Origin of the sequence: Klebsiella sp. MISC125, assembly GCF_051131775.1 — a bacterium.
In the GTDB taxonomy this organism is placed as follows: domain Bacteria; phylum Pseudomonadota; class Gammaproteobacteria; order Enterobacterales; family Enterobacteriaceae; genus Klebsiella.
This window is the reverse complement of sequence record NZ_CP180448.1, coordinates 1,431,634-1,544,101: the sequence shown is the minus strand read 5'-3', so window position 1 is coordinate 1,544,101 and position 112,468 is coordinate 1,431,634. Positions and strand designations below refer to the sequence as shown.

Genomic DNA, 112,468 nt, shown 5'->3' with positions numbered 1-112,468 from the left:
CCTGCGTAATCAAACAGCAGTTGTAGTTCAGCCATCGTTCTCATCCCTATAAAAAAAGCCAGTGGATAACCCCTCTGGCTTTTATTGTATACGTGTTTTACGACCTACTGCCGATTATCATTGGCCTGCCGCAGCAACGTCCGGCTTTCGCTCTGGAAGCGCTGAGCGTAGTCACCAAACCAGTGCTCAATCTTACGGAAGCTATCGATAAACGCCTGCTTATCCCCCTGCTCCAGCAGGTTAATCGCTTCACCAAAACGCTGGTAATAGCGTTTAATCAGCGCCAGATTGTTTTCTGAGGACATAATAATATCAGCATAGAGCTGCGGATCCTGAGCAAACAGTCGACCAACCATCGCCAACTCCAGGCGATAGATAGGTGACGATAGTGCCAGCAACTGCTCAAGGCGTACATTCTCTTCGGCCAGGTGCAGCCCATAAGCGAAAGTTGCAAAGTGGCGCAGCGCCTGAATAAAGGCCATATTCTGGTCATGTTCGACAGCGCTAATGCGGTGCAGTCGCGCACCCCAGACCTGAATTTGCTCCAGGAACCACTGGTAGGCTTCTGGCTGGCGACCATCGCAGTACACCACGACCTGTTTCGCCAGGCTACCGCTATCCGGACCGAACATTGGATGCAGACCCAACACTGGCCCTTTATGTGCGGCTAACATCGCCTGTAAAGGTTCGGCTTTGATTGATGCCAGATCGACCAGGATGCAGTCCGCTGGCAGCGGCGGCAGCTGTGCAATCGTTGCCACAGTCGTGTGAATCGGCACGCTGACGATGACCATACCCGCGTCAGCAACCATCTCCTCCGCCCGTGACCAGTCATCTTTCTCCAGGATACGAACCTGATAGCCGGAGAGCGTCAGCATCTTCTCAAACAGACGTCCCATCTGCCCACCGCCACCGACAATAACAACCGGACGCAGGTTCGGATACAGCGTTTTAAAACCTTTGTCGTTCTCGCTGGAGTAAGACTCGCGCATCACGCGACGCAGTACATCTTCGATAAGGTCTGGAGGAACACCAAGCGCTGCGGCCTCTTCACGCCGGGAGGCCAGCATTGCCGACTCACGCTCAGGAACATAAATCGGCAGCCCATATTGGCTTTTAACTTCACCGACTTCAGCAACCAATTCCAGACGGCGTGCCAGAAGCTCCAGCAACGCCTTATCGACTTCATCAATTTGATCGCGTAACGCGGTCAGTTCAGCAACCATACAATCCTCTTACACTACACGGGCCGCCAGATGGCTGCGCAGATCCCTATCAAGCTCGCGGAGCAACGCGTCGGTGGTTTCCCAACTGATGCAGGCATCGGTCACAGATACACCGTATTTCATATTGCAACGCGGCTGCTCAGATGACTGGTTACCTTCATGAATATTACTCTCAATCATCAGGCCAATTATGGAACGATTGCCATCTTTGATTTGCGCAACAACGGATTCTGCAACCGCAGGCTGGCGACGGAAGTCTTTATTGGAATTCCCATGACTGCAATCTACCATCAGCGACGGTTTCAGTCCCGCCTGAGTCATCTCTTTTTCACATTTCTCAACATCTTCCGGACCGTAGTTCGATGCTTTGCCACCGCGCAGAATCACATGACCATTCGGGTTGCCCTGAGTTTGCAACAGGCAAACCTGCCCCGCCTGGTTGATACCGACAAAACGGTGCGGCATAGCTGCAGCGCGCATGGCGTTAATTGCCGTCGCCAGGCTCCCGTCGGTGCCATTTTTAAAACCCACCGGCATAGACAAGCCAGAGGCCATCTCGCGGTGAGTCTGAGACTCGGTGGTACGCGCACCAATAGCAGACCAGCTAAACAGATCGCCGAGGTACTGAGGACTATTTGGATCCAGCGCTTCCGTTGCTAACGGCAGCCCCATATTCACCAGATCAACCAGCAAATGGCGCGCAATCTTCAGACCACCTTCAACATCAAACGAACCATCCATATGCGGATCGTTAATCAACCCTTTCCAGCCGACGGTGGTACGAGGTTTTTCAAAATAGACGCGCATTACCAGATAGAGGCTATCGCTGACCTCTGCGGCAAGGGCTTTAAAACGGTGAGCATATTCAATCGCAGCTTCTGGATCATGAATTGAGCAAGGACCACACACCACTAACAGACGCGGATCGCGTCCGGCAATAATGTCGGAAATAGTCTGACGAGACTGCGCAATTTGCGCTTCCTGCTCAACGCTCAGCGGGAATTCAGCCTTCAACTGATCCGGGGTGATCAAAACATGTTCGTCGGTAATGTGTACGTTGTTCAGCGCGTCTTTTTGCATGATTGCGATCCTGTATAGCTCGTTTGCGATAGTTATTTCCTCAACGAGGATGACGTAACGATACCATAGAAAGTAAAGATTTCAATCCATATTCCGTAAATTTTACTTTACACATGCAAATTAAAAGGCGCTAAAATTCATCATTAATGTACATTTAAATTTACAACCCTGAAAAATCAAACTTGCCGTCTCGGTTCATCCTTTTCCTTTACGAAAAATCCTGGTGAGAATTATCTTAAAGCCATAGGGCTGGCTAATGACGATTTTGACCAATAATGCTATTCTTCGCCCGGGTATCAGCGATCTGCATCCCTACGCAATGACAACCAGACGGATCCGCAATGACAGTTCTTCACCGTCTCTTTTTGACTTTAGTATTATCGATCGTGGGTATCTCCGCTGTTGCCTCCGGACCTCCTGAAAATGTTCGCGCAATCGTTTCAGGAATTGTGACTTATACACGTTGGCCTAAGTTATCTGGCCCACCCAAGTTATGCATTTTTTCGACATCACGTTATATCCGCAGCCTGGCTGAAGAAACTCCGGAATCTTTGCCCTATCAGCCAATTGTTGTGCGTAATATAGAGGAAGCCTTACAAACGACCTGCGATGGTTTTTATTTTGGTAGTGAATCACCCACCGAGCAGTCTGAATTTACAACCAAATATAGATCCCGCCCCTTATTACTTATCGCAGAACAGAATCCTGATTGTTCTATTGGTAGCGCTTTTTGTCTGCTTATAAATGACGAGAGAGTAAGATTTTCCGTAAATCTGGATGTCCTGACGCATAGCGGCGTGCGGGTCAATCCAGACGTACTGATGCTTGCCCGGAAGAAATCACATGAATAAGGATCTTTCTCAGGCTCCGCGCCCCACATTTAAAAAAGCACTACGCCGTATCAGCATGATAAGCGTGGTTATCTCCATGACCTTAGTCTGGCTGTTGCTCAGCACAGCCTCCATATTTACGCTAAAGCAATATGCGCAAAAAAATCTGGAACTTACCGCCGCCACCATGGGACGTAGCCTGGAAGCCGCGCTTGTTTTTGGTGATAGCTCAGCAGCCGAAGATACGCTCGCAACGCTAGGAAGGCAGGGGCAATTTTCCAAAGCAGTCGTGCTGGATAACCAACAAAAACACTTTGCGGCATGGCATAACAATCATCTGGTCAACCAGGAAAAAATCAGCGGCGTTATTAGTAAATGGCTGTTCCCGGAACCAACGGTGCAACCTATCTGGCACCAGGGGAAAATAATAGGCGAGCTTCGTCTGACAGCTCTGGACAAACTAATAAGCCACTTTCTCGGCGTCTCGATTATTGTGCTGACCGGGAGTATTTTTCTGGCCTCATGCATTGCTTTACTCCTTACTCACTCTCTACACCGCGGGATTGTGACCGCGCTACAGAGCATTACCGACGTGGTACACGACATTCGGGAAAACCGTCATTTTTCTCGCCGGGTTCCCGAAGAACATATCGAAGAGTTTCACCTGTTTGCCCAGGACTTTAACAGTCTACTGGGAGAAATGGAGGACTGGCAGCAGCAGCTTCAGGCCAAAAATGCCCAGCTCCTGCGCAGTTCACTGCACGATCCGTTGACCGGACTCGCTAACAGAGCCGCTTTTCGCAATGTCATTAATGAGTTAATGAAAGACGAAACCGTACGCAGTAGTTCTGCATTGCTGTTTCTCGATGGCGATAACTTCAAATACATTAACGATAATTGGGGTCATGCCGCAGGCGACAAAGTATTAATCGAAGTCGCCAGCCGCCTTATGACTTTTGTTGGTAAACAGCACCAGGCATGGCGTCTGGGCGGCGATGAATTTGCCATTTTGCTGCGTAATGTTCGTACAGAGGCTGAAGTCCAGGCGCTCTGCCATTCGTTATCCGAACAGTTTCTCCAGCCGTTTAATCTACATAACGGCCACACCGCCAGGCTGTCACTGAGTATGGGTTATGCTTTAACCTGGGAACATGCCTCAGCGGAAAATCTGCAAGAGCTTGCCGATCAAAATATGTATCGGATGAAACACCGGCGCTTACAGCACACGCAAAAATAAAAGGAATCACGATGATCGGAAAATATTTTGCTCCTGCTTTACTGGCCGCGCTTTTTCTCACCGGCTGCCAGGCCCCACAAGGGAAATTTTCTGCGGAACAAATTACAGCAATGAAATCATATGGCTTCACTGAAACTAACGGCGACTGGTCATTAGGATTATCTGACACCATCTTATTTGACAAAAACGACTACCATCTGCGCGCAGATAGTAAACAGCAAATCCATACTATGGCTTCACGTCTGGCTACGACCGGTATTACGCACAGTCGCCTGGAAGGTCACACCGATAATTATGGCGAAGACAGCTACAACGAAATGTTATCGCTTAAGCGCGCTAACAGCGTGGCAGATGCATGGGCCGAAGGTGCCAATATCCCGCGCACTAATTTAATAACCCGCGGATTAGGTAAAAAATACCCGATAGCCAGTAACGATACTGCAAAAGGACGTGCTGAAAACCGCCGCGTCACGGTCGTCATCAGCACGCCTTAAACAATCTACTCGACTGATTTAGCCCTTATCATCGCCGTTGCTACGCGCCAGCGCAGGTAATCAACGGCGAGACATACAGCGAGGCTGATCCCCATTAGCGGCAGTGCCAACCCTAACAACGCCGCAATAATGGTAGTAACCATACGAGCGGGCCATGCTAAACCAAACCACGCCTGTATTAGCGTATCGGCCGGGTTAAACGCCGCATGGACCGGACGGCGGATCCACCACAAACGGTACCCCACCACTATCATCACGCAGAGTGCAGTACCGAAGGCGATAAGTAGCAGCTGATTTACGAGACCAAACAGAATCCCCATATGAAAATCAACGCCCCAGCGGGTTAGCTTCGCCATTAATGGAAAGTCAGAAAAATGAGTACGATCTACGATCTGCATATTTGAACCGTCGATCGCTACAGCATCAACCTGTGTAGGCCAGCTCCTGTCGATTTCATTTACCGTCCACGCACGCCCGGAACCCGACGGCGGGCGAATCTCCAGCTTGCTGGCATCCAGACCCGCCGCGCGAGCAACCAGCAGAACCTTGTCAAAATCCTCTACGTCCGGGGACGATGCCATCCCCCCCATAGCCATATCCTCCATATGGTGTTCTGCATGCGGATCGTGAACTGCTTGAGCTGCACTTTGCAACTGCGTATTCACCTGCGGCGTCAGCCAACCAAAAGCGGAGCGTATCTTATCAACATTACCACCGGCCCATTGCGACCAGGTTAAACCAGTCGCAGAGAACAGCAGCATGCCAATCAGCAGCGCCCATCCAAGGGATACATGCAGGCGTCGGCTATTCTGCAGCTTATTGTTAATCCGACGACGCGGGCGGGTCATCGACCACAGCGCAATCCCTCCGAGAGCGGCAACCCACATCCAGGAAGCCGCCAGTTCGCTGTACAGTCGCCCAGCGTTACCCAAGAGCAGTGAGCGATGGGCATAATCAATCCACTGACGCAGGGGTAATATACCGCTGGTACCGTAAACCGCCATATCGCCTCTCACCCGCAAGGTTACCGGATCAACAAAAATTGCCCGCGTTTCAGACTCGCCAAGATTAGGATCGGCGAACATCACTCGGGTTGTCTCTCCCGCGCTTATCGCAGGACGAACAGCCTGTAGACGGAGATTTCCCTGGGTAGCCTCTTTCGCTACCATAATTTGCGCACTAAGTGGCTGTTTTTCCCCATCGAAAGTGCCACAAAGCGCATCCTGATAAAGCCAGTTTTCCAGTTGCGGAGTAGCGACATACAGCGTACCGGTCAGGGCAGCGACAAAAATAAACGGCCCGATAAACAATCCGATATAGAAATGAAGACGACGCAGCAGGTTTAGCCATGCCGCGCGCGAGGTGCAGGTAGTCATACTTTTCCTTTTCGAAAGCAAAAAAGAACGTTGCGCAGTGCGCACTTTATTTTTTATGCAAAGGGAGAAGCAGACTGGCGGGGAGGTGCGCGAGTGTGAGGATAAAGCCAGTGAAAGTCATAACAGTATTTCAGTACCCTTCGGGCTACAGGAACTCGCTGACGCCGAAGCATCAAGCTGACCAGCAGCATCAGCGCGAAGATTAAGCCCGGAACATGAGCCAACAGCACACAGTAACCGCAGGCCTCCGCATGATCGGCTGGCATGTGGTGTGACGTCTGTATGACAGTCGCATCACTCTGTATCATGGTCATTTCAGATGATGACATGTCATGCGGCATCTCCATCATCGTATGATGCATACCGCTCATCGGATCTTTTTTCAGGGAGATTGAAATCAGCGGAGCCACCACGATCAGCAGGATCGCAAACAGCGCCAGCCATGTAGCCCGCCCTTGAGATGCTGATTGATGAAAAATATTGCTGACCACCGCCCCTCCAGATGAGGGCGACATTGTAAATGATTCACAACAAAATGGTTAAAATGAAGATAAAAAAAGGGCCAGCCCATCAGGCCAGCCCTTTCATTCAGGATGTCGCGAAAGCGAATCTTAGTTAAGACGCTCTTTGATACGAGCAGACTTACCGGTACGCTCACGCAGGTAGTACAGTTTAGCTTTACGTACAGCACCACGACGTTTGACAGAAATGCTGTCAACTACCGGAGAGTGAGTCTGGAAAACACGCTCAACGCCTTCGCCGTTGGAAATTTTACGAACAGTGAATGCAGAGTGCAGACCGCGGTTACGAATAGCGATAACCACGCCCTCGAATGCCTGCAGACGTTTTTTGGAACCTTCAACAACCCATACTTTCACTTCCACGGTATCACCCGGGCGGAAGGAAGGTACGTCCTGCTTCATCTGTTCTTGTTCAAGTTGCTTAATAATGTTGCTCATAATTTAATCTCTTATCCTGGGTAAACTGATATTGGGGGCTTACGCCTGCCCATCATGTTTATGTTGCTGTTGTGCGAGTTCCTTTTTGAACTCCGCCAGCAACCTTGCTTGCTCTTCAGTCAGAGCCAGGTTTTCCAAAAGTTCAGGTCTTCTAAGCCAGGTCCGGCCCAGCGACTGCTTCAGACGCCAGCGACGTATCTCAGCATGGTTTCCCGACAGCAATACTGACGGTACTTCCATCTCTTCTAACACTTCAGGACGAGTATAGTGTGGGCAATCCAGTAATCCATCAGCAAAGGAATCTTCCGTTGCCGAAGCCTCATGACCCAGAACTCCCGGAATAAACCGGGAAACAGAGTCAATCAGCGTCATTGCTGGTAGCTCACCACCGCTAAGAACGTAATCGCCGATTGACCATTCTTCGTCAATTTCGGTTTGGATTACGCGCTCATCTACGCCTTCATAGCGACCACACACCAAAATCAGTTTCTGATTCGTTGCCAGTTCGCTGACGCCAGCTTGATCAAGCTTGCGTCCCTGAGGTGACAGATAAATCACCTTTGCGCCTTCACCTGCCGCGGCTTTTGCTGCATGAATGGCATCCCGTAAAGGTTGCACCATCATTAACATCCCCGGTCCGCCGCCGTAAGGACGATCGTCCACGGTACGGTGCCGGTCATGCGCGAAGTCACGAGGACTCCAGCTCTGGATGTTCAGCAGGCCATTTTTTACTGCCCGGCCAGTCACCCCGTAATCGGTAATTGCGCGGAACATTTCAGGAAACAGGCTAACGATACCTATAAACACAAGCCAATCCCCATAGTGCCGTTTATTTACCGTTTATCCGGAGAATTTAAAAACCAGGATCCCAATCTACTTCGATTGTACGAGTAGTGAGATCGACTTTCTTGATAACCTGCCCATCGAGGAACGGAACCAACCGCTCCTTGATACCAAATGCATCTTTCAGGTTTGCCTTGATGACGAGAACGTCATTAGACCCGGTTTCCATCATGTCGATGACTTTACCGAGACCATAGCCTTCAGTGGTTACTACCTGGCAACCCATAAGGTCTTTCCAGTAATAATCACCCTCTTCAAGCGCAGGCAACTGCGAAGAATCCACAACAATTTCGCAATTGGTCAATAGATTCGCAGTATCGCGATCGTCAATGCCTTTCAGCTTGATGACGATATCCTGATTATGGTGGCGCCAGCTTTCCAGCTCAACGACCTGCCACTGACCCGCTCTCTGGATTAACCAGGGCTGATAGTCAAAAATGCTTTCGGCGTCTTCGGTGGAGGAAAACACTCTGAGCCAACCACGGATACCGTAGGAAGAACCCATCTTGCCCAATACAATCGGATCAACAGGTGCTTGCGCGGTGTGTTGCTTGCTCATCATGACCACCGTGACAGATTAAGCTGCTTTGTTTGCTGCTTTGATAAGCGTTGCAACGCGATCGGAAACAGTAGCGCCCAGGCCAACCCAGTGAGCGATACGATCCAGATCCAGACGCGTTTCTTCTTCGTTCGCAGAAGCGATCGGGTTGAAGAAACCAACGCGCTCAATGAAGCGACCGTTGCGTGCATTACGGCTGTCGGTAACAACAACCTGGTAGAACGGACGCTTTTTTGCGCCGTGACGTGCTAAACGAATAGTAACCATAACATCCTCTTGTGTGAATAAAACACCGGGCCCCATCGAGGAACGGAGCCCGGTGTCATATTAAAAGCCCGAAAATTTTACTGATTTCTGGGGAAATTGCAATCAGCATCTTGGTACTGAGCATTAAACAAGGGATAGAAGGCATATATCGGTGCAGCTAGTTTAGTTCCGGCGTGCGCGCAGAAAGCGGAGCGTACACGTAGTACGTGAGCATTTCGAGCACACCCCGGAGCTAAAATGGCAAACAAGATAGCCTTATACCCTTGTTTTAGCGGCCAGGAAATCCCGGAGGCATCATCCCCTTCATGCCCCGCATCATCTTCATCATGCCGCCTTTCGACTTCATCTTCTTCATCATGCGCTGCATATCGTCAAACTGTTTGAGCAAACGGTTCACATCCTGCACCTGCATTCCGCAACCTGCGGCGATACGGCGCTTGCGCGAGCCCTTGATAATTTCTGGTTTAGCACGCTCTTTCAGCGTCATCGAATTGATGATCGCTTCCATACGCACCAGCACCTTGTCATCCATCTGTGATTTGACGTTATCTGGGATCTGCCCCATGCCCGGCAGTTTGCCCATCAGGCTGGCCATACCGCCCATGTTTTTCATCTGACGCAGCTGTTCAAGGAAGTCAGTCAGGTCAAAACCGTCACCTTTTTTCAGCTTGGAGGCCAGCTTCTCAGCCTGCGCGCGGTCGACTTTACTTTCGATATCTTCGATCAGCGACAGCACGTCGCCCATACCCAGGATACGCGAAGCAATACGGTCCGGATGGAACGGCTCCAGCGCTTCGGTTTTCTCACCGACGCCGAGGAATTTAATCGGCTTGCCGGTGATATGACGAATCGACAGCGCTGCACCACCGCGGGCGTCGCCGTCCACTTTGGTCAGCACGACCCCAGTCAACGGCAGCGCTTCGTTAAACGCCTTCGCCGTATTCGCCGCATCCTGACCAGTCATCGCATCAACAACGAACAGGGTTTCTACCGGGTTAAGCGAGGCCTGGACCTGTTTGATCTCATCCATCATCGCTTCATCGACGTGCAGACGGCCGGCGGTATCCACCAGCAGCACGTCGTAGAACTTCAGCTTCGCTTCTTTCAGCGCGGCGTTAACGATATCAACCGGTTTCTGGCCGACGTCAGACGGGAAGAAATCGACGCTAACCTGCTCAGCCAGCGTTTCCAGCTGTTTGATCGCCGCCGGACGATAAACGTCCGCAGAGACAACCAGCACTTTCTTCTTGTGCTTTTCACGCAGGAATTTACCCAGCTTAGCCACGCTGGTCGTTTTACCTGCACCTTGCAGGCCCGCCATCAGCACAACGGCTGGGGGCTGTGCGGCTAAATCCAACGCCTGGTTCTCTTCGCCCATCGCCGCAACCAGCTCGTTGCGCACAATTTTGACGAACTCCTGGCCTGGGGTCAGGCTTTTGTTAACTTCATGGCCTACCGCGCTTTCTTTTACACGGCTGATAAAGTCACGGACTACAGGCAGAGCGACGTCCGCCTCCAGCAGCGCCATACGCACTTCGCGCAGGGTATCTTTAATATTGTCTTCGGTAAGGCGTCCGCGGCCGCTAATGTTGCGCAGCGTACGCGACAAACGATCGGTTAAATTATCAAACATTGTCTCTCGCCTGAGGTGGAAACGGTCGGTCGCCGCAGCGACACAAAAAAATGGAATTGCCGCAGTATAACACGACATAAACGCGAATGTGCTGCAACGGTTGGAGCCTGAGTCACGTGACGTTATACTGCTTCTCTTTACTATTTAGTCAACAGTCGACGCCCATATGCCTGTTTTTGCTCTACTCGCCCTTGTCGCCTATTCCATCAGCCTCGCGCTGATCGTCCCTGGCCTGCTGCAAAAAAATAGCAGTTGGCGGCGGATGGCGATTCTTTCCGCAACTATTGCGTTGATTTGTCACGCCTTTGCGTTGGAGTCACGCATTTTCCCTGGCGGCGAAAGCGGGCAAAACCTCAGTTTATTAAACGTGGGATCGCTGGTTAGCCTGATGATTTGCACGGTAATGACCATCGTTGCGTCACGTAATCGCGGTTGGTTATTGCTGCCCATCGTCTACACTTTCGCGTTGATCAACCTCGCTTTCGCCACCTTTATGCCTAACGAGTACATCACGCATCTGGAAACCACGCCGGGTATGCTGGTGCATATCGGCCTGTCGCTTTTCTCCTATGCTACGCTAATTATCGCAGCCCTTTACGCACTACAGCTGGCGTGGATTGACTATCAATTAAAAAATAAACGACTGGCCTTTAGCAGCGAAATGCCGCCACTCATGAGCATTGAGCGTAAAATGTTTCATATCACCCAGATCGGCGTAGTTCTGTTAACTCTGACGCTGTGTACCGGGCTGTTCTACATGCATAACCTGTTCAGCGCGGAAAACATTGATAAAGCCGTGTTGTCAATCGTGGCATGGTTCGTCTATATCGTCCTGCTTTGGGGCCACTATCATGAAGGGTGGCGCGGACGCCGGGTCGTCTGGTTCAACGTGACTGGTGCAGGGCTGCTGACGCTGGCTTACTTCGGTAGCCGCGTATTACAACAGTTCATGAGTTAAGTCTTTAAGGAACCCTAAGTGGAACATATCTCCACCACCACGCTGATCGTTACTCTGATCATCATGGTGATTATCTCAGCCTATTTCTCCGGTTCAGAAACCGGCATGATGACGCTAAACCGCTATCGTCTGCGCCATATGGCAAAGCAAGGCAACCGCCAGGCAAAACGCGTCGAAAAGCTGCTACGCAAACCCGATCGTTTAATCAGCCTGGTGCTTATTGGCAATAACCTCGTCAATATCCTCGCCTCGGCGCTGGGCACCATTGTTGGTATGCGCCTGTATGGTGACGTCGGCGTCGCGATTGCCACTGGTGTCCTGACCTTTGTGGTGCTGGTGTTTGCCGAGGTGCTACCAAAAACAATTGCTGCGCTTTATCCGGAGAAGGTCGCTTATCCAAGCAGTTTCCTGCTAGCCCCTCTGCAAATACTGATGATGCCGCTGGTGTGGCTGCTCAACACCATCACCCGAGTTCTGATGCGCATGATGGGCATCAAAACCGACATCGTTATCAGTGGCGCATTAAGTAAAGATGAATTACGTACCATCGTTAATGAATCGCGATCGCAAATCTCCCGCCGTAACCAGGACATGCTGCTATCCGTGCTGGACCTGGAGAAAGTCAGCGTTGACGACATCATGGTTCCCCGCAACGAAATCGTCGGCATTGATATTAACGACGACTGGAAATCAATTGTTCGTCAACTGACCCATTCTCCACACGGACGCATTGTGCTGTACCGCGATACCCTGGACGACGCGATGAGTATGCTACGCGTACGCGAAGCCTATCGCCTGATGACGGAGAAAAAAGAATTCACTAAAGAGGTGATGCTGCGTGCCGCCGATGAAATTTACTTCGTACCAGAAGGCACGCCGCTCAGCACCCAACTGGTGAAATTCCAGCGTAATAAGAAGAAAGTTGGCCTGGTGGTTGATGAGTATGGCGATATTCAGGGCCTGGTGACGGTTGAAGATATCCTCGAAGAGATCGTAGGTGATTTCACAACATCAATGTCGCCAACGCTTGCAGAAGAAGTCACGCCGCTTAACGATGGCTCAGTGATTATTGACGGCACCGCCAACGTACGTGAAATTAACAAAGCGTTTAACTGGCATCTGCCGGAAGATGAAGCCAGGACGATTAACGGAATTATCCTCGAAGCTCTTGAAGAGATCCCGGCGCCAGGCACGCGCGTACGCATCGAACAGTATGATATCGATATTCTTGATGTTCAGGAGAATATGATTAAACAGGTGAAGGTAATGCCGGTGAAGCCCATTCGCGAGAGCGTTGCGGAGTAATGGCTAATCCAGAAGAGCACAGCAAACTTTGGTTCACCATTTATAGCAAAACGGCTACCGGAGGTAGCCGTTTAAAGTCATTTACTTGGCTTTCGCCACGGTCACCATCGCAGCGCGAATAGTACGACCATTCAGGGTATAGCCCTTCTGCATCACACCCAGCACCTTGCCAGCCGCAACATCTTCAGACTCAACCATCGCAATGGCCTGATGTACGTTCGGATCCAAAGGCACGTCGGTATCAGCAACCACTTCCACGCCGAACTTACGTACAACATCGAGCATTGACTTCAACGTGAGCTCAATACCTTCAACCATCGGAGCCATATCCGGATTCGCTTTATCAGCCACTTCCAGTGCACGATCCAGGCTATCGATTACCGGCAGCAATTCATTGACGAACTTCTCCAGCGCGAATTTATGCGCTTTTTCAATATCCAACTCGGTACGACGGCGCAAGTTGTCTTCATCTGCTTTCGCACGCAGCATCACTTCACGTTCACGCTTCTGTGCTTCAACAAGCTGTGCTTCCAGATTCGCAATGGTTTCATCGCGCGGATCCACCTGCTCAGCCGAAACTTCAGGCTCTAGCGCCTCAACGTCGTCGTGCTGCTCCGTGATAATTTCTTCCGGGGCTTGCCCCTCAGGCGTTTTCTGTTCTTTACTACTCATGAATTTCTCCGCGTTTTTTTCGCATTCATCTCGCTAACTTCGCTTATTATGGGGATCAGTTTCCGGGTTTCAAGTGAACACGGCCAGATTGACACTATTCATTTAACGCAAGGACATCCAGATCATGAAGAACCACTTCAAGTGTATAGGCATTGTGGGACACCCTCGTCACCCAACCGCGCTGACCACACATGAAATGCTCTGGCGCTGGTTGTCCAGCAAAGGTTATGAAGTGCTGGTTGAGCAGCAAATTGCTCATGAACTACAGCTTAGCAACGTTAAGACCGGGACACTGGCGGAAATAGGCCAGCAGGCCGATCTCGCCGTTGTCGTTGGCGGCGACGGCAATATGCTCGGCGCGGCGCGCACCCTGGCGCGCTACGACATTAACGTTATTGGGATTAACCGCGGTAATCTCGGATTTCTCACTGACCTCGACCCGGATAATGCGCTACAGCAACTTGCCGATGTTCTCGAAGGCCACTATATCGCCGAAAAACGCTTCTTATTAGAAGCACAGGTGTGCCAGCAGGATTGCCAGAAACGCATCAGCACAGCAATTAACGAAGTCGTCCTGCATCCAGGTAAAGTCGCGCACATGATTGAGTTCGAAGTCTATATCGATGAGGTTTTTGCCTTCTCTCAACGTTCCGACGGCCTGATTATCTCCACACCGACCGGCTCCACCGCCTATTCACTCTCCGCTGGCGGCCCAATCCTCACACCATCGCTGGACGCTATTACCCTGGTGCCCATGTTCCCGCATACGCTTTCCGCCCGCCCGCTAGTGATTAACGGCGACAGCACCATCCGCCTGCGCTTTTCTCAGCGCTGCAGCGACCTTGAAATTAGCTGCGACAGCCAGATAGCACTCCCCATTCAGGATGGTGAAGATGTGTTAATCCGCCGCTGCGATTATCATCTCAATCTCATCCATCCCAAAGACTATAGCTATTTCAATACATTAAGCACCAAGCTTGGCTGGTCGAAAAAATTGTTCTGATTTTGTAGCCTGCCTCTTTACTGGATAAAAAACCAGTCTATACTGTACGAAAACACAGTAATGGTTTTTCATACAGGAAGGCAGCTATGTTGGCACAACTCACTATCAGTAATTTTGCTATCGTTCGTGAGCTGGAAATCGATTTTCACAACGGTATGACCGCCATCACCGGTGAAACCGGCGCTGGTAAATCGATCGCTATCGACGCGCTGGGGCTGTGCCTCGGTGGTCGGGCTGAAGCCGATATGGTGCGCAGAGGCGCCAGCCGTGCTGATTTATGCGCACGCTTCTCCCTGAAAGACACACCCGCAGCTCAACGTTGGCTGGAACTGAACCAACTGGAAAGCGGACGTGAGTGTTTACTTCGCCGCGTTATTAGCGCAGACGGTCGCTCCCGCGGCTTTATCAACGGTACCGCAGTCCCTCTCTCCCAGCTTCGCGAGCTGGGTCAGCATCTTATCCAGATCCACGGCCAGCATGCACACCAGTTACTGACTAAATCCGAACATCAGAAAACACTGCTTGATAGCTATACCGGTGAGTATGTACTTACTCAGCGTATGGCTGAACACTATTGCCAGTGGCATCAAAGCTGCCGCGAATTGGCTAAGCATCAGCAGCAAAGTCAGGAACGCGCAGCTCGTGCGGATCTGCTGCAATATCAATTGAAAGAGTTAAACGAATTCAGTCCGCTGCCGGGTGAATTTGAGCAAATTGATGAAGAGTACAAGCGTCTGGCGAATAGTGGTCAACTCTTGACCGTCTGCCAACATGCGCTAACGGTGCTGGCAGATGGTGAGGAAGCCAATCTGCAAAGCCAGCTTTATACCACTAAACAGCTGGTAAATGAGTTGGTTAGTATGGATAGCAAACTTTCAGGAGTGCTGGATATGCTGGAAGAGGCGTCTATCCAGCTCATCGAAGCCACCGATGAGCTACGCCATTATAACGACCGTCTCGATCTCGATCCGAACCGTCTGTTTGAGTTGGAACAGCGTATCTCCCGACAAATTGCCCTGGCACGTAAGTATCAGATTACGCCTGAGGAACTTCCGGAATTCCATCAGGCTTTGCTGGAAGAGCAGCGTCTTCTGGACGATAGTGCAGGTTCTCTGGAATCCCTCGGTCAAATGGTAGTAGAGCACCATCAGTTAGCGCTGGATACAGCAAAGCAGCTGCACGCCCTGCGCCAGAGCAGTGCCGATGAGCTGACCCAGCTGATTACGGAGAGTATGCACTTACTTTCCATGCCGCACGGTGTGTTCGCCATTGATGTCTCGTTTGATGAACGTCACCTTACCGCCGAAGGTGCAGACCATATAGAATTCCGAGTGACCACAAACCCCGGGCAACCGCTACAGTCGATAGCCAAAGTCGCTTCCGGAGGCGAGCTCTCTCGTATCGCGCTGGCGATTCAGGTTATCACCGCACGGAAAATGGAAACGCCGGCATTGATTTTCGATGAGGTGGATGTCGGTATTAGCGGTCCGACGGCAGCGGTAGTTGGCAAACTGCTGCGCCAGTTAGGTGAATCAACCCAGGTGATGTGTGTAACCCATCTACCTCAGGTGGCGGGCTGCGGTCATCATCATTTCTTCGTCTGTAAGGAAACCGATGGGGAGATGACGGAAACGCATATGTACCCTCTGGATAAACGTGCTCGTTTGCAGGAATTAGCCCGTCTGCTAGGCGGTAGCGAGGTCACCCGCAACACCCTGGCAAACGCGAAAGAGTTGCTCGCTGCGTAAACTTTTTGATTTTCGCAGAGTCATAGTGAACAGCAAATTGCCGATAGACCTGCAGCCGAAGGTTCCCAACCGGGCAAAGGTCTATTATCATCGGCATATTACAGATGAGCCACGTACTGCTCGGGCCCAAAAAGGAATCAAATCACTATGCGCTGTAAAACGCTGACTGCTGCCGCAGCGGTTCTTCTTATGTTGACCGCAGGCTGTTCCACTCTGGAACGAGTGGTTTACCGTCCTGACATCAACCAGGGTAACTATCTGGCACCGACCGATGTAGCAAAAATTCGGGTCGGCATGACACAACAACAGGTCGCCTATGCACTGGGTACTCCAATGATGTCGGATCCGTTTGGTACTAACACTTGGTTCTATGTTTTCCGTCAGCAGCCTGGGCATGAAAAAGTCACCCAGCAGACTCTTACCCTGACTTTCGACAGCAGTGGAGTGTTGACTAATATAGATAACAAACCTGCTCTGACTACCGAGTAAGGCCGTAAAATGCAAAAAAGCGCTCAATGAGCGCTTTTTTAATGTCTGAAAAATGATTACTTTCCAGCGCTTTTCTCGGCCCGCTGGCGACGCAGCTCTTTCGGGTCAGCAATAAGCGGGCGATAAATTTCCACACGATCTCCATCATGCACTTCATCATGTAGTTTTGCCGGGCGGCTATAGATGCCCACTTTGTTCTTTGCCAGATTAATATCATCGCGTAACGTCAAGAGACCGCTGGCGACAATCGCCTGCTCAACCGTCGCCCCCGCCTCCAACCTGACGCTCTGCAGATACTGCTTTTCCGGCAACGCATAGGCCACTTCAACAACGATGTTAGCCGACACTGTAGACCTCTTTAGCGCGGACCGTAAACGCCTGCACCATGTTCATGGCCAGTTCTTTAAAGATGCGGCCAAAAGCCATTTCAATCAGCTTATTGGTGAATTCAAAATCGAGATGAAACTCAATTTTGCACGCCTCCGGACTTAACGGAATAAACGTCCAGCCGCCAATCAGTTTTTTGAACGGCCCATCGACCAGACTCATCAAAATGCTCTGGTTGCTAGTTAACGTATTGCGGGTAGTGAATGTCTTGCTGATGCCAGCTTTGGACACATCAACCGCCGCAGTCATTTGCGTCGGCCCAAGTTCCAGCACACGGCTACCGGTGCAGCCAGGCAAAAAATCAGGGTAGGACTTCACATCGTTTACGAGTTGATACATCTGTTCCGCGCTGAAGGGCACCAGCGCGGTACGGCTAATCTGAGGCATAGCAGGTTCCACATATAAACACGGCGCAAATAATATCATTTATCTGCTGCTAAAAAAAACGCTGTACTGCAACTCGTGCTAAGATAGCCCATTACACCTCGCAGGATGGATTGAGGTACGACTGTTTTAAGACGATGACTTCAGGATACTATGACTAAGAAAAAAGCCCACAAACCTGGATCAGCCACCATTGCGCTGAATAAACGCGCCCGTCATGAATACTTTATCGAAGATGAATACGAGGCTGGTCTCGCCCTGCAGGGTTGGGAAGTAAAATCTCTGCGTGCAGGCAAAGCCAACATCGGCGATAGCTACGTCATCCTGAAAGATGGCGAGGCTTATCTGTTCGGCGCCAACTTTACCCCAATGGCTGTGGCTTCCACCCACTACGTCTGCGATCCGACGCGAACCCGCAAGCTACTGCTAAATCAGCGTGAGCTGGACAACCTCTATGGACGCATTAACCGTGAAGGTTACACCGTAGTTGCGCTTTCTCTTTACTGGAAAAACGCCTGGTGTAAAGTAAAAATCGGCGTAGCGAAAGGTAAGAAACAGCACGACAAGCGTACCGATATAAAAGATCGTGAGTGGGCGGTGGATAAAGCCAGGATCATGAAACACGCTGGCCGTTAATTCCCCTTCTTAATGAGGGTCAGTTCTCTGGCCCTCACGCTATATCGTTGTTGATGCTGATTTTTCACCCAACCCGCCGCTAGAATCCTCGAAACGAGGGCTGGTAAGCACATTCATAAATCTGTTATACTCAACGTACACATTGGGGCTGATTCTGGATTCGACGGGATTTGCGAAACCCAAGGTGCATGCCGAGGGGCGGTTGGCCTCGTAAAAAGCCGCAAAAAAATAGTCGCAAACGACGAAAACTACGCTTTAGCAGCTTAATAACCTGCTAAGAGCCCTCTCTCCCTAGCTTCCGCTCTTAAGACGGGGATCAAGAGAGGTCAAACCCAAAAGAGATCGCATGGATGTCCTGCCTGGGGCTGAAGTGCTAAATCTAATCAGGCTAGTTCGTTAGTGGCGTGTCTGTCCGCAGCTGGCGTGCGAATGTAAAGACTGACTAAGCATGTAGTACCGAGGATGTAGGAATTTCGGACGCGGGTTCAACTCCCGCCAGCTCCACCACTTTTTAGTTGTTTGAAGTATACTGAAGTCTACTAAGCCCGCATGGAACCAGCCTTGCGGGCTTTTTTACGTCTACAGAAGTCTACTGAGATTTGCTAGAAGCTACTCGTTATGGCACCCTTTTTGGGACCCAGTGCAAAGGGTCCAAAAAACGAGGGTCCTAAAATGGCAAAGATCGCTAAGAAGCTCACTGACACTGAAATCAAAAATACCAAGCCAGCAGAAAAGGAAATCAACCTTTTTGACGGTGATGGCCTGATGCTACGAATCGCTCCCCTATCAAAGGGTGGTAAGAAAAATTGGTATTTCAGGTATGCAGTGCCAGTAAGTAAGAAGCGAACAAAGATGAGCTTAGGAACCTATCCTCATCTCACACTTGCTAAGGCTCGGGCTACACGTGATGAATACTTATCGTTGCTTGCAAATGGTATCGATCCGCAGATTCACAACAACGATAAAGCTAATGCCCTTAAGGATGCCACTGAGCACACGCTACAAGCGGTTGCTAGGAAATGGTTAGATGAAAAGGTTAAGACCTCTGGTATCTCTCCAGACCACGCAGAAGACATCTGGCGAAGCCTTGAACGAAATATTTTCCCCGGTTTAGGCAACATTCCTATCAAAGAGATCCGTCCCAAGCTCTTAAAACAACACCTTGACCCCATAGAACAACGAGGCGTATTGGAAACTCTACGCCGTATCATTTCACGTCTAAATGAAATTTTCCGTTGGGCTGCAACAGAAGAACTTATTGAGTTTAATCCTGCTGACAATCTCGGCCAGAGATTCAGCAAACCCAAGAAGCAAAATATGCCAGCTTTACCACCAGATGATTTACCCCGATTCTTGATTGCTCTATCTAACGCTTCTATACGGCTCGAAACACGTCTTCTAATTGAATGGCAACTCCTTACGTGGGTTCGTCCGGGAGAAGCAGTCCGTGCTCGGTGGAGTGATATAGACGAAGATAATCGATTCTGGAACATCCCCGGTGAGTTTATGAAGATGAAGCGCCCTCACAAGATTCCGCTGAGTAAAGAGGCTATGCGTATACTTGAGTTAATCAGACCAATCAGTGGTCATAGAGAGTGGGTTTTCCCAAGTATTAAGGCTCCCCTTAATCACATGCATGAACAAACAGCCAATGCTGCAATTATCCGTATGGGATTCGGTGGAGAACTTGTTGCTCACGGAATGCGCTCTATAGCAAGAACGGCTGCTGAAGAAAGTAGTAAATTTAGAACAGAGGTGCTTGAATCAGCCTTAGCTCATACTAAGAACAACGAAATCATAGCCGCTTACAATCGTGCTGAGTATCTTGCTGAAAGAACAGAGCTGATGCAGTGGTGGGGAGATTACATTCAAGCTCAGAAATATAAGGCAATTGCTGCGTAGAAGGTTTAACTAAACAACTCTGATTCAAATTATGGATTAGAATGCATCACGCATCTAATTTATAGTATGAATACTGAGTTCACTTCATAATACCATATAAAATTACAGCCTGATATTAAATGCTATAACAGGAACGATTAATGATATATTATTAATCTAATTGTGAAGTATATATTGTCAGCTCAATGACCTCATTGCCTTCGCCCACTTTCCTTATACTGCATTAATTGTGTTTGTTAGGGTAAAGCTTCTTGGTCATGTGCCCTAAACTGCAACCCAATTTCTTATAAAAGCTGTTTTCTTCGGCGCTCACACTATACAAAATCTGGTAGATAGCAAAAAGTATGACTTAGCTCTATCATTTTACATTCAATCTCTGTTAGAAATTTCAATGTGTTTGAGTTTGTAGGCACTTCAATAAACTTGAAGAATAATCGTTGATTAGGAAATTATCATGAAGATTATCATATCAAAAGTTAAGAAAGGAAAAATATTTACTGACGAATACTTAAACCTGACTCAAAATAATGAATTAGATTTTGGGAAAAGGAAAACCTGCGTTCTTTATGGACCCAATGGCACGGGTAAGACAAGTTTATCAAAGGTATTGAATAGAGAGCAAGATGCCGAATACTCAATGAATATAGATGGTGTGCAATTCACAGAGAAAAATGATGCTATAGCTCATATCATTTCTGATCAAAATGACAGAAATATTATTCAAGGTGAGACACAGGACTTTATTCTTGGCGAGGACATAAAAAAAGAATATGAGCTTAAAGAAAAAATCAATAATAGCTTCATTAGCATATTCGAGAAAGATCTTGTTGACATATTAAAAAAAGATTATCAAATATCGAAGATTAAGACTAATTTTGATAGTCTTATTCAAGACAAAAAGATACTTGGATATATATCAGATATTGCAAACAGTCGCTCAAGGGGCAAAAAAATTGATCGGGAGGATTTTATCAAAACAATCCACGAATTCGATTTAAATGATAAACCAGATTATGATGAAGGTAAGTTAAAGTTTTTCATTGACGATTTTTCCAGAGATGATTCGATTATAAGAGCATTATCAAGTTATAACTTCAAATTTAATGGAAAAGAAAATTGCATAGTTAAACTTGAAGAACAAGGTGAAGCATTATCGATATTGAAAAAGTTTAATTACATAGATGAATGTTTAGTTTGCGATCATCCAATTAATGTCAATGATAAATTGGCTGAAAAAAATGAGCAATATGAAAAGACATCAAACGGAATGGATGACCATGAAAAAGAAATTGCAGAAAAGATTGTAAAAAACCTATCACAAACCGATCCATTCATTATCAAAGATAAAGTTAGAAATGCGATAAAAAAATCCGACAAGTCGTTCATATTGGAATTAATAACAGATTTCAATAAATATAGAGAAATATACTGGCAATTACTTAAATATGATTTTCTCAATATTTCAACCAACAAAGGACTAAAGGAGGATTTCTCAGCCTACAAAGAGTTACTAAAAAACAAACCAACATTTGGCAGTGAAGACATTTTATTTATTGAGCAGTTTTTAAATGAATCTCTTGAACGAGAAATTTCATTAGTTCGAGATGCGGAAAATAATATTAGACTCACTTTGGGGGGAAGAGATTTTTTAAACAAAAATCGTAAAGATCTAGAATTAAGTAATGGAGAACAAAATTTTCTTTCACTAGCATTTGAACTGTTAAAAGCAAAAAATTCCACGTGTAAATTAATAGTTCTTGACGATCCTATTTCCAGCTTCGATTCAATTTACAAAAATAAATTAGCATATGCAATATTAAGTTTCTTATCATCTAAGAAAACATTGATTCTTACACACAATACAGATTTAATTAAACTGCTCGAACACCAAGAAAAACAATGTTTAAACCTTTATTACTTTAATAATGTTGCTGGTGAACAAAACGGATTTATACCTATAAATCAAAATGAAATGTCCATTCTACTTTATATCCATGAGTTTTTGAGGGTTTTACGAGAAGATATAAAATCTGAGATTGAAGATGAAAAACAATTTCTAATATCTCTAGTCCCATTCATGCGTGGACTTTGCCAAATAATAGGATTACCCGAAGAAAAGAACAAATTAACGCAGTTAATGCATGGATATTGTGACGAAAAAGTGAATGTAAAAGACATTTATGAAAAATTATTTTCTAATAACGTATTAACTAGAGATCATGAATTATCAGCAAAGGATGTGATTTCGTGGGATTATAAAAACTTTAATCCACTAAAGAATGGAGTTTACCCATTATTATCTAAAACATTAAGGCATACTCTAACATATCTTTATTTACGTCTGAGCGTTGAACATCACTTAGTTGATAAATATAATATCAATACAAGTAAACATGATATGTTATCCAGTATAATTTTTAATTCATTTAAAGGTAGTGAGCCTGAAAAAATTCAACATCGCGTATTTTTCATGTCTAAAAAAACTCTTTTGAATGAGTTTAATCATTTTGAAATGGATATGAATATTTTTCAACCTGCTATAGATATAACAGATAAAGCCTTAATCAAGGAACGGGAACAGATACTAAACAGATTAAAAGAAATATAATTTTTAACTGTAGGCACTCCAAAAGTGCCTACAGTTTCATATATAGTTAAATCAAGGCTTTTTAAAATACATCTTTTTTTCTTTTGAAATAACATTTCTTTCTTCAGTGCTTTCTTTAAAATTTTCTTTTAATCTCTTTTTAAATCTATTTTCATATTGAACTAAGTAATCAGTTTTTTTCTTTAAAGATTCTTTAATCAGCTTCTCTTTATTTCTGGGCTGAATAAGGGGTTTTATGATACCTAATCTCTCCCTTACTTCTTCGATCTTAGCTGCTCTACTATTGAAAGTGCTACGGCCTTTGAGTCTAAAGTTATTCGTGGCTGTTGTGGCTGTTTCTGCATGATCAAGTATCCTACTGATAGAACCGCTATCAGATTTATCACGCCAACTATTGAGGCCATTTTTATTATAAGTTTTGATTGGTTCTTTATTGTATTGTCTTTTAACTCTGTTGAGTATTTGTGCAGCTTTTTGTGTTGTTCTTCTAACTTTATGGCTTGCTGATCTATTATATTTTTCGCTGAGTTTAAAGCTGTTGTTGTTGCTTCTAATGAGTTGTTCACTCTTGTTAGTGTCTGTTGTGTCTGATTTAATGCTGTGCTGACAGACTCTGATAGTATCATCATCGATTCTGATAATGGTTCTATCGTCATTGATATTTGGTTCAATAGGTGATCGTCCAATACTATTTTCGTCATCTGTTTTTCTTGCTGCGAATCTTCTAATGAGTTCATCATCTCTATTTTTGTCATATTTCACCTTACCTTTAATAGTGTTCCAGCTAAATTTTTTACCTAATGAAGATCCCTTAAATGCTATATCATTCAAACTGAATGAAACCCCCGCCACGTTGCCAGTGCTGGCAACATTGAACCTCGGTTCAATGCCTACGGCCTGTATTCTGTCTATAAAAGTCTGCAGGTCTGGTTTACCCAACATAGCCGCTTGTAGCGCGTTCTGAAGCACTATACGAGCTGGTTTCTCACCTGTACGTAGGGCTTGCTCGATCTCGTTCTTGGTTGGTGCTGATACGTCTGATTTTTGCTCCTGTAAGCCTTTAGTAATGGTTAAGCTGTGCTTTACTTCTAAACGTTCACAAGCTGCTATTGTTTTAAATGCTGAGTGCTGACCATGCCATACAGAACCATCAAGGCCGATCCTGTTTGCTACAATATGAATATGGTCTTGATCTGTATCTTTATGACGCACACAAATATATTGATATTTTTCTATATCAATATTCATTTCTTTCAAATAGTCTTTTGCTATCTCCTGCCATTTTTCATCTGTTAATTTTTCATCTTTTGGAAGAGATAAAAATGCATGAAAGACTGGTTTTTTTATATCTTGTCTAAAGCCGCTTACAGTTTTAAACTCATCAGTTAACTCACTAACGTTATTTTTATCTGCTGACATATTGCTACAAATAAAACTGTGATCATCTTTTAATATATAATCTACCCTATTTTTAAATGATCTCCCTGTTTTAGCTACATTCCCTTTCATATATACCCCAAGTTTTTATTTATTTCTATTATCCTTCTACCAACCTGTTTTATATTAAAGTTGAGTTTATCAACCTCATTTTTATCAAAATACTCATTACCATTTAGTTTCTTTGTTGCTTGGTTTATATTATTGGCAACTGCTGAAAGCTGCATGTATGTTTTTTGATTTATTTCAGGCATTTTTCTTTTAACAATAGGTTCAGAGTTTAAAATCTCTTTCCTAATGTAATGGCCTCTTTCAAGACCGGATGCCTCAACAAGTTCTTTTAAATATTCAAACTCTGCTTTGTTTACTCTAAACTGTATAGATATATCTCTGCGTTCTTCGTGATTTAATTCTATACGCCCTCTTTTTCTGTCTGTTCGCATTCTTTATTCCTCTGGATAATGTAATCATCTGTTGCTCTTATGTAGTCGTTATCATTTTCAATAATTAATGCTTCAATAAGCTCATCAGCTTTATTCTCTGTAATGTATCTATTGGCTACAAAATAACACAAATCTCGCTCATCACTATTGATTTCATTAAATGGTATATCTTTGTTTTGTTCTATGTAATAAAAAAACCTTGCCAGTATTTCGAGCTTATATTCTATAGTCATACTATTCATTAAGTTTTCTACATTCATGTTCTATTATTCCTTTTGTATTTAATCAGTGCTTTCTTATCTATCATTTTTCTAACTTCTGATATTGCTTGCTTTGCTTCGCTTGAAGAGTTTGTTTTTCCAGTACAGCTACGGATCATAAAACCTCCCAACATAATACAAAGTATTACCATTGCTACAGACATAATCATCATAATATTCTTTTCTCCCTGCCTAAAAACCTAAATAGTGTATTATAAGAACCTACCAATGAAATATCTTCAAACCACAATATAATATGTTCAGCTAAAGCAACCTTAGCCCTATTTGATAATTTATTTATTATCTCCACTGCTTCGTTTAAATCTTTTATTTCAACATCTCTATTTGCTTCATCTCTTGCCTCACCTAAAAAATAGATACTCGCTTCAAGATAATACCTTAAATAATCCAAGTCATAATGTTCATATTTCACAAATTCTTTTTTTGTGTCATCATCACCCAGTATGGCATTAGTTAAATATTGATAATGCTCAATTAAAATTTTCCCATCTATGTTATTTATAAAACCTAAATCATCATTCATTTTAAATACTCCTATAATATTAAACTGTATGGTTTACCGCCTCCCCTTTGACAAGGGGATTAGGCGGAAGGGTAGATCTTTTTCAACCCTACGAGCAAAGCGAGATAGGGCAATCCGAAGGATTGGGTAAATAGCGGATACGCTATTACACCTTGCCTCAGTTTCCGAAAGCTAAAAAATAAAAGCTGAACTCAACTTATATTTAAATAAATAACCGATCTAAAAAACTAGTCAATAGCGGCTACATAAATAAATACACTGCACGATAAATAAAATGCAAATAAAAGATAGAGTAAACAATATATTGTCTTTATGGCAACTTTGGGGGGAAATCGTCAAGGGCTAAATCGTGGGGTCCCGCTTGCGGGTTCCGATTTAGTGCTTGATGATATAGAGGAGGAAATAAAATTTATATGGGTGATGGTTCGACACTTCGAGCCATCACCTTGGAAGACGTATTTTACATTCTCCTTCTGAAAGAAATCCTGTCAGAAAAAGCCAACTTGCTAATAATAAACCCAACAATCGCAATAACAAATAAACTAATATTACCAGCCATTATTCCTGAACTCATACCAATCAAAACTGATAATATTAAGGTGCTGAATACTATTAAAAATACGCACCAACCCGGCGGAGCACCGTATAATACAGTTGCTTGACATCCAGTGCATACGTGAACCCCTTTCTGACTTTCTTTTAGACAGTATGGGCATTGAATGGTATTATTTTCCATTTCCTACTCCTCTAATCTTTCTTAAAAACCGCACCTTGGTAAACAACTCCATCTTTGACTTTTTCGATTTTAAAAGTCCAAGATCCGAGATTTTTGTTTTGCGTTTTGGCGATATAGATGGGTTTCTTGCTTTCATCCCAGCTTTTAACGGTAAAAACACCATCGCGAAACTTGATCACATCTTTCTGAATATCAAGCCTGACGCCAAACTGTTGATTAACATAGTTGCCATAGATGCCATCATCGCCACACCCTGCTAACAGGACGGCAAGACCTGCCACTAACATAAATTTCCGCATACCTTTTCCTTCATTGGTAAGACACAGGCCAACGCTTGGCCTGTAAACGTCTTAGAATTCAATTATTTTGATGGTTCGTCATATCGTTTGTACCGATCGAAAATCACACCATGATAGGTTAAAACTATCGCAAACAAATAATCGATCGTTTATATCAATTAAAAACCGATCGATCTGGCATCATTTGATTGTCAAAAGCTATCAATATCTAATTATCGATCTTTTATACCGATCTATTCCTGTTAAGGATTTGGATCTAGAACGGGCAACAGCGGGAAAATTTCTATGATGGGATATCTGGCGCGAGACTTTTTTTTATATCTTTTATATATGGTTTTCTTTTTACTTTATTAGGCTTCGCCCTATATATTTTTTAGATCTAGTTCTACTTTATATTTTATTGGTGCCATAAAACAAGGCACCTTTGCTATAAACAAAAACAGCCTTACTGAGAGTTATATACTGCCTTGTGTTCGCCCCCGAAAAGGGGACTTCATCCAAGGCTTCGCCTCCTGAAATTTTCAACTTATTTTGTTGAAAATATATCAAGATTGGCGAAAACCAAGATGAAAAATATGACTTCACCCAAGTTGATCTGGCTTAAAGCTCTACATCGTTTCCAATGTAGGACACCCTACGACACCCCCAGATTCGTTCATGCAGATTAATGTATTGTTATCCCCTATTTATGCTGTAAACAAAGGTAGGGCTTTCTCATAGCTATTCCATATACAACTTCACTTATCTGTTTAGAACTTCGCTTCGGGTTGGTATTACGTCGCTTCCCCTTCTATACCTACAACCAACAAAACATACGGACATCTCTTATTAGCGACTCGCGCTCAATTGCTCCACATATGTAGACCTGATACAAAGGTTTATAATTTGATTGCTTTCGAGGACATTAAAGATTCTGGAAGTGGTATTTAAAAGACTTGTAAAAAGCTCAGATTTAGATTTGACAAATATGAAAAGATTATTTAATACTTTATTATATTTGTAATCACGTTAATCCTCTAACTGATTACAAGACTTAAAAAAGTCAGCGAAAACTTTTTTAGTCCTTAAAAAGTCAGATTTAAAATCTGGCTTTTTTTGTATCTTTACTTTTTATAGATCTTATATTTTAATAGTCAATAGAAATAAAGAAATATTTCACAGCATCATTATTAATGCTGAAATAAATGAAGGTCAGATATACATCTGACCTTTAGTTTAATATGGGTTTGTTATTCATACTTGGCCCTAAACGCTCTACAAACCAAATCACGCTGCTTTATTACGAGACGAGTAAATCATTTGGTCAATCCATTCATCAACTTCACTTTCTACGAACCTGATTGCTCGATCACCTAGTTTTATAGGTGCGGGGAATTGACCACGACTGATTAATCGATAAATCCAAGCTTTAGAAAATCCGGTTCTTTCCAGCACTTCAGGCAAACGGATAAATCTTTTTCTTTCTGTCATACATTTCTCCATTGTTGTTTTGATGGATGCAGTATCTTCAGATCGCTTATGGCGATCAACTCTCAAAAAGCACGAATTGATCAATGAGTGGTGTTTTTTTATGCAGATTTGTAAGAAGAGCTTTGAAAGCAAGCCAGCATAGGCTTAGTGGGACTTTTGCAAAAAGTGCTATTTTTCCGACCTATGCAAGTTTTTTAATAAAAAGTTATTTATCAATGAGTTAATTGGTTTGCGATTTAATTCCGTACTATCCCCCTTTATAATTCTTGTTTAGCACATTGAGAAGACTTAGTTGGAGGTAAGATCTTGCATACGGGAAATAGCCTCTGGATCAGAAAGGCTCTGTTTCGTGAGTTCAACTCCTCAACGCTAGCAGTATCTAAGATTTTAGCTCTGGAATAAGTAAAATCAGTGATGACGCCTTTTTTTGGACCCTTTATTGAACCCTTAATGAACATCTATAAAAAAATAATGATATAAATCATATAGTTGATAAATAAAGCACAGGGACGCCAGCACCAAAATTCTCCATCGGTGATTACCAGAGTCATCCGATGAAGTCCTAAAAGCCCGCACGGCGCAAGCCCTGCGGGCTTTTTTGTGTCTGCAATTTGTCCCGCGAAGTCCGAAGAGAACTGATTAAATCCGAACCTTGTAGGCCCATTGGTAGGTCCAACGTAAAGAACTATTGTTTTCGTTGGGCCTAAAAGCCCAGAGACGACTCATGGCAAGACAAACCAAGCCGCTAACGGATTCGGAAATCAAAGCCGCAAAGCAGAAAGCGATGTTTTCCTGCAATTGGCAATATAGATGTCACCGATATCAAAACCCATAAATTGGTTCAGGTGGTGCAACCGGTGCAAGGCAGAGGTGTGTTAGAAACTGTCCGTTGCCTTTTCCAGCACATCAGTGAAGTTATAATTTATGCGCAAAATACAGGCCTGATTTAGTAGCGTGCTCATCTCACATGGATTGCCCTTAATCGCCAGTAACATCCTTAACACATAAAGCCCCCCGCCTGATGTCATTGAAGCCGTATTTGCGCATGTCGATAAAAACGAGGTACGACGCGTCTTTAACCGAAGTGATTATCTTGAGCAACGTCGCCCGATGATGCAGTGGTGGGGTGATTTTATTAAAGAGTAGATAATGAAGCGATCTGCCCCCGTTGATTAACACACCGCCTTATGCGAAGCACATCACATTCCAGGAAATAACTTAACAGGTTAACCGGTTAAGTTGATTTGGGATGTTGATTGTACAAATCCATGCAGGTATCGTAAGTCTACAAAATTAAATACAACAGATACCGGCGAAATAATGAAAGCAACTGTACAATCAACGAAATACCTGGTGATAAAAGCGGCCCTGGTAGATGAAATAAGAAATGGCACATTTAAACCAGGAGAAAAATTTTACAGCGAGTCTGAATTAAAAGAACGCTACGCCGTCAGTTCAGCCACGGTGATTCGGGCAATTCACGAAATGGTGAATGAAGGCTATCTAATTCGCTATCAGGGTAAAGGCACCTTCGTGTCTAAAGCAAAACGCAATGAAAGTATCATTTTTTCTGAATCAGACCGCGATATGAAGGGAATGCAGTCGGTAAAAATCATTGACTGTACGACTGAGAACGATTCCTCTATCCAGGAAAAACTCGGGCTTAATTCTGATGAAAGTTATTATCGAATTTCCCGACTAAAATTAGATAGTGGAAAACCTTATGCCTTTCAAATATCACATATCCCGGTACGTTATTTTGACAGCAAATTGATGGTCAAGAACTCAGCGCTTAATTCAATTTATGAGGCCTTTAAAGTTAATCACGGTCTGGATATGTACGCAATGCCCTATCGCCAGACAATATGTGCAATCACCGATATTGATACGCATATGCAAAAACACCTTGAGCTTTCTTCATCCCAACCGGTGATAGTCATGAAGCGCTATACCTACGATGAACAGTCGCGAGTAATTGAATATATTGAAACCTATAAACGATTAGAATCATTTTACATCGAAATCAGAACACCAGATAAGGGAGCAGGATGAATCAACTATTATTAATATCTCATGAAGGATATGCCAGCGGTGCCAGACAGGCCACAGAATTAATTCTGGGACCGCAACCAAACCTCCACACATTCGAACTAGATGGTCAAAAGGGAATTGAAAAATTTAGAGAAGAACTTACAGAAAAAATCATTACGTTAAATACCCAAAAAGAAAAAATAATTATCCTCGCAGATTTGAAAAATGGCTCTCCCTACAACATCGCAATGGAAATCATTGCTAAAGAAAGCCTCTGGGATAATATCATCCTACTGTCAGGAATGAATTTAAATTTAATACTCGAAATGGTTATGGTGATCGATGACGAGATCACCCCTAGCATACTGGATGAAATAATGAAAACTGCATGTGATGGTATTCATCATTTACAGCGTTCATCGCTGTTCACAAATCTTGATGATGGAGATGAATAAATATGGAGCATATAGCGGTCTGGCAGATAGTATTATTGACACTCTATTCAGGATTAGCAATTTATGACGGTAATAACACCACGTTGGGTTTAGTGAAACCCGGCATGGCTGGTTTTTTTGCCGGGGTGATTATGGGCGACATGACAACGGGACTCATTGTCGGCGGCACGTTAAACCTGCTGGTATTAGGCGTGGGTAATTTTGGCGGCGCTTCCATTCCCGATTATATGACCGGGGCTGTACTGGGGACAGCGTTTGCTATCATCAGCGGTCAAGGCGCCGCCTTTGGGGCAACCATTGGGGTACCGATAGGCTTGCTGATGGTCCAGTTGGATATTCTGGCCCGCTTCACCAACACCTTTATTCACCATAAAGCGGATGCGCTAATCGAGACAGGTCAGGTAAAAGCTGCGGCAAGACTCAACTTGCTTGGTCAGGTACCGATATCTCTCTCACGCATGCTCCCCGTCCTGCTGGCGTTGATTCTCGGAGCCACCTTTGTCAACGACGTGGTGACATGGATCCCGGACGCCATCATGAACGGCCTGAAAGTGGCTGGCGGCGTACTGCCGGCATTGGGTATCGCTATTCTTCTGCGCTATTTACCCATCAAAAAGAATGTCACGTTCCTGATCCTGGGTTTCTTTCTCGCCGCGTATCTCAACATACCGGTACTCGGCGCGGCATTGATGGGTCTGGCGATTGCCATCTACGTCTTTAATGCTGAGAAACAGGAAACGCAATCTACCGTCCCTTCAACAAATGGAGCAATGGGTGATGAATAAAGTCTTAAAACGGGTGTTCTGGCGCTGGTTCCTGTTTGGTCAGTCTGGATGGAACTACGAAAAAATGCAGGGTCTGGGCTATCTGTACAGCATCTACCCATTCCTGGAAAAAAAGTATCAGCAGCCGACTGAGCTGAAAGAAGCGGCAAAAGTTCACAGCCAATTCTTTAACACCAACAACACCATGGCGCCAGGAATACTGGGGGTAAATATTGCCCTCGAAGAACAAACGGGTCTGGCGGGAAAAGATGCCATTACCGGAATTAAGACTGGCCTGATGGGACCTCTGGCAGGTATTGGCGACACTTTGTTCTTTGTTATTCCGACCACGATTATCGGCTCGGTCGCCTCCTATCTTGCATTGCAGGGTAACCCGGTGGGGCTGATCCTCTGGCTGCTGTTTGCCCTGGTTCGTCTTCTGTTTATGCGTTTTAGCATCAATAAGGGCTATCAGGAAGGTGTCAATCTGTTGAGTTCATTGACCAACAGCCTGAATAGAATCACCCGAGCGGCCAACATTCTCGGACTCACCGTCATCGGGGCGCTCATCCCCTCGGTGGTTAAGGCAAAGCTAAACTTTGAGTTCAGTTACGGAGAGGTCTCTCTGAAGCTTCAGGCCATTGCCGATCAGATAATGCCGGGGCTTATTCCCTTGTTGGTAGTGGCGTTCACCTACTGGCTGCTGGGTCTGAAAAAAATGAATTCAACGCGGGTGATTTTCATCCTGATTGCCCTCGGCATCGTCGGATATAACCTGAATATTCTCGGTTAAATAAACGTAATTATCTTAGGAGATAACCATGAAAGGTATCGTACATATTCGTGTCGACGATCGACTGATCCATGGCCAGGTCGCTACCCGCTGGGTGAGCCACTTTAATGCTAACCGTATTATGATCATTGACGATGCGGTCGCAGCAAACGATGTAGAGAAAATGCTGCTTCGCAGCGCAGCTCCCGAAGGCTGTAATACCTCTATCCTGTCATTTGACAAAGCCAGCGCCAATATTCTCGCTGGTAATTACGACGGCCAGCGCGTTCTGATACTGCTGAAAACACCGGAAATTGCCCTACAAATGGTGAATAGCGGTATCGCGCTGACCCAGTTGAACATCGGTAACATGTCGAACAAAGAGGGACGCAGTCAGATCAAACGCTCGGTAAGCGTCAGTGAAGTTGAAGCCCAGGCGATCGATGCTCTCCTGACAAAAGGCGTCACCGTCACAGCGCAAATGACGCCGGAAGAGCCGGATACCTGCATCACCGCCTTTTTGAAAAACGATAAGGGATAGGGAATGTCTCCACATCAGCAACAATATTATCAGCATGTTTTAGCCACTCTGGATAGCGTACTGCTCACCCAAAATGCGGAAATAGAGCAGGCAGCCGCCCTGTTTGCCGAGTGCGTGAAAACCAACGGTATCATCCATGGTTTTGGCTCGGGTCACTCATTTGCTGCAGCGGTTGAGCTGGCTGGACGTGCTGGCGGGCTGGTCAACACCAAAGCCATCGACCAGTTCTACGGGCCAACGGGCTGGTTTGACTCGCTGAAAGGGATTGGCGATATCTTCGCTGACTTACTCGACCTGCGCGAAGCTGACTGTTTTATCATTATTTCCAACTCCGGGACCAAACCTTTACACGTTGAGCTGGCGCGGAAAATTAAACAGCAGGGCCTGAAGCTTATCGTTATTACCCGCCACGACGCTGAATCTCAAGCAACAGCGGAAAGTATTCGCGACTATGCGGACGTCATTCTGGATAACGGCTGCCCTGCCGGTGACTGCACGCTGGATCTGGATAACGGCAAGATTATGACCGGACCGGTATCCTCGCTTTCTGCAGCATTCATTATCAATAACGTCGTTATTCGCTGTATTGAGATATTACTCGAGCAAGGCATCGAGCCTCCGGTGATGCGCAGCATCAATCTGCCCGGTGGCAAAGAATACAACGACGCTCTCATGAAACAGTATAGAGAGCGCGTATTTACGCTTTAGGAGAGCAACTATGAAAAGGCATTTACTACCCTTTCCGGCGATCACGCCCGAGCAGTGCCGGGATGAGCTGAGCGCAATAGGCAATCAGCTCACACGAAATGCAGAACGATTTGGTGATAAGTTTCCTTCTGCCTGCACCTCGGATAACCGCTATGTGCTGAAAGAGAATAACGACTGGACCAACGGTTTCTGGACCGGGATGCAGGCGATAGCCTGGGAGTTCAGCGGCAAATCGGCGTACCTCGACGTTATTGAACGCAATATGGTCAGTTTCAAGGCTCGCCTGGCTGCACACCATGTACTCGATCATCACGATATCGGCTTTCTCTACAGCCTGTCGGCTGTCGCGTACTGGAAACTCACAGCTAATGACGCGATAAAACCGCTGATTACTGCGGCTGCTGACCTGCTGATTAGACGTTTTCATGACAATGCCGGTTTTATTCAGGCATGGGGCGAATTAACAAACCCGGAAGAACATCGCCTGATCATTGATTCACTGATCAATCTTCCGTTACTGCATGTGGCAACCAGTATCAGCGGCAAGCAGCATTACCGTGAGGTGGCAGAGCGCCACTATCTGGCCGTCATCAACAATATTTTCCGGGCCGACGGTTCCACGTTCCACACGTTTTACTTTGATCCCGCCAACGGGCAACCCGCATATGGCAAAACATTCCAGGGCTACAGCGACCAGTCATGCTGGGCGCGCGGGCAAGCCTGGGCGATTCTGGGGATCCCGCTGAACTGGTCTGCAACCGGAAAAATTCAACACTATGCCCTATGGCAGAAAGCCTGTGATTACTTTTTCCATCATCTCCCTGCCGATGGCGTCCCAACCTGGGATCTTATCCTTGTCGGACGGGACGATGCGCCGAAAGACAGTTCAGCATTAGCCATCGCCATTTGTGGCTTACTAGAAGCGCACAAGCATCTCCCTGATGGACATTACGACCAGATAGCCCGTCAACTCTTGCAGGCTTTAATGACTCGAGCATCTGCCAGTAACGACAGTACCTGTGAAGGGCTGCTGAAACATGGTGTCTACGCTTACGCCTTAGGTAAAGGTATTAATGAATGTAATCTCTGGGGTGACTATTTCTATATGGAAGCGTTGCACCGACTCTATCATCCACAATGGTCAGGATACTGGATATGACAATAACCCAACAATATTTGAATGTTGTACAAGAAAAACTTAGCACTATCGCTCTTGAACAAAATGAAAAAATCGCTACTGCCGCCAGTAAAATAGTCGAAGTTATTAATCAGGGTGGCATTGTTTATATTTTTGGCTGTGGCCACTCCCACATTTTTGCAGAAGATGTTTTTTATCGTGCAGGAGGAATTGCACCTGTCAGACCGATATTTATCGAGCCACTGATGCTACATGAGGGAGCCGCTGCCTCATCATATTATGAAAAACAGAATGACTATGTTAAAACATTCCTTGATAAATACGATCTAACAGAAAAGGATGCATTAATTGTTATTTCCACATCGGGAGTTAATCCGGCCCCCATTGACGCGGTATTATGGGGTAAGCGACAGGGTGCTTTTACTCTGGTGATAACTAGCTTTATTTATGCTGATACCCAGCGCTCAAAGCATAAGGAAGGCCTCTACCTGCGGGATTGTGCAGATCTGGCCATTGATAATCATGTGCCCGTTGGTGATGCCGTGCTTTCACTTTCTGGTCATACCACCCCATTCGCGCCAGTTTCATCGATGACCGGAATATTTATTATTCATGCTCTTTTCGCCGAGACCATCGCCAATTTGAGCCATGACACTCACCAATTACCGATATTTTTAAGCGGCAATATCGATAACGCTACCCAGCATAATGAAGGTCTACTAGAACAATACGGAGAAAGGATTCCTGAATTAATAAAAAACCGTAAATAATAAAAAGTTAGTTACCTCTCCCTACTACCAAGAATTTACAAGGTAAAGATAATGAGTACAATGAAACTCAGAGCCTCTCTGTGCGCACCGTTTTTATTTTTAATTTCTCCTGATGTTTTTTCTGCTGAGGAGATGGATTATGATCCACCTTCCTTATTTGAGAAGGCTTTTTACGATGATGGTAAGTTAGATATTAATACTTCATTGTATATTCGGCACCGTGCCGTTAAAGATCCCACTACGGGTAAGTATGGCCTTGGGCCTGCTGGTATTAAAAACCAAACCGGAAATGTTGCTCTTAGCTACATTTCCGGCTACTACAAAGACGTTATCGGGTTCGATTTCTGGGGGAATGCAAATATTAAATTGGGTAATACCGTTGGCCAATCAGAAATTCTTTATTACGACTACCAATGTGGTCAGGCAGGTCAGTTCAGCCCGTGTGAGAAATCATACATGTCCGTGTCTGTCGCTGCTCTCAAATTGAATCTGGGTGAAGAGGATATAAACTTTAAGCTCGCTGCTGGCTATACCCCCATTAACTCCGGGACGATTAAGAGCAGCTGGGGACTGAATCCGCACGCCTTCCGCGGTTTCGACAGCGCGTTGAAGCTCGATAACTTCAAACTCACCTACGCATGGGCCGATCGCTTTAAAAACGACTGGAGCCGCGACTTTAAACCGATGACCACCACATGGCATCAGAACAATGCCGCCGGACTTGATAACAACGGTACGACAATCAAAGCGGGCAAAACCATCGATTACATTCACACGGTGGGCGCAGTGTATAACCTGGGTAACACGATACTGGATGTCGGTTATGGCGAAGGTAAAGATTACCGGCGGAACTGGCAGGCACAGCTTGAGCGTAACGATAGCCTGTCTAATGATTTCTCCCTGCGCAGCAAGCTGTTTTACCAGGGGGCACGTTATAACGAGAAACTGTCCGGAATCAGCGATCCTGCCACTGAATATTATGTCGGCGTCGGCTTCAACCTGAGCCACAACAATACGGTGTGGTCTCTTGGTTACAGCCAGAACTATGCCCCCCATACCGGAGATTACAACTTCCGCTTAACGCCGTGGGCAAACTCTGACAAGCGTGACTATCAGCCTACGCTTTCTCAGCTTGAGGACTTCAACGTTTCAGGGGCCAGAGCGGTCCGAATGGGCTTAAGTTACAACCTGGCAGACTTTCGGATACCGGAATTAACGCTGGCAAGTGCTGTCACCTATGGTTGGCATGTCGTCACCGATGTCAGTAAAACCCGAGGAGAACGCCAGTATCATGGGAAAATGACGTCTGTAGATTTCTCCGCCCGCTACCTGGTCGCTGAAGGGCCCGCAAAGGGTTTGTCTTTGACTCTCCTTCCAGCATTATTACGCTCTACAGATAGCAACTATAAAACCGATCGCAACGATGTGAAGTTTATTGTGGGTTACACGGTAAACATTTTTTAATGAAATCGTCCTTCACCCGGTGCGGTGAAGGATTTTCTTCGCTACGACCCCAAATAGCGGTCAGCCCCTCTGCCCTGCAGAAAAAACCAACTTCAAGATTGAATATTATAAAACAACCTACGGAATTAACTCAAAAGTAATTGATATTAGCGTGTCTGGGTTAATCTCGGTAGGGGGAGTACTATATAGCGATCCTGCCTGACCATAGAGCGTGACAATCCCACCTTTGAGACCTGATAACAAGACTTTGCCTATAAGAGGATCAATATCTTTGTTGTTCACAAACGTTGAATTCATAGTATTCAATATAGGCGTACCATCAAGTTTTTTCTCCAGTATATTCATAGACAAAGACTCGTTAGCTTTGTACTGGACCTTCCCTTTCTTCTCAACAACGAAATAAACACCATTAGGTAAGATTTCATATTTCTTACCTTTAATTTTGGCCATGATTCTTTTTTCGATATCAACATATCTTGATGACATTTGACCGTTAAGAGTATTAACGATACTCTCTATTTCATCTTCTTTAATTTTAAGTTTTTTATTGTAAGCATCGTTAAACCCTGAAACCAACGCTGAGGGTGTCAGCTTCACATCATTGTCGGCCATTTTATTCACATCTGATAGCGCCTGGGTGAGGTAGAAAACGCCCAGTGCATAGGCATTTTTATTACTTTTATCAGCAAAATTTATAACCTTTTCTTTTATAGATAAGCTATCAAGCGTTGACTGTAATTTTTGATTTTTTTCGTTTAAAGCAAGTATCGAAGCATCATATTTTTTCTGCGCCGTATCTGCAGCAGTAATCTGTGCCGACAGCAAGTGGGTGGTGTTATCGCGCGTTTTCTGCGCAGCCTCGGCGGCGGCGGTCAGCTCGGCGTTCTTTTTCGTCAGCGCCTCAAGAGCGACTTTCTGCTGACTTTCACCCTGGGAATTCTGCGTTTTCAGCGCGGCAATCTGTGCCGACAGCGTGCGGGTAGTCTCATCCAGCTTTTTCTGCGCGGCCTCGGCGGCGGCAGTCAGCTCGGCGTTCTTCTTCGTCAGCGCCTCAAGGGCGACTTTCTGCTGACCTTCACCCTGTGAATTCTGCGTTTTCAGCGCGGCAATCTGTGCCGACAGCGTGCGGGTAGTCTCATCCAGCTTTTTCTGCGCAGCCTCGGCGGCGGCGGTCAGCTCGGCGTTCTTTTTCGTCAGCGCCTCAAGAGCGACTTTCTGCTGACTTTCACCCTGGGAATTCTGCGTTTTCAGCGCGGCAATCTGCGCCGACAGCGTGCGGGTAGTCTCATCCAGCTTTTTCTGCGCCGCATCGGCGGCCACACTCAACTCAGCATTCTTTTTCGTCAACGCGCTGATGGTATTTTTCTGTCCATTTTCACTTTGCGCATTCTGTGCTCTTAGAGCACTCTGCGTTTTTAGCGCAGCAATCTGCACCGACAGCGTGCGGGTAGTGTCATCCAGCTTTTTCTGCGCGGCCTCGACGGCAGCGGTCAGCTCGGTATTCTTTTTCGTCAAAGCGTCAAGGGTGGTTTTATGGGCGCTGTCTTGTGGAGTAATCTGTGCTTTCAGCGCTGCGATCTGTGCCGACAGCTCACGCGTCGTTTCATCCCTTTTTTTCTCAGCCGCTTTCGCCGCAGCGCTCAGTTCCGCATTCTGTTTCTTAAGGGCATTTATCGTAGCTTCAGTTTTATTATTCTGATTTATTTTCTTTCTGGCTGTTTCCTGCTTCAGAGGCACTTTTTTACTGCGATTATCTTTCTCTTGATTAACCGGATTTGATTCTTCTGAGGCCGACGGATTTTTTATTTCGAGTTTCGATATACTATCAAGGAAATCTCCCCCCTCAGAATGAGCAGGGAGGGAAAAAAAAAGGGTAAAGAGAGCCAATACAATCGCCAGAGTGCTAAGATCGTATATATTCAGTTTCCCCTTGCAGTATGTCATCTGGCCAGCCCATTGCTAAGTTCAGCTTTTCTTGCCCGGGCTTCAAATTCTTTAATTAATTTCTGAGAAATACTATTACACTTATCGTTTATCTTGTATTCAAAAAGCGGAGTAATTGTTGATTTTACGCTGGCCGACGTTTGGCCTGAAACAGAAGCATAAAACTTAGCATCGCTGATCAAACCATACAGCTCGCTGGAGTCCTTCTGAAACTTACTATCTAGCTTAACCAGAGCATCCGCATCCTGGATACACTGCTGTAAAGCAGGAACCTGAGCGGGCTGCTCGCTTTGACTATTATCTTTTTTTATTAGTGCACTATCCACTTTCTTAATATTAGCGCACCCCTGCAACAGGCCAACCGAAATGCAAACCACCATCAATAAGCTATTTCTTATCATTTTCATAATCCGTTAGATAAAATAATTCAAAATATATCAATCGATTCCAGCAGAAAAAATTCCAATAGACAATGCTGTTAGTCGAATTTAATACCAATTCGGATAAAACACACAATTTGATTGTTTTTTAACCACAAAAGAGATGGGAATAATCCTGGTGCAATGCGATATTTACATCCAATACCTTTCTTAAAGACAAAGACGAAATAGCGGATTGTCTTTTTTATTCCTGATATAAATCGGCTTTTTCGCAAAACAAATCAGACCAGGCTCTTTCTAAAGAGCCCCATGCATTACTCACGCCACTTCGGTCTGGCCACCGTATTCTTCTTCAGGAGATTACGGAACTCCTTCAACCAGGGTTCATTGCTGCGCCCACGTTTGCATATCGCCGAGAAAGGTGATTGAAAGCCAAACTCATTGGGCAACAGCACCCGCAGACGGTTCTCTTTAATCCATGGCCAAGCGTAGTGCTCAGGAAGATAGCCGATATATTTTCCGGACAAAATCAGCAGCAGCTGCGCATCAACGGTCTCAACGGTGGCGCTCCCCTTGCTGAATCCGCGCCGCCGCAGGTCGCTGGTGTTCCAGTAACTACGCGTCACCAGCGGACACTGGCTGATCAGATTTTTATCGAGTTGGCGACTAAAGAACATCGGATGCAGGTCGCTACAGTAAAGCCAGTGCTGCTCGCGATAGAGCGGTTCGCTGATGATGTTATGCACCCGCGAGTTATAGCTACCGATGGCGAGATCGATATGGTTATTCAGTACGCCATTAAGCTGTTCCGCCGGGGTACGGATAATCAGTTTGATATGCACATGAGGAAACTTATCGCTAAAGCTGCGCAGCACCACCGGCAGCGATAGTGCGGTTTCGGTTTCGATGGAGTCGAGGGTTGAGATACAAATCGTCCCGCTGTGCTCACCCTTCAGCAGCGCCGACTGGCGCTCCAGCTCGTTCAGTTCGCTCAGCACGCGGATCGCTTGCTGTAAAAAATGCTGCCCTTTTTCGGTCAGAGCAAAGCCACCGCGCCCGCGCTGGCACAGGCTAAAACCAAGTTGCCCCTCCAGCTGCGACATCGCATTGCTGATCGCGGAAACAGAAATCCCCAACTCCTGCTGGGCGCGGTTATAGCTCTCAAGACGGGCCACCGCCTCAAAAACCTGTAGCTGACGAATATTAAGCGTAGCGTCGTTAGGCATTGTATTTAGTTCACGAATAAATGAACTAAGTATTTGCGGCAGACGATTTAAAGTCCAGCACATCTTTCGCACTATCCCTCCTGTTGAGTTTTGTCTGTCAGATTCAGGAGCTGAAATGGATAACGTCTTTCATCAACCACAAGGTGGCAACGAAATGCCGCGCTTTGGCGGCCGCGCAACGATGATGCGCCTGCCATTTATCGAAGATTTACAGGGACTTGATGCGGCATTTGTCGGTATCCCACTGGATATCGGGACTTCCCAACGTTCCGGGACACGCTACGGGCCGCGCTATATTCGCACCGAGTCGGTCATGATTCGTCCCTATAACATGGCAACCGGCGCGGCACCTTTTGAGTCGCTGTCGGTCGCGGATATCGGCGACGTACCGATTAACACCTATAGCCTGCTTAAATCAGTGCAGATCATCGAAGATTACTACACCGGTTTAAATAGTTTCCCGCTGATTCCCCTGACCCTGGGGGGCGACCACACCATTACGCTGCCAATTCTGCGCGCTCTGACCAAAAAACATGGTCCAGTGGGGCTGATTCATGTCGATGCCCATACCGATACCAACGATGAAATGTTCGGCGAGAAAATCGCCCATGGCACCACCTTTCGACGCGCCGTCGAAGAGGGACTGCTGGACCTCAAGCGCGTAGTACAGATTGGCCAGCGCGCTCAGGGCTACGCCGCCGGTGACTTCCAATGGGGCGTCGATCAGGGCTTTCGTCTGGTCCAGGCGGAGAAGTGCTGGCACAAATCCCTGACGCCGCTGATGGCCGAAGTCCGTCAGCAAATGGGCGATGGCCCGGTCTATCTCAGTTTTGATATCGATAGTCTTGACCCGATCTGGGCGCCAGGAACCGGCACCCCGGAAGTTGGCGGTCTGACGTCAATTCAGGCGCTGGAGATTGTCCGCGGCTGCCGCGGCCTGAACTTGATTGGCTGCGACCTGGTCGAGGTCTCCCCACCTTATGACGTCAGCGGTAACACCTCGCAGCTGGCTGCCAACCTGCTGTACGAGATGCTCTGCGTTCTCCCCGGCGTGAAATACGAATAGAGGATAAACCATGCAGCTCAACGTCTTTCGCACGCTATGGGGCGTCACCTCCCCATGGCAGCAAACGGTTAGCGAACTCAAAAGCGTCGGCTGCTGCGGCATTGAAGCCCGGGTGCCGCTCACAGTAGAAGATCAGCAGACGCTGGCCCGGCGCATCGAAGAGTCGGCGTTGCAGTATATCGCCATCGTGTTTAGCGGCGGCGGCGTCATTCCGGCCCAGGCCGAAACGCCAACCCAGCATCTGGAACGGTTAAAAGAACGCTTTGCAGCAGCAAAAGCGCTTAATCCGCGCTTCGTCAACCTGCTGGCCGGTAACGACCGCTGGCCATTGGCGCAGCAGGTGGAATTTCTCGGCAAAGTTCACGAACTGGCTGCCGATTATGAACTGACCTGCAGCTTCGAAACCCATCGCGCCACGTCGCTATATAGCCCGTGGCTAACGCTGGAGATTATTCAGCAGCTACCGCAACTGCGCTTTACCGCCGATATCAGCCACTGGATTGTGGTGAGCGAGCGCCTGCTGGATGACCCCTGCGATGACTTCAGCACGTTCATCGACCGGGTCCACCATATTCAGGCCCGCGCCGGATATGACCAGGGCCCGCAGGTGCCGCATCCGGCAGCACCTGAATATCAGTCGGCCCTGCAATTTCAACAAAATTTCTGGCAGCAGATCTGGCAATCACAACGCCAGCGCGGCTACCAGCAAACCACACTGACGCCGGAATTTGGCCCCGATGGCTACCTGCATCATCTGCCGTTTACCAACGTTCCGGTGGCCCACTTATGGTCGCTGAACGCGTGGATGGCGCAGCATGAACAGCAGCATTTTGTTGAATTCACTTCGCTCACTCAATAAGGAACGGTAGAAATGACCGCCGCAAAAAGCTCTTTCACTGAATTACCGACTATCGATATCAGCGACCTGACCTGCGACGATCTCGCTAAGCGCCAGGCGGTGGCTAACATCATTGGTCAGGCCGCCCGTGAAGTCGGTTTTTTCTACATCACCGGCCACGGCATTGCGCCAGAACTGATCGCCGGAGTCCGCGCCGCGGCAAAACAGCTTTTCGCCTTGCCGATGGAGCGCAAGATGGCCTACTACATCGGTCAGTCCAAAAGCCATAAGGGCTATGTTCCTGAAGGCGAGGAGATTTACGGTTCCGGCAAGCCGGATCATAAAGAGGCGTTTGATATCGGCTTCCAGGCCGCCGCCGACCATCCCTTCGTTATCGCCAAAACGCCGCTGATTGGAGCCAACGAATGGCCGGAAGTACCAGAATTTAAATCCCGGGTGCTGGCCTACTATGAAGCGGTTTTCGCCCTCGGCCACCGTCTGTTTGACGCCTTTGCCCTCGCCCTTGGTTTGCCGGAAGGCTATTTCCAGTCGATGGTCACCTGCCCGCCCTCGAAGCTGCGCCTGATCCACTACCCCTTTGACGCCAGCGCCGAAGATGTTCCCGGTATTGGTGCACATACCGACTATGAGTGCTTCACCCTGCTGCTCGCCGACCAGCCGGGCCTCGAAGTGCTGAATGAAGATAGCGACTGGATCGACGCTCCACCACTGAAGAACGCGACCGGGGAAGAGGCTTTCGTGATTAATATCGGCGACATGCTGGAAGTGCTGAGCGCTGGCACATTTGTTGCAACAGCACACCGCGTACGCAAGGTACCGCAGGAACGCTACTCGTTCCCGCTGTTTTTCGCCTGCGATTATCACACGCTGATTCGCCCATTACCCAGCTTCCTGGAAGCAGGAGAAGGCAGCGAATATCAGGAGCTGAGCATTGGCGAGCATATGTGGAGCCAGGCGTTACAGACCTATCGCTACCTGCGCGAGAAAGTCACCCGCGGAGAGCTTCAGCTCCCTGAACGCGCACGCGGCACCAACACCTTTGGTCATCTGAAAAAACAAGCACAGCAAAAATCCGTTAATAACCCGTGAGGATAAATGATGAAAAAAACGCTAAAAAAACTCTCGCGCCGTGTGGCTTTATCCATCGCCGTCGCCGCTTGTTTTTCCCCGCTGACCCAGGCCGCAGAGCTGCTGACCGATGGCGTATTTAAAGTCGGGATGGAGGTGACCTATCCACCTTTTGAGTCTTACGACAGTAATAACAATATCGTGGGGATCGACCCGGAATTTGCAGCGCTAATCGCCGAGCAGCTAAAGGCTAAACCGCAGCTTATCGACACGAAGTTCACCAGCCTGATTTTAGGCATTGGTAAAAAATACGATGCGGTGATTTCCGGCATGTACGTGACCCCTGAGCGGCAGAAACAGGCGGATGCCATCCCTTACGCGTTGTCCGGCGCGTCAATTATTGCGCTGAAAAACAGCGCTATTCAGCCGAAAACAGAAGATGAATTATGCGGCGTGAAGGTGGGGTTACAAGCAGGTACTGCCTGGGTTTCCAGTTTGAAAACCCACTCCGACGAGTATTGTCTGAAAAACGGCAAACCGGCGATTAGCATTCAGGAATTCCCGACCGCGCCAGAAGCCTCCCAGGCGCTGATGTCGAAAAATATCAACGCTCAGTTAGAAATCGCCCCGGCGGCGCAAATTATCGTTGAGAAAAGCCGCGGTCGCCTGGCAATCAGCTCCAGCCGTCTGGTTTATCCGTTACCGCTGGGGATTTATGTGGCCAAAGGCAACACCGAACTGGCCGAGGCCATTAAATCAACGTTAGCCACCTTAAAAGCTAACGGCAAATATGACGCCATCATCAAGAAATACAATTTAGAACGCATTGATTAATACAATAAAGAAACGGGAGTCGGTATGGAGTTCGATTGGGGATACTTTTTCTCATTATTTAGCGTTGGGGCATTCTGGCAAGCCTGCGTCACCGTTGTTGTTGTCAGTTCATTGTCCTGGTTTATTGGCCTGATATTGGGTTTTCTTTTAGCCTGCGCCAAGCTCTCCGGCCCGCGCTGGCTAAAGGTTCCCGTCGAACTCTATATTTGGTTTTTCCGCAGCGTACCGCTGATGGTATTACTGGTCTTTGTCTATAACCTGCCACAGCTATTTCCCATGACCCAACCGCTACTCGGCATTCCGTTTATTGCCGGGCTGGTGTCGATGACGGTAACCGAAGCGGCCTATATGGCAGAGATCCATCGCGGCGGCCTGCTTTCCGTCGCCAAAGGGCAAAGCGAAGCCGGGCACGCATTAAGCTTTAGCTTTATTGGTATTCAGCGCTTAATTATTATCCCGCAGGCGTTTCGCATTTCGCTGCCTACGCTGATAAACGAATATATCACCATTATTAAACTCAGCTCGATTCTGTCGGTGATTTCACTGCCGGAGCTGCTGTTGACTGGCCAGCGCCTGTACGCGCAGAACTTCCTCGTCATGGAGACGCTGCTGGCAGTCGCCGTCTATTACGTCATGGTGGTCACGGTCTTTACCTGGCTGTTCCGGGCGCTGGAAAACCTGCTCGATATTCAGCGCAAGCGCCCGCAAACGCTCAATGACGATGAATGCGAAACCCTGCGCCAGAATCTGAAACCGCCAGTGCAGGCGCAGAAAATGCAGCCCACCAGCGGTAACCCACCGGCCCTGGATTTACGTGCCATCGAAAAATCCTGGGGCCAGCATCACGTGCTGAAAGGCATCGACCTGAAGGTCGAAAACGGCGAGGTGATCAGCATCATCGGCCCATCCGGATCCGGTAAAACCACACTCATTCGCACCATTAACGCCCTTGAAAGCATCGATGCCGGAGAAATCATTCTTTACGGCGAGGACTATCTGAAAGGCGCGTCCATAGTTGATAAACAGCAAATGCGCGCAGGCGTGCGCCGCATCGGCATGGTGTTCCAGGGCTTCAACCTGTTTCCCCATCGTACGGTGCTGGATAACGTGATGCTCGCCCCGCTCTACCACAAATTGCTCGACCGTCCCGTCGCCCGGGAGCAGGCGCTGTGGTTGCTGGACCGCGTCGGTCTGCTGGCTCACGCCGAAAAATACCCGTACCAGCTCTCCGGTGGCCAGCAGCAGCGCGTCGCCATTGCCCGCGCTCTGGCGCTTAAACCGGACATCATGCTGTTTGATGAACCCACATCTGCGTTGGATCCTGAACTGGTTGGCGAAGTGCTGAAAGTCATTCAGTCCCTAGCCCGTGAAGGGATGACGATGATTATCGTGACCCACGAAATGGACTTTGCCTTATCGATTTCTGACCGGGTAGTGATGATGGAAAACGGCGTGGTGCAGAGCGATATGCCGCCGCAGCGCATTCGCAACGATGTCGCCGATCCGTCCCTGACTCGTATTCGTGAATTTATGGGAGTGCAATAAATGGCAACTGAACTGGAATTACGCCAGCAGTTGGCTGCCGCCTATCGTCTGGCGGCGCTGTTCGGCTGGGAAGATACGCTGTATACCCACTTCTCCGTGCGCCTGCCCGGCGACGGCGAGCCGCGTTTTTTGATTAACCCCTTCGGGATGATGTTTGATGAAGTGACCGCCAGCAACTTAATCGTGGTCGACATGCAGGGCAAAGTTGTTGAGGGCAGCGCCCAGGCAAACTCGGCAGGCTTTACCATTCACAGCGCGGTGCATATGGCGCGCGAAGACGCCCACTGCGTGATCCACACCCACACCCTGCCGGGAATGGCGGTCGCCGCCTGTGAAGATGGGCTGCTGCAGCTTAACCAGATCAGCACCGAGTTTTATCGGCGCGTCGGCTACCACCCTTATGAAGGCGTAGCGTTCGATCTCGATGAACGCGTACGGATCCAGCAGTCGCTCGGCGTTAACATCGCCATGATCCTGCAAAGCCACGGCCTGCTGTCGGTCGGTCGGACCGTCGCCGATGCGTTTTACATCATGTACTACCTCAACCGCGCCTGCGAGATCCAGATGGCCACTGCACAGCTGGCGCCGCTCAGTCCCATTCATACGATCCCTGAGCATTTAAGCCAGCATGCCTGTGAGCAGCTGATGGGGGTTGAACATGAACGCCAGCTGGTGTGGCAGGCGTGGCTACGTCGCCTCGATCGTCTTGATACTTCTTATAAAAGATAATGCTGATGACTCAATTAACCATCGTCGTGGATTGTAACGACCCCCTGTATGCACAGGAAATTTGTAGCGCATTCGCGCTATTCCCGGAAGTAAAAGCGGTTCTGCCAGAGGACCCCGCCGCCCGCGAGGCGCAATATGCGAGCTGCTGGTTTCCTGACCCGCAGCTGCTGGCCCGCTCGCCTGAGCTGAAACTAATCCAGGCCGCGTCTGCTGGCGTCGATCATTTACCCGCCAGCGTTTTTGCCAGCGACGTTCCGCTCTGCCGGGTGGTTGACGAAGATTTTCGCCACGGCATGTTTGAATACGCTCTGTGGGGCGTACTTTGGTTTCAGCGCAGTTTTGACCGGGCGCTGGCCCACCAGCGCGAAAGAACATGGAAGATTTATCCGCAGCGAGCGGCGTCCGATTATCACGTTGGGGTCATGGGCCTCGGCGAAATTGGCGGCTATATCGCCGCGCAGCTTGCCGGATTGGGATATAAGGTTTCCGGCTGGGCGCGCAGTGAAAAATCCCTTGCTGGCGTGCGTTGTTATCACGGAGATGCTCAGGCTGGCGAATTTCTCGGCCAACTGGATGCGCTGATCAACGTCCTGCCGTTAACGGAGCAGACGCGAGGCATCCTTGCCCACCCTTTGCTGGAGCAGCTACCTGACGGTGCAGCGCTGATTAACTGCGGACGCGGCGAGCATATGGTGAATCAGGACGTACTTGAAGCACTGGAGAACGGCAAGTTGTCCGGCGCGGTGCTCGACGTGTTCCCCGTCGAACCGCTGCCGCAGGAGGACCCACTCTGGCAGCATCCGCAAGTGGTTATCACCCCGCATATGGCCTCTATCGCGCAAACGGTGGTGGTTGCCCGTCAGCTGCTGGACAACATCCAACGGCTGCACCAGGCGCTGCCGCTGAAAAATCTTGTTAACAAACAGAGCGGTTATTAATCCCGAAAACGTCAATAGCCTCATATCCGCTGCTACGCTTAATGGTCTGTCCGACAAAAAATAAGGCTATCAGCATGAATATTGATTTATCGGGGAAAGTCGCACTGGTCACCGCCTCCACCGGCGGTATTGGTTACGCCATCGCCAAAGGTCTGGCGGCCAGCGGCGCGGAAGTGATGATTAATGGTCGCAGCGAGCGTAGCGTGAGCTCGGCCATCGCCCGTTTACAGAATGAGGTTCCCGGCGCGAAACTGCGCCTGGCAATTGCCGACTTAAGCAGCGCTGAAGGCGTCAATCAGCTGGTGCAGGCTGTTAACGGAGTCGACATTCTGGTCAATAACGCCGGTATTTACGGCCCGCAGGATTTCTATGAAACCGATGATGCAACCTGGGAGAACTACTGGCAAACCAACGTGATGTCAGGAGTGCGTCTTTCTCGCGCCCTGCTACCGGCGATGGTACAGAACGGCTGGGGTCGGGTTGTGTTTATCTCTTCGGAATCGGCGCGTAACATTCCGGCGGATATGATTCATTACGGCGTGACGAAAACCGCTCAGCTGTCGCTGGCCCGCGGGCTGGCGAAGTTTGTCGCCGGTAGCGGCGTCACCGTCAACAGCGTGCTGCCGGGGCCGACTATCTCTGATGGCTTTGCTGAGATGATGAAAGATGAAGTCGCGAAAACCGGGAAATCGCTGGAACAGCTGGCAAAAGAATTCGTGATGGCGAACCGCCCAAGCTCGGTGATTCAACGTGCGGCCACGGTGGAAGAAGTCGCCAATATGGTGGTTTACGTCTGCTCGACTCAGGCTTCAGCAACGTCAGGCGCGGCGCTGCGCGTGGATGGCGGCGTGGTGGATGACATCGTCTGATAAGACGTGCCCGCCCGCAGGTTAGCGGTCGGGCGTTTTAGATGGCTCTTTAACGCTGGTCATTTCGTACTTGCCTTCCGGATCCATGGCGTTCACCGCTTTTTGCAGCTCCGCCAGAGCAAACTTAAGCGAAGCGACCTCTTCACGTAGCGCCTGCACTTCTTGCTCCTGAGTCACCGCACGGTTGGTTTTCGGAAAAGCTTCGAAGACATCTTCTTCGAGGAACATACGAACCTGACGATTATCAACATTCACCAACTGATATTTCAGCCGGCCACTGTTGATTGCGTTATAGATAGTTTTACGACTAACCATCGCTAACTCTATGACGTCGCTGATTCGTAACATCTTGTCCCTCGTCGGTTGCGGCTTCACCGTATTGAGCTCATCATTTTATCTTACTGCGTGACGACGGCATCGGTGAACACTTTTGCAATCTCCTCTGGCGTCATTTTCACGATATCGTTAACTCGATCATGATCGGCCAATAATGCGAACAAGGATTGAATAATTGCCACTTTTTCGCAAGTTTTATCAATCGCCATCATCACGACTATCTGCGGGACAACGCTCTCTTCAGGCTCGTCGGTACGCTGAAATTCAACCCCCGCCAGGTTAATGCCGATTGCAAAACCGGTCTGGTTAACATGCTCAAACTCGGTATGCGGAATGGCGACGCTATGGGTCTCCATAAATATCCCGGTTGGATAGACTTTTTCCCGTTCAAGTACTCCGTCGGCAAAACTCGGTTTAACCAGCCCGTCGGCCTGCAGGCTATCTGCCAGGCGGGTCAGTAAAGCCGTCCGACTGACGGACCCGGTAAACTTCACCACCCGCTGTGCGCTAAACATCATTTCCCGCCCTCCACGCTCGCTTCGGCCATCTGTTCATTTTCCTGCGCCAGCTTACGGCGATTCCACAGCACCAGCGCGATGGTGCACAGCGTCAGGATACCTACGCCAATCTCTTTCAGATGGAAACTCTGGATAATCGCCCACGGCAGCATCGCCCCGGCATAATCCACGCTGCTAATACTGGTGGTCCCCTGCGGCAGCGAGAAGCCGGTGCTCACCGCGGTGCTGGTGACAATCGGCGCCAGGTTGGTACCAATCAACAACGCCAGACTTAAGGTTAACAGCCCGGTCAGCAGCGTGCGGAACATATCACCGCGACAAACCGCCGTCACCAACACGAAGGCGAACGGTAGGCCGGTCAAGGAAGCGAACGGCAGGAACTGGTTGCCCGGAATAATCGCCGCCAGTACCAGCATCACCGGGATCATCAGCATCGACACGGACAACGTCACCGGGTGCCCAACGCTCACGGCTGAATCCAGGCCGATAGCGATTTTGCCGAATGAACCGGCACGCGACTGAGCTATCTCCTGAATACGTTCGCTAATCGGATAAACCCCTTCCATCAGCATTTTCGCCATCCGCGGAATAATGGTCATCACCGCCGCCATGGTAATTGCGGTTTGCAGAATAGCTTTCACTTCGATACCCGCGATAATACCCAACAGCGCGCCGATAATTGCCCCCAGAGAGGCCGGATCGCCGAGAATAGATAACCGTTTCTGGATAACTTCGGTATCAATTTTGATATCGCGAATAACCGGGATGCGGTCAACAATGGCATTCACCAACCACGCAGCCGGGACAAATGATGCGGAAAAACCGTGCGGTACCGAAATAGATGGTAGGTTCAGGTATTTCTCAACATCACCACTAGTACGGTCGGCAATCACCATCGTAATAATACAGTTGATACCAGCAGCAAATATCCCCAGCCACAGGCTATCGGTAATAATCGTCACCAGAGAACCGGTAAAGGCATGATGCCACAGGTTCCAGATATCCACGTTCAGCACCCGCGTGGTTTTGGTATACAGCATCAACACGTTAATCGCGACGCACACCGGAATCACCAGCGCGCCGACCCGGGTCCCCATCGCTACCGCTGCAGCAGCAGGCCAGCCTACGTCCAGCACGTTGAGATTCAGACCAAAACGCTCCACCAGCGCATGGCTTACCGGGGTCAGGGAATCGATCATCAGATTAACGGTAATGCTTAAGCCGATAAAACCAATACCAACCATTAAACCGGCTTTTAATGCTTTGCTCAGCGACAGGCGTAATATCAAACCGAGGAGCATAAATATTAGCGGCATCATGACCGATGCCCCTAAACCTACAATGTAATCAACAATAAACATGGCTTAACCCTCGGCGAGAATTAATTCTTTCACGCTGCTGAAAACTTTATCAGTACCCATACCGGTTAATAGCGGCAGAGCGTTAACAACGGGAATAGAAAGCGCAACCGGCGAAGTAGAAACAATAAAATCTACATCGTCGCGGGTTTTGGCTTCAGCCACGGTTCCCTGGGAAATACGGACTTTATCGAGAATATTCTCTTTTTTCAGGAAGTCCTGGAGCTTATTTAACGCAACGGTACTGGTCGCCACACCGGCGCCGCAGCAAATCATCATGTGTTTCATGAGCAATCCTCTCTGTTTTGGTGAGAGGAATTAAAGCATGCAGGAAAAATATGAATTGTGATCAGTGTGTAATTTTACACACTGAGTACACAATGAATTGTAGAGTTAAAAGTAAGACATTGATAAGTAGTGATTTTAAATCATACTCAAATGTGTAATCACGCTAAAAATGTGATGAACATCTCATTACAGTGTCCGTTCATCTGTATATTTTATATTTTTTACACACTACTGCACCGTGTCATCGGTGATGCCGTATACCGCATATTTTTTCAGCAAGGCGCTGTACTCACCATTTTCACGCAGGGTTTTCAGTGCGGAGGTCAACTGTTGCGCCAGCGCCTGGTTACCCTTCTTGATGTAAATACCCAGCGTTTGCGGATATATCGTCTGCGGGGAACTGACCTTCAGTCGGCCTTTGCTGCGCTGGGTAAACAGGCTGACTACGCCAGCAATATCCACCTGAGCCTGAATATTGCCGGAGAGCAGTGCCTGCAGCGTCTCCGGCGCGGTCGGGAACTCTTTAATCTCAATCGCCCCTTTACCCTGCGCCTGGCAATAGCTCGCCGAAAGCTCATGCAGCTTTTTCACCCACGATGTACCCTGCTGCAGCCCAATGGTTAAGCCACAAAGTTCGTTTTCCGTTTGCGGCGCAACTTTGCTATCGCTGCGCACCATGATATAGGCCCCGGTTTTAGCATAAGGGATCGCATCCGCCTGCTGGGTACGCTCCGGCGTAATATAGAGTGCAGAGATCACCGCATCCTGGCGTCCCCCGCTCAGGCCGAGGATCAAGCTGCTAAATTTGGTATCCACCAGTTGTAGCGTCAGGCCCGCTTTTTGGCTTAATAACGCCGCCAGTTCAGCATCAAAACCGACGATTTTGTCATCCTGCCAGGATTCAAAAGGCGGGTAGGCGACTTCCATCGCTATTTTCAGTTTTCCCGGCGACAGAGTCGCATCCGCCGCATTGGCCGCCGTAACAAGGCCTGATGCCAGAACCAACGCGGTAGCGAGATAGCGCAATGAGAGATTTCTTTTCATCATAATTCTCCGCTGTTATTGAGAAATACGCCGATGATGGGCGTCGGCAAGCTGGCACAGGAGTTCAAACATCATGGTCGCGCCGGTCAGGCTGGTCAGATTGCCCTGGTCAAAGGGAGGCGAGACTTCCACCACGTCGGCACCAATCAGATTCAATCCAGCAAGCTGACGAACGCAGCGCTGGGCCTGCAGCGTGGTCATACCGCCAATTTCCGGCGTTCCGGTACCAGGCGCATAGACCGGATCCAACACATCGATATCGAAGCTGATATAGGTAGGCTGCTCGCCAACAATCTCACGCGCCCTCCGCATCACCTTGTCGATACCCAGCTCGTCCACCTGCTCCATACGGATGATGGTGATACCGTTCTCCTCCGCCCAGCGGTGCTCATCGGCGGAAAACAGCGCTCCGCGGATGCCGATTTGCACCGTGCGTTGCGGGTCGAGAACGCCTTCTTCTACCGCACGACGAAACGGAGTACCGTGGGTAAAGCGCTCGCCGCCAAAGTAGCTGTCGTTAGTATCCGAGTGGGCATCAAAATGGATCATCCCCAACGCCTTATTCCGCCCGAGCGCCCGTAAAATCGGCAGCGTAGTGAGATGATCACCACCCGCGGTTAGAGGCATCACCTGCTGCTCATCAAGGGCGCGATACCAGGCTTCAATGCGCGCCAGGCTATCCTGCATATCTACCGGATTGATACGCACATCTCCCAGATCGCCAACGCGGGCATAATCATAGGGAGAACGGCGGGTGGTCTGGTGGACTCGACGCACCAGGCTTGAAGCATTGCGTAGCTCGCGTGGCCCGTGGCGAGTCCCCGCACGGTTTGTGGTTCCGCCGTCCCACGGCACGCCTACCACGCCGATATCCAGGTCGGCGGCCTGTGGCGCAAAAGGGAGACGGAAAAAGGTCGGTAATCCACTAAAACGTGGAATTTCGCCATCCTGCGGCTGCGGGTATTCATGTTCAATTAAGGATGTCATTGCTGTGTCTCCAGGGCTTTTCGGGGCGATGAAGACATACTGCTGAACACGGATGAGAGAAAAAATAGTCAAAAGCAAAAAATTAGTTTAGAAAAATAAAAACAAAACCCGGGGCTTACAGCGGAGCATCCCCTCTATGTCAGTTGGAAAATTTCCGAATCTGCGGCTGTTACACGTTTTTATTACCGTGGCGAAATATCAGGGCTTTGCCAATGCGCAGCAGGAACTTAACCTGACGGTTTCGGCTATCAGCAACTATATGAGTGAACTGGAAGAGAAGCTCGGCATCACCCTATGTCGTCGCGGTAGAGGCGGTTTTTCTCTGACCGAAAAAGGGGAAACCGTCCTCCAGCAAAGCATCGACCTGCTGAATTCGATGGAGGATTTTGAGCGCAATACGGCGACGCTGCGCGGCGAGCAGACCGGGATTTTTAATCTTGGCGTAATTGACTCGACGATTACCGACCCGATGCTGCCGATGAGCGAAATCATCGCCACGTTTAGCGAGCGCTTCCCGCTGGTGCATATTAATTTACAGGTCAGAAGCCCGAACGCGCTTTTGCAGGGCGTACTGAATAATGAACTGGATCTCGCCGTGGGCACCTTCTCTTTACAGGCCAATAGCGTGGTGTCTCACCCACTTTATCGCGAACAAAACTGGCTCTATTGCGGTGACAAACACTCTCTGTTTACCGTTAAGCACCCGACGGAAGCGCTTATTTCCGAGATGCGAATGGTCACCCGCAGCTACTGGAGCAGCAGCGATTTAGGGCGCAAAGGCTTTAAGCAGAGCGTCGCGAGTGCAGAAAGTATGGAAGCGCAGCTGATGCTGATTCTGTCCGGCAAATACGTCGGCTATCTGCCGGAACACTACGCTTTGCCCTGGGTGCAATCGCAAAAGCTGCGCGCCCTGCTACCAACAGAATATGGCTACCAGGCTCCCTTCTCGCTGATTTTCCGCCGGGGTCGCAGCAAAGAAACCTTAATTCGCTCAATGCGAGACGCCGTGCGTGCTGGCGTTAAATCACGCAAGAATTAGGCCCGTTTCGCTGCTCGTCCGCCGACCAGCAACGCAAGCAGCGCGATGACAATCGGCACCAGCGATCCCCACAGCACGGCATTCCAGCCAAAGAGGTTCATCAGCGCACCCGAGGAAAACGAGCCAATCATCATGACGCCGAAAACAATAAAATCATTCAGCGACTGCACCTGGGTTTTCTCTTCCGGACGATGGAAATCCATAATCTGCGCCGACGCGCCGGTAAAGCCAAAGTTCCAGCCAATACCCAACAGGATCAGCGACAGCCAGTAGTGCATTACGTCGATACCGGCCAGGCCGACCATCACCGACAGCACCAGCAGAATTAACCCAGCCGCGTTAATACACCGGGCTCCGAATCGATTGATTAATTTACCGGTGAAAAATCCGGGCCCGTACATGGCGATAACGTGCCACTGAATCCCGAGGTTTGACGCCTGCTGCGAGATACCGTGCATATGCATAGAAAGCGGCGCGGCGGTCATCAGGAAGTTCATCACCATATAGGAGATTGCGCCACTGAACACCGTGCGGGCAAATCCCGGCTGGCGCACAATTTCGCCCAGCGGACGGCCGCCGGATTTTGCCTGCGCCACCGGCTCGGCGGTTTTTACCCCCAGCAATACCAGTGCTGATATCGCTGCCACCAGCCCCTGCGCGATAAAGGTGATCGCGAAGGTATGCGGCGGCCACAGGTTCATGGTGCCGGTGACCAACATCGGCCCGATGACCCCGGCGGCCACCCCGCCGCCCATGACCAGGGAGAGCGCCCGCGCGCGGCGCTCGCCGCTGACGCCATCGGTGGCGGCAAAGCGGAACGACACCGCCACTGCGGCGTAGGCTCCGCCGAAAAAGGCCGCGATACAGAATAGCCAGAATGAGCCAATAACCACCGCCAGCGCCGCCAGTAGCCCGGTCAAAACACCGGCCCCGGTGCCGGTCATAAAGACGGTTTTGCGCCCGCGCCTTCTGGCCAGCGCACCAAACGGCAAAATACAGGCCGCCATGCCCAGCACAAAAATGGTGATCGGCAGCGTCGCCAGCGTGGGATTCGGCGCAATGGCGTTCCCCACGATCGCCCCGGTGGCGTAAAACACCACCGAGTTCGCTCCCGCCAGCGCCTGCGCCGTGGCCAGACGGACGATATTCCGGTTTTGCTGCGCGACCGGCAGCGTTATCTCAGCGCTCATTGATTTTCGTTATCCTGGATGCGTTTTATTTATGCCAATAGCTCTGGTGACATAATGAACGTAATCAGGCATTTCGACCAGCCATCACGCCGCCGTCAATATCCCATACCGCACCAGTCACCCAACCGGTACTATCGCTGAGCAGGAATGCCACGGTTTGCGCGATATCCTCAGGCGTGCCAACGCGGCCAATCGGGTGAAAGCTGTCAAAGCTATTCATCACCGTCTTCACCTCCTCTTTCGCAATAAAGCCTTCATAAATCGGCGTATGTACCACCGCCGGGGATACCGCATTAACGCGAATACCGCTGCTACCTAGCTCAATCGCCAGATTTTTGGTTAGCGCATGCAGTCCGGCCTTCGCCATTGAGTAGGCCGATGACGGCGTCGCGCCGATAGCCTGCTGCGCCCACATTGAGCCAATATTCACAATCGCGCCTTTGATACCGGCGGCCAGCATGTTGCGCACCACTTCGCGGGTGATAAAGAAGGTCGCCCGATTGAGATTCATATACAAATCATAATCGGCCATTTCATGTTCAATAAACGGTTTCGGGAAGAAGACGCCAGCGGCGTTAACCAGCAGGCTGATATCCCGATGCTCGGCGTTGATAGTCGTCATTACCTGCTGCATACCCGCTTCGGTCATCAGATCGGCAACGATAATATCCACCTTGCCGTAAGCCGCCAGCGCCTGACGCGCCTGCTCCGCCTTCTCCTGGCGATTGCCCACCAGCACCACGCTGCCGCCGTTCTCAATCACCCGTTTGGCCGTCGCCAGCCCCATGCCGCTGGTCCCACCGACCACTAACAGCTTTTTCCCAGTAAATTCTGTATTCATCATTAACCTCTTCACGCTTGATTTGTGTGGCCTAAGCATGCCTGTCTTGAGTTACGCTGACGAATGAGAAGAAATAGCGCCACAACAAAGAAAATCTATCTCGATGGGGTATACTGAAGCGAAAAATGACCGAGGAATATTCACCATGCGCTCGCTTAATCGACTGAAATGGCTACATGCTTTTGAAGCCGCCGCCCGCCACGGCAGCTTTACCGGCGCGGCCCGGGAACTGGGCGTGACGCCCGCCGCCGTCGGGCAGTTAGTCAGGGCGCTGGAGGATTGGGTCGGCCACCCGCTGCTGCACCGCACCCGGGCAGGCAAGGAACGTCTGACCCTGGTGAGCGATGCGCAGGAAGCGCTGCAGGATATTACCCTCGGGCTGGATAAGCTCGAGAGCGGGCTGAATAAGCTCCGCGGCCGCCGGGCGCGCTCCGTGGTGGTGATCACCGCTTCGCAGGTGTTGATGATGAACTGGCTGATGGAGCGCTTAAACCGCTTCTCTGAGGCTTATGAAAATATCGACCTGCGCCTCAACGTCACGGAAAAGCTGATGGATGTTTCCCACGGCGAAGCGGATTTGGGGGTTCGCTGCGGACGCGGCAACTGGTCTGGCGTCGATAAAACCTGGCTGATGGATGAAGAGGCGGTACTGGTGTGCAGCCCGCTAATTGTTCCGCCGGGGAAAATCGCCTGCGGCGTCTGGCTGGCGGAGCAAAAGCTGATTCATGATGATACGCCGCATCCCAGCTCCAGCTTCCCTTCGTGGGAGGATGTGCTGACGGCAACTCAGGCCCCGGCCCCTCGCGATAGCGGTCTACATATTAATTCAACCTCGGCAGTCATTCTCGCCGCCCTTAGCGGGCGCGGCGTCGCTATTGTGCGCCATGCGCTGGTTAAGCAACTGCTCGCCACCGGCCAACTGGTTCAACTACATCCTGATAACCGCTGGCCGCTAACGTGGTCTTATTATATCGTCACGCCGCAGCATGCGGTGATGCGCCCGGAAGTGAAGGTATTTTATGAATGGCTGCTCGCCGACGTACGGGCAGAAAATCAGAACCGCTGATTTCTGCCTCGGACACCACATAGAAAACCTTTAGTGAATCAGGATTTCACCTGATCATGAATCCGCCATTTCTGTTTGAGCACATTTTTGTCCTGGCTCTCCAGCCACTGGTTAACCTTCTCCAGCAGCTGCGGGTTGTCTTTGTTCATCATATAGACTTTGAAACTGGCGGTTCCGGCGAACGGCGTCTCGTTGGCTACGCAAAAAACGCCCGGCTCATTGCTTTGGTAATAGACCCCTTCGATCAGGTCGGTCACCATCATATCCGCCGTTTTCTGCCGCAGCGCTTCAAGGTTATCGATATTGTTTTTCACCCGAATAATCTGCGCATGCTTGATATGTTCATCGACAAAGCTCTGGTTGGTGCCGCCCGGATTCACAACAACCTTCACATTCGGCTGGTCAATTTTCTCCAGGCTGCCAAGCGCGGGGGCCGCCGCGCAGTTAGCCAGCGCAATTTTACCATTCGGTACCACCGGCTGGCTTAGGGCAAACTCTTTTGCCCGCGCCGGGGTTTGTGTCACCCCACCCATAGCGATATCAAACTTATCGGCCTTCAGGTCAGCGGAGAGCGTCGGCCAGCTGGTCTGCACGAAGCTCACCTTCAGGCCCAGCCGCTTGCCAAGATCTTTCGCCATATCAACGTCGTAGCCCAGCAGCTCCCCGGCTTTATTGTGAAACGCCAGCGGCGCGTAGTCTCCCGGCACACCTACTTTCAGCTCGCCGCTTTGTTGAATGCTGTTCATATCGCGCGCCTCAGCGCCAAAGGCGACGGCAGCAATGACGAAAGCAATACCTGACTTCAACTTCATCTTTTTATCCTTGTCCAAATGTGAACCGCTTCTGATTAAACCGCGCTACGCTGCGGATTTTGCTTATTAGCCATAACAGCTTTAATCATGGATGCCGTCAATACCGGCGGCGAGAAAGTCAGCATCGTCCCTTCAGCAACGCGCTCGGTGAACAATTCACAAAAGCGCTCAACCTGATTCACCGGAAACGCAGCAATATCCTGGGCGGAGAAACGCCACCATCGTAGCGCCAGCAGTTGTTCAATAATCGCGTCGTTAAAGCGCATACGGATCGGTTTTGCCGGGTTGCCGCCGACGATGGTGTACGGCGCGACGTCTTTGACCACCAGCGCGTTGGCGGCAATAACGGCCCCATCGCCAATAGTAATGCCCTGCGCCAGGGTAACATTCTGACCAATCCACACATCGTTACCGATGGTTATTGGCCGGGGCGTTTTCTCAAAGGGATAAAATTGATTGGGTTTACCGCTGTCGGCTGCAAGAGTCGACATGACGCCGGAGAGATGGGCATAAAACACCGGGCTGGCGCTGGCCCACTCCAGAGGGTGTCGGTCGCCAAGCACCTGCAAGCGATCGGCAATCGAGGTATAACGCCCTACCTGAATCAGCGCCGGAAGCAGGGTTCGCGTATAGCTAAAAGCGCCCATGGAGGCCAGCCGTTCACCGCAGCGCCCCCAATAGGTGGTATATGGTTCGGTGACTAGATTTTCCGGTATATCAATTAGCAGGTCGTCACGGTAAAAGGCATGGGCGCAGGTAAGCTTCTGCCCGCCGACAAAAACGCGATGCGCCTGCAATAAAGGTTTTAGCTCACCAAAAGCGATTTTCATCTTCGATTTTCCCGCACAAAAGTATTCCAGGTCAGCCGCTTAATCTCTCGATCATTGATAGCGTACCGATCTGCTCACCGTGCAAAAAATCGTAATGACATCTCTTTTTTGTGAGCTACAGCGCGAAAGCGGTGGCTCTTTTATCGCAGGAACCGTTAGTTATATTCCAGTGCGAAAGTCACCATGCTGTTTGCCGTTCCGGCGGTTACCGCGTCATCGATCTGCACATATTGGGCGCTGAAGTTGATATTTTCCGCAGCGCCCGCGCTGCTGGCGGTGATTCGTTTGAGCACCGGTAAGTTGCTGGCTTCATTAATTTTTACGCTGGTCCCGGCGGCGGGTGCCGGGGCGCTATTATTGCCGTAGGTGAGCTTGATGCCCACGCCGCTGGCGGAGGCGTTCTGTTTACTGAGCGCCAGGGTATCCGTCACTCCGGCCTGCGCTGTCACGCCAAAAAAGCCAATGCGAATATCGGTTGGCGTCGAGCAAAAAACCGGGATGGAGAAGCTCTTTGCGCTACCGCCGGTAGTGCTTTTACCTTTGAACTCCGCCTTATTCACCGTGCCGAGGCTAACGTGAATGTTCGAGGTCGAGACCTGACAGCTGCCGCTGCTGCCAATATCCACGTTCAGCGCGGCCATATCGAGCGTGACCGGCGAGCTGGCGACAAATCCGGCGCTGCTGTCGGCCTGCTGCTGAATGGTCAGTTCACCGATCTGCGGCTGTGCCCAAACGTTAGCGTGGTTGCCGCTAACCAGCGCGACCTGCCCGGTCTTGTAAAACGTCACAAATACTTTCACCACCGTCTGCTGCTGTGTCAGCAGGTTAGCAATCTCATTGCTGTCGCAAACCGTCACTGACTCCGCGCTTCCGGCGGTATGGCTGCCATCAATAAAACGAATCACCCCACCGTTGCACTGAAAGCCCAGCGAATATCCCATGCCGTTCAGCGCCGAGGGAAATACGTGCTGACCGTTAATCGACAGCGGTGATGAGGCGGTTTTTAGCTGCCGATAAACCAGACGCTTAGCCACGGCTTTCGGCACCTGAAGATCACAGGAGAAATGAATGCCGCCGCCGTTATCCGCCATCATACTGGTCATCTGCGTGTTGAGCGGTAGAGTGGGTAGATACTTGATATTCTGGACGTTAATGGTCATCTGACCGATATCCCCTTTGCAGGTTTCCGCCCATCCACTGTGGCTATAAATCCCCACCACCAGCAGCAATAAAAACGATACTATGCGCAAAATAACCTCGTTACAGACAGACGCCAGAGACGGTTTTTAGCGGACTCTGTTCATGCTGTGCGTTATCGGTAAGATGGAAATGCAGCGCGCATTTCCGCGAAATGTTGTCGGCGTTCCACTCCACGTCCAGGGTTCCCTCTTGCAGAACGCCGCTCAGATAAACTTGCCCCATGTCCGCAACCATGCCGCCCGGAGTCGCCCCTTCGTCATCTTCAGTCTTGCGCAAATGAACGCTGGCACCAAACGGCAGCAGGCCGTGGCTATCGCTGAGCGTAAACAGCACGCGGCTGCCGATATGCGTCTGATAATTAGCCTGCACCACCGCCCCGCCACCGGGGATCACCGTCTGCCCTTCAAGATCGACATCGGCATCGTCGGCCAGCGATTCGGTATCGAGGGTAATGGTGTTTTTGCGATATGCCGTCAGCGAGGGCACCACCGCATAGCCCCGCCAGTCGGTATGCACGTTGCTGCCGTTCTGAATCGCCACATCGGCAGCCCCCGGCGCGCGCACGATGGCAAAGCTCTCACCTACGGTCTGCCCCAGCGTCACGCCATGCTGATGGGCGACGATAGAACCCGATGCGCCCCAGGTAAGCTGGCTGCTTGCGCTGTCATGGCGATAGCCGAGCTGCGCGCTGCCGTAACCGCCGTGGTAGTCCAGCGATGCGCTGCTGTTGCTGCCCTGACCGCCGTTAACATAGCCCTGCTGTAGGGAATAATAGAGATTCGGATTGTGAGGAACCGAACCATATAACGAGGCCTGCTGCGAAGTTCGTCCGTTATTGTCGGAAGTGGTGCTGTAGCTCACCGCGCTCCCGGAGAACGGGCCGCCAAGCGGAATACTCAGGTTAAACGACCAAGAGCGATCGGCTTTATCGCGATCCGAGGACTGAGTGTAGTAATAGCCGACGCCCCACGAGACGCCCCGCCAGGCGCTGTAAAATCCGAGATGGAGCGTTTCATCGCGGCTTTGACGGTGCCAGTAATCTTGTGAATAAGCGGAAATCGCCAGGCTGCTCATGCCGCCGAACGCCTGAGAAATGGACACCTCTTCGCGGCTACGCTTGTTATCCAGCAGCCCGCTGCGGCTTTCAAGGGTATTCGCTTCGCTAAAGTCATAGTAGCCGCTGGAAGAGTAGCGGTAGCTGGCAAGACTAAATGAAGTACCGGTTCCGGCGAAATCCTTCTGATACTGTACGCGAACGGAGTGGCCCGCCGAGCGCTTTCCAGAAGGCGTCGTCGTGCTGGCCCAGGTCGCGTCTCCCCCAAGCGAACCCAGTTCGCCAAAACCGCGCCCGACGCCGAGCGCCCATGACTGATAATCCTGCGCCAGCTGGCTACCGCCGTAGAGGGTGAACTCCGAAGGCAAGCCATAAAACAGCGTACCCTGCAAAAACGTCGGCGATCGGGTCTCGCTCTGCCCGGAATGGTAGCGTCCGGCGTTCAGGCTGAATTTAACTCGCCCTTCGCGCAGCATAAAAGGTACTGCCGAAAAGGGCTGCGTAAAGGTGCGAACCGAGCCATCGCTCTCTTTGACCTGCACTTCGAGGTCGCCGCTTTGCGCCGTCGGGTAGAGGTCGTTAATCGCAAACGCCCCCGGCGAGACAAAAGTTTCATAGATAACGTAACCATGCTGGGAGATGGTCACTTTGGCGTTGCTGTGCGCCATACCACGGATCGTCGGCGCAAAACCGCGCTGGCTGTCCGGCAGCATTTCATCATCGGACATCAGCTGCACGCCGCGAAACTGCACGCTGTCAAAGACTTCACCGGAGGTAAAGGTGTCCCCCATGCGCAGCAGGCTTTTCAGTGATTTCACATCGCGCTGCAGCCAGGTGCTTTGTGAATTCCAGCGCCGGGTCTGCTGGTCATATTGCATCGACGAGACGTTACGCAGACGCCAGGCCCCGAGGTTAATTCCGCTGCGCAAATTCAGATAGCTCGAACGCTGATTATCCTCAGCCTGCTGGCTCTGCGACCCGGTCAGGCTGTAGTTGACGAACGCGGCCGGGATGCCGTCATCCCAGCGCGCGGGATCGACATAGCCACGGCTCTGGACGTTCATCGCGGCCTGCGGAATGCTCAGGTTCAGGCGCTGGGTAGCGAAATCAAAACGGCTGCTGGCATCAGGGATATAGCGCTCAATGCGGGTAAACCTTTCGCCGTCATGCAGCGTATTAAAGGCCGGGAAAGCGCTGACGTTAACGCCATATTCCGCCAGCTGTGCCGGAGTTAATTGCGGTTGCAGCGCGCCGTTGCTGTCGACAAAAGTCACTTCACTTTGGGCTATCTCCTGGTTATTCACCCAAATGCTGACCGGATACGTCCCCGGTTGTTGGCCGCCTGATTTAGCAAAATAGTGTAAATCAGCGGTCTTTTGCTGCGGATTGGCGAACTCCAGCGCAGCCGGGTCAAAGTAGTCGTCTGCCCTTGCCGGACTACTTTGGCAAAGAAGAAATAGCGCCGTCGGCACCGTCGCTAATAATAAAAATCCCCCGGTTGGCGCGACGATCGCTGAATAACCGGGTGTGATACCAGGGGTGTTATTTTTCACAATGTTCTGCCCAGGCGAAGCAAAAAATTACTGCTGTGCGTAATCCGTAATACCGCCAAAATCATTAATGGCGCGCCATTTGACCACTCCGGAACCGTTCACCGGCCACTCTTTATGGGTTAATGGCCCAATCATTCCGGGTTCACTAATCTCTTTACCACCAACCGAAATAACAAAAAAGGAGACAAAATAAGGCGTTGAGTTTTGCGCAATCAGGCGATTACCCTCAATTTTAAATGTCAGCTTACGCCACGCATCGGCGGGTTCACCGGCGAGCCCCTCCGGGCGATAGAAAATCTTAAATTTCGATTTAATATTGACTTGTAATTTATTGATTTCATCTTTTTGCGTTGGCGCAATACTTTTCACATTCAGCCAAAAAACGGATTCCCGATCCGCTGGCATATTTCCGCCAATGTAATTAATACGCAATACGTTCTGTTGTTCAGGGTCGAGACGAAATAGCGGCGGCGTGACAATAAAGGGCACCCGACTTTTATTTTCCGGCACATAGTTTTCTACCCATGACTGCACCAGATAAGGCGAATGGGTATCAGCATTGGTCACTGAAATTGCAGCTTCGCGCTTCCCTTCCTGATAAACAACACGGGTCCCGCCCATGACAATACCGGCCTGTGCCGCAGTGGATAGCAGTAAAAAGGCTATCGCGGCAATCGTTCTTTTCATAATAACTACCATCAGGAAATAATAAAGAGCAGGGATGAATACCTGAGACGGGTAACAAACCGCTATTAAATATTGTGTTCGCATTTCTGCCGGGCGGCGGCTAGCGCCAGCCCGACAGGGGCAAAAAACAGAAACTGCGTTGCGCGCGCTTTCCCGGAGGCGATGCTACGCATCTGTCCGGGCTACTGACCCCCGTAGCCCGGACAGCGCAGCGCCACCGGGAAGGCAGACATCCACAGTATCTACGAAATCTTCAATATCAACAGGCGATAAGAGCCCCGCTGTTTCGGCGTCTGACCTGCTCTTTTTTATTAGTTGTAAACCATATTGAAGTTAGCTGTACCGTCGGCAGAACCGGCAGAAACCGCGCTGGTAGAGACGTAGTCAGCGAAGAACTCCAGATCGGCGGTACCGGTCGTGGTGCCGGTAGCACCAGCGGTAACGTTATGACCACGTGAAACAGCTCCCAGACCAACCGGCGTTGATTTATCATTTTCATACAGCTTAATCGCCACCCCTTTCGCGGTACCGTTAATCGCCAGCAGGTCGCTATTGGTGGTATCGCGGGTGCCGTCAAACAGCACGGAAACGGTGGTGACGGTTGAAGGACAATCTTTCACTTTGATATGGAAGGAGGTTTTGGTGGTTTCTGAGCCTGTGCCGGTAAAATAGCTGCTTGCCCATTTCCCCAGATCAACGCTTTGATTTGCGCTGGTGCTATCAACATTACAGGAGGAGTCGGTAATAGAGCCGGTAAATTCAACCTGACCGCCCGTCCCCTGGGTTCCCGCGCTGCTGCCGGGATTAACGGTCATAGCAGAACTGGCCGGTTGGGAAATACTTGATAATGCTGAGCCAGACACCAGAGCACCGACAATCATTGCCATAACACGAAATTGCGTTTTCATTATTTATCTCATCTCTAACTTATATTTTTGCCGATTACGCATTGAGCCAGTATAGCCTGAGCGAATCTGCTTACAGATCCTCCATGTTAATGATATTCGCGTTCCATCCGCAGGATATTGGGCGTACAGGCATCCTGCTCCGCTTATTTCTATGACATTATTCATGCGCAAAGAATTATTGAGCGAAACGACTAAAAGATGCATTTAGAGTACAAATAAATATTATCCCGCCCAAAAACAATTCGCAATATTTTGTTATGTTAATGAAATGGTGTTTTATTTTACATAATAAAAGAATATTAAACACATCCCGATAATTGTTAATTAATGCAACCAAGAATCCCAATACAGCAACAGAAAAAAGCAACAATAACACACATAAATTAACACCAGAAGGCGGTTTAACCTCAGCATATAGTTATCATTTAGCTAAACAGGAATAGAACTCATCAAATATTAGGATAAATCTTAGAGTGAATTTTCATCTTATTTTCATCACCGAAATAACAATAATCACGCTAATCAATAATAATCTTTAATATGGAGGGGATGGTTATTTCGAATGAAGCCCATCAGTGAAATGAAATATAATTAACCACATTTACTTCAGGGAATAAAAACCCGTAATCTCTTATTAAGATTACGGGTTACCTTAATTAAGGGCTATTCGGTCAGAACAGACCCAACGGTGCGGTACCGTAGCTCACCAGCAGGTTCTTCGTCTGCTGGTAGGCATTAAGGGCCATTTTATGCGTTTCGCGCCCAACGCCAGACTGTTTGTAACCGCCGAAGGCCGCGTGCGCCGGGTAGATATGGTAGCAGTTAGTCCACACGCGACCGGCTTTAATGCCGCGCCCCATGCGATACGCCAGATTGGTATCCCGCGTCCAGACGCCAGCGCCGAGACCAAACTGGGTCTGGTTGGCAATAGACAGCGCCTCCGCTTCATCTTTAAAGGTGGTGACGCCGATAACCGGGCCAAAGATCTCCTCCTGGAAGCTGCGCATATCGTTACGGCCCTGAATCAGCGTCGGCTGAATATAGAAACCGTTATCCAGTTCGGCGGAGATACTGGCGCGTTCGCCCCCGGTCAGGATCTTGCCGCCTTCGTCGCGGGCGATCTTGATATAAGAAAGGATCTTATCGAACTGCTGACGCGATGCCTGAGCACCAATCATGGTGTCAGTATCAAACGGATCGCCGCGGCGAATCTGCGCCACTTTCGCCATTACCCGTTGCATAAAGGGTTCGTAAATAGACTCCTGAATCAGCGCGCGGGACGGACAGGTACAGACCTCACCCTGGTTAAAGAAGCCCAGCACCAGGCCTTCAACCGCCTTCTCGATAAACTCCTCTTCGCCTTCCATCACGTCGGCAAAATAGATATTCGGCGACTTACCGCCAAGCTCGACGGTACAAGGTATGATGTTCTCAGCGGCGCAGGCCATGATATGGCGGCCAACCGGCGTTGAACCGGTGAACGCAATCTTAGCAATACGTTTGCTGGTCGCCAGCGCTTCACCCGCCTCTTTACCAAAGCCCTGCACCACGTTGAGTACCCCCGCCGGGAACAGATCGCCAATGATCTCCAGCAGCAGAGTAATACCCAGCGGCGTCTGCTCAGCGGGTTTCAGCACTACGCAGTTACCGGCCGCGAGCGCCGGAGCCAGCTTCCAGGCGGCCATCAGCAGCGGAAAGTTCCACGGAATAATTTGCCCGACCACGCCTAGTGGTTCATGGAAGTGGTAGGCCACGGTAGTCTCGTCGATCTCCGCCGTACTCCCCTCCTGCGCGCGCAGGCAGCCGGCAAAATAGCGGAAGTGATCGACCGCCAGCGGCAGGTCGGCGTTAAGGGTCTCGCGGATTGGTTTGCCGTTATCCCAACTCTCCGCCACCGCCAGATATTCCAGGTTAGCCTCGATACGATCGGCGACCTGCAGCAGCAAATTAGCGCGATGCTGAGCCGAGGTTTTGCCCCAGGCATCGGCGGCCCGGTGCGCCGCATCAAGGGCCAGGTCGATATCTTTGGCATCAGAACGCGGGAACTGCCCAATATCGCTACCATCGACCGGGGAGGTATTCATAAAGAATTCGCCGCCGATCGGTTCAATAAATTTACCGTCAATAAAGTTACCGTAAGCAGACTTCAGTGAAACCAAAGCGCCCGGCGTGCCAGGATGTGCATAACGCATCGCGAATCTCCTTCATGTAGGGTTGAGGCGCAGCGGCATATTAGTTTTGTACGATCGCTCACTGCACCTGAAGGCTATTGCAGGGGTTATGCCACTTTTCCTGTTTCTTAAAACTTATTTATATTCAATAGATTAAATACTCACTCCATTTTTCTGTTGCGCCGATTTTTTCTTATGTGTCGCAAATCGCAACATCAAATAAACCACATAGCTACAATATTGCAACACAACTAAACCGCCATGAGGTGTCACGTGCGAGGAAATCCGTTTTCCCTGACGTCGGAGGTCAAAGCGAGCCCGCTGCTGAGCGATTCCTGGTGTCGCAGCCAACGCTATGGCCTCGACCCCACCACGGATGACTTTCCTCGCTTGCACGCTAGCGAACTGGCCGACAGACTTGCCAGCCATCACCGCATACAAAGGCTGACGCAGCCGGTGGTCAATGGACTATCAGGCAAGGTTAGCGACCTGCAATCGGTGGTGATTCTCTCCGATGCCAGCGGCCTGGTCCTACAAACCTTCGGCAACCTGGATGCCATGCAGAAGGCACAGCGCTTTGCCTTGGCCCCGGGAAATCTGTGGAGCGAGAGCGGGCGCGGCACCAATGCCATAGGCACCGCGCTGGCGATTGACGACTGCTGCGAAATCGATGGTCGTCAGCATTTCCTGACCAGCAATCAGGGGCTTTATTGCGCCGCCGTGCCGCTGCAAAGCCCCGACGGACAAATTGCAGGCGTGCTGGATATCTCCGGCCCGGCCCACTATCCGCATACCCAGACCATGGTCTGGGTAAAAGGCGCGGCGAAACAGATAGAATATCTGTGGGTCAAACAGAGCCTGCATCCGCAGCAGTGGCTGATGAGTCTGCATTCCCGGGTCGAAAAACTCGACAGCGTAGAGGAGTTGCTGCTGATTTTTACCGATAATGTGCTGACCGCAGGTAACCGGCTGGCGATGCGCGAACTCCGCCTCAACGCGGCGCAGTTTGGGCACATCACCTTCCAGCAGCTTTTCCCCCAACTTCAGCAAACCGCCGTCAGCGTACCGCTACCGTTCACCACTGGACGTCAGAACTACTACTACCGCTTACGCGCGCCAAATCGCACCAGCGTGGCAATGCCAGAGCGGCCAACTATCAACTACCCCTTCTCCATTCAGCATGAAGGCGAAAAGCTGGTCCGCCTGCTTAACGCCGGAATTGGCTTGTGTATTGAAGGAGAGACCGGCTGCGGCAAAGAGTACGTCAGCCGTATGATTCACCAGCACAGTCGCTGGCACAGCGGTAAATTCGTCGCCATCAACTGCGCCGCTATTCCCGAATCACTGATTGAATCCGAGCTGTTTGGCTATCAGCCTGGTGCTTTTACGGGTGCCAACAAGAACGGTTATATCGGCAAGATTCGCGAGGCCGACGGCGGCGTGCTGTTTCTCGATGAGATTGGCGATATGCCATTAGCCCTACAGACCCGGCTGCTGCGGATCCTTCAGGAGAAAGAAGTGACACCGCTTGGCGCCAGCCAGAGTTCACCGGTCAACTTCGCGGTAATTTGCGCCACTCACCGCAACCTGGCCCAACGCGTCGACGAAGGCACCTTCCGCGAAGACCTGCTCTATCGACTGCGCGAATATGCCCTGACGCTGCCGCCGCTGCGCGCCTGGACTGAACTACCTGCATTTATACAGCAGCTGTGGCGGGATCTGGGCGGAGAAAAACGACGGGTCACCCTAACACCTGAACTATGCGAACACCTGGCGGCGCTGCCGTGGCCGGGAAACATTCGTCAGTTGCAAAGCCTGATGAGGGTACTGCTGGCGCTGGCCGAAGATGGTGAGAGGTTGGGGATCAATGCCCTGCCCAATGAATATCGTACCCACTCCGTCGCCCACGTACCGCGCGGGCTTCAACAGCATGATGCCCAGTTGATTGCCGACACCCTGGCAAGCTATAACGGCAACATCAGCAAAGCCGCACAGGCGTTAGGCGTGGCGCGCAGTACCTTGTATCGTCGCGCCGCCCGTCGTGGCAATTAACCTTTCGAGACTTTCCCCGTTATGGGGCTGGCGCATAGTTTCCTTTTATTTTAGAATTATCTAAATTTAGAAAAGACTAAAATAAATGAATACACCCGAACAGCTACAGACCAGCGCCGGGGAAGCCGCCGCCCTGTTGAAAGCCATGAGTCACCCCAGCAGGCTATTGATTCTGTGCATGCTTTGCGAAACCCCGCACACCAGTGCTGGTGAGCTTGCGCGGATCACCGGCCTGAGCCCCTCGGCAACCTCACAACATCTCACCCGTATGCGCGACGAAGGGCTTATCGGCAGCGAACGCCAGGCGCAGCGAATTCACTACTTCATCACCCAGCCTGCGGTTCAGCAAATCGTCGCTACGCTAAAATCCATCTATTGTCCTTAAGGAACGTTCATGACAATCGCCACTCTTTCCCCTACAGAAGCTCAGATGCTCATCGCCCAGGGTGCACGGCTGGTCGACATCCGCGATGCTGATGAGTACGCCCGCGAGCATATCCCTGAAGCTGAACTGGTGCCGCTGAGTACGCTGAACAACGGAGCTTCGCTGCACGCAAGCGCTGACGAGACGATCGTATTTCACTGCCAGGCGGGCTCGCGTACCCAGAATAATGCCGCTCGTCTGGCGCAAGCTGCCGCTCCGGCGCAGGTAAAACTGCTGGCGGGAGGAATTCAGGCATGGAAAGCAGCGGGGCTGCCGGTGCAAGAGGACAAGTCGCAGCCGCTGCCGCTGATGCGTCAGGTGCAAATCGCCGCGGGCGTGCTGATTTTACTCGGCGTGGCGTTGGGCTATTCCCTCGGCAGCGGCTTTTTTCTGCTCAGCGCATTCGTCGGGGCCGGTTTAACCTTCGCCGGAGTGACTGGTTTTTGCGGTATGGCGCGTCTGCTGGCGGTGATGCCGTGGAACCGTCGTTAACGTCTACCTCTTTCGGCCAGTTGTTTGCGGCTCTTTTGCTGAGCTATGGTTATTAGCAGCAATAACTTTTATCAGCACAAAGGAGAAGAACCATGTTTTCAGTTGGCGATCTGGTACAACCGCGTTCAGGCGGGCCAAAATTGAAGGTTGTGGAAGTCCATGACGATCAAATTGTTGCCGTTCAGGCGAGTAATGAGCAAGGTGAGAAATACACGCTGAAGTCGGTCGACGTTACGGCTTATAAAGAAGATGGTGATTTTGGCGTGTGCTAATCAAATCCGTAAAGACCACGGTGGGGTTCCCCACCGTTTTCAATATTACATTTCCAGCGTTTAGATAATTCAGGAAATATCGCCAGTAGAGAATCAAAACGCTGCCGATGCTCGCAAAGAATAGTCATGCACGAAATACGAATAGTCACCCAACGGCCTAAACAGCACGTCATGCTACATTAAAACCAAATCACGCATAAAAAACTCCGAAAGTGACACAAATCACATCAGGACGCGATCCCGTCGCAAAGTCGGCCATTACTAAACGTTACCGATCTCACTCTTATTACGTAAACATTAATTATCTAATTGATAAATAAAACAAAAAACACCAAAGAGAACAAAAGTAGCGTAACGGACAAAAAACAGCCTGATGCAGAGTATTTTATCGACAAAAAGCCATTAAATAAAAATTTATAGCTAGTTGCCACTTTTAATGCAGAGATATAATCTACGCACATCAAAACAGACAGCCCAAAAACGCTAATTAACTGCGAATATTTTGGCTTTATTGACTTTAATTTCGAGGAGCATACCGATGTTCTCTGCGCAGTCCCGCTTGCGTCACGCGGTAGCAGACACCTTTGCGATGGTGGTTTACTGCACCGTTGTAAACATGATGATCGAAATTTTTCTCTCCGGCATGTCCTTCCAGCAGTCATTATCGTCGCGACTGGTCGCGATTCCGGTAAACATTATTATTGCGGTACCTTACGGTTTTTACCGTGATTTCGCCATGCGCCAGGCGCGTCGCATCAGCCCATCTGGGTGGATGAAGAATATTGCTGACGTGATTGCCTATGTGACATTTCAGTCACCGGTATACGTGGCGATTCTGTTGGTTGTTGGTGCTGAATGGCAGCAAATTGCCGCGGCGGTCAGTTCAAATATCGTGGTATCAATGCTGATGGGTGCGGCGTACGGCTATTTCCTTGATTACTGCCGCCGCCTGTTCCGCGTGAGTCCTTACCAGCAGGCTAAAGCCTGAGTCATTCAAAAAAGCGACTGGTTACGCCAGCCGCTTTTTTTCAACTATATTGCGCCTCGCCAAATAGGCCATTCAGGAAACGCTCAAGCGCCATGCGCGAACTAAAACCGTGTGGAATACCATAATGCTGCTGGACATCGCCCGCTAAATACAACGGAAACTGCTCGTAATGATCGCAGGTTTTAATATCCGATGCAGGATCCGACAGCGTCGTACTACGTTCTTTTAACGCAGGATGAATAATTAACGCGGTACGCCCCATACGAGCTTCACGGTTCACATAAACATAATCATCGCCACGACGATATCCATACGCCTTTTGCGTCACAACATCCATGGTGAAGCCGGATTTTTCAAGAACACGCGCCACCTCATCGGGTCTTAAATACATACTGATTCCTCGTTATCTTTCACCGCACGTCAACCTTACCTTATTCATTAAAGACAACGCTTTCGGATAATTCCATAAACCACCTCCTACAGCATAATTCGAAATCGTGTCCTACACTTTAAGACTCAATGGAACTAAGGGAGAAACTCATGGCCAATCGAGCAAACCGCAACAACGTAGAAGACAGCGCTGAAGATATTCATAACGATGTCAGCCAATTAGCGGATACGCTGGAAGAGGTGCTGAAATCGTGGGGCAGCGATGCGAAGGACGAAGCCGAGACCGCGCGTAAAAAAGCCCAGGCGCTTCTGAAAGAGACTCGCGCCCGCCTTAACGGTAATAATCGCGTACAGCAGGCCGCGCGTGATGCTGTGGGCTGCGCCCGCGATGTGGCCGGAAGCGCTGACAGCTACGTGAGAGACAAACCGTGGCAAAGCGTCGGTGCCGCAGCCGCCGTTGGGGTATTTATTGGCGTATTGCTGAATTTGCGCCGATAATCTAATCGCCAGACCAATGAAGATAACAAATACGCGTCTACCCCTGCATACCCCGGTATGCAGGGGTTTTTATTACCCTAAGAATTTTATTACCCTAAGAAAACAGCGCTAACCTGAGCTGACGGACCACATCGATAGCCCTCTCTGCCGACGTCAGATTGGTAAAACTCATCAGCAGCCCCTTCTCCCCCTGGCTATCAATTCGCCAGTCGCTCAGCGCCTGCACCGCCAGACCGGCTTGCCTGCCGCGCAGGGCCAACTGACGATCGTCCCCCTCAACGTTAACCACCATCTGAATCCCGCCCAGTTGGGGAACCGCCGAAAATCCCTGCTCCCGCAGCGCCGACTCCAGCCACTGGCGGCGCTGCGCATAGCTGGCGCGCATTTTCTTCAGATGACGCCAGAAATGGCCCTCGCGGATAAAATCGGCCAGCGCCTGCTGCCATAGCGTCGGCACGCTACAGCTCATCAGCGCGGCCTGTTCACGAAACTGCACCACGAGCGGTTCCGGTACCACCAGCCAGGCGGCGCGCAGTGCCGGAAAAAATGATTTACTGAACGCCCCGGCGTAGATGACCCGTTGCGGGGCGTCGAGGCTTTTTAGCGGCGGTAGCGGCTTACCGTGATAGCGAAACTCACTATCGTAGTCATCCTCGATAATCCACGCGTCGTTCTGCGCCGCCCATTGCAATAGCTGCCTGCGCCTGGCCAACGATAGCGCAACACCGAGCGGACTTTGGTGAGCGGGAGTCAGCAGAGCAAAATGCGCATCCGGATAGTGCTGCTGCGCCCAGGCGATATCCATCCCCTCATCGTCAACCGGGACGGGATTTATCTTTACCCCTTCCCCACTCACGATGGGTCGGATCAGCGGAAACCCAGGGTCCTCCATCCACATGTTCTGGCCCGGTCGGGCCAGGGTGCGCAGGATAAGGCGCATTGATGCAGCATAGCTACCGGTTACCAACACCTGCTCAGGCCGACACTCAATACTGCGCGATAGACGTAAATAATCAACGATGGCCCGGCGCAGGATCATCTCGCCGCTTGGATCACCGGGAGCAAGATCAAAGCGCGTTTGCGTGCGCAGCCGTCGGCCCATCACCCTCGCCCACAGCCCGCGAGGAAACAGATCGAGCGCCGGGAGCCCAAGTTGAAACGGCAGCGGTGCCGTCGGTTCGTCGCCCGCACCAGGCTGTACAGGAGCGCTTTGCTGCGGGCTGAGACGCTCGCTGACAAAGGTCCCCGCCTGCCCGCGCCGCTCCAGCCAGCCCTGCGCCACCAACTCACCCCAGGCGTTTTCTATCGTCGCCCTCGACACACCGAGCTCCTGCGCATAGACCCGACTCGCCGGCAGCCTGCTGCCTGGCATCAGTTCGCCACTCTCAATGGCCGATTTAAGCTGTCGGGCAATACGCTGATAGTGCGGGAGTTTTTTGGTATTCATTATGGTCTGCTTTTTTCATCACAATATGGCTATCTTATGCAGTCCATTATAGTGCTATTTTGCTGACGTCTTAATGAGGAGAGTAAAATGACCACACTACGTCAGCCGTACAATGAACTGAGCCCGGAAGTCTATAACGCACTGGTGCAGGCGAGCATTGCGCTGGAAAAAAGCGAACTGGGCAACACGTTGATAGAACTGGTTTATTTGCGGGTGTCGCAAATAAACGGCTGCGCCTTCTGTCTGGAGATGCATAGCAAAGCGCTGCGCAAGTCCGGCGTGGCGCAGAACAAATTAGACGCCCTGGCAGGCTGGCGAGTCAGCGCTCACTTCAGCGATGCCGAACGCGCGGCGCTGGCGTGGGCTGAATCGGTCACCCATATCGCCGAAAGCCATGCCGAAGATGATGTTTATCTGCCGCTGCTGGAGCATTTTAGCGCCCGACAGATTAGCGATTTGACTTTCGCCATCAGCCTGATGAACGCCTTTAACCGCCTTGCAGTGAGCATGCGCCTGTAATTTCACGACAAAAAAATCTGCCCCCCGCTGATACCTTTAGTGGGGGTTACTTTTTGCAAAAACCATATATATTGAGTTGTTGAACTTTTAAATAACTACATCTAGTATTTCCCTCAACGATAACCCATAACGCACGACGTCATTTTTTGCGCCGTGTTGTTATCTTAAATGGAAATACGAATCATGCGCATTACTATTTACACTAAAAACGACTGCGTGCAATGCCATGCCACTAAACGGGCCATGGAAACCCGCGGGTTTGAATTCGACATGGTCAACATCGACCACCATCCTGAAGCCGTCGATATGCTGCGCGAGCAGGGCTTCCGCCAGCTGCCGGTAGTGATTGCCGGGGAAACCCGCTGGTCCGGCTTCCGCCCGGACATGATTAACCGCCTGCGCCCGGCAACCTCAGCGGCCAGCGTATGAGCCTGATCGTCTACTTTTCCAGCAGTTCCGAAAACACGCATCGGTTCGTCCAGCGTCTGGGGCTGCCCGCGGTGCGTATTCCGCTTAACGAGCGGGAGCGCATCCAGGTAGACGAACCCTATATTCTCATCGTCCCCAGCTACGGTGGCGGCGGCACGGCGGGCGCGGTTCCGCGACAGGCGATCCGTTTTCTTAACGATCCGCATAATCGCCAGTTGATTCGCGGCGTGATTGCCGCGGGTAACCGTAACTTCGGCGACGCCTATGGCCGCGCTGGCGACGTTATCAAGCAAAAATGCGGCGTACCGTACCTCTATCGCTTTGAGCTGATGGGCACCCCACAAGACGTCGACAACGTGCGTAAAGGAGTAAGCGAATTTTGGCAACGACAACCGCAGAACGTGTAACCACCGGGGCACCTGACTTCCACGCCCTCAACGCGATGCTGAATTTGTACGACAGCAACGGTCGCATCCCGTTTGAAAAGGACCATCAGGCGGTAGAGGCGTTTATGGCCAGCCACGTTGAGCCAAATACCGTGCCTTTCGCCAGCCAGGGTGACAAGCTGACGTGGCTGGTCGCCGAAGGCTATTACGATGCAAAAGTGCTGGCCCGCTACGACAGGCAGTTTATTCTTGAGCTGTTCGCCCATGCGCAGAGCTACGGTTTTCGCTTCCAGACGTTTCTCGGCGCATGGAAGTTCTATACCAGCTACACGCTGAAAACCTTCGATGGCAAGCGCTACCTTGAAGACTTTGCCGACCGTACCTGCATGGTGGCCCTGAGTCTGGCGCAGGGCAACGAGGCGCTGGCGCATCAATTGACCGATGAGATCCTTTCCGGGCGCTTTCAGCCCGCTACGCCGACGTTTCTTAACGCCGGTAAACAGCAGCGCGGCGAGCTGGTCTCCTGCTTCCTGCTGCGTATTGAAGACAACATGGAATCCATTGGTCGCGCGGTCAACTCAGCGCTACAGCTGTCAAAACGCGGCGGCGGTGTGGCATTTCTGCTCTCTAACCTGCGCGAAGCTGGTGCACCGATCAAGCGTATCGAGAACCAGTGCTCCGGCGTGGTGCCGGTAATGAAAATGCTGGAAGATGCCTTCTCCTATGCCAACCAGCTTGGCGCGCGTCAGGGGGCCGGAGCGGTCTATCTGCATGCCCATCATCCGGATATCCTGCGTTTTCTTGATACCAAACGCGAAAATGCCGATGAGAAAATCCGCATTAAAACGCTCTCCCTCGGAGTCGTCATCGCGGATATCACCTTCCAGCTCGCGAAAGAAGATGCGCAGATGGCGCTGTTCTCGCCCTATGACGTCGAGCGTCTGTACGGTAAACCGTTTGGCGATATTGCGGTGAGCGAGATGTACGAGCAGTTGGTTGCCGACGAGCGGGTAAGCAAGCGCTGGATCCGCGCCCGCGAGCTGTTCCAGCGGCTGGCGGAAATTCAGTTTGAGTCAGGCTATCCGTACATCATGTTTGAAGATACGGTCAATCGCGCGAACCCGATTGCCGGGCGCATTAATATGAGCAACCTGTGCTCGGAGATATTGCAGGTCAATACCCCCTCTACGTTTGATGAAAATCTGGATTACGCCAGCATCGGCCGGGATATCTCGTGCAACCTCGGTTCGCTGAATATCGCCCACACCATGGACTCCCCTGACTTCGCCCGCACGGTAGAGGTGGCAGTGCGCGGTCTGACGGCGGTGTCCGACATGAGCGATATCCGCTCTGTGCCGTCGGTAGCGGCGGGCAATGCCGCGTCTCATGCCATCGGTCTGGGGCAGATGAATCTGCACGGTTATCTGGCGCGGGAAGGCATTGCCTACGGCAGCGAAGAGGGATTGGATTTTACCAACCTCTATTTCTATACCATCACCTGGCACGCGCTGCGCACCTCGATGCTGATGGCCCGCGAACGGGGTGAGCATTTTGCCGGGTTCGAGCAGTCGCGTTACGCCAGCGGCGACTATTTCCAGCAATATCTTGAGGGTGACTGGCAGCCGAAAACGGCGAAAGTTCGCGAGCTGTTCGTCCGTTCGGGTATTCGCCTGCCCGACCGCGATATGTGGCGGCAGCTGCGCGATGACGTGATGCGCTACGGTATCTACAATCGCAACCTGCAGGCGGTGCCGCCGACGGGGTCCATTTCATACATTAACCACGCGACCTCCAGCATCCACCCGATCGTGTCGAAGATAGAGATCCGCAAAGAGGGGAAAACCGGACGCGTTTACTACCCTGCTCCGTTTATGACCAACGACAATCTGGCGCTGTATCAGGATGCCTATGAAATTGGGCCGCAGAAAATCATCGATACCTACGCCGAGGCGACGCGTCATGTCGATCAGGGGCTGTCGCTGACCCTGTTCTTCCCCGATACCGCCACCACCCGCGATATCAATAAAGCGCAAATCTACGCGTGGAAGAAAGGCATCAAAACGCTGTATTACATCCGTCTGCGCCAGCTGGCGCTGGAAGGTACCGAAATCGAAGGCTGCGTGTCCTGCGCGCTGTAAGGAGAACAGGATGACCCATTTATCGCGCATTAGCGCCATCAACTGGAACAAGATTGAGGACGACAAGGATCTGGAGGTCTGGAACCGGTTGACCAGCAACTTCTGGCTGCCGGAGAAGGTGCCGCTATCCAACGATATTCCGGCCTGGCAAACGCTTACCCCGGTAGAACAGCAGCTGACGATTCGCGTATTCACCGGACTAACGCTGCTGGATACCATTCAAAACACCGTCGGCGCTCCGGCGCTGATGGCCGATGCCCTCACCCCGCACGAAGAAGCGGTGCTGTCGAACGTTAGCTTTATGGAGGCGGTGCACGCTCGCTCCTACAGTTCGATTTTTTCCACCCTTTGCCAGACCAAAGACGTGGATGCCGCGTACGCGTGGAGCGAACAAAACGCGCCATTGCAGCGCAAAGCGCAGTTGATGCTGGAGTTCTATCAGGACAATGAACCGCTGAAGAAGAAAATCGCCAGCGTATTTCTTGAATCCTTCCTCTTCTATTCTGGCTTCTGGCTGCCGATGTATTTCTCCAGCCGGGGAAAAATGACCAACACCGCCGATCTTATTCGCCTGATTATCCGCGATGAAGCGGTACATGGTTACTATATCGGCTACAAATTCCAGAAAGGGTTGGAGATTGTCAGTGCCGAAAAGCGCGAAGAGCTCAAAAATTTCGCCCTCGACCTGCTAATGGATCTCTACGATAACGAGCTGGCCTATACCCGCGAACTGTACGCCGACAGCGACTGGATTGAGGAGGTTAACGCCTTCCTGTGCTACAACGCCAATAAGGCGCTGATGAACCTCGGTTACGAAGCGCTGTTCCCGGCAGAAATGGCCGCCGTCAACCCGACCATCCTCGCAGCCCTTTCGCCGAATGCCGACGAAAATCACGACTTTTTCTCCGGTTCCGGATCGTCGTATGTGATGGGAAAAGCAGAAGAAACCGTCGACGACGATTGGGACTTTTAACCTTACTTTCACCAGGAATATATCAACATATTTCCTGGTGATTTATTTCACATTATTCGTTTTCACCTCACTCAATATCTTTCAGTCATCACCGCGTCATATTCAACAGAATCTTGTCGATTTCAGGCGAAATTATCGCAACATAACCAAAAAATATTAGTTGTCAGCAATTCACGCTCAGCCCTTATATCACGGGGGATGCGCTGGAATCCTCTCGTTTGAATTTCCGCCGTAAATCAACATAAAGGGTTGTCTCAGATTCTCAGTATGTTAGGGTGTAAAAAAGCAATTATCTCCACCAGGTACTATATCGATATAAATAAATTACAGGAAACTTTCTATTGCATGGCAATTAAATTAGAAATCAAGAATCTCTATAAAATATTTGGCGAGCACCCACAGCGGGCTTTCAAATATATCGAAAAAGGATTATCGAAAGAGCAAATACTGGAAAAAACGGGACTTTCGCTTGGCGTAAAAGACGCCAATCTGACCATTGAAGAAGGCGAGATATTCGTCATCATGGGGCTCTCCGGCTCGGGGAAATCTACCATGGTTCGCCTTCTCAATCGCCTGATTGAACCCACCCGTGGACAGGTGCTGATCGATGGCGTTGATATCGCCAAAATCTCAGAGGCCGAGCTCCGCGAGGTGCGCAGAAAAAAGATTGCAATGGTATTTCAATCGTTTGCCCTGATGCCGCATATGACCGTGCTCGACAACGCCGCTTTCGGCATGGAGCTGGCCGGCGTTTCGCCTCAAGAACGCCAGGAGAAAGCGCTGGATGCGCTGCGTCAGGTGGGCCTGGAAAACTATGCTCACTCTTACCCGGATGAACTCTCCGGCGGGATGCGTCAGCGCGTTGGTCTGGCCCGCGCGCTGGCCATTAACCCCGATATCCTGTTAATGGATGAGGCCTTCTCAGCCCTCGACCCATTAATTCGCACCGAAATGCAGGATGAGCTAACCAAATTACAGGCAAAGCATCAGCGCACCGTGGTATTTATTTCCCACGATCTCGATGAAGCAATGCGCATTGGCGATCGCATTGCCATTATGCAAAATGGCGAAGTGGTCCAGGTCGGTACACCAGATGAAATACTGAATAACCCGGCCAATGATTATGTCCGCACCTTCTTCCGCGGCGTCGATATTAGCCAGGTATTTAGCGCCAAGGATATTGCCCGCCGTCGTCCGGTTGGTCTGATTCGTAAAACGCCAGGTTTCGGCCCGCGTTCGGCGTTGAAATTATTGCAAGATGAAGACTGCGAATATGGCTATGTCATAGAACGCGGTAATAAGTTTGTTGGCATTGTCTCCATTGATTCACTGAAGGCCGCGCTGAGCGAAGGTCAGGGAATCGATGCGGCGTTAATTGACTCCCCGCAAGCGGTGGATGCACAAACGCCGCTCAGCGACCTGCTCTCCCACGTCGGCCATGCACCTTGCGCGGTGCCGGTTGTGGACGAAGGGCAACAGTACATCGGCATCATTTCCAAACGTATGCTGCTGCAGGCTTTAGATCGCGAGGGGGCAAACAATAATGGCTGATCAATCTAACCCGTGGGACACCGCACCGGCGGCGGATAGCGCGTCGCAATCCGCTGATGCCTGGGGCACATCAACACCCGCCCCGGCCGATAGCGGCGGTGCCGACTGGCTGAGCAGCGCACCCGCGCCGCAGCCGGAACACTTCAATATTATGGATCCGTTCCATAAAACGCTTATTCCGCTTGATAGCTGGGTCACGCACGGTATCGACTGGATAGTGATGCACTTTCGCCCGCTGTTTCAGGGGATCCGCGTACCGGTGGATTACATCCTGAGCGCTTTTCAGCAGCTCTTGCTGGGGATGCCTGCGCCGGTCGCGATTATTATTTTCTCGCTGATTGCCTGGCAGATCTCCAGCGTCGGTATGGGTGCCGCAACGCTGATTTCGCTTATTGCTATCGGGGCCATCGGCGCCTGGTCGCAGGCTATGGTGACTCTGGCGCTGGTGCTGACCGCACTGCTGTTTTGTATGTTAATCGGCCTGCCGCTGGGGATTTGGCTGGCCCGTAGCCCGCGGGCGGCAAAAATTATTCGCCCGCTGCTCGATGCGATGCAAACCACTCCGGCATTTGTCTATCTGGTGCCGATCGTGATGCTGTTCGGTATCGGTAACGTTCCGGGCGTGGTGGTGACCATTATCTTCGCCCTGCCGCCGATTGTTCGTCTGACGATTCTGGGGATTAACCAGGTGCCTGCGGATCTGATTGAAGCTTCTCGCTCCTTCGGCGCCAGCCCGCGTCAGCTTCTGTTCAAGGTTCAGCTACCTCTGGCTATGCCGACCATTATGGCCGGGGTCAACCAGACGCTGATGCTGGCCTTGTCGATGGTGGTTATTGCTTCGATGATCGCCGTTGGCGGCCTTGGCCAAATGGTACTACGCGGCATTGGTCGCCTGGATATGGGTCTGGCGACCGTTGGCGGCGTCGGCATTGTTATCCTCGCCATCATTCTCGACCGCCTGACTCAGGCCTTCGGGCGCGACTCGCGCAGTCGCGGCAACCGCCGCTGGTACACCACCGGCCCACTGGGGTTTATCACTCGCCCTTTCTGTAAATAAGAGCACATCCCCCCGGCAGTCGGGGGGATGGACTTCCCTTCTGATAAATAAAAGGAACAACGATGCGACATACCGCGATTCTTGCCACAGCGTTTACCGCCCTCATTTCCACCACCGCCTTCGCCGTGGACCTGCCAGGTAAAGGCATTACCGTGAAACCGGCACAGAGCACCATTTCGGAAGAGACCTTCCAGACCCTGCTGGTCAGCCGCGCGCTGGAAAAGCTGGGCTATACCGTCGAGAAGCCGAGCGAAGTCGACTATAACGTCGCCTACACCTCTATCGCCGCAGGTGATACCACCTACATCGCCACCAACTGGAAACCACTGCACGATGATATGTACGCAGCCGCCGGTGGCGATAAGAAATTTTATCGTGAAGGGGTATTTGTTACCGGTGCCGCACAGGGTTATCTGATCGACAAGAAAACCGCCGAGCAGTACAACATTAAATCTATCGACCAGCTAAAAGATCCGAAAATTGCCAAACTGTTTGATACCAACGGTGATGGCAAAGCCGATATGACCGGCTGTACGCCGGGCTGGGGCTGTGAAGCGGTCATTAATCACCAGATTGATGCTTACGGTCTGAGCAACACGGTCGTGCATAACCAGGGCAACTATGCGGCGATGATGGCCGATACTATTGCGCGTTATAAAGAAGGCAAACCGGTGCTTTATTACACCTGGACGCCTTACTGGGTTAGCGACGTGCTGAAACCGGGTAAAGATGTCGTCTGGTTACAGGTACCGTTCTCCTCCCTGCCGGGCGAGCAGAAGGATATCGACACCAAGCTGCCGAACGGTATGAACTACGGCTTCCCGGTTAACACCATGCACATCGTGGCAAACAAAGTCTGGGCTGAGAAAAACCCGGCGGCGGCGAAGCTGTTTAGCACCATGAAGCTGCCGATTGCCGACATCAACGCCGAGAATGCGATGATGCATGCCGGTCACGGTTCAGAAGCGGATATTCAGGGCCACGTCGACGGCTGGATTAAAGCCCACCAGCAACAGTTTGACGGCTGGGTGAATGAAGCGCTGGCTGCGCAGAAATAATCCCCCCTCTTTTAGGGTATTCCCGGAGGCGATGCTGCGCATCTGTCCGGGCTACAAAACCCACAGACCGCACGAACCCGTAGCCCGGGCAAGGCGCTCTGCGCCGCCCCCGGGGGAAAACCGCAGAGTATTGCAGAATTTCCCGGAGGCGATGCCGCGCATCTGTCCGGGCTACAAAACCCGCAGACCGCACGAACCCGTAGCCCGAGCAAGGCGCTCTGCGCCGCCCCCGGGGGAAAACCGCAGAGTATTGCAGAATTTCCCGGAGGCGATGCCGCGCATCTGTCCGGGCTACAAAACCCGCAGACCGCACGAACCCGTAGCCCGGGCAAGGCGCTCTGCGCCGCCCCCGGGAAAGACTGCATCCTGCACAACACGACATTTTCTGTTCTAAATGATGGGTTGATATGCAAATAAACTGCATAACTTTAGCCATCAACCTGTTAGATACTGTTAAGCTACGCCGCTCTCTGCTAAGGTTAATCCACCTATGCAATCATGTGATTTTCACGTGCGTTATTAATAAGTAATCCCTATGGAAAACCCTGCCGCAATGACGCAAACGGCCCCTGCGTGCGAAGCCACGCTGGCCGAAGGCATAAAAGATAGCCTGCCGATTGTGATTAGCTACATTCCCGTGGCCTTCGCCTTTGGCCTGAACGCCACCAAACTCGGTTTTACTCCGCTGGAAAGTCTGTTCTTCTCCTGCATCATCTACGCGGGTGCCAGCCAGTTCGTGATCACCGCGATGCTCGCCGCTGGCAGCTCGCTGTGGGTCGCGGCGCTTACCGTCATGGCAATGGACGTTCGCCACGTGCTGTACGGCCCTTCCCTGCGCAGCCGCATTCAGCGCTTGCTGAGCAAGAAAAAAACCGCACTCTGGGCTTTCGGCCTGACCGACGAAGTTTTTGCCGCCGCCACCGCTAAACTGGTACGCGATAACCGCCGCTGGAGTGAAAACTGGATGATCGGTATCGCTTTTATGTCCTGGGCTTCGTGGGTCTTCGGCACGCTGGTAGGAGCTTACTCAGGCAGCGGCCTGTTGACCGACTTTCCGGCAGTAGAAGCAGCGCTAAGCTTTATGCTGCCCGCGCTGTTTATGAGTTTCCTACTGGCATCGTTCCAGCGCAAACAATCACTCAGCGTTACCGCCGCGCTGGCGGGCGCGCTTGGGGGGATTATCCTCTTTTCTATTCCCGCAGCGATCCTTGCCGGGATTGTCTGCGGTTGCCTGACCGCTCTGGTGCAGGCCAGCATTCAGGGGATGCCCGATGAACAGTAACGTTCTTCTTATTGGGGCCGTAGTCGGCTGCGTGAATTACCTGTTCCGCTATCTTCCACTACGCCTACGAGCGGGAAACGCCCGCCCTACGCGTCGCGGCCCGGTCAGCGTCCTGCTCGATACTATCGGCATCGCCTCCATTTGCGCCTTACTGGTGGTTTCCAGCGTGCCGGAAATCCTCCATGACGCCCACCGTCTGTTCCCCACATTAGCGGGTTTTACGGTGCTGGGTCTGGCCTTCTGGAAAACGCGCAGCATTATTATTCCTACGCTTTTAAGCGCATTAACCTATGGCGTAGTGTGGAAAATCGGCACATGGCTATAAGCTTAAAGTATCAATATCAATCAATAATTCATTTGATTTATTTGTCACAATAGTTATTATATCGGCTGTAATTAATGAGGTCATAACCAAAATGGATAGTTCGTTTACTCCCATTGAGCAAATGCTCAAGTTCCGCGCCAGCCGTCACGAAGACTTCCCCTTTCAGGAAATTCTGCTCACTCGTCTTTGCATGCATATGCAAGGTAAGCTGCTGGAAAACCGTAACAAGATGCTGAAAGCGCAAGGGATTAACGAGACATTATTTATGGCGCTGATCACGCTTGAGTCTCAGGAAAACCACAGCATTCAGCCTTCAGAACTGAGCTGCGCGCTGGGCTCTTCGCGCACCAACGCCACGCGTATTGCCGATGAGCTGGAAAAACGCGGCTGGATTGAGCGCCGTGAAAGCGATAACGATCGTCGCTGCCTACATTTGCAACTTACCGACAAAGGTCATCAGTTCCTGCGTGAAGTCTTACCACCGCAGCATAACTGCCTGCATCAACTCTGGTCTTCTTTAAGCACTGGCGAAAAAGATCAGCTCGAACACATCACCCGCAAGCTGCTTGGTCGTCTCGACCAAATGGAAGAGGATGGCGTGGTCGCGGAGTCTCTGCGCTAAGCGCAGCATCGCTCGCCCCATTTTTGAGTTGCAAGGAAAACAGCCAGGCCAGCAGATCTTCTGCTGGCCTTTCTGATAAACAGGTCGGCTCAGCCGATGTGAAATAATAAGATCGTGGAGAATAACATGAGCGCAAATGCGGAGAGCCAAGTCCCGCAGCAACCGGGCAGCAAGAAAGGCAAGCGTAAAGGCGCCCTTCTGCTGCTGACCTTGCTCTTTATTATTGTTGCCGTGGCATATGGGATTTATTGGTTTTTGGTACTGCGTCACTTCGAAGAGACGGACGACGCCTACGTGGCAGGGAACCAGGTACAAATCATGGCGCAGGTGTCCGGTAGCGTGACGAAAGTCTGGGCCGACAACACCGACTATGTGCAAAAAGGCGATCCGCTGGTCACCCTCGACCAGACCGATGCTCAGCAGGCGTTTGAAAAAGCGCAGACCCAGTTAGCTGCCAGCGTGCGCCAAACGCGCCAGCAAATGATCAACAGCAAGCAACTGCAGGCCAGTATCGAAGTCAAAAAAACCGCCCTTTCCCAGGCGCAGACCGACCTTAACCGTCGTATTCCTCTGGGGGCCGCCAACTTGATTGGCCGTGAAGAGCTGCAACATGCGCGCGACACGGTTGCCAGCGCACAGGCGGAACTGGACGTGGCCATTCAGCAATATAATGCCAATCAGGCGATCGTTCTGGGAACGAAGCTGGAGCAACAGCCGGCGGTGCTGCAATCTGCAACCGAAGTCCGCAACGCCTGGTTAGCTCTGCAACGAACCAAAATCGTCAGCCCGATTAGCGGTTATGTTTCCCGCCGTTCCGTACAACCTGGCGCACAAATTAGCCCCACCACTCCGCTGATGGCCGTGGTTCCGGCGACCAACCTGTGGATTGATGCCAACTTTAAAGAAACCCAGCTGGCGCATATGCGTATCGGCCAACCAGCAACCGTTATCAGCGATATTTACGGTGACGATGTGAAATACACCGGCAAAGTCGTTGGTCTGGATATGGGTACCGGTAGCGCCTTCTCGCTGCTGCCTGCACAGAACGCCACCGGTAACTGGATCAAAGTGGTTCAGCGCCTGCCGGTGCGTATTGAGCTGGATGAAAAACAGCTGGCGGAGCACCCGCTGCGCATCGGTCTTTCCACGCTGGTTGAAGTTAACACCACCGAGCGCGGCGGCGAGATGCTGGCAAGCCAGGTCCGTAGCTCTCCGGTCTATGAAAGCAACGCCCGCGAAATCGGCCTTGAGCCGGTCAATAAACTGATCGACGGTATCATCCAGGCTAACGCCGGATAATTCGGGGTGAGCGTAATGCAACAGCAAAAACCGCTAAAACCGCTGGAAGGCGCGCAGTTGGTCATTATGACCATTGCGCTGTCGCTCGCGACCTTTATGCAGGTGCTGGACTCCACTATCGCCAACGTGGCCATCCCCACCATCGCCGGTAACCTTGGCTCATCGTTGAGCCAGGGGACCTGGGTTATTACCTCGTTTGGGGTGGCGAACGCTATCTCCATTCCGATTACCGGCTGGCTGGCAAAGCGCGTCGGTGAAGTGAAGCTGTTCCTCTGGTCGACGGTGGCGTTCGCTATCGCCTCCTGGGCCTGCGGCATGTCAAACAGCCTGACGATGCTGATTTTCTTCCGCGTGATTCAGGGGATCGTCGCCGGTCCGCTGATCCCACTGTCGCAAAGTCTGCTGCTCAGTAACTATCCGCCAGCTAAGCGCTCTATTGCGCTGGCGCTGTGGTCAATGACGGTGATCGTCGCGCCCATTTGCGGCCCCATTCTTGGCGGCTACATTAGCGACAACTACCACTGGGGCTGGATATTTTTTATCAACGTTCCCATTGGCATTGCCGTGGTGGTGATGACGCTGCAAACCCTGCGCAGTCGTGAAACCCGCACCGAGCAGCGGCGAATCGACGGCGTTGGCCTGGCGCTGCTGGTGATCGGTATCGGCAGTCTGCAGGTGATGCTCGACCGCGGTAAAGAGCTGGACTGGTTCGCCTCTAACGAGATAATCATCCTGACGATTGTTGCGGTGGTGGCGATAAGCTTCCTGATTGTCTGGGAACTAACCGACGATAACCCGATAGTCGACCTGTCGCTGTTTAAGTCGCGAAACTTCACTATCGGCTGCCTGTGTATCAGCCTCGCCTACATGCTCTACTTCGGCGCGATCGTGTTGTTGCCACAGCTATTGCAGGAGGTATACGGCTACACCGCGACCTGGGCCGGTTTAGCCTCAGCGCCGGTTGGGGTGATCCCGGTTATCCTGTCGCCGATTATCGGCCGCTTCGCGCATAAGCTCGATATGCGTCGGCTGGTCACCTTCAGCTTTATTATGTACGCGGTCTGCTTCTACTGGCGCGCATACACCTTCGAACCCGGTATGGATTTCGGCGCTTCGGCCTGGCCGCAGTTTATCCAGGGCTTCGCGGTGGCCTGCTTCTTTATGCCGCTGACCACCATCACCCTTTCCGGCCTGCCGCCGGAGCGGCTGGCGGCAGCATCGAGCCTGTCGAACTTTACCCGTACGCTGGCAGGGTCAATTGGTACTTCAATTACCACCACCATGTGGACCAACCGTGAGGCGCTGCACCATGCGCAGCTCACCGAATCGGTCACGCCGTACAACCCCAATGCCCAGCAGATGTACGATCAGCTGCAAGGCCTGGGGATGACTCAGCAGCAGGCGTCCGGCTGGATAGCACAGCAGATAACCAACCAGGGATTGATTATATCGGCCAACGAAATCTTCTGGTTCTCGGCGGCAATATTTATCCTTCTGCTCAGCCTGGTGTGGTTCGCCAAGCCACCGTTTAGCGCCGGTGGAGGCGGAGGCGGTGCCCACTAAGGTTTGATAAAAGGGATCTGCGGATCCCTTTTTTATTGCCGGAAAATGCAGGTTGTCCAATTTGCACTAGTTTCTGTCTAGTTTGCTAAAGCTGCCTTCTTGCCATGTCATGCACGATAAATATCCAACAAGAGGAGAAAATCATGCTGACTCATCCCGGCGAAAAATATCGCCCCTACCCGCCAATCGCCCTGCCCGACCGCCGCTGGCCGGATCAACAAATCACCCGAGCCCCCCGCTGGCTTTCCACCGACCTACGCGATGGCAACCAGGCGCTGGCCGAGCCGATGGATAGCGCACGCAAGCTCCAGTTCTGGGACTTACTGCTGGAATGCGGATTTAAAGAGATTGAAGTGGCTTTTCCTTCGGCTTCACAAACCGATTTTAACTTCGTGCGTCAATTGATTGAAGAGCAGCGCATCCCACAGGATGTGACAATTCAGGTGCTGACCCAGGCGCGGGAAGATTTAATCCTGAAGACCTTCGAATCGCTTCGCGGTGTACACAACGCCACCGTTCATCTCTATAACGCTACAGCGCCGCTGTTCCGCGAACTGGTTTTCGGGATGAACAAAACGCAGGTTGTCGAGCTGGCGACTCGTGCCACCCGGCTTATCCGCCAGCAGTGTGAACAGCAGCCGCAGACCCGCTGGCAATACGAGTACTCACCGGAAACCTTTTGCTTTACCGAGCCTGAATTTGCGCTGGAAATTTGCGAGGCGGTGGCGGAGCTCTGGCAGCCTTGCGCCGAACGGCCGATGATTATCAACCTGCCTGCGACGGTAGAAGTTAACACCCCCAACGTTTACGCCGATCAAATTGAGTATTTCTGCCGCCACTTTTCACGTCGCGCCGATGTGTGCATAAGCATCCATCCACATAACGACCGGGGAACTGGCGTCGCCAGCGCAGAGCTGGCAGTGATGGCCGGAGCCGACCGCGTCGAAGGCTGCCTGTTCGGCAACGGCGAGCGCACTGGCAACGTCTGCCTGGTGACGCTGGCGATGAATCTCTACAGCCAGGGCATTGACCCACAGCTCAAATTCTCAGAAATGAACCGGGTGGTCGAAATTGTCGAAAGCTGCAACCAGATCCCGGTGCATCCGCGTCATCCCTGGGCGGGTAGCCTGGCCTACACCGCCTTTTCTGGCTCTCATCAGGATGCCATCAAAAAGGGATTCGATGCCCGCCAGCCCGGCGATCTCTGGGAAATGCCCTACCTGCCTATCGACCCGCAGGATATCGGTTGTAGCTATGAGGCAGTGATTCGCGTTAACAGCCAGTCTGGAAAAAGCGGTAGCGCATGGTTGATTGAACAGAATCATGGCCTCAAACTGCCGCGTGCATTGCAACAGGATTTTAGCCTGCACGTACAGCAAGAAACCGATACTCATGGTAAAGAGATGACCCAGAACGCGCTGTGGCAGCTGTTCCGTGCTCGATACGGCCTGGTGGCCCAGCCGACCCTCGCGCTGCTGGATTACAAAAGCGATAGCCAGCAGGACGGGCAGCTTACCCTACAGGCAACCCTGCGAATCGCCGGGGAAGCGCGACGATTGCAAAGCCGCGGCAACGGGCTACTGTCTGCTGCCGCCAGCGGGCTGAGTGGCTTATTAAAGCAAAACTTCATTATCAAAGATTATCACGAGCATACCCTCGGCGAACGTAGCGACAGTCGTTCAGTGGCCTATATTCGCTGCATCTTCCCAAATGGAGACAGTCGTTGGGGAGTAGGGATTGATAACGATGTAGCGCGCGCTTCACTTCAGGCTCTGTGTAATGCCATTAGCGAAAACCATCACTCCGGTGAACGGAAATAGTCGCTGGGAGCAACGCCGATAATCCGGCGGAACATGGCGCTAAAAGCGCTATGGCTGCCGTAACCAAGATCCAGGGCCACCCGCAAAACGGAGTGGCCATGCGCCAGGCGGACCAGCGCTTCCATGAGCTTCGCCCGCCGCACCCACTCGCTCCAGGTTAACGTGGTCTGTTGCTGAAAATGGCGATTTAGCGTGCGATCGCTCATGCTGACTTCTTTCGCTGCCTGGGCGCTGCTCCACGGCTCGCCAGGCGCTTCCCTTACCTTCTGGCATAAACGGCGCAGCGCTTCGCTTTGTGGCTCAGGCAGACCAAACGGCAGCACCGCCATACCGCGAATCTCATCGAGGATCAATTCGTAGATTCGCTCATCGCGACTGCCCGGCGCGTAAGATTCTGCCAGCGTCAAAGAAGCGACAATTAGTTCACGCAGCAACGGAGTCACCTGCACTATCTGGCAGGATGAAGGAAGGTCCGCGCGCGCAAGGGGGTCGATAAACAGGGTTCGCGCAGCCGCTGTCCCCGTAACCCATAGCGTATGCCACGTACCTGCAGGCAGCCAGACACCCCGGCCAGGCGGCACAACCCAATAACCTTGCGCGGTTTCAACCCGCACCACGCCGCTGAGGATATGTAGTAGCTGAGCGCAATTATGCTGATGCCAGGGCTCGCTATCGCCATGGGCGTAATCATGGGCAAAAGGCACCAGTGAACGGTGTTGAAAGCTAAAGTTTAAGGTTGTCGACATCACGGCGTTAGGGGATAGCGGCCCGGCAGTACTTGCCGGACCGTAGAAGACGCACTAAATGTGCAGTTCTTGCAGTTTTTCTTTCGGCAGCGCCAGCTCATCGTTGCTGTTAACGCGTACGTCGCGCTCAATGATATGACGAGCGATATCCTGGGCTTCTTCCAGCGAGTGCATAGTGTAGGTTCCGCACTGGTAAACGTTCAGCTCCGGGATCTGGTTCTGTTCTTTCACTTTCAGCACGTCGGCCATCGCCGCTTTCCAGGCATCCGCAACGCGCTGCTCGTCTGGCGTACCGATCAGGCTCATATAGAACCCGGTGCGGCATCCCATCGGAGAGATATCGATAATTTCCACACCGTTACCGTTCAGGTGATCGCGCATGAAACCGGCAAACAGATGCTCAAGGGTGTGAATACCCCTTTCCGGCATCACTTCCTGGTTTGGGATGCAGAATCGCAGATCAAAAACGGTAATTTCATCGCCGTGAGGCGTGTTCATTTTCTTCGCAACACGCACCGCAGGCGCTTCCATTCGGGTATGGTCGACTGTGAAACTATCTAACAACGGCATTCTTCACCTCCGATAGTGATTTTTTAAAAAATAAAATGAACTCTTTTTGAGACGGCGAGTCTGAGTATATGAAAGACGCGCATTTATTATCATCATCATCCCTGAATCAGAGATGAGAGTTTGGCCACATTGATTGTGGCCGTTTTCTTTTCTACGGCCTGTAAAACTACAGGTGCCTTGCCAACAGCGCTTCAAACGGCTCGTTATCTTCCGCTTCAACCTTCTGCTGACGCTGTATTGACGCTTCACGCTCGGTAATAAAATCCTCTTCGCGTAAAATTTCCAACGGCTCTTCGCGCAGCATCGTACGATATTGATCGGCAAGCTCCCTACCGGTGCCACCAATCCCTTCTTCAAGCATAGAACGCAGAATGCGCGCCGAGAAGGTTAACTCCGGGTTGTCAAAGCAGGCAACCAGATCATCACAAACCTGCTGATACGCCTGACATCCATGGATGCTATCTAGCGTTTGCGCTACGCGGCGTAAATCACGGAACAGATCTTTACCCACTTTAGCCAGCGGGAATTGAGCGGTTTCGCAACCAATACCCAACGTCAGACCCGGCTTGCGGCCTTCCAGAATAACGCGATTCCAGTTGGTGCGCGTGCACAACAGTTCATCGCTGCTCATCTCTGGCGCATCGGCCAGTACACACCAGACCATAAACAGATCCAGGAAGCGTACCTGCTGCTCGTCAACGCCAATCGGTGAGAACGGGTTAATATCCAGAGAGCGCACTTCGATGTATTCAATACCACCGCGCAGCAGCGCGTCGGAAGGCGTTTCACCGCTGCGGGTGACGCGTTTAGGGCGAATCGGCGCGTACAGTTCATTTTCGATCTGCAATACATTGCTGTTGATTTGCAGACGCTTTCCGTCTTTCTCCAGCCCAATCTGCGCGTACTCTTCGGAAGGCGTTTTAATCGCCCGCTTCAATCCTGCCACATACTCATACAGATCGTTAAACGTAATTCCGAGATTACTTTGCGACTTATTGGTATAGCCCAGATCGCTCAGACGCAGAGAGGTAGCGTAAGGCAGGTAATACATGCCGTTGCTGGCTTCCTCAAACGGCAATGTCGTCGGTTTCCCTTGCAGGAACGAAGAACAAATTGCCGGGGACGCGCCAAACAGGTACGGAATCACCCAACCAAAACGGTAGTAGTTACGAATGGAACGGAAATAACCCGCTGAAATGGCCTCTTTACCGCTTTCAACATCCTCAACGCCACATTTAGCCTGCCAGAACGCCATTGGCAGAGAGAAGTTATAGTGCACACCGGAAATGGTTTGCATGAGCGCACCATAACGGTTCTTCAACCCTTCGCGATACAGTGTTTTCAGGCGACCAATATTTGATGTGCCGTACTGCGCCAGTTCAATATCCTGACCGGGTGCGATGTAGCAAGGCATACTCAGCGGCCACATCCGCTCTTCGCCAATATGGCGGGCGGTATAGCGATGAACATCGCGCATTAAGGTGAGCATATGCTGGATATCGCCATCAACCGGCGTTATAAATTCCAGCAAGGCTTCGGCAAAATCGGTGGTAATCCATTTATGCGTCAGCGCTGAGCCTAAGGCTTGCGGATGACCGGTAGTGGCCAGCGTGCCGTCAGCGTTGACGCGCAGCGTTTCGCGCTCAAGACCGCGTTGAATACCCTGTAAAGCCTGAGGATTTTTTTCCAGCCAGGCCAGCGCCTGTGATACGTCCGGGATCAATTTGACCTCCCGCCTGTCGAAATCGTTTGAATTAGCATAATTGTAATGGTTGAACAATCAGTCCAATTAGTGCCACCACGTCATGCCCTGAAGCGTTATCGCCGCAATGACGATATAGCGTAATGCTTTGCCAAGGCATAAGAAAAAGAGTACTGGTCCCCAGGAAATGCGCATCCATCCCGCCAGTAAACACAGCAAATCACCTATAACAGGCGCCCAACTTAATAATAGCGTGACCGCGCCATAACGGCTTAACCAGCCGGACGCCTTCTCCTGCCAGCGCGATGTTTTGCGTAGCGGAAACAGGCGCCCCAGAATAACGTTAGTTACCCCTCCAAGGCTATTACCGATTATTGCTATTAAAACCAGTAACCACGGTTTGCTAACTCCCGCCAGCAGCATGGCAACCAATACCACTTCCGAGTTGCCTGGGAGCAGCGTTGCGCTCAAAAAGCTACTGGCAAACAGCGATATCAGCGACAGCGCGTCGCTCACAGCAATCGCACGTCGACGGCATCCATTCCGGCGCGCTTCGCCGCCTGCAGACCGAAGTCCGCATCTTCGAAGACCACGCATTTATCTGCCGCAACGCCCATAAGATCCGCACACAGTAAGAAGGTGTCGGGTGCGGGTTTATGGTTTACAACATGATCGGCGGCAACAACCGCAGAGAAGTAGTGGCGAAGGCCCAGATGAGCCAGCAGCGCTTCAGCAACGGCGCTCTCGCTGCCAGTACCGACTGACATTGGGCGACGACCGTGCCACTCCTTAACCACCTCAATCAACGGCAAAGGACGGACGCTATCCAGAAGCATCGCTTTCACGGCGTCCGTTTTTTCTTGTGCCAGATGATGGGGGTCTAAATCCGCGTGATTTAATTCGATAACGGCCTGAGCAATACGCCAGGTTGGAGAACCGTTAAGCGCAACCATGGCCTGCATATCGAAACGCATACCATAACGTCCCAGAACCTCGTTCCATGCCTTACGATGCGTCGGCTCGGTATCGAGGATCGTGCCATCCATGTCAAAAATCAGTCCTGCGTAACGTTCGTACATCGTGTTCTCACCAGCCGGTTCAGGAGTGGTTACTGTATCGCAAAAGGCTGGTTTTGTCGCTGCTAGCGGTAGATGCAACAAAGGCGCCCGATGGCGCCTTTATCTATGCGGGTACAGTTTAATGGGTTTATTTGATTCTTAAATCATTCTCAACCACACGAACACCCTGCACTTTGCGCGTCACTTCTACCGCGCGTTTAGCACTATCGGCGGATGAGACAAAGCCGCTCAGTTGTACACGACCTTTAAAGGTCTGCACGCTAATTTCTGAGGATTTGATCTCTTTATCATTGAATAACGCGGATTTCACTTTGGTTGTGACGACGGTATCGTCAATGTATCCACCGGTACTTTCTTTGGTGGACGATCCGGCACAGCCCGCAAGCGTGGCGGCTACCAGAAGCGTCGCGCAAAACGCAGATGTCGCTTTGAACCATTTCATGGATTTCTCTCCTTGCACTTATATCACCCAAAATCAGGCTGGTATACAGGGATAAATTATAGTGGAAAGAGCGACTTGCCAATGAAAAAAGTGCTGAAGAAGATTGTGAATTATTGCGCTGGAGATGACTTGAGGGGAGTGTTGCTGCTATCTCGGAGAATATGGTCCATCCGGGATGGATTACTCGGCTGCGCCTCGCCCTTCGGGCCGTTGCTAAAGCAACGTTATCCTCCCTGGTGCTGACGACTATCGCGCAGACCATTCAACAACGATATCGCTGTTACTAAGAAGAATATGGTGCATCCGGGAGGATTCGAACCTCCGACCGCTCGGTTCGTAGCCGAGTACTCTATCCAGCTGAGCTACGGATGCATTGGGAATGGCGTTTACTTCTAAGATTTAGTATCACATTAAAGTGAAATACTAAGGCAAGATGGTGCATCCGGGAGGATTACTCGGCTGCGCCTCGCCCTTCAGGCCGTTGCTAAAGCAACGTTATCCTCCCTGGTACTGGCGACTATCTCGCAGACCGTGCAACAACGATATCGCTGTTACTAAGAAGAATATGGTGCATCCGGGAGGATTCGAACCTCCGACCGCTCGGTTCGTAGCCGAGTACTCTATCCAGCTGAGCTACGGATGCATCGGGAAACTTGCTTTACTGCCGATGTTGATACGGCCACTAAGCCATATCAAGTAAGAGATGGTGCATCCGGGAGGATTCGAACCTCCGACCGCTCGGTTCGTAGCCGAGTACTCTATCCAGCTGAGCTACGGATGCATCGGGAAACTTACTTTACTGCAGATTTTGATACCGTTGCTAAAACCGTATCAAGTAAAAGATGGTGCATCCGGGAGGATTACTCGGCTGCGCCTCACCCTTCGGGTCGTTGCTAAAGCAACGTTATCCTCCCTAGTGCTGGCGATAATTTCGCAGACCATGCAACAACAATATTGCTGTTACTGGGGAGAATATGGTGCATCCGGGAGGATTCGAACCTCCGACCGCTCGGTTCGTAGCCGAGTACTCTATCCAGCTGAGCTACGGATGCAAAATGGCGGTGAGGCGGGGATTCGAACCCCGGATGCAGCTTTTGACCGCATACTCCCTTAGCAGGGGAGCGCCTTCAGCCTCTCGGCCACCTCACCACACGCCTCTTTCGAGTGCTTCGAAGAACTTGTTTCTGCTCTTCGTCGCTGCGATGGCGCACATATTACTTTCTGGTACTTATAAGTCAAACCTTTTTTCGAGACCTTTTTTTCGTTTGCACACTTCCCGCGCAATTAGCCTGTGAAAACGGCAAAAAGAGTATTTTATCAACAAGAAATTGGCTATTACGTCGTTGTGAAAGCGAAAGATAACTGTAGCGGATGATGGGCAATAGACAAAAAAGAGAGGTCACAAGAGAAGAAAAGTGAGGAAAAAAGCGGGTAGAGGGATGCGCCTCACAAAAAGCGAGGCGCGAAAACCTTAGTAACTGGACTGCTGGGATTTTTCAGCCTGGATACGCTGGTAGATCTCTTCACGATGCACGGAGACTTCTTTAGGGGCGTTTACGCCAATACGTACCTGGTTACCCTTAACCCCTAAAACTGTCACAGTGACCTCATCTCCAATCATGAGGGTCTCACCAACTCGACGAGTCAGAATCAGCATTCTTTGCTCCTTGAAAGATTAAAAGAGTCGGGTCTCTCGTATCCCGGCATTATCCATCATATAACGCCAAAAAGTAAGCGATGACAAACACCCTACGGTGTAAGCAGTCACGGCATCACATTCTGTTAAACCTAAGTTTAGCCGATATACACAACTTCAACCCGACTTTATCGTTATCAGTGCTTCTCGCGCAAGATGCTATAATCCGAGAATCACAGCATCTATGCGATTATAGTTATTACAGTTTTGCGCTCACCCAGCCTTTCACACTGGCCAACGCAGCAGGGAGGGCAGACGCATCGGTACCGCCAGCTTGCGCCATATCCGGACGACCGCCCCCTTTACCGCCCACCTGCTGGGCGACCATACCAACCAGCTCCCCTGCTTTCACGCGGTCTGTCACATCCTTAGACACACCTGCAATCAGAGAAACCTTACCTTCTGCGACCGTGGCTAATACGACAACCGTTGAACCCAGTTGGTTCTTCAGATCATCAACCATGGTACGCAGCATTTTCGGCTCAACGCCAGCCAGCTCGCTGACCAGCAGCTTAACGCCGTTAATCTCTTCCGCTTTACTGGAGAGGTTTGCACTCTCCTGCGCCGCAGCCTGCTCTTTCAGCTGCTGCAGCTCTTTTTCCAGTTGGCGACTACGTTCTAATGCAGCACGCACTTTATCGCCGAGGCTGTGAGTATCACTCTTCAGCAGTTGTGCGATCTCACCGAGCTGATCGCTTTGCGCATGCAGCCACATAATGGCACCTTCGCCGGTAACAGCTTCAATACGACGAACGCCTGCGGCGGTGCCGGATTCAGACGTAATACGGAACAGACCAATGTCACCAGTACGTGAGGCGTGAGTGCCGCCGCACAGTTCAGTGGAGAAATCACCCATGCTCAGTACACGAACGCGATCGTCATACTTCTCGCCAAACAGCGCCATCGCGCCAGATTCACGAGCCGCATCAATGTCCATGATATTGGTTTCGACAGGCAAGTTGCGACGAATTTGCGCATTCACCAGATCTTCTACCGCACGGATCTCTTCCGGCTTCATCGCTTCAAAATGCGAGAAGTCAAAGCGCAATGCTTTGTCATTAACCAGAGAACCTTTCTGCGCCACGTGCGTACCGAGAACCTGACGCAGCGCCGCATGCATCAAGTGCGTGGCGGAGTGGTTCAGACGAATACGCTGACGGCGAGCCTGGTCAACATCAGCCTGAACCGCGTCACCCACTTTCAGAGAACCGCTGGTCAGTTTACCGATGTGGCCGATGGCCTGACCATATTTCTGCGCATCGTTCACCAGGAAGGAGAAGCCTGCGCCTTTCAGTTCGCCTTTATCACCCACCTGACCGCCGGATTCAGCATAAAACGGCGTTTGATCCAGAATAACAACCGCTTCCTGACCCGCAGCCACCGCATCGACTGCTTTACCGTCGATAAACAATGCAGTGACTTTGCCATTCAGCTCCAGGCTATCATAGCCTTTAAACTCAGATGCGCCCTCGACGCGAATCATCGCATTGTAGTCCGCGCCAAAACCACTGGATTCACGCGCACGGCGGCGTTGCTCTTCCATTGCGGCTTCAAAGCCCGCTTCGTCAACTTTAATGTTGCGCTCGCGGCAGACATCCGCGGTCAGGTCGACCGGGAAGCCGTAAGTATCGTACAGACGGAAGGCTGTTTCGCCATCCAGCGTGTCACCTTTCAGCTTAGCCAGCTCTTCGTCCAGCAGCGCCAGGCCGCGCTCCAGAGTACGGGCAAACTGCTCTTCTTCAGTTTTCAGCACCTGCTCTACCTGAGCCTGCTGCTGTTTTAACTCTTCACCGGCTGAACCCATCACTTCAATCAGCGGGGCAACCAGTTTCCAGAAGAAAGAGTCCTTCGCGCCCAGCATGTTGCCATGACGAATTGCACGACGAATGATACGGCGCAGTACATAGCCACGGTTTTCATTCGATGGAATAACGCCATCAGCAATCAGGAATGCACAAGAGCGAATATGGTCAGCAATAACGCGCAGGGACTTGTTAGAGAGATCGGTCGCACCAGTTACGTTAGCCACGTTCTTAATCAGCTCGCGGAACAGGTCAATATCGTAGTTGGAGTTCACGTGTTGCAGAACGGCCGCGATACGCTCCAGGCCCATACCGGTATCAACGGACGGCTTCGGCAGCGGTTCCATGGTCCCGTCGGCCTGACGGTTGAACTGCATAAAGACGATGTTCCAGATCTCGATATAACGATCGCCGTCTTCTTCAGGGGTTCCCGGAGGACCGCCCCAGATGTGATCGCCATGGTCGAAAAAGATTTCGGTGCACGGACCGCACGGACCGGTATCGCCCATCTGCCAGAAGTTATCGGAAGCAAAAGCTGCGCCTTTGTTGTCGCCGATACGGATGATACGCTCGCGCGGAACACCGACTTCATTCGCCCAGATGTCGAATGCTTCGTCATCAGTTTCGTAGATGGTCACCCACAGTTTTTCTTTCGGCAGCGCAAACCAGTTTTCACCAGTCAGCAGTTCCCATGCGTATTTGATGGCGTCCTGCTTGAAATAATCGCCGAAGCTGAAGTTACCCAGCATTTCAAAGAAGGTGTGGTGACGCGCGGTGTAACCGACGTTTTCCAGATCGTTGTGTTTACCACCCGCACGAACGCAACGCTGCGCGGTAGTTGCGCGCGAATAATTACGTTTGTCGAGACCAAGGAAGACATCCTTGAACTGGTTCATCCCGGCGTTGGTAAACAGCAGGGTCGGGTCGTTATGCGGCACCAGGGAGCTGCTCGCAACTACCTGATGTCCCTTACTATGGAAAAAGTCGAGAAACGCCTGACGGATCTCAGCGGTGCTCTTGCTCATAATTATCCTGAAATCAAGCTAACGAAATGTCGCTGGCAGCCACTACTCAGTATCGACCGGCAGGCTACTCACGAAAATAAAGTGGGAATAAGATAAGTTTTCTTTACGGGGAAGTAAAATCCCCGATGGGTCAATCTGCAAAATTTCGCCAGATTTCCTGGATATCTTCCATTAGATAGCCGCGATAGAGCAAAAAGCGCTGTATTTTCACCTTTTCTGAAAATGCAGTGGGTAAGGGTTCGCCATATTTTCGTTGCGCCTGCTCCCTTGCAAGCAGCGCCCAGTCGATTTCGCACTCACGCATAGAGGACTCTATCGCTTCACGGGAAATCCCCTTCTGCTTTAGTTCCTGACGAACGCGCGCCGGACCGTATCCCTTCCGACTGCGGCTGGCAATAAACTGGCGAACAAAGCGATCGTCGTCCAGATAGCGGTTATCAATGCACCACTCGACGACTTTATCGACCTCTTCCGGCGTCACATCGAGCGCTTCCGGGCCGTTTTTACTCATTACGGGAGCAGCAAGTTTGCGGCGCAGTTCCTGTTCGCTGTGATCGCGCATTGCCAGAATACGGATAGCGCGATCCAGCAGGCGTGCATAGCCGGAACGGCGGGATGAAGTTTCAGTCACGGGCAACCTCGCTAATCAAAAAGCAAAAGGGCCGCATAAGCGGCCCCTTGTTAGACTTTCTGACGATATCAGAAATCTTGTTCAGTTTCTTCTGCGCTGTTTCCGTCAACTGCGAAGTCCGGAGTGGAGTCCTGATTGCTCAGCAGCAGTTCACGAACTTTCTTCTCGATCTCTTTCGCTGCAGCCGGATTCTCTTTCAGCCAGGAGATCGCGTTCGCTTTACCCTGACCAATCTTGTCGCCATTATAGCTGTACCAGGCACCAGCTTTCTCAATCAGCTTCTCTTTCACGCCAAGGTCAACGAGTTCACCGAAGAAGTTAATACCTTCACCGTAGAGGATCTGGAACTCAGCCTGCTTGAACGGCGCGGCGATTTTGTTTTTCACCACTTTAACGCGGGTTTCGCTACCGATGACGTTATCGCCATCTTTCACCGCACCGATGCGACGGATATCCAGACGAACAGAGGCGTAGAATTTCAGTGCGTTACCGCCGGTAGTCGTTTCCGGGTTACCAAACATCACGCCAATTTTCATACGAATCTGGTTGATGAAGATAAGCAGGGTATTGGACTGCTTCAGGTTACCAGCGAGCTTACGCATCGCCTGGCTCATCATACGTGCCGCGAGGCCCATATGAGAATCGCCGATTTCGCCTTCGATTTCCGCTTTCGGCGTCAAGGCCGCAACGGAGTCGACAACGATAACGTCTACTGCACCAGAACGCGCCAACGCGTCACAGATTTCCAGAGCCTGTTCGCCGGTATCCGGCTGAGAGCACAGCAGGTTGTCGATATCGACACCCAGTTTGCGAGCATAAACAGGGTCCAGCGCGTGTTCTGCATCGATAAACGCACAGGTTTTACCTTCACGCTGAGCGGCAGCGATAACCTGCAGCGTCAACGTGGTTTTACCGGAAGATTCTGGCCCGTAGATCTCGACGATACGGCCCATAGGCAGACCGCCAGCGCCCAGGGCGACATCCAGTGAAAGCGAACCGGTGGAGATAGTTTCCACATCCATGGAACGGTCTTCACCCAGGCGCATGATGGAGCCTTTGCCGAATTGCTTTTCGATCTGGCCCAGTGCTGCCGCCAACGCTTTCTGTTTGTTTTCGTCGATAGCCATTATTACTCCTCTCATGCCGGGTGTAACCGGGTAGTGAATTCTGTTCTGTTGAGGCAATTATACTGTATAGTCATACAGTATCAAGTGTTTTGTAGAAATTGTTGCCAGAGGAGTTTTAAGGCATACGCCGTCGCCTGACGACGTACCGATTCCCGATCTCCAGCAAAGCATTCGCGCTGAGTCACGCCTTGCCCATTGGCGCTGGCCACGCCAAACCATACGGTTCCAACCGGCTTTTCCGCGCTGCCGCCGTCCGGCCCGGCAACGCCGCTGACCGAAATAGCATAATCCGCTCGCGCCGCGCGAAGAGCGCCAATCGCCATCTCCACCACCACCGGTTCACTCACCGCGCCATGATCAAGCAAAGTCACCTCGCTGACGCCAATCATCTGCGATTTTGCTTCGTTGCTGTAGGTGACGAAACCGCGCTCAAACCATGCCGAGCTGCCCGCGATATCGGTAAGCGTTTTGGCGACCCAACCGCCAGTACAGGATTCCGCCGTGGTTACCGTCGCGCCGCGCGTTTTCAGCGCCAACCCCACCTGTTCGCTCAGCTGCATTAATTCCGAATCTGTCATTCGTCGCCCCATGTAAGCCGTATAAAGAGGTCATCAAAGATAGCACTTTCAGCAGAGATATGGGGATGAGGTGGCGAATTTACGAGGAGGCTTCCGAAAAACATTGTCCGCGCCGGCGCAGCATTTTCGGATAGCTGCCAGGTGCCACCAGTGCCACAATTCACCGTACATAAGGAAGAGTTAAATTAGAGGTTACCAGGAATGGCTAAAGCACCGCTTACCCCAGAGCAGAATTTGAAAAAAATCAGACAAATGCGACTTTGTTTATTTGTTTGTGGCGTATTTACGCTACTCACCGTACTGCTGCATATTTTCACCCGTTCATTCAACCCACTGTATGAAGGCGTACAGATCTTGTTGGGCGTGGGCTGCGTGGTCTATGGATTCACGTTGACTAAAAAAATCAATCAGATACAAGAAGAACAATAAAGTTAAATAGCCGGCCCATCGCGGGCCGGATTCATTTATTTCATACTGGCAGCAATCAGCTCTACGTTGTGGCGCAGCATTTTCACGTAGCTGTCCGCTACGCCACCCGGCGCGGAAAGCGCCTCAGGATAGAGTTCACCGCCCGGCTGCGCACCCGTTGCGCTGGCAATCTGTTTAACCAATCTGGGGTCAAGCTGGTTTTCCATGAACCAGGTATGCACATCGTCAGCTTTAATTTGTTTAATTAATGCCGCCACCTGCGCCGCGCTGGCTTCACTTTCCGAAGACAATCCTTGCGGCGCAAGGAACGTCACGCCATAGGCGCGGCCAAAGTAGCCGAATGCATCGTGGCTGGTTAACACCTTGCGCCTGGCCTGTGGGATAGTGCTGAACTGATCTTTCGCCCAGCTATCCATCTCGTTGAGCTGGCTGATATAGCGCTTACCCGAGGCCTCCAGCGCCAATTCATCTTCCGGGTCTGCTTTTACCAGACCGTTAAGGATATTTTGCGCATACAGTGCACCGTTTGCAGCGCTGTTCCACGCGTGCGGGTCGGTAACCGTTTGACCATCTTCATCAAGGGTATGGGTTTTTACGCCATTGGACGCCACGACCAGCTCACCTTTAAAGCCGGATGCTTTAATCAGCCTGTCCAGCCAACCCTCCAGCCCCAGGCCGTTCACCACCACGACATCGGCTTTGCTAAGCAGCGCGCTGTCTTTCGGTGACGGTTCAAAGGTATGCGGGTCGCCGTCAGGCCCCACCAGGGTATCCACGTGCACATGCTCACCACCAACCTGCTGCACCATGTCGCCTAAAACAGAAAAACTACTCACCACGTTCAGCGTTTTTGCCATCACCCCTTGCGACGCCATGCCCAACGCCAGCGCCAGCAGTATCCCGGTACGTTTCATCATTTTCCTCACCCCATTAATTTACGCCAGCCGACAACCAACCGACTGCGCGTGCCAAAAAACACCGAAACAAAAAAGATGCCGCTGGCGGTTAAGACGATAGCCGGACCGGCTGGTAGATTCGCCGCCCAGGAGAGGCTCAGCCCCATCCACGCGCAGACGCCACCAATAAGCGCAGCCAACAGCAGAATGCCCGGCAGCGTCCGCGCCCAGCAGCGAGCGGCTACCGCAGGCAGCATCATGACGCCCACCGCCATCAGCGTGCCAAGCACCTGAAATCCAGCGACCAAATTAAGCACCAGCAGCGCGAGAAACAGGCCGTGCAGCAGAGCAGGCAATCTTCGCGAGTTCACCTGTAGCCAAACGCTGTCGAAGGCTTCGCTGACCAGGCCGCGATAAAAAAGAGCAATACAGATCAGCGTCAGGCTGGCGACGCCCGAAACGAACAACGCCGAATCGCTGTCTACCGCCAGAATCGAACCAAACAGCAGATGCAGCAGGTCGACGTTAGAACCGCGCAGCGATACCAGCGTGACGCCCAGCGCCAGGGAACCGAGGTAGAATCCGGCGAAGCTGGCGTCCTCTTTTAAGGGCGTACGGCGGCTGACCCACCCCGCCACCAGCGCGACCGCAATACCGGCAATAAATCCACCAACGGTCATCGCCAACAGCGACATACCGTTAAGCAAGTAACCCGCCGCCACGCCGGGTAAAATAGCGTGTGACAGCGCATCGCCCATCAGGCTCATACGCCGCAGGAGCAAGAAAACGCCGAGTATGGTGGTGCTGAGGGAGAGCGCCAGGCATACCACCAGTGCGCGACGCATAAAGCCAAATTCGATAAAGGGTTGAAAGAAGGTGTGCCAGATCATGCCAGCCTCGCGGAGTTAAATGCAGACAGCACACCGGGAGTTTCGCCCCAGCGGGCATGCTGCGACGTCAGCAACAGCGTATCCGGGAAATGCTCGGCGACCCGCTGGTTATCGTGCAGCACCGCCAGAATCGTCTGCCCCTGCTGATGCATTTCCAGGATCAGCGTCATCAGATCGCGACTTGTGGCTTCATCAATGCCGGTAAACGGCTCATCGAGCATCACCAGCGGCGCGCGCTGTATCATCACCCTGGCGAACAACATCCGCTGAAACTGGCCGCCGGAGAGCTCCTCAATCGGCGTTTTCGCCATCGCTAATAGCCCCACCCGCTCCAGCGCCGTGCTAATACGCTGACGAATTTCTCCCCGTAACCCGCGCAGCAACGACACGTGCGGCCAGGCGCCCTGGCTGACGACGTCCTGCACGGTGAGGGGAAACTGCGACTCCAGAGAGTGGCGCTGAGCCAGCCAACCGATAATCGGTCGTCCGTCACGCCAGTTCAGACGGCCGCTCACCGGTGGAATAAACCCGGCCAGCGTCTTTAGCAGCGTCGATTTACCGCAGCCGTTCAGGCCGACGATAGCCGTCATGCTGCCCGCCGAAATCCTGCCGTTCAGCGACGGCGTTATTGCCAGGCCCTCATAGCCTGCCACCAGATGATCAAGTTCAATCATGGCAGCGACACAGCCCACCAGGTCGCCAGCCACAGCACGGCCAGCAAGGAACAGGCGATAATCAGCCTCGTTGCGCCGGAAGCCATCAATATGGAAGTCAATTCTCACACCTCAATAAAACGTTATAACATAACAATATTGAAAGATGTGCAAAATGTAAATTGGTGTCAACGAAAGGAAATGCTGCAAAATGTAACAGGCTCCTCCCCGAATGGAGAGGAGCACAGAGGGCGAGATTACTGCATACGAGCTTGAGAAACCGCCAGCCCCAACTGCCAGACGGCCATCGCGTAATGGGTGCTGTGGTTGTAGCGAGTAATAGTGTAGAAGTTCGGCAGACCGTACCAGTACTGATATCCCGTGCCCACATCCAGACGCAGCAGGCTCGCCTGCTGATGGTTACCCAGCGACTGAGTCGGGGTTAATCCCGCCGCCGTCAGCTGCGAAACGCTGTATTTGGTTTTGAAGCCGTTCGCCAGCCCCGGCGCCTGGCCCATCGCCTGCACGGCTACCTGATCGCCGCTCACCCAGCCGTGCTGCTTAAAGTAGTTAGCCACGCTGCCGATAGCATCAACTGGATCCCACAGGTTGATATGCCCGTCGCCGTTGAAATCCACCGCGTACTGGCGATAGGAGGATGGCATAAATTGGCCGTAGCCCATCGCTCCAGCAAACGACCCTTTCAGGTCCAGCGGATCATCTTTTTCACTGCGTGCCATCAGCAGGAAGGTTTCCAGCTCGCCGGAGAAGTACTCCGCACGACGCGGATAGTTAAACGAAAGAGTTGCCAGCGCATCAAGGATGCGGGTTTTGCCCATCACCCGGCCCCAGCGAGTTTCCACGCCAATAATCCCGACGATAATTTCCGGCGGCACGCCGTAAACCTGATAAGCACGGTTGAGCGCGTCCTGATACTGGTTCCAGAACACCACGCCGTTCTGCACGTTATCCGGAGTAATAAACTGTTTTTTGTAACGCAGCCAGGCGCCGTTCGGCCCTGACGGCGGCAGCCCGGTCGGAGCCTGACGGTCCATCAGGCGCAGAACGTAATCCAGACGTTTAGCCTGCGAGAGAATTTCGTGCAGCTGCTGACGGTCAAATCCATGCTTGCTCACCATTTTGTCGATGAACTGTTCCGCCGCCGGGTTGTTGGCGAAATCACCGCCCATCTGCATCACATTATGCTGCGGCTCCAGCAAAAAACCGCCGGTACTGCCCGCCATTTCCGTTTCCGCAGGGGTTTGAGGTTTGCTGCTACAGGCAGCGAAAAGAGCACACAGCGGGAGTAAAACCAGATAGCGACGCTTCAACATGGGACATCCATTTAACAAATCGGCAAGAGGTAATTATGGTAAAGCATGCGCCCGCTCACAAGGAAGCGGCAGCGACTGAAATTCTTTTTTATTGCCATTTTTACCTCATTGCTCGTCACATTCTTTTCTCTTCCTCAGTCACAATCTTTCAAAATAAAATGTTTATCTTTCATTTTGCGATCAAACTAACACTTTTAAATCTTTCAAAGTGATTAAAATTAGCCGCCAGTTAGCAAGAAAAATAACACGCTGAAGGAGAGAACAATGATTGAAGTCATTACCCACGGTGCCGAATGGTTTATCGGCCTGTTTCAGAAGGGAGGTGAGGTGTTTACCGGTATGGTCACCGGGATCCTGCCTTTGCTGATCAGTCTGCTGGTGATCATGAACGCCTTGATCAACTTTATTGGTCAGCAGCGGATCGAAAAGCTGGCGCAACGCTGCGCCGGTAATCCGATCTCCCGCTACCTGCTGCTGCCCTGCATCGGTACCTTCGTTTTCTGTAACCCCATGACCCTGAGCCTCGGGCGCTTTATGCCCGAGAAATATAAACCCAGCTACTACGCGGCGGCCTCCTACAGCTGCCATTCGATGAACGGTCTGTTTCCCCATATCAACCCCGGCGAGCTGTTCGTCTATCTCGGGATCGCCAACGGGCTGACCACTCTCGGCCTGCCGTTAGGGCCGCTGGCGGTGAGCTATCTGCTGGTGGGCCTGGTGACAAACTTCTTCCGTGGCTGGGTGACCGACCTGACCACGTCGATTTTTGAGAAGAAAATGGCCATCCAACTTGAGCAGAAAGTCCATCTGTCAGGAGCAACATCATGACGCGTATTCGTATTGAAAAAGGCACCGGTGGCTGGGGCGGCCCGCTCGAACTGGACGTAGTTGCCGGTAAAAAGATTGTCTATATCACCGCAGGCACCCGTCCGGCGATCGTCGATAAAATTGCGAGCCTCACCGGCTGGCAGGCGGTCGATGGCTTCAAAGAGGGCGAACCGCCGGAAGCGGAAATCGGCGTGGCGATTATCGACTGCGGCGGCACCCTGCGCTGCGGCATCTACCCAAAGCGTCGTATCCCGACCATTAATATCCACGCTACCGGCAAATCCGGGCCGCTGGCGCAGTACATCGTCGAGGATATTTACGTTTCCGGAGTTAAAAGCGAGAACATTCACGTCTTAACAGATAACGACTCCCCTGCGCCACAGGACACGCCAGCTCAACCGGCGGTCCGCGACTATGACACCAGCAAGAAGATAACCGAGCAGAGCGACGGCCTGCTGGCGAAGGTCGGCATGGGCATGGGTTCCGTGGTCGCAGTGCTGTTCCAGGCCGGTCGCGATACCATCGATACGGTGCTGAAAACCATCCTGCCGTTTATGGCCTTCGTCTCGGCGCTGATCGGCATCATCATGGCCTCCGGCGTCGGCGACTGGATTGCCCACGGTCTGGCACCGCTCGCCAGCCATCCTCTGGGTCTCGTCACTTTGGCGCTGATCTGCTCCTTCCCGCTGCTGTCACCGTTCCTCGGCCCAGGCGCGGTCATCGCCCAGGTTATCGGCGTACTGATTGGCGTGCAGATTGGTCTTGGCAATATTCCGCCACACCTCGCCCTGCCCGCACTGTTTGCCATTAACGCCCAGGCCGCCTGCGACTTTATCCCGGTTGGTCTGTCGCTGGCGGAAGCGCGACAGGACACCGTGCGCGTCGGCGTCCCGTCGGTGCTGGTGAGCCGCTTCCTGACCGGCGCCCCAACGGTGCTGATCGCCTGGTTCGTTTCCGGGTTTATTTACCAATAAGAGGTTCCTGAAGATGACCGTGATTTACCAGACCACCATTACGCGTATCGGCGCCAGTGCGACGATGGCACTGGAAGACCAGATGCTGATCACCTTTCGCGAAGGAGCCCCAGCCGATATCGAAGAGTATTGCTTTATTCACAACCACGGCGAGCTATCCGGCTCGCTGGTTCCGGGCGCGGAGCTTCAGCTTGGCGAACAGCGCTATCCGGTGACCGCCGTCGGCGACGTTGCCGAGCAGAATCTGCGCGAGCTTGGCCATATCACGCTGCGTTTCGATGGTCACCGCGAAGCGGAATTCCCCGGAACCGTCCACGTGGCGGGCCCGGTGCCGGAAGAGATCGCCACCGGCTGCGTACTGAAATTTGTTGCTTAAGTTGTAAGGAGAAAATTATGAATCAGGTTGCTGTTGTCATTGGTGGGGGACAAACCTTAGGGGAGTTTCTGTGTCGCGGCCTTGCCGCAGAGGGCTATCGCGTGGCGGTTGTCGATATTCAGAGCGATAAAGCGACCCGCGTCGCGCAGGCCATTAACGCCGAATATGGCGAAGGAACGGCGTACGGCTTTGGTGCCGACGCCACCAGCGAAGCCAGCGTCGTCGCCCTCGCCCGCGGCGTAGACGAAATATTTTCCCGTGTCGATCTGCTGGTCTACAGCGCCGGGATCGCCAAAGCGGCCTTTATCAGCGACTTCGCGTTGGGCGATTTCGATCGCTCGCTGCAGGTTAATCTGGTGGGCTACTTCCTCTGCGCCCGCGAGTTTTCGCGGCTGATGATCCGCGACGGTATAAAAGGACGCATCATCCAGATCAACTCGAAATCCGGCAAAGTGGGCAGTAAGCATAACTCTGGCTACAGCGCGGCGAAGTTTGGCGGCGTGGGGCTGACGCAGTCTCTGGCGCTGGACCTCGCAGAATACGGTATTACCGTCCATTCGCTGATGCTGGGTAACCTGCTGAAGTCGCCGATGTTCCAGTCGCTACTGCCGCAGTACGCCACCAAATTGGGGATTGCCGAGAACGAAGTTGAACAGTATTACGTCGATAAAGTTCCGCTCAAGCGCGGTTGCGATTATCAGGACGTGCTCAATGTGCTGATGTTTTACGCCAGCCCGCAGGCTTCTTACTGCACCGGGCAGTCCATCAACGTCACCGGCGGGCAGGTGATGTTTTAAAACGTTGCGCGCTGTTTTCCCGGAGGCGATGCTGCGCATCTGTCCGGGCTACCGATTATGCAGCTGTCTGGTAGCCCGGACAGGCGCAACGCGCCGCCTCCGGGGGAATATCGCACGCACCTTAAGGAGATTTTATGGTTACCGCACTCATCACCGTCGCCGCCATCGCCTGGATAACCCAACTCGCCTTTGGCGGCTGGCAAATCCGCCAGTTCAACCGCGCCTTTGACCAGCTATGCCAACAGGGCCGGGTCGGCGTGGGTCGCTCCTCGGGCCGCTTCAAGCCGCGCGCCGTCGTCGCCATCGCCGTCGACGAACACGATCGCATTCGCGATACGCTGTTAATGAAAGGTCTCACCGTCTTTGCCAGACCACAAAAAATTCCCGCTCTCAACGGCAAACATCTCAAGGAATTGCAGCCTGATGTGATCTTTCCCAATGATCCGCTCTGTCAGAATGCACTATTATTAGCGCTTAATCCGAAACATGGATAATTTCGTTGTGAAAGTTAATATCTTGCGAAATTATCATTTCGAAACTTTAAACGCAGGATACAACGCCTATGAAACCACGTCAGCGCCAGGCAGCCATTCTCGAGCACCTGCAAGCGCAGGGCAAATGCTCGGTTGAAGAGCTGGCGCAACACTTCGACACCACCGGTACCACCATCCGCAAGGATCTGGTCATCCTTGAGAATGCCGGTACCGTTATCCGCACCTACGGCGGCGTGGTGTTAAATAAAGACGAGGCCGACCCGCCCATCGACCACAAAACGCTCATCAACACTCATAAAAAAGAGCGGATTGCCGAAGCCGCCGTTCGCTTTATTCACGATGGCGACTCGATCATTCTTGACGCCGGCAGCACGGTCCTGCAAATGGTACCAATGCTCAGCCGCTTCAATAACATCACGGTGATGACCAACAGCCTGCATATCGTCAACGCCCTCTCCGAGCTGGATAACGAACAAACTATCCTGATGCCAGGCGGCACCTTCCGTAAAAAATCGGCCTCCTTTCACGGCCAGCTGGCGGAAAACGCCTTCGAGCACTTCAGCTTTGACCGACTATTTATGGGCACCGACGGGATTGATTTAATCGCCGGCGTCACCACCTTTAATGAGGTTTATACGGTCAGCAAAGCGATGTGCAATGCCGCCCGCGAGGTTATCCTGATGGCCGACTCATCGAAGTTTGGCCGCAAAAGTCCCAATATCGTCTGCGGCCTGGAGAGCGTGGACAAACTGATTACCGATGCCAACATCGACCCTGAATTCCAGCGGGCGCTGGAAGAAAAAGGCATCGAAGTCATTATTACTGGAGAACATCATGAGTAACTTTCTGTTAGAAGCCGGACGCCAGACCCTACTGCTGGAGCTTCAGGAGGCGAGCCGCCTGCCTGAACGCCTGGGCGACGACTTCATCCGCGCAGCGGAAATCATCATCCACTGCGAGGGCAAACTGGTGGTCTCCGGGATCGGTAAATCGGGCCACATCGGCAAAAAGCTGGCCGCTACATTCGCCAGCACCGGCACCCCGGCATTTTTCGTCCATCCGGCGGAAGCGTTACACGGCGACCTCGGAATGCTCGATAGCCGCGACGTGATGCTGTTTATTTCCTACTCCGGCGGCGCTAAAGAACTGGATCTTATCGTCCCACGGCTGGAAGAACGGTCCATACCACTGCTGGCGATGACCGGTAAATCCACCTCTCCGCTGGCGCTGGCCGCCAAAGCCGTTCTTGATATCGCCGTGGAACGCGAAGCCTGCCCGATGCACCTCGCCCCGACCTCCAGTACCGTCAACACACTGATGCTCGGCGACGCGCTGGCGATGGCGGTGATGCAGGCTCGCGGCTTTAATGAAGAAGATTTTGCCCGCTCGCACCCGGCTGGCGCGCTGGGCGCACGACTGCTGAACAAAGTTCACCATCTCATGCGCCGCGATGGCGACGTGCCGCGCGTGGATGTTGATACCAGCGTGATGGACGCGATGCTCGAACTCAGCCGCACTGGCCTGGGACTGGTGGCGGTCTGCGATGAGCACAATCACGTCCAGGGCGTGTTTACCGACGGCGACCTGCGCCGCTGGCTGGTAGGCGGCGGCAGTTTGCAAGATGTCGTCAGCCTGGCGATGACCCGCAACGGCGTAACCCTGCAATCAGAAAGCCGCGCAGTAGAAGCTAAAGAGCGCCTGATGAAGCACAAAATCAGCGCCGCTCCGGTGGTCGATGACAACGGACAGCTGGTCGGCGCGATTAACCTGCAGAACTTTTATCAGGCCGGGATCCTTTAAGTCCCAGACGCTTCGCCAGCCGATGCAGGTTGGCGACGTCGAGATCCAGCGCGCGGGCGGCGGCGGCCCAGTTCCGGCTGTTATCCGCCAGCGCTCTGGCAATCGCTTCGCGCTGGAAGGCTTCCGTCGCCTCGCGTAAATTCACCACCTCCGTCACCGGCTGCGGGCTTGCGCTCGGCAGGACCGGCGTTTCCACGGCGAACTGAAAATGCTGCGGCTCCAGCACCACCTCATTACCCGCCTGCGTCGCCCGCGCCAGCACCACCGCGCGATGGATCGCATGTTCCAGCTCACGCACGTTCCCCGGCCACAGCCAGGCGCGCAGCCTCGCCCGCGTCGTGTCGCTTAAAATCACCTGCGACAGCCCCATGCGCAAACGGCACTGCTCGCAGAAATACCCCGCCAACAGCACCACGTCGTTTTCCCGCTCGCGCAGCGCCGGAACCGACAGCGGGAACACGCTCAGACGATGATAAAGGTCGGCACGAAAACGCCCTTCCACCACCTCCTGACGCAGGTCGCGGTTGGTCGCCGCCAGCACCCGCACATCAACCCGCAGGCTGCGGTCATCGCCGACGCGCTGAATGTCGCCATACTGCAGCACCCGCAGTAGCTTGGCCTGTAGCGCCAGCGACAGCTCGCCAATTTCATCGAGGAACAGGGTCCCGTTGTCCGCCATTTCAAACTTGCCGCTGCGGTTACTTATCGCCCCGGTAAACGCCCCTTTAACGTGACCAAACAGCTCGCTTTCCGCCACGCTCTCCGGTAGCGCTGCGCAGTTGAGATACACCAGCGGGTTGGCTGCACGCGGCGACCCCTGATGCACCGCCTTCGCCACCAGCTCCTTGCCGGTGCCGGTTTCACCGCTAATCAGGACGTTCAGATCGGAAGCTGCGACGATATCGATCTCTTTTTTCAGCTGTAAAATCGGTGCCGACAGGCCAATTATCTCCTGACGCTCGGACGCCGGGTAAGCGATAGCCTGCTCCGGTAGCACGTTTTGATTCTCCAGCCGGGCAATCAGCAGCGCGTTATTCAGCGCCCCGGCTACCAGAGCGGCAATCAGGCGCAGCTCCTCATCGCTAAAGCTGTCGAAGCGATCTGCATCCATGCCGTCGAGAGTCAGCGCACCAATCAGGGTTTGTCCGGCAAATAGCGGCAGCCCGACGCAGGCATGTACCTTCAGGCTCTCCTGTCCGGGAATTAATCCGTCGTAAGGGTCCGGCAGGTCGCTGTCTGCCGGGAACCGCACCACATCCCCGGCGCGAGCAATCGCCTCCAGCCGCGGGTGACCTTCAAGGGCGAAGCGTCGCCCAAGTACATCCTGCGCCAGGCCATCAATCGCCAGCGGCACAAACTGATGCGCTTCGTAGCGCAGCAGCGCCGAAGCATCGCAGCCGAGAATCTGCCGCAGGGTGGTAATCAGGCGCGAGAAACGGTCGGCATGACCGATATCGCTTTGCAAATCAATGGCGATTTTCGCCAGGGCCTCGACGGAGAAACTCATTGTCGCCTCATAGTCATTCTGACAGTAAAGATAGTCATAACGACTATTTTAACCATTGTCATTTTGACATCAACAAATTTAGATAAAAACATTAAAACCTTTAAATTCAATTAATTAAAAAGTTGGCACGCAACTTGATATAAGCAAAACATCTTATTTGAACAATGCTGAATTAATTGAGGTTGCTATGTCTATTCTGGTTAAAAATAACATTCATTGGGTTGGCCAACGTGACTGGGAAGTGCGTGATTTCCACGGAACAGAATACAAAACGCTGCGCGGCAGCAGCTACAACAGCTATCTCATCCGCGAAGAAAAAAATGTGCTGATCGATACCGTCGATCATAAATTCAGCCGTGAATTCGTGCAGAATCTGCGCAGCGAAATCGACCTCGCCGATATCGACTACATCATTATTAACCACGCCGAAGAGGATCATGCTGGCGCGCTAACCGAACTGATGTCCTGCATTCCGGACACCCCGATCTACTGCACCAACAACGCCATCGACTCCATCACCGGTCACCATCACCATCCGGAGTGGAATTTTAACGTAGTGAAAACCGGCGACAGCCTGGATATCGGTAACGGCAAACAGCTGATTTTTGTGGAAACCCCGATGCTGCACTGGCCGGACAGCATGATGACCTATATGACCGGCGATGCGGTACTGTTCAGTAACGACGCTTTCGGCCAGCACTACTGCGACGAACGCCTGTTCAACGACGAAGTTGACCAGACCGAACTATTCGAGCAGTGCCAGCGCTACTACGCCAACATCCTGACCCCGTTCAGCCGCCTGGTGACGCCGAAAATCACCGAAATCCTCGGCTTCAATCTGCCGGTCGACATGATTGCCACCTCCCACGGCGTGGTATGGCGTGAAAATCCAACCCAGATCGTTGAGCTGTACCTGAAATGGGCGGCGGACTATCAGGAAGACCGTATCACCATTTTCTACGACACCATGTCCAATAACACCCGCATGATGGCGGATGCGATTGGCCAGGGCATCAACGAAGTTGACCCGAACGTGGCGGTGAAAATCTTTAACGTCGCCCGCAGCGATAAAAACGAAATTCTGACCAACGTGTTCCGCTCCAAAGGCGTGCTGGTCGGCACCTCCACCATGAACAACGTAATGATGCCGAAAATCGCCGGGCTGGTGGAAGAGATGACCGGCCTGCGTTTTCGCAACAAGCACGCCAGCGCCTTTGGTTCCCACGGCTGGAGCGGCGGCGCGGTTGACCGTCTCTCTACCCGTTTACAGGATGCCGGTTTTGAAATGTCCCTGAGCCTGAAGGCCAAATGGCGTCCGGATCTCGACGCGCTGGAAATTTGCCGTCAGCATGGTCGCGAAATTGCTCGTCAGTGGGCGCTGGCTCCGCTGCCGGAAGCCGCTGCCAAACCAGACCAGGCACAAGAAGCCTGCGCCTGTGCCGCCGCAGCGGCAGCCGACCTCGGACCGATGATGCAGTGCAGTGTGTGTCAGTGGATTTACGATCCAGAAAAAGGCGAGCCGAACCAGGACGTCCAGCCGGGTACGCCGTGGAGCGAAGTCCCGGATAACTTCCTCTGCCCGGAATGCTCGCTGGGTAAAGATGTGTTTGATGTTCTGGCATCGGAGGCAAAATGAGTGATGGCATCGTCATCATCGGCTCGGGCTTCGCGGCCCGTCAGCTGGTGAAAAATATCCGCAAGCAGGACCCGCAAATCCCGCTGACCCTGATCGCCGCCGACAGCATGGATGAGTACAACAAACCGGACCTCAGCCATGTAGTCAGCCGTGGTCAGAAAGCCGACGACCTGACCCTGCAAACGGCGGGAGAGTTTGCCGAGCAGTACAATTTGCGCCTGTTCCCGCATACCTGGGTGAGCGATATCGACGCCGGGAATCAGGTAGTGAAAAGCCAGGACCGCGAGTGGCGCTATGACAAACTGGTGCTGGCCACCGGCGCGACGCCGTTTATTCCGCCGGTGCCGGGACGCGAGCTGATGCTGACCCTCAACAGCCAGCGTGAGTACGGCGCAGCGCAGAGTCAGCTGCATGACGCCAGACGCGTGCTGATCGTCGGCGGCGGGTTGATTGGCTGCGAGCTGGCGATGGATTTCTGCCGCGCCGGGAAAGCGGTGACGGTGGTGGATAACTCCGCCAGCGTGCTGTCGGCGCTGATGCCGCCGGAGGCCAGCAGCCGCCTGCAGCATCGTCTGACCGATATGGGCGTGCACTTGATGCTGAAATCCCAGCTGGAAAGCCTGGAGCAAAACGCCGACGGCATTCGCGTCACCCTTGACCGTCAGCGCACAGTGACCGTTGATGTGGTGGTCGCTGCCGCCGGCCTGCGCCCGGAAACAGCGCTGGCGCGGCATGCGGGTCTGGAGATTAATCGCGGCGTGGTGGTAAACAGCCAGCTGCAAACCAGCCATCCGGCGATTTACGCTCTCGGCGACTGCGCGGAAATCAACGGCATGGTGTTGCCGTTCCTGCAACCGATTCTGCTGAGCGCCATGTGCCTGGGTAAAAATCTGCTGACCCAGCAGGGCGAGCTGAAGCTGCCGCCGATGCTGGTGAAGGTCAAAACGCCGGATTTACCGCTGCATCTGGCGGGCGATACCCGACGCGAGGATCTGACGTGGAATATCGTTGCCGCCAAAGACGGTCTGGTCGCAAAAGGCGTGGATGCCGAAAACCAGCTACGCGCCTTTGTGGTTAGCGAGGATCGCATGAAAGACGCCTTT

117 protein-coding genes, 5 tRNA genes, 1 other RNA gene and 1 pseudogene (2 of these 124 running past the window's edge) are annotated in these 112,468 nt (G+C 51.5%); 62 read left to right on the top strand and 62 right to left on the bottom strand.

The annotated features are described in order from the left end of the window. The 3 genes from ACMYSL_RS07420 to aroF form a co-directional block, all read right to left on the bottom strand. A protein-coding gene (locus ACMYSL_RS07420) for an SMP-30/gluconolactonase/LRE family protein (protein ID WP_434662022.1) crosses the window boundary here: on the bottom strand, nucleotides 1–35 show its 5' end (the start). The gene continues 838 nt to the left of window position 1, outside the view; the window shows 35 of its 873 coding nt (coding positions 1–35); its start codon is at nucleotides 33–35; its stop codon lies beyond the left edge, outside the window. 69 nt (nucleotides 36–104) lie between these two features. Further along, nucleotides 105–1,226, bottom strand: a complete 1,122-nt coding sequence (gene tyrA / locus ACMYSL_RS07415; protein ID WP_112217079.1) for a bifunctional chorismate mutase/prephenate dehydrogenase — start codon at nucleotides 1,224–1,226, stop codon at nucleotides 105–107. A 9-nt stretch (nucleotides 1,227–1,235) separates the two neighbouring features. Further along, nucleotides 1,236–2,306 (bottom strand): 3-deoxy-7-phosphoheptulonate synthase AroF, encoded by a 1,071-nt coding sequence (gene aroF, locus ACMYSL_RS07410; RefSeq protein ID WP_434662019.1) that lies wholly within the window; start codon nucleotides 2,304–2,306, stop codon nucleotides 1,236–1,238. Nucleotides 2,307–2,647: 341 nt separating this feature from the next. Between aroF and ACMYSL_RS07405 the strand changes: the two genes are divergently transcribed. Genes ACMYSL_RS07405 through ACMYSL_RS07395 form a run of 3 tightly spaced genes read left to right on the top strand, consistent with a single transcriptional unit; the run spans nucleotide 2,648 to nucleotide 4,867 of the window. Continuing rightward, a complete protein-coding gene (locus ACMYSL_RS07405; protein ID WP_434662018.1) occupies nucleotides 2,648–3,157 on the top strand; it encodes a YfiR family protein in 510 nt (169 codons plus the stop codon). Continuing rightward, a complete protein-coding gene (gene dgcN, locus ACMYSL_RS07400) occupies nucleotides 3,150–4,373 on the top strand; it encodes a diguanylate cyclase DgcN (RefSeq protein ID WP_182240483.1) in 1,224 nt (407 codons plus the stop codon). Before ACMYSL_RS07405 ends, dgcN begins: the two co-directional genes overlap by 8 nt. Before the next feature lie 11 nt (nucleotides 4,374–4,384). Continuing rightward, nucleotides 4,385–4,867: an OmpA family protein gene (locus ACMYSL_RS07395; RefSeq protein ID WP_182240485.1), complete on the top strand. Its 483-nt coding sequence runs from the start codon at nucleotides 4,385–4,387 to the stop codon at nucleotides 4,865–4,867. Between the two features lie 5 nt (nucleotides 4,868–4,872). Here the strand turns inward: ACMYSL_RS07395 and ACMYSL_RS07390 are convergent, their stop codons facing one another. The 7 genes from ACMYSL_RS07390 to ffh form a co-directional block, all read right to left on the bottom strand. After that, nucleotides 4,873–6,243 carry a PepSY-associated TM helix domain-containing protein gene (locus tag ACMYSL_RS07390; RefSeq protein ID WP_434662017.1) on the bottom strand — a complete coding sequence of 457 codons (1,371 nt, stop codon included), beginning with the start codon at nucleotides 6,241–6,243 and terminating at the stop codon, nucleotides 4,873–4,875. A 53-nt stretch (nucleotides 6,244–6,296) separates the two neighbouring features. Continuing rightward, the gene (locus ACMYSL_RS07385; RefSeq protein WP_434662015.1) at nucleotides 6,297–6,734 is read right to left on the bottom strand and encodes a DUF2946 domain-containing protein; all 438 of its coding nucleotides are present in this window, start codon (nucleotides 6,732–6,734) and stop codon (nucleotides 6,297–6,299) included. A 120-nt stretch (nucleotides 6,735–6,854) separates the two neighbouring features. After that, complete coding sequence (gene rplS / locus ACMYSL_RS07380) at nucleotides 6,855–7,202, bottom strand: 50S ribosomal protein L19 (protein ID WP_004104634.1); 348 nt, start codon at nucleotides 7,200–7,202, stop codon at nucleotides 6,855–6,857. A gap of 39 nt (nucleotides 7,203–7,241) precedes the next feature. Then, nucleotides 7,242–8,009 carry a tRNA (guanosine(37)-N1)-methyltransferase TrmD gene (trmD, locus tag ACMYSL_RS07375; RefSeq protein ID WP_110277457.1) on the bottom strand — a complete coding sequence of 256 codons (768 nt, stop codon included), beginning with the start codon at nucleotides 8,007–8,009 and terminating at the stop codon, nucleotides 7,242–7,244. A 46-nt stretch (nucleotides 8,010–8,055) separates the two neighbouring features. Beyond that, nucleotides 8,056–8,604 carry a ribosome maturation factor RimM gene (rimM, locus tag ACMYSL_RS07370; protein WP_110277456.1) on the bottom strand — a complete coding sequence of 183 codons (549 nt, stop codon included), beginning with the start codon at nucleotides 8,602–8,604 and terminating at the stop codon, nucleotides 8,056–8,058. A gap of 18 nt (nucleotides 8,605–8,622) precedes the next feature. Then, nucleotides 8,623–8,871, bottom strand: coding sequence for a 30S ribosomal protein S16 (gene rpsP, locus ACMYSL_RS07365; protein ID WP_110277455.1), 249 nt, complete (start codon nucleotides 8,869–8,871; stop codon nucleotides 8,623–8,625). 268 nt (nucleotides 8,872–9,139) lie between these two features. After that, nucleotides 9,140–10,504 carry a signal recognition particle protein gene (ffh, locus tag ACMYSL_RS07360; protein ID WP_434662013.1) on the bottom strand — a complete coding sequence of 455 codons (1,365 nt, stop codon included), beginning with the start codon at nucleotides 10,502–10,504 and terminating at the stop codon, nucleotides 9,140–9,142. Nucleotides 10,505–10,670: 166 nt separating this feature from the next. On the opposite strand from ffh, the gene ACMYSL_RS07355 reads away from it, so the two are divergent. Both ACMYSL_RS07355 and ACMYSL_RS07350 read left to right on the top strand, forming a co-directional pair. Further along, on the top strand, nucleotides 10,671–11,462 hold the full coding sequence (locus tag ACMYSL_RS07355; protein WP_110277453.1) for a cytochrome C assembly family protein: 792 nt from the start codon (nucleotides 10,671–10,673) through the stop codon (nucleotides 11,460–11,462). Nucleotides 11,463–11,480: 18 nt separating this feature from the next. After that, entirely contained in the window at nucleotides 11,481–12,767 is a 1,287-nt protein-coding gene (locus ACMYSL_RS07350) for an HlyC/CorC family transporter (RefSeq protein WP_110277452.1), read from the top strand. A gap of 81 nt (nucleotides 12,768–12,848) precedes the next feature. Here ACMYSL_RS07350 and grpE read toward each other — a convergent pair whose 3' ends face one another. Then, entirely contained in the window at nucleotides 12,849–13,439 is a 591-nt protein-coding gene (gene grpE, locus ACMYSL_RS07345) for a nucleotide exchange factor GrpE (protein WP_434662012.1), read from the bottom strand. A 124-nt stretch (nucleotides 13,440–13,563) separates the two neighbouring features. On the opposite strand from grpE, the gene nadK reads away from it, so the two are divergent. The 3 genes from nadK (at nucleotide 13,564) to bamE (ending at nucleotide 16,679) form a co-directional block, all read left to right on the top strand. Next, nucleotides 13,564–14,442, top strand: a complete 879-nt coding sequence (gene nadK / locus ACMYSL_RS07340; protein ID WP_004104646.1) for an NAD(+) kinase — start codon at nucleotides 13,564–13,566, stop codon at nucleotides 14,440–14,442. Between the two features lie 86 nt (nucleotides 14,443–14,528). Further along, nucleotides 14,529–16,190, top strand: coding sequence for a DNA repair protein RecN (gene recN / locus ACMYSL_RS07335; RefSeq protein ID WP_434662011.1), 1,662 nt, complete (start codon nucleotides 14,529–14,531; stop codon nucleotides 16,188–16,190). A 147-nt stretch (nucleotides 16,191–16,337) separates the two neighbouring features. After that, nucleotides 16,338–16,679, top strand: coding sequence for an outer membrane protein assembly factor BamE (bamE, locus tag ACMYSL_RS07330; protein WP_112217070.1), 342 nt, complete (start codon nucleotides 16,338–16,340; stop codon nucleotides 16,677–16,679). Nucleotides 16,680–16,735: 56 nt separating this feature from the next. On the opposite strand, the gene ACMYSL_RS07325 is transcribed toward bamE, so the two are convergent. Both ACMYSL_RS07325 and ACMYSL_RS07320 read right to left on the bottom strand, forming a co-directional pair. Beyond that, nucleotides 16,736–17,026 (bottom strand): RnfH family protein, encoded by a 291-nt coding sequence (locus tag ACMYSL_RS07325; RefSeq protein WP_182240495.1) that lies wholly within the window; start codon nucleotides 17,024–17,026, stop codon nucleotides 16,736–16,738. After that, nucleotides 17,016–17,453, bottom strand: a complete 438-nt coding sequence (locus tag ACMYSL_RS07320; RefSeq protein WP_197975057.1) for a type II toxin-antitoxin system RatA family toxin — start codon at nucleotides 17,451–17,453, stop codon at nucleotides 17,016–17,018. The genes ACMYSL_RS07325 and ACMYSL_RS07320 overlap by 11 nt, the downstream gene beginning before the upstream one ends. Nucleotides 17,454–17,603: 150 nt before the next feature. On the opposite strand from ACMYSL_RS07320, the gene smpB reads away from it, so the two are divergent. The 4 genes from smpB to ACMYSL_RS07300 all read left to right on the top strand — a co-directional run bounded on the left by smpB (nucleotide 17,604) and on the right by ACMYSL_RS07300 (nucleotide 22,596). Further along, nucleotides 17,604–18,086, top strand: a complete 483-nt coding sequence (gene smpB / locus ACMYSL_RS07315; protein ID WP_110277446.1) for an SsrA-binding protein SmpB — start codon at nucleotides 17,604–17,606, stop codon at nucleotides 18,084–18,086. Between the two features lie 144 nt (nucleotides 18,087–18,230). Further along, nucleotides 18,231–18,593, top strand: a transfer-messenger RNA (tmRNA) gene (gene ssrA, locus ACMYSL_RS07310). 165 nt (nucleotides 18,594–18,758) lie between these two features. Next, a complete protein-coding gene (locus ACMYSL_RS07305; protein WP_045855712.1) occupies nucleotides 18,759–19,988 on the top strand; it encodes an integrase domain-containing protein in 1,230 nt (409 codons plus the stop codon). Nucleotides 19,989–20,442: 454 nt separating this feature from the next. Further along, a complete protein-coding gene (locus ACMYSL_RS07300; protein WP_434662010.1) occupies nucleotides 20,443–22,596 on the top strand; it encodes an AAA family ATPase in 2,154 nt (717 codons plus the stop codon). A gap of 51 nt (nucleotides 22,597–22,647) precedes the next feature. Here the strand turns inward: ACMYSL_RS07300 and ACMYSL_RS07295 are convergent, their stop codons facing one another. The 8 genes from ACMYSL_RS07295 to ACMYSL_RS07260 all read right to left on the bottom strand — a co-directional run bounded on the left by ACMYSL_RS07295 (nucleotide 22,648) and on the right by ACMYSL_RS07260 (nucleotide 27,785). Beyond that, entirely contained in the window at nucleotides 22,648–24,105 is a 1,458-nt protein-coding gene (locus ACMYSL_RS07295) for a relaxase/mobilization nuclease domain-containing protein (RefSeq protein ID WP_434662009.1), read from the bottom strand. Then, complete coding sequence (locus ACMYSL_RS07290) at nucleotides 24,102–24,476, bottom strand: plasmid mobilization protein (RefSeq protein ID WP_200024126.1); 375 nt, start codon at nucleotides 24,474–24,476, stop codon at nucleotides 24,102–24,104. Before ACMYSL_RS07290 ends, ACMYSL_RS07295 begins: the two co-directional genes overlap by 4 nt. Continuing rightward, nucleotides 24,446–24,736: a hypothetical protein gene (locus ACMYSL_RS07285; RefSeq protein WP_049099482.1), complete on the bottom strand. Its 291-nt coding sequence runs from the start codon at nucleotides 24,734–24,736 to the stop codon at nucleotides 24,446–24,448. The genes ACMYSL_RS07290 and ACMYSL_RS07285 overlap by 31 nt, the downstream gene beginning before the upstream one ends. After that, nucleotides 24,733–24,909 carry a hypothetical protein gene (locus ACMYSL_RS07280; protein WP_020231151.1) on the bottom strand — a complete coding sequence of 59 codons (177 nt, stop codon included), beginning with the start codon at nucleotides 24,907–24,909 and terminating at the stop codon, nucleotides 24,733–24,735. Before ACMYSL_RS07280 ends, ACMYSL_RS07285 begins: the two co-directional genes overlap by 4 nt. Then, complete coding sequence (locus tag ACMYSL_RS07275) at nucleotides 24,906–25,280, bottom strand: hypothetical protein (RefSeq protein ID WP_434662007.1); 375 nt, start codon at nucleotides 25,278–25,280, stop codon at nucleotides 24,906–24,908. Before ACMYSL_RS07275 ends, ACMYSL_RS07280 begins: the two co-directional genes overlap by 4 nt. Nucleotides 25,281–25,740: 460 nt before the next feature. Then, nucleotides 25,741–26,016 (bottom strand): hypothetical protein, encoded by a 276-nt coding sequence (locus ACMYSL_RS07270; RefSeq protein ID WP_071883304.1) that lies wholly within the window; start codon nucleotides 26,014–26,016, stop codon nucleotides 25,741–25,743. 11 nt (nucleotides 26,017–26,027) lie between these two features. Further along, entirely contained in the window at nucleotides 26,028–26,315 is a 288-nt protein-coding gene (locus tag ACMYSL_RS07265; protein WP_020231154.1) for a hypothetical protein, read from the bottom strand. Nucleotides 26,316–27,581: 1,266 nt separating this feature from the next. Continuing rightward, entirely contained in the window at nucleotides 27,582–27,785 is a 204-nt protein-coding gene (locus tag ACMYSL_RS07260; RefSeq protein ID WP_074181212.1) for a helix-turn-helix transcriptional regulator, read from the bottom strand. Nucleotides 27,786–28,573: 788 nt separating this feature from the next. Between ACMYSL_RS07260 and ACMYSL_RS07255 the strand changes: the two are divergent. The 10 genes and pseudogenes from ACMYSL_RS07255 to ACMYSL_RS07210 form a co-directional block, all read left to right on the top strand. Beyond that, nucleotides 28,574–28,931, top strand: a pseudogene (locus ACMYSL_RS07255) (phage integrase central domain-containing protein); the annotation flags it as partial. A 174-nt stretch (nucleotides 28,932–29,105) separates the two neighbouring features. Beyond that, nucleotides 29,106–29,837: a GntR family transcriptional regulator gene (locus ACMYSL_RS07250; protein WP_434662004.1), complete on the top strand. Its 732-nt coding sequence runs from the start codon at nucleotides 29,106–29,108 to the stop codon at nucleotides 29,835–29,837. Continuing rightward, nucleotides 29,834–30,271: a PTS sugar transporter subunit IIA gene (locus ACMYSL_RS07245; RefSeq protein WP_434662002.1), complete on the top strand. Its 438-nt coding sequence runs from the start codon at nucleotides 29,834–29,836 to the stop codon at nucleotides 30,269–30,271. Before ACMYSL_RS07250 ends, ACMYSL_RS07245 begins: the two co-directional genes overlap by 4 nt. Nucleotides 30,272–30,273: 2 nt before the next feature. Beyond that, the gene (locus ACMYSL_RS07240) at nucleotides 30,274–31,056 is read left to right on the top strand and encodes a PTS mannose/fructose/sorbose/N-acetylgalactosamine transporter subunit IIC (RefSeq protein WP_434662000.1); all 783 of its coding nucleotides are present in this window, start codon (nucleotides 30,274–30,276) and stop codon (nucleotides 31,054–31,056) included. Beyond that, the gene (locus ACMYSL_RS07235; protein WP_434661999.1) at nucleotides 31,049–31,828 is read left to right on the top strand and encodes a PTS system mannose/fructose/sorbose family transporter subunit IID; all 780 of its coding nucleotides are present in this window, start codon (nucleotides 31,049–31,051) and stop codon (nucleotides 31,826–31,828) included. The genes ACMYSL_RS07240 and ACMYSL_RS07235 overlap by 8 nt, the downstream gene beginning before the upstream one ends. A gap of 28 nt (nucleotides 31,829–31,856) precedes the next feature. After that, nucleotides 31,857–32,348, top strand: a complete 492-nt coding sequence (locus ACMYSL_RS07230) for a PTS sugar transporter subunit IIB (protein WP_434661997.1) — start codon at nucleotides 31,857–31,859, stop codon at nucleotides 32,346–32,348. Between the two features lie 3 nt (nucleotides 32,349–32,351). Beyond that, nucleotides 32,352–33,056 (top strand): sugar isomerase domain-containing protein, encoded by a 705-nt coding sequence (locus ACMYSL_RS07225; RefSeq protein ID WP_434661995.1) that lies wholly within the window; start codon nucleotides 32,352–32,354, stop codon nucleotides 33,054–33,056. A 10-nt stretch (nucleotides 33,057–33,066) separates the two neighbouring features. After that, entirely contained in the window at nucleotides 33,067–34,215 is a 1,149-nt protein-coding gene (locus ACMYSL_RS07220; protein ID WP_434661994.1) for a glycoside hydrolase family 88 protein, read from the top strand. Then, on the top strand, nucleotides 34,212–34,964 hold the full coding sequence (locus tag ACMYSL_RS07215) for an SIS domain-containing protein (RefSeq protein WP_434661993.1): 753 nt from the start codon (nucleotides 34,212–34,214) through the stop codon (nucleotides 34,962–34,964). The genes ACMYSL_RS07220 and ACMYSL_RS07215 overlap by 4 nt, the downstream gene beginning before the upstream one ends. A gap of 51 nt (nucleotides 34,965–35,015) precedes the next feature. Beyond that, nucleotides 35,016–36,428, top strand: a complete 1,413-nt coding sequence (locus ACMYSL_RS07210) for an OprD family outer membrane porin (protein ID WP_434661991.1) — start codon at nucleotides 35,016–35,018, stop codon at nucleotides 36,426–36,428. A 117-nt stretch (nucleotides 36,429–36,545) separates the two neighbouring features. On the opposite strand, the gene ACMYSL_RS07205 is transcribed toward ACMYSL_RS07210, so the two are convergent. From ACMYSL_RS07205 to ACMYSL_RS07195, 3 genes are all read right to left on the bottom strand, one after another. Beyond that, nucleotides 36,546–38,372: a cell envelope biogenesis protein TolA gene (locus ACMYSL_RS07205; RefSeq protein ID WP_434661989.1), complete on the bottom strand. Its 1,827-nt coding sequence runs from the start codon at nucleotides 38,370–38,372 to the stop codon at nucleotides 36,546–36,548. Then, nucleotides 38,369–38,773, bottom strand: a complete 405-nt coding sequence (locus ACMYSL_RS07200) for a hypothetical protein (RefSeq protein WP_182234271.1) — start codon at nucleotides 38,771–38,773, stop codon at nucleotides 38,369–38,371. Before ACMYSL_RS07200 ends, ACMYSL_RS07205 begins: the two co-directional genes overlap by 4 nt. A 293-nt stretch (nucleotides 38,774–39,066) precedes the next feature. Further along, a complete protein-coding gene (locus tag ACMYSL_RS07195) occupies nucleotides 39,067–39,978 on the bottom strand; it encodes a LysR family transcriptional regulator (RefSeq protein WP_182240497.1) in 912 nt (303 codons plus the stop codon). 115 nt (nucleotides 39,979–40,093) lie between these two features. Between ACMYSL_RS07195 and speB (ACMYSL_RS07190) the strand changes: the two genes are divergently transcribed. The 8 genes from speB (ACMYSL_RS07190) (at nucleotide 40,094) to ACMYSL_RS07155 (ending at nucleotide 47,886) form a co-directional block, all read left to right on the top strand. Further along, nucleotides 40,094–41,044 (top strand): agmatinase, encoded by a 951-nt coding sequence (gene speB, locus ACMYSL_RS07190; protein ID WP_182234273.1) that lies wholly within the window; start codon nucleotides 40,094–40,096, stop codon nucleotides 41,042–41,044. A 10-nt stretch (nucleotides 41,045–41,054) separates the two neighbouring features. After that, nucleotides 41,055–41,903, top strand: a complete 849-nt coding sequence (locus ACMYSL_RS07185) for a sugar phosphate isomerase/epimerase family protein (RefSeq protein WP_434661987.1) — start codon at nucleotides 41,055–41,057, stop codon at nucleotides 41,901–41,903. Nucleotides 41,904–41,915: 12 nt separating this feature from the next. After that, nucleotides 41,916–42,992, top strand: coding sequence for an isopenicillin N synthase family dioxygenase (locus tag ACMYSL_RS07180; RefSeq protein ID WP_434661985.1), 1,077 nt, complete (start codon nucleotides 41,916–41,918; stop codon nucleotides 42,990–42,992). 9 nt (nucleotides 42,993–43,001) lie between these two features. Next, entirely contained in the window at nucleotides 43,002–43,805 is an 804-nt protein-coding gene (locus tag ACMYSL_RS07175) for an ABC transporter substrate-binding protein (protein WP_434663976.1), read from the top strand. A 24-nt stretch (nucleotides 43,806–43,829) separates the two neighbouring features. Next, nucleotides 43,830–45,350, top strand: coding sequence for an amino acid ABC transporter permease/ATP-binding protein (locus ACMYSL_RS07170; protein ID WP_434661984.1), 1,521 nt, complete (start codon nucleotides 43,830–43,832; stop codon nucleotides 45,348–45,350). Beyond that, nucleotides 45,351–46,079: a class II aldolase/adducin family protein gene (locus ACMYSL_RS07165; RefSeq protein ID WP_434661983.1), complete on the top strand. Its 729-nt coding sequence runs from the start codon at nucleotides 45,351–45,353 to the stop codon at nucleotides 46,077–46,079. It abuts the gene before it with no gap. Nucleotides 46,080–46,084: 5 nt separating this feature from the next. Beyond that, nucleotides 46,085–47,017 carry a 2-hydroxyacid dehydrogenase gene (locus tag ACMYSL_RS07160; protein WP_434661982.1) on the top strand — a complete coding sequence of 311 codons (933 nt, stop codon included), beginning with the start codon at nucleotides 46,085–46,087 and terminating at the stop codon, nucleotides 47,015–47,017. 74 nt (nucleotides 47,018–47,091) lie between these two features. Next, entirely contained in the window at nucleotides 47,092–47,886 is a 795-nt protein-coding gene (locus ACMYSL_RS07155) for an SDR family NAD(P)-dependent oxidoreductase (RefSeq protein WP_182234286.1), read from the top strand. A 21-nt stretch (nucleotides 47,887–47,907) separates the two neighbouring features. Here the strand turns inward: ACMYSL_RS07155 and ACMYSL_RS07150 are convergent, their stop codons facing one another. From ACMYSL_RS07150 to speB (ACMYSL_RS07125), 6 genes are all read right to left on the bottom strand, one after another. Continuing rightward, nucleotides 47,908–48,234: a hypothetical protein gene (locus tag ACMYSL_RS07150; RefSeq protein ID WP_004853397.1), complete on the bottom strand. Its 327-nt coding sequence runs from the start codon at nucleotides 48,232–48,234 to the stop codon at nucleotides 47,908–47,910. A gap of 50 nt (nucleotides 48,235–48,284) precedes the next feature. Next, nucleotides 48,285–48,740 carry a PTS sugar transporter subunit IIA gene (locus ACMYSL_RS07145; RefSeq protein ID WP_182234288.1) on the bottom strand — a complete coding sequence of 152 codons (456 nt, stop codon included), beginning with the start codon at nucleotides 48,738–48,740 and terminating at the stop codon, nucleotides 48,285–48,287. After that, nucleotides 48,737–50,101, bottom strand: a complete 1,365-nt coding sequence (locus ACMYSL_RS07140) for a PTS galactitol transporter subunit IIC (RefSeq protein WP_181485235.1) — start codon at nucleotides 50,099–50,101, stop codon at nucleotides 48,737–48,739. The genes ACMYSL_RS07145 and ACMYSL_RS07140 overlap by 4 nt, the downstream gene beginning before the upstream one ends. A gap of 3 nt (nucleotides 50,102–50,104) precedes the next feature. After that, entirely contained in the window at nucleotides 50,105–50,386 is a 282-nt protein-coding gene (locus ACMYSL_RS07135; protein ID WP_009652557.1) for a PTS sugar transporter subunit IIB, read from the bottom strand. A 228-nt stretch (nucleotides 50,387–50,614) separates the two neighbouring features. Continuing rightward, nucleotides 50,615–51,430 (bottom strand): ABC transporter substrate-binding protein, encoded by an 816-nt coding sequence (locus ACMYSL_RS07130; protein ID WP_369685508.1) that lies wholly within the window; start codon nucleotides 51,428–51,430, stop codon nucleotides 50,615–50,617. Nucleotides 51,431–51,445: 15 nt separating this feature from the next. Continuing rightward, nucleotides 51,446–52,417 carry an agmatinase gene (gene speB / locus ACMYSL_RS07125; RefSeq protein WP_434661981.1) on the bottom strand — a complete coding sequence of 324 codons (972 nt, stop codon included), beginning with the start codon at nucleotides 52,415–52,417 and terminating at the stop codon, nucleotides 51,446–51,448. Nucleotides 52,418–52,553: 136 nt separating this feature from the next. Here speB (ACMYSL_RS07125) and ACMYSL_RS07120 point away from each other — a divergent pair, with 136 nt between their 5' ends. After that, entirely contained in the window at nucleotides 52,554–53,456 is a 903-nt protein-coding gene (locus tag ACMYSL_RS07120) for a LysR family transcriptional regulator (protein WP_009652525.1), read from the top strand. On the opposite strand, the gene ACMYSL_RS07115 is transcribed toward ACMYSL_RS07120, so the two are convergent. Then, nucleotides 53,453–54,646 (bottom strand): MFS transporter, encoded by a 1,194-nt coding sequence (locus ACMYSL_RS07115; protein WP_434661979.1) that lies wholly within the window; start codon nucleotides 54,644–54,646, stop codon nucleotides 53,453–53,455. The genes ACMYSL_RS07120 and ACMYSL_RS07115 overlap by 4 nt on opposite strands. A gap of 64 nt (nucleotides 54,647–54,710) precedes the next feature. After that, nucleotides 54,711–55,487: an SDR family NAD(P)-dependent oxidoreductase gene (locus tag ACMYSL_RS07110; RefSeq protein ID WP_434663975.1), complete on the bottom strand. Its 777-nt coding sequence runs from the start codon at nucleotides 55,485–55,487 to the stop codon at nucleotides 54,711–54,713. 145 nt (nucleotides 55,488–55,632) lie between these two features. On the opposite strand from ACMYSL_RS07110, the gene ACMYSL_RS07105 reads away from it, so the two are divergent. Beyond that, nucleotides 55,633–56,553 carry a LysR substrate-binding domain-containing protein gene (locus ACMYSL_RS07105; protein ID WP_434661977.1) on the top strand — a complete coding sequence of 307 codons (921 nt, stop codon included), beginning with the start codon at nucleotides 55,633–55,635 and terminating at the stop codon, nucleotides 56,551–56,553. Between the two features lie 38 nt (nucleotides 56,554–56,591). Here ACMYSL_RS07105 and ACMYSL_RS07100 read toward each other — a convergent pair whose 3' ends face one another. From ACMYSL_RS07100 to exaC, 7 genes are all read right to left on the bottom strand, one after another. Further along, entirely contained in the window at nucleotides 56,592–57,365 is a 774-nt protein-coding gene (locus ACMYSL_RS07100; protein ID WP_434661976.1) for a transporter substrate-binding domain-containing protein, read from the bottom strand. A 35-nt stretch (nucleotides 57,366–57,400) separates the two neighbouring features. After that, on the bottom strand, nucleotides 57,401–58,195 hold the full coding sequence (locus tag ACMYSL_RS07095; RefSeq protein ID WP_434661974.1) for a CatB-related O-acetyltransferase: 795 nt from the start codon (nucleotides 58,193–58,195) through the stop codon (nucleotides 57,401–57,403). 155 nt (nucleotides 58,196–58,350) lie between these two features. Continuing rightward, the gene (locus ACMYSL_RS07090) at nucleotides 58,351–59,445 is read right to left on the bottom strand and encodes a fimbrial protein (protein ID WP_434661972.1); all 1,095 of its coding nucleotides are present in this window, start codon (nucleotides 59,443–59,445) and stop codon (nucleotides 58,351–58,353) included. A gap of 10 nt (nucleotides 59,446–59,455) precedes the next feature. After that, the gene (locus ACMYSL_RS07085) at nucleotides 59,456–62,002 is read right to left on the bottom strand and encodes a fimbria/pilus outer membrane usher protein (protein WP_434661970.1); all 2,547 of its coding nucleotides are present in this window, start codon (nucleotides 62,000–62,002) and stop codon (nucleotides 59,456–59,458) included. A 27-nt stretch (nucleotides 62,003–62,029) separates the two neighbouring features. Beyond that, nucleotides 62,030–62,689 carry a fimbrial biogenesis chaperone gene (locus ACMYSL_RS07080; protein ID WP_434661968.1) on the bottom strand — a complete coding sequence of 220 codons (660 nt, stop codon included), beginning with the start codon at nucleotides 62,687–62,689 and terminating at the stop codon, nucleotides 62,030–62,032. 311 nt (nucleotides 62,690–63,000) lie between these two features. Beyond that, the gene (locus tag ACMYSL_RS07075; RefSeq protein WP_434661966.1) at nucleotides 63,001–63,597 is read right to left on the bottom strand and encodes a fimbrial protein; all 597 of its coding nucleotides are present in this window, start codon (nucleotides 63,595–63,597) and stop codon (nucleotides 63,001–63,003) included. Nucleotides 63,598–64,268: 671 nt separating this feature from the next. After that, nucleotides 64,269–65,789 carry an acetaldehyde dehydrogenase ExaC gene (gene exaC / locus ACMYSL_RS07070; RefSeq protein WP_181485226.1) on the bottom strand — a complete coding sequence of 507 codons (1,521 nt, stop codon included), beginning with the start codon at nucleotides 65,787–65,789 and terminating at the stop codon, nucleotides 64,269–64,271. 252 nt (nucleotides 65,790–66,041) lie between these two features. Here exaC and ACMYSL_RS07065 point away from each other — a divergent pair, with 252 nt between their 5' ends. The 5 genes from ACMYSL_RS07065 (at nucleotide 66,042) to alaE (ending at nucleotide 69,996) form a co-directional block, all read left to right on the top strand. Continuing rightward, nucleotides 66,042–67,820 carry a sigma-54-dependent Fis family transcriptional regulator gene (locus ACMYSL_RS07065; RefSeq protein WP_434661964.1) on the top strand — a complete coding sequence of 593 codons (1,779 nt, stop codon included), beginning with the start codon at nucleotides 66,042–66,044 and terminating at the stop codon, nucleotides 67,818–67,820. Between the two features lie 85 nt (nucleotides 67,821–67,905). Further along, the gene (locus tag ACMYSL_RS07060) at nucleotides 67,906–68,205 is read left to right on the top strand and encodes an ArsR/SmtB family transcription factor (RefSeq protein ID WP_112216445.1); all 300 of its coding nucleotides are present in this window, start codon (nucleotides 67,906–67,908) and stop codon (nucleotides 68,203–68,205) included. Nucleotides 68,206–68,214: 9 nt separating this feature from the next. Next, a complete protein-coding gene (locus tag ACMYSL_RS07055) occupies nucleotides 68,215–68,736 on the top strand; it encodes a rhodanese family protein (protein WP_434661962.1) in 522 nt (173 codons plus the stop codon). Between the two features lie 92 nt (nucleotides 68,737–68,828). After that, on the top strand, nucleotides 68,829–69,008 hold the full coding sequence (locus ACMYSL_RS07050; RefSeq protein WP_182234315.1) for a hypothetical protein: 180 nt from the start codon (nucleotides 68,829–68,831) through the stop codon (nucleotides 69,006–69,008). Between the two features lie 538 nt (nucleotides 69,009–69,546). Further along, entirely contained in the window at nucleotides 69,547–69,996 is a 450-nt protein-coding gene (gene alaE, locus ACMYSL_RS07045; RefSeq protein WP_110277047.1) for an L-alanine exporter AlaE, read from the top strand. 40 nt (nucleotides 69,997–70,036) lie between these two features. Here the strand turns inward: alaE and ACMYSL_RS07040 are convergent, their stop codons facing one another. Next, on the bottom strand, nucleotides 70,037–70,387 hold the full coding sequence (locus ACMYSL_RS07040; RefSeq protein WP_110277046.1) for a DUF2002 family protein: 351 nt from the start codon (nucleotides 70,385–70,387) through the stop codon (nucleotides 70,037–70,039). Between the two features lie 149 nt (nucleotides 70,388–70,536). Here ACMYSL_RS07040 and ACMYSL_RS07035 point away from each other — a divergent pair, with 149 nt between their 5' ends. Continuing rightward, on the top strand, nucleotides 70,537–70,884 hold the full coding sequence (locus tag ACMYSL_RS07035; RefSeq protein ID WP_110277045.1) for a DUF883 family protein: 348 nt from the start codon (nucleotides 70,537–70,539) through the stop codon (nucleotides 70,882–70,884). A 94-nt stretch (nucleotides 70,885–70,978) separates the two neighbouring features. On the opposite strand, the gene ACMYSL_RS07030 is transcribed toward ACMYSL_RS07035, so the two are convergent. Beyond that, a complete protein-coding gene (locus ACMYSL_RS07030; RefSeq protein ID WP_434661959.1) occupies nucleotides 70,979–72,331 on the bottom strand; it encodes a PLP-dependent aminotransferase family protein in 1,353 nt (450 codons plus the stop codon). An 87-nt stretch (nucleotides 72,332–72,418) separates the two neighbouring features. Here ACMYSL_RS07030 and ACMYSL_RS07025 point away from each other — a divergent pair, with 87 nt between their 5' ends. The 14 genes from ACMYSL_RS07025 to leuA all read left to right on the top strand — a co-directional run bounded on the left by ACMYSL_RS07025 (nucleotide 72,419) and on the right by leuA (nucleotide 87,353). Beyond that, entirely contained in the window at nucleotides 72,419–72,850 is a 432-nt protein-coding gene (locus ACMYSL_RS07025) for a carboxymuconolactone decarboxylase family protein (protein ID WP_110277043.1), read from the top strand. Nucleotides 72,851–73,033: 183 nt separating this feature from the next. Then, on the top strand, nucleotides 73,034–73,279 hold the full coding sequence (gene nrdH, locus ACMYSL_RS07020) for a glutaredoxin-like protein NrdH (protein ID WP_110277042.1): 246 nt from the start codon (nucleotides 73,034–73,036) through the stop codon (nucleotides 73,277–73,279). Next, nucleotides 73,276–73,686: a class Ib ribonucleoside-diphosphate reductase assembly flavoprotein NrdI gene (gene nrdI / locus ACMYSL_RS07015; protein ID WP_112216439.1), complete on the top strand. Its 411-nt coding sequence runs from the start codon at nucleotides 73,276–73,278 to the stop codon at nucleotides 73,684–73,686. Before nrdH ends, nrdI begins: the two co-directional genes overlap by 4 nt. Next, complete coding sequence (gene nrdE / locus ACMYSL_RS07010) at nucleotides 73,659–75,803, top strand: class 1b ribonucleoside-diphosphate reductase subunit alpha (protein ID WP_434661956.1); 2,145 nt, start codon at nucleotides 73,659–73,661, stop codon at nucleotides 75,801–75,803. Before nrdI ends, nrdE begins: the two co-directional genes overlap by 28 nt. Nucleotides 75,804–75,813: 10 nt before the next feature. Next, on the top strand, nucleotides 75,814–76,776 hold the full coding sequence (gene nrdF / locus ACMYSL_RS07005) for a class 1b ribonucleoside-diphosphate reductase subunit beta (RefSeq protein WP_182234325.1): 963 nt from the start codon (nucleotides 75,814–75,816) through the stop codon (nucleotides 76,774–76,776). Nucleotides 76,777–77,121: 345 nt separating this feature from the next. After that, nucleotides 77,122–78,327 carry a glycine betaine/L-proline ABC transporter ATP-binding protein ProV gene (gene proV, locus ACMYSL_RS07000; RefSeq protein ID WP_182234327.1) on the top strand — a complete coding sequence of 402 codons (1,206 nt, stop codon included), beginning with the start codon at nucleotides 77,122–77,124 and terminating at the stop codon, nucleotides 78,325–78,327. Beyond that, nucleotides 78,320–79,384, top strand: a complete 1,065-nt coding sequence (proW, locus tag ACMYSL_RS06995; RefSeq protein WP_434661953.1) for a glycine betaine/L-proline ABC transporter permease ProW — start codon at nucleotides 78,320–78,322, stop codon at nucleotides 79,382–79,384. The genes proV and proW overlap by 8 nt, the downstream gene beginning before the upstream one ends. A 62-nt stretch (nucleotides 79,385–79,446) precedes the next feature. Next, complete coding sequence (proX, locus tag ACMYSL_RS06990; RefSeq protein WP_434661951.1) at nucleotides 79,447–80,442, top strand: glycine betaine/L-proline ABC transporter substrate-binding protein ProX; 996 nt, start codon at nucleotides 79,447–79,449, stop codon at nucleotides 80,440–80,442. A gap of 535 nt (nucleotides 80,443–80,977) precedes the next feature. Continuing rightward, a complete protein-coding gene (locus ACMYSL_RS06985; RefSeq protein ID WP_434661949.1) occupies nucleotides 80,978–81,724 on the top strand; it encodes an AzlC family ABC transporter permease in 747 nt (248 codons plus the stop codon). Continuing rightward, on the top strand, nucleotides 81,714–82,049 hold the full coding sequence (gene ygaH, locus ACMYSL_RS06980) for an L-valine transporter subunit YgaH (RefSeq protein ID WP_434661947.1): 336 nt from the start codon (nucleotides 81,714–81,716) through the stop codon (nucleotides 82,047–82,049). Before ACMYSL_RS06985 ends, ygaH begins: the two co-directional genes overlap by 11 nt. Nucleotides 82,050–82,140: 91 nt before the next feature. Continuing rightward, nucleotides 82,141–82,671, top strand: a complete 531-nt coding sequence (gene mprA, locus ACMYSL_RS06975) for a transcriptional repressor MprA (protein WP_110277034.1) — start codon at nucleotides 82,141–82,143, stop codon at nucleotides 82,669–82,671. 126 nt (nucleotides 82,672–82,797) lie between these two features. Further along, entirely contained in the window at nucleotides 82,798–83,970 is a 1,173-nt protein-coding gene (emrA, locus tag ACMYSL_RS06970; protein WP_181485352.1) for a multidrug efflux MFS transporter periplasmic adaptor subunit EmrA, read from the top strand. A gap of 15 nt (nucleotides 83,971–83,985) precedes the next feature. Beyond that, nucleotides 83,986–85,533 (top strand): multidrug efflux MFS transporter permease subunit EmrB, encoded by a 1,548-nt coding sequence (gene emrB, locus ACMYSL_RS06965; RefSeq protein WP_181485208.1) that lies wholly within the window; start codon nucleotides 83,986–83,988, stop codon nucleotides 85,531–85,533. A gap of 143 nt (nucleotides 85,534–85,676) precedes the next feature. Further along, nucleotides 85,677–87,353: a 2-isopropylmalate synthase gene (leuA, locus tag ACMYSL_RS06960; protein ID WP_182234337.1), complete on the top strand. Its 1,677-nt coding sequence runs from the start codon at nucleotides 85,677–85,679 to the stop codon at nucleotides 87,351–87,353. Here leuA and ACMYSL_RS06955 read toward each other — a convergent pair. From ACMYSL_RS06955 to pncC, 16 genes are all read right to left on the bottom strand, one after another. After that, entirely contained in the window at nucleotides 87,332–88,099 is a 768-nt protein-coding gene (locus ACMYSL_RS06955) for an AraC family transcriptional regulator (protein ID WP_182234339.1), read from the bottom strand. The two genes, leuA and ACMYSL_RS06955, sit on opposite strands and share 22 nt — an antisense overlap. 54 nt (nucleotides 88,100–88,153) lie before the next feature. Next, nucleotides 88,154–88,669, bottom strand: coding sequence for an S-ribosylhomocysteine lyase (gene luxS / locus ACMYSL_RS06950; RefSeq protein WP_110277029.1), 516 nt, complete (start codon nucleotides 88,667–88,669; stop codon nucleotides 88,154–88,156). Between the two features lie 166 nt (nucleotides 88,670–88,835). Beyond that, nucleotides 88,836–90,392, bottom strand: a complete 1,557-nt coding sequence (gene gshA, locus ACMYSL_RS06945) for a glutamate--cysteine ligase (RefSeq protein WP_434661943.1) — start codon at nucleotides 90,390–90,392, stop codon at nucleotides 88,836–88,838. 66 nt (nucleotides 90,393–90,458) lie between these two features. Continuing rightward, nucleotides 90,459–90,887 (bottom strand): YqaA family protein, encoded by a 429-nt coding sequence (locus ACMYSL_RS06940; RefSeq protein WP_110277027.1) that lies wholly within the window; start codon nucleotides 90,885–90,887, stop codon nucleotides 90,459–90,461. Then, nucleotides 90,884–91,450, bottom strand: a complete 567-nt coding sequence (gene yqaB / locus ACMYSL_RS06935) for a fructose-1-phosphate/6-phosphogluconate phosphatase (RefSeq protein ID WP_112216426.1) — start codon at nucleotides 91,448–91,450, stop codon at nucleotides 90,884–90,886. The genes ACMYSL_RS06940 and yqaB overlap by 4 nt, the downstream gene beginning before the upstream one ends. Nucleotides 91,451–91,577: 127 nt before the next feature. Beyond that, a complete protein-coding gene (locus ACMYSL_RS06930) occupies nucleotides 91,578–91,892 on the bottom strand; it encodes a BON domain-containing protein (protein WP_181485204.1) in 315 nt (104 codons plus the stop codon). Between the two features lie 295 nt (nucleotides 91,893–92,187). After that, nucleotides 92,188–92,264: transfer RNA gene (locus ACMYSL_RS06925), tRNA-Arg, on the bottom strand. A 194-nt stretch (nucleotides 92,265–92,458) separates the two neighbouring features. Beyond that, nucleotides 92,459–92,535 (bottom strand) — tRNA-Arg (locus ACMYSL_RS06920). Nucleotides 92,536–92,596: 61 nt separating this feature from the next. Further along, nucleotides 92,597–92,673: transfer RNA gene (locus ACMYSL_RS06915), tRNA-Arg, on the bottom strand. Nucleotides 92,674–92,867: 194 nt separating this feature from the next. Next, nucleotides 92,868–92,944, bottom strand: a tRNA-Arg gene (locus ACMYSL_RS06910). 4 nt (nucleotides 92,945–92,948) lie between these two features. Then, nucleotides 92,949–93,041 (bottom strand) — tRNA-Ser (locus ACMYSL_RS06905). A 322-nt stretch (nucleotides 93,042–93,363) separates the two neighbouring features. After that, a complete protein-coding gene (csrA, locus tag ACMYSL_RS06900; protein ID WP_000906486.1) occupies nucleotides 93,364–93,549 on the bottom strand; it encodes a carbon storage regulator CsrA in 186 nt (61 codons plus the stop codon). 238 nt (nucleotides 93,550–93,787) lie between these two features. Further along, nucleotides 93,788–96,415, bottom strand: coding sequence for an alanine--tRNA ligase (gene alaS, locus ACMYSL_RS06895; RefSeq protein WP_434661940.1), 2,628 nt, complete (start codon nucleotides 96,413–96,415; stop codon nucleotides 93,788–93,790). A 130-nt stretch (nucleotides 96,416–96,545) separates the two neighbouring features. Next, complete coding sequence (recX, locus tag ACMYSL_RS06890; protein ID WP_142512511.1) at nucleotides 96,546–97,046, bottom strand: recombination regulator RecX; 501 nt, start codon at nucleotides 97,044–97,046, stop codon at nucleotides 96,546–96,548. A gap of 68 nt (nucleotides 97,047–97,114) precedes the next feature. After that, a complete protein-coding gene (gene recA / locus ACMYSL_RS06885) occupies nucleotides 97,115–98,173 on the bottom strand; it encodes a recombinase RecA (RefSeq protein ID WP_110277022.1) in 1,059 nt (352 codons plus the stop codon). 80 nt (nucleotides 98,174–98,253) lie between these two features. Further along, a complete protein-coding gene (pncC, locus tag ACMYSL_RS06880) occupies nucleotides 98,254–98,751 on the bottom strand; it encodes a nicotinamide-nucleotide amidase (RefSeq protein ID WP_182234345.1) in 498 nt (165 codons plus the stop codon). A 201-nt stretch (nucleotides 98,752–98,952) separates the two neighbouring features. On the opposite strand from pncC, the gene ACMYSL_RS06875 reads away from it, so the two are divergent. Continuing rightward, nucleotides 98,953–99,180, top strand: coding sequence for a hypothetical protein (locus ACMYSL_RS06875; protein WP_304253024.1), 228 nt, complete (start codon nucleotides 98,953–98,955; stop codon nucleotides 99,178–99,180). A gap of 35 nt (nucleotides 99,181–99,215) precedes the next feature. On the opposite strand, the gene ACMYSL_RS06870 is transcribed toward ACMYSL_RS06875, so the two are convergent. The 4 genes from ACMYSL_RS06870 to mltB form a co-directional block, all read right to left on the bottom strand. Continuing rightward, on the bottom strand, nucleotides 99,216–100,094 hold the full coding sequence (locus ACMYSL_RS06870; protein WP_304261105.1) for a metal ABC transporter substrate-binding protein: 879 nt from the start codon (nucleotides 100,092–100,094) through the stop codon (nucleotides 99,216–99,218). Nucleotides 100,095–100,102: 8 nt separating this feature from the next. Beyond that, entirely contained in the window at nucleotides 100,103–100,966 is an 864-nt protein-coding gene (locus ACMYSL_RS06865) for a metal ABC transporter permease (RefSeq protein ID WP_112213760.1), read from the bottom strand. After that, the gene (locus tag ACMYSL_RS06860) at nucleotides 100,963–101,673 is read right to left on the bottom strand and encodes a metal ABC transporter ATP-binding protein (protein ID WP_434661937.1); all 711 of its coding nucleotides are present in this window, start codon (nucleotides 101,671–101,673) and stop codon (nucleotides 100,963–100,965) included. The genes ACMYSL_RS06865 and ACMYSL_RS06860 overlap by 4 nt, the downstream gene beginning before the upstream one ends. A 203-nt stretch (nucleotides 101,674–101,876) precedes the next feature. Further along, nucleotides 101,877–102,953, bottom strand: a complete 1,077-nt coding sequence (gene mltB, locus ACMYSL_RS06855) for a lytic murein transglycosylase B (protein WP_182234351.1) — start codon at nucleotides 102,951–102,953, stop codon at nucleotides 101,877–101,879. Nucleotides 102,954–103,217: 264 nt separating this feature from the next. Here mltB and srlA point away from each other — a divergent pair, with 264 nt between their 5' ends. The 7 genes from srlA to gutQ all read left to right on the top strand — a co-directional run bounded on the left by srlA (nucleotide 103,218) and on the right by gutQ (nucleotide 108,222). Next, on the top strand, nucleotides 103,218–103,781 hold the full coding sequence (gene srlA / locus ACMYSL_RS06850; RefSeq protein WP_110277014.1) for a PTS glucitol/sorbitol transporter subunit IIC: 564 nt from the start codon (nucleotides 103,218–103,220) through the stop codon (nucleotides 103,779–103,781). Next, nucleotides 103,778–104,755, top strand: a complete 978-nt coding sequence (srlE, locus tag ACMYSL_RS06845) for a PTS glucitol/sorbitol transporter subunit IIB (protein ID WP_112213764.1) — start codon at nucleotides 103,778–103,780, stop codon at nucleotides 104,753–104,755. The genes srlA and srlE overlap by 4 nt, the downstream gene beginning before the upstream one ends. A 13-nt stretch (nucleotides 104,756–104,768) precedes the next feature. Continuing rightward, on the top strand, nucleotides 104,769–105,131 hold the full coding sequence (gene srlB / locus ACMYSL_RS06840; protein WP_182234353.1) for a PTS glucitol/sorbitol transporter subunit IIA: 363 nt from the start codon (nucleotides 104,769–104,771) through the stop codon (nucleotides 105,129–105,131). Nucleotides 105,132–105,148: 17 nt separating this feature from the next. Further along, nucleotides 105,149–105,928 (top strand): sorbitol-6-phosphate dehydrogenase, encoded by a 780-nt coding sequence (gene srlD / locus ACMYSL_RS06835; protein WP_182234355.1) that lies wholly within the window; start codon nucleotides 105,149–105,151, stop codon nucleotides 105,926–105,928. 134 nt (nucleotides 105,929–106,062) lie between these two features. Continuing rightward, nucleotides 106,063–106,422, top strand: a complete 360-nt coding sequence (gene gutM / locus ACMYSL_RS06830; RefSeq protein ID WP_182234357.1) for a transcriptional regulator GutM — start codon at nucleotides 106,063–106,065, stop codon at nucleotides 106,420–106,422. Nucleotides 106,423–106,490: 68 nt separating this feature from the next. Further along, nucleotides 106,491–107,264 carry a glucitol operon DNA-binding transcriptional repressor SrlR gene (srlR, locus tag ACMYSL_RS06825; protein ID WP_182234359.1) on the top strand — a complete coding sequence of 258 codons (774 nt, stop codon included), beginning with the start codon at nucleotides 106,491–106,493 and terminating at the stop codon, nucleotides 107,262–107,264. Beyond that, nucleotides 107,257–108,222 carry an arabinose-5-phosphate isomerase GutQ gene (gene gutQ, locus ACMYSL_RS06820; protein ID WP_182234361.1) on the top strand — a complete coding sequence of 322 codons (966 nt, stop codon included), beginning with the start codon at nucleotides 107,257–107,259 and terminating at the stop codon, nucleotides 108,220–108,222. The genes srlR and gutQ overlap by 8 nt, the downstream gene beginning before the upstream one ends. Here gutQ and norR read toward each other — a convergent pair. Further along, complete coding sequence (gene norR, locus ACMYSL_RS06815) at nucleotides 108,185–109,729, bottom strand: nitric oxide reductase transcriptional regulator NorR (RefSeq protein WP_434661931.1); 1,545 nt, start codon at nucleotides 109,727–109,729, stop codon at nucleotides 108,185–108,187. The two genes, gutQ and norR, sit on opposite strands and share 38 nt — an antisense overlap. Nucleotides 109,730–109,916: 187 nt before the next feature. On the opposite strand from norR, the gene norV reads away from it, so the two are divergent. Further along, nucleotides 109,917–111,365 (top strand): anaerobic nitric oxide reductase flavorubredoxin, encoded by a 1,449-nt coding sequence (norV, locus tag ACMYSL_RS06810; RefSeq protein ID WP_434661929.1) that lies wholly within the window; start codon nucleotides 109,917–109,919, stop codon nucleotides 111,363–111,365. After that, nucleotides 111,362–112,468: the 5' portion of an NADH:flavorubredoxin reductase NorW gene (gene norW / locus ACMYSL_RS06805; protein WP_434661927.1), read on the top strand. It continues 27 nt past the right edge of the window; only the first 1,107 of its 1,134 coding nucleotides appear in the window; its start codon is at nucleotides 111,362–111,364; its stop codon lies off the right edge, out of view. The genes norV and norW overlap by 4 nt, the downstream gene beginning before the upstream one ends.

Bases quoted from the DNA above. Each gene is read 5' to 3' on its own strand.
- tyrA (WP_112217079.1), bottom strand. From the start codon at position 1,226: ATGGTTGCTGAACTGACCGCGTTACGCGATCAAATTGATGAAGTCGAT.
- aroF (WP_434662019.1), bottom strand. From the start codon at position 2,306: ATGCAAAAAGACGCGCTGAACAACGTACACATTACCGACGAACATGTT.
- ACMYSL_RS07405 (WP_434662018.1), top strand. From the start codon at position 2,648: ATGACAGTTCTTCACCGTCTCTTTTTGACTTTAGTATTATCGATCGTG.
- dgcN (WP_182240483.1), top strand. From the start codon at position 3,150: ATGAATAAGGATCTTTCTCAGGCTCCGCGCCCCACATTTAAAAAAGCA.
- ACMYSL_RS07395 (WP_182240485.1), top strand. From the start codon at position 4,385: ATGATCGGAAAATATTTTGCTCCTGCTTTACTGGCCGCGCTTTTTCTC.
- ACMYSL_RS07390 (WP_434662017.1), bottom strand. From the start codon at position 6,243: ATGACTACCTGCACCTCGCGCGCGGCATGGCTAAACCTGCTGCGTCGT.
- rplS (WP_004104634.1), bottom strand. From the start codon at position 7,202: ATGAGCAACATTATTAAGCAACTTGAACAAGAACAGATGAAGCAGGAC.
- rimM (WP_110277456.1), bottom strand. From the start codon at position 8,604: ATGAGCAAGCAACACACCGCGCAAGCACCTGTTGATCCGATTGTATTG.
- rpsP (WP_110277455.1), bottom strand. From the start codon at position 8,871: ATGGTTACTATTCGTTTAGCACGTCACGGCGCAAAAAAGCGTCCGTTC.
- ffh (WP_434662013.1), bottom strand. From the start codon at position 10,504: ATGTTTGATAATTTAACCGATCGTTTGTCGCGTACGCTGCGCAACATT.
- ACMYSL_RS07355 (WP_110277453.1), top strand. From the start codon at position 10,671: ATGCCTGTTTTTGCTCTACTCGCCCTTGTCGCCTATTCCATCAGCCTC.
- grpE (WP_434662012.1), bottom strand. From the start codon at position 13,439: ATGAGTAGTAAAGAACAGAAAACGCCTGAGGGGCAAGCCCCGGAAGAA.
- nadK (WP_004104646.1), top strand. From the start codon at position 13,564: ATGAAGAACCACTTCAAGTGTATAGGCATTGTGGGACACCCTCGTCAC.
- recN (WP_434662011.1), top strand. From the start codon at position 14,529: ATGTTGGCACAACTCACTATCAGTAATTTTGCTATCGTTCGTGAGCTG.
- bamE (WP_112217070.1), top strand. From the start codon at position 16,338: ATGCGCTGTAAAACGCTGACTGCTGCCGCAGCGGTTCTTCTTATGTTG.
- ACMYSL_RS07320 (WP_197975057.1), bottom strand. From the start codon at position 17,453: ATGCCTCAGATTAGCCGTACCGCGCTGGTGCCCTTCAGCGCGGAACAG.
- smpB (WP_110277446.1), top strand. From the start codon at position 17,604: ATGACTAAGAAAAAAGCCCACAAACCTGGATCAGCCACCATTGCGCTG.
- ACMYSL_RS07305 (WP_045855712.1), top strand. From the start codon at position 18,759: ATGGCAAAGATCGCTAAGAAGCTCACTGACACTGAAATCAAAAATACC.
- ACMYSL_RS07300 (WP_434662010.1), top strand. From the start codon at position 20,443: ATGAAGATTATCATATCAAAAGTTAAGAAAGGAAAAATATTTACTGAC.
- ACMYSL_RS07295 (WP_434662009.1), bottom strand. From the start codon at position 24,105: ATGAAAGGGAATGTAGCTAAAACAGGGAGATCATTTAAAAATAGGGTA.
- ACMYSL_RS07290 (WP_200024126.1), bottom strand. From the start codon at position 24,476: ATGCGAACAGACAGAAAAAGAGGGCGTATAGAATTAAATCACGAAGAA.
- ACMYSL_RS07285 (WP_049099482.1), bottom strand. From the start codon at position 24,736: ATGAATGTAGAAAACTTAATGAATAGTATGACTATAGAATATAAGCTC.
- ACMYSL_RS07280 (WP_020231151.1), bottom strand. From the start codon at position 24,909: ATGATGATTATGTCTGTAGCAATGGTAATACTTTGTATTATGTTGGGA.
- ACMYSL_RS07275 (WP_434662007.1), bottom strand. From the start codon at position 25,280: ATGAATGATGATTTAGGTTTTATAAATAACATAGATGGGAAAATTTTA.
- ACMYSL_RS07270 (WP_071883304.1), bottom strand. From the start codon at position 26,016: ATGGAAAATAATACCATTCAATGCCCATACTGTCTAAAAGAAAGTCAG.
- ACMYSL_RS07265 (WP_020231154.1), bottom strand. From the start codon at position 26,315: ATGCGGAAATTTATGTTAGTGGCAGGTCTTGCCGTCCTGTTAGCAGGG.
- ACMYSL_RS07260 (WP_074181212.1), bottom strand. From the start codon at position 27,785: ATGACAGAAAGAAAAAGATTTATCCGTTTGCCTGAAGTGCTGGAAAGA.
- ACMYSL_RS07250 (WP_434662004.1), top strand. From the start codon at position 29,106: ATGAAAGCAACTGTACAATCAACGAAATACCTGGTGATAAAAGCGGCC.
- ACMYSL_RS07245 (WP_434662002.1), top strand. From the start codon at position 29,834: ATGAATCAACTATTATTAATATCTCATGAAGGATATGCCAGCGGTGCC.
- ACMYSL_RS07240 (WP_434662000.1), top strand. From the start codon at position 30,274: ATGGAGCATATAGCGGTCTGGCAGATAGTATTATTGACACTCTATTCA.
- ACMYSL_RS07235 (WP_434661999.1), top strand. From the start codon at position 31,049: ATGAATAAAGTCTTAAAACGGGTGTTCTGGCGCTGGTTCCTGTTTGGT.
- ACMYSL_RS07230 (WP_434661997.1), top strand. From the start codon at position 31,857: ATGAAAGGTATCGTACATATTCGTGTCGACGATCGACTGATCCATGGC.
- ACMYSL_RS07225 (WP_434661995.1), top strand. From the start codon at position 32,352: ATGTCTCCACATCAGCAACAATATTATCAGCATGTTTTAGCCACTCTG.
- ACMYSL_RS07220 (WP_434661994.1), top strand. From the start codon at position 33,067: ATGAAAAGGCATTTACTACCCTTTCCGGCGATCACGCCCGAGCAGTGC.
- ACMYSL_RS07215 (WP_434661993.1), top strand. From the start codon at position 34,212: ATGACAATAACCCAACAATATTTGAATGTTGTACAAGAAAAACTTAGC.
- ACMYSL_RS07210 (WP_434661991.1), top strand. From the start codon at position 35,016: ATGAGTACAATGAAACTCAGAGCCTCTCTGTGCGCACCGTTTTTATTT.
- ACMYSL_RS07205 (WP_434661989.1), bottom strand. From the start codon at position 38,372: ATGACATACTGCAAGGGGAAACTGAATATATACGATCTTAGCACTCTG.
- ACMYSL_RS07200 (WP_182234271.1), bottom strand. From the start codon at position 38,773: ATGATAAGAAATAGCTTATTGATGGTGGTTTGCATTTCGGTTGGCCTG.
- ACMYSL_RS07195 (WP_182240497.1), bottom strand. From the start codon at position 39,978: ATGCCTAACGACGCTACGCTTAATATTCGTCAGCTACAGGTTTTTGAG.
- speB (WP_182234273.1), top strand. From the start codon at position 40,094: ATGGATAACGTCTTTCATCAACCACAAGGTGGCAACGAAATGCCGCGC.
- ACMYSL_RS07185 (WP_434661987.1), top strand. From the start codon at position 41,055: ATGCAGCTCAACGTCTTTCGCACGCTATGGGGCGTCACCTCCCCATGG.
- ACMYSL_RS07180 (WP_434661985.1), top strand. From the start codon at position 41,916: ATGACCGCCGCAAAAAGCTCTTTCACTGAATTACCGACTATCGATATC.
- ACMYSL_RS07175 (WP_434663976.1), top strand. From the start codon at position 43,002: ATGAAAAAAACGCTAAAAAAACTCTCGCGCCGTGTGGCTTTATCCATC.
- ACMYSL_RS07170 (WP_434661984.1), top strand. From the start codon at position 43,830: ATGGAGTTCGATTGGGGATACTTTTTCTCATTATTTAGCGTTGGGGCA.
- ACMYSL_RS07165 (WP_434661983.1), top strand. From the start codon at position 45,351: ATGGCAACTGAACTGGAATTACGCCAGCAGTTGGCTGCCGCCTATCGT.
- ACMYSL_RS07160 (WP_434661982.1), top strand. From the start codon at position 46,085: ATGACTCAATTAACCATCGTCGTGGATTGTAACGACCCCCTGTATGCA.
- ACMYSL_RS07155 (WP_182234286.1), top strand. From the start codon at position 47,092: ATGAATATTGATTTATCGGGGAAAGTCGCACTGGTCACCGCCTCCACC.
- ACMYSL_RS07150 (WP_004853397.1), bottom strand. From the start codon at position 48,234: ATGTTACGAATCAGCGACGTCATAGAGTTAGCGATGGTTAGTCGTAAA.
- ACMYSL_RS07145 (WP_182234288.1), bottom strand. From the start codon at position 48,740: ATGATGTTTAGCGCACAGCGGGTGGTGAAGTTTACCGGGTCCGTCAGT.
- ACMYSL_RS07140 (WP_181485235.1), bottom strand. From the start codon at position 50,101: ATGTTTATTGTTGATTACATTGTAGGTTTAGGGGCATCGGTCATGATG.
- ACMYSL_RS07135 (WP_009652557.1), bottom strand. From the start codon at position 50,386: ATGAAACACATGATGATTTGCTGCGGCGCCGGTGTGGCGACCAGTACC.
- ACMYSL_RS07130 (WP_369685508.1), bottom strand. From the start codon at position 51,430: ATGAAAAGAAATCTCTCATTGCGCTATCTCGCTACCGCGTTGGTTCTG.
- speB (WP_434661981.1), bottom strand. From the start codon at position 52,417: ATGACATCCTTAATTGAACATGAATACCCGCAGCCGCAGGATGGCGAA.
- ACMYSL_RS07120 (WP_009652525.1), top strand. From the start codon at position 52,554: ATGTCAGTTGGAAAATTTCCGAATCTGCGGCTGTTACACGTTTTTATT.
- ACMYSL_RS07115 (WP_434661979.1), bottom strand. From the start codon at position 54,646: ATGAGCGCTGAGATAACGCTGCCGGTCGCGCAGCAAAACCGGAATATC.
- ACMYSL_RS07110 (WP_434663975.1), bottom strand. From the start codon at position 55,487: ATGAATACAGAATTTACTGGGAAAAAGCTGTTAGTGGTCGGTGGGACC.
- ACMYSL_RS07105 (WP_434661977.1), top strand. From the start codon at position 55,633: ATGCGCTCGCTTAATCGACTGAAATGGCTACATGCTTTTGAAGCCGCC.
- ACMYSL_RS07100 (WP_434661976.1), bottom strand. From the start codon at position 57,365: ATGAAGTTGAAGTCAGGTATTGCTTTCGTCATTGCTGCCGTCGCCTTT.
- ACMYSL_RS07095 (WP_434661974.1), bottom strand. From the start codon at position 58,195: ATGAAAATCGCTTTTGGTGAGCTAAAACCTTTATTGCAGGCGCATCGC.
- ACMYSL_RS07080 (WP_434661968.1), bottom strand. From the start codon at position 62,689: ATGAAAAGAACGATTGCCGCGATAGCCTTTTTACTGCTATCCACTGCG.
- ACMYSL_RS07075 (WP_434661966.1), bottom strand. From the start codon at position 63,597: ATGAAAACGCAATTTCGTGTTATGGCAATGATTGTCGGTGCTCTGGTG.
- exaC (WP_181485226.1), bottom strand. From the start codon at position 65,789: ATGCGTTATGCACATCCTGGCACGCCGGGCGCTTTGGTTTCACTGAAG.
- ACMYSL_RS07060 (WP_112216445.1), top strand. From the start codon at position 67,906: ATGAATACACCCGAACAGCTACAGACCAGCGCCGGGGAAGCCGCCGCC.
- ACMYSL_RS07055 (WP_434661962.1), top strand. From the start codon at position 68,215: ATGACAATCGCCACTCTTTCCCCTACAGAAGCTCAGATGCTCATCGCC.
- ACMYSL_RS07050 (WP_182234315.1), top strand. From the start codon at position 68,829: ATGTTTTCAGTTGGCGATCTGGTACAACCGCGTTCAGGCGGGCCAAAA.
- alaE (WP_110277047.1), top strand. From the start codon at position 69,547: ATGTTCTCTGCGCAGTCCCGCTTGCGTCACGCGGTAGCAGACACCTTT.
- ACMYSL_RS07040 (WP_110277046.1), bottom strand. From the start codon at position 70,387: ATGTATTTAAGACCCGATGAGGTGGCGCGTGTTCTTGAAAAATCCGGC.
- ACMYSL_RS07035 (WP_110277045.1), top strand. From the start codon at position 70,537: ATGGCCAATCGAGCAAACCGCAACAACGTAGAAGACAGCGCTGAAGAT.
- ACMYSL_RS07030 (WP_434661959.1), bottom strand. From the start codon at position 72,331: ATGAATACCAAAAAACTCCCGCACTATCAGCGTATTGCCCGACAGCTT.
- ACMYSL_RS07025 (WP_110277043.1), top strand. From the start codon at position 72,419: ATGACCACACTACGTCAGCCGTACAATGAACTGAGCCCGGAAGTCTAT.
- nrdH (WP_110277042.1), top strand. From the start codon at position 73,034: ATGCGCATTACTATTTACACTAAAAACGACTGCGTGCAATGCCATGCC.
- nrdI (WP_112216439.1), top strand. From the start codon at position 73,276: ATGAGCCTGATCGTCTACTTTTCCAGCAGTTCCGAAAACACGCATCGG.
- nrdF (WP_182234325.1), top strand. From the start codon at position 75,814: ATGACCCATTTATCGCGCATTAGCGCCATCAACTGGAACAAGATTGAG.
- proV (WP_182234327.1), top strand. From the start codon at position 77,122: ATGGCAATTAAATTAGAAATCAAGAATCTCTATAAAATATTTGGCGAG.
- proW (WP_434661953.1), top strand. From the start codon at position 78,320: ATGGCTGATCAATCTAACCCGTGGGACACCGCACCGGCGGCGGATAGC.
- proX (WP_434661951.1), top strand. From the start codon at position 79,447: ATGCGACATACCGCGATTCTTGCCACAGCGTTTACCGCCCTCATTTCC.
- ACMYSL_RS06985 (WP_434661949.1), top strand. From the start codon at position 80,978: ATGGAAAACCCTGCCGCAATGACGCAAACGGCCCCTGCGTGCGAAGCC.
- ygaH (WP_434661947.1), top strand. From the start codon at position 81,714: ATGAACAGTAACGTTCTTCTTATTGGGGCCGTAGTCGGCTGCGTGAAT.
- mprA (WP_110277034.1), top strand. From the start codon at position 82,141: ATGGATAGTTCGTTTACTCCCATTGAGCAAATGCTCAAGTTCCGCGCC.
- emrA (WP_181485352.1), top strand. From the start codon at position 82,798: ATGAGCGCAAATGCGGAGAGCCAAGTCCCGCAGCAACCGGGCAGCAAG.
- emrB (WP_181485208.1), top strand. From the start codon at position 83,986: ATGCAACAGCAAAAACCGCTAAAACCGCTGGAAGGCGCGCAGTTGGTC.
- leuA (WP_182234337.1), top strand. From the start codon at position 85,677: ATGCTGACTCATCCCGGCGAAAAATATCGCCCCTACCCGCCAATCGCC.
- ACMYSL_RS06955 (WP_182234339.1), bottom strand. From the start codon at position 88,099: ATGTCGACAACCTTAAACTTTAGCTTTCAACACCGTTCACTGGTGCCT.
- luxS (WP_110277029.1), bottom strand. From the start codon at position 88,669: ATGCCGTTGTTAGATAGTTTCACAGTCGACCATACCCGAATGGAAGCG.
- yqaB (WP_112216426.1), bottom strand. From the start codon at position 91,450: ATGTACGAACGTTACGCAGGACTGATTTTTGACATGGATGGCACGATC.
- ACMYSL_RS06930 (WP_181485204.1), bottom strand. From the start codon at position 91,892: ATGAAATGGTTCAAAGCGACATCTGCGTTTTGCGCGACGCTTCTGGTA.
- csrA (WP_000906486.1), bottom strand. From the start codon at position 93,549: ATGCTGATTCTGACTCGTCGAGTTGGTGAGACCCTCATGATTGGAGAT.
- alaS (WP_434661940.1), bottom strand. From the start codon at position 96,415: ATGAGCAAGAGCACCGCTGAGATCCGTCAGGCGTTTCTCGACTTTTTC.
- recA (WP_110277022.1), bottom strand. From the start codon at position 98,173: ATGGCTATCGACGAAAACAAACAGAAAGCGTTGGCGGCAGCACTGGGC.
- pncC (WP_182234345.1), bottom strand. From the start codon at position 98,751: ATGACAGATTCGGAATTAATGCAGCTGAGCGAACAGGTGGGGTTGGCG.
- ACMYSL_RS06875 (WP_304253024.1), top strand. From the start codon at position 98,953: ATGGCTAAAGCACCGCTTACCCCAGAGCAGAATTTGAAAAAAATCAGA.
- ACMYSL_RS06870 (WP_304261105.1), bottom strand. From the start codon at position 100,094: ATGAAACGTACCGGGATACTGCTGGCGCTGGCGTTGGGCATGGCGTCG.
- ACMYSL_RS06865 (WP_112213760.1), bottom strand. From the start codon at position 100,966: ATGATCTGGCACACCTTCTTTCAACCCTTTATCGAATTTGGCTTTATG.
- mltB (WP_182234351.1), bottom strand. From the start codon at position 102,953: ATGTTGAAGCGTCGCTATCTGGTTTTACTCCCGCTGTGTGCTCTTTTC.
- srlA (WP_110277014.1), top strand. From the start codon at position 103,218: ATGATTGAAGTCATTACCCACGGTGCCGAATGGTTTATCGGCCTGTTT.
- srlE (WP_112213764.1), top strand. From the start codon at position 103,778: ATGACGCGTATTCGTATTGAAAAAGGCACCGGTGGCTGGGGCGGCCCG.
- srlB (WP_182234353.1), top strand. From the start codon at position 104,769: ATGACCGTGATTTACCAGACCACCATTACGCGTATCGGCGCCAGTGCG.
- srlD (WP_182234355.1), top strand. From the start codon at position 105,149: ATGAATCAGGTTGCTGTTGTCATTGGTGGGGGACAAACCTTAGGGGAG.
- gutM (WP_182234357.1), top strand. From the start codon at position 106,063: ATGGTTACCGCACTCATCACCGTCGCCGCCATCGCCTGGATAACCCAA.
- srlR (WP_182234359.1), top strand. From the start codon at position 106,491: ATGAAACCACGTCAGCGCCAGGCAGCCATTCTCGAGCACCTGCAAGCG.
- gutQ (WP_182234361.1), top strand. From the start codon at position 107,257: ATGAGTAACTTTCTGTTAGAAGCCGGACGCCAGACCCTACTGCTGGAG.
- norR (WP_434661931.1), bottom strand. From the start codon at position 109,729: ATGAGTTTCTCCGTCGAGGCCCTGGCGAAAATCGCCATTGATTTGCAA.
- norV (WP_434661929.1), top strand. From the start codon at position 109,917: ATGTCTATTCTGGTTAAAAATAACATTCATTGGGTTGGCCAACGTGAC.